Origin of the sequence: Patulibacter defluvii, from assembly GCF_034096925.1 — a bacterium.
Lineage (GTDB): Bacteria > Actinomycetota > Thermoleophilia > Solirubrobacterales > Solirubrobacteraceae > Patulibacter > Patulibacter defluvii.
Genome location: NZ_JAWZSQ010000022.1, coordinates 1 through 97864, shown reverse-complemented (window position 1 = coordinate 97864; position 97864 = coordinate 1). Strand labels below are relative to the sequence as shown.

88 protein-coding genes, 2 tRNA genes and 2 pseudogenes are annotated in these 97864 nt (G+C 75.4%); 55 read left to right on the top strand and 37 right to left on the bottom strand.

From position 1 onward, the window contains the following. Both SH587_RS19575 and SH587_RS19570 read left to right on the top strand, forming a co-directional pair. Positions 1-439: pseudogene (locus SH587_RS19575) on the top strand (translation initiation factor IF-2); the annotation flags it as partial. Positions 440-699: 260 nt separating this feature from the next. After that, positions 700-1017, top strand: a complete 318-nt coding sequence (locus SH587_RS19570; protein WP_320672340.1) for a hypothetical protein — start codon at positions 700-702, stop codon at positions 1015-1017. 51 nt (positions 1018-1068) lie between these two features. Here SH587_RS19570 and SH587_RS19565 read toward each other — a convergent pair. The 4 genes from SH587_RS19565 to trhA form a co-directional block, all read right to left on the bottom strand. Beyond that, a tRNA-Ser gene (locus tag SH587_RS19565) sits at positions 1069-1158 on the bottom strand. Positions 1159-1172: 14 nt separating this feature from the next. Next, positions 1173-1904 carry a response regulator gene (locus tag SH587_RS19560; RefSeq protein ID WP_320672339.1) on the bottom strand — a complete coding sequence of 244 codons (732 nt, stop codon included), beginning with the start codon at positions 1902-1904 and terminating at the stop codon, positions 1173-1175. Further along, entirely contained in the window at positions 1901-3202 is a 1302-nt protein-coding gene (locus SH587_RS19555; protein ID WP_320672338.1) for a sensor histidine kinase, read from the bottom strand. The genes SH587_RS19560 and SH587_RS19555 overlap by 4 nt, the downstream gene beginning before the upstream one ends. 80 nt (positions 3203-3282) lie before the next feature. Then, entirely contained in the window at positions 3283-3960 is a 678-nt protein-coding gene (gene trhA / locus SH587_RS19550) for a PAQR family membrane homeostasis protein TrhA (RefSeq protein ID WP_320672337.1), read from the bottom strand. A gap of 169 nt (positions 3961-4129) precedes the next feature. Here trhA and msrA point away from each other — a divergent pair, with 169 nt between their 5' ends. Together msrA and SH587_RS19540 are read left to right on the top strand one after the other, a co-directional pair. Further along, entirely contained in the window at positions 4130-4828 is a 699-nt protein-coding gene (gene msrA, locus SH587_RS19545; protein WP_320672336.1) for a peptide-methionine (S)-S-oxide reductase MsrA, read from the top strand. 16 nt (positions 4829-4844) lie between these two features. Beyond that, positions 4845-6008 (top strand): M24 family metallopeptidase, encoded by a 1164-nt coding sequence (locus SH587_RS19540; protein WP_320672335.1) that lies wholly within the window; start codon positions 4845-4847, stop codon positions 6006-6008. 8 nt (positions 6009-6016) lie between these two features. Here SH587_RS19540 and SH587_RS19535 read toward each other — a convergent pair whose 3' ends face one another. Both SH587_RS19535 and SH587_RS19530 read right to left on the bottom strand, forming a co-directional pair. Next, positions 6017-9040, bottom strand: a complete 3024-nt coding sequence (locus SH587_RS19535; RefSeq protein WP_320672334.1) for an AAA family ATPase — start codon at positions 9038-9040, stop codon at positions 6017-6019. Between the two features lies 1 nt (position 9041). Next, a complete protein-coding gene (locus SH587_RS19530; protein WP_320672333.1) occupies positions 9042-10322 on the bottom strand; it encodes an exonuclease SbcCD subunit D in 1281 nt (426 codons plus the stop codon). A 140-nt stretch (positions 10323-10462) separates the two neighbouring features. On the opposite strand from SH587_RS19530, the gene SH587_RS19525 reads away from it, so the two are divergent. The 6 genes from SH587_RS19525 (at position 10463) to SH587_RS19500 (ending at position 14226) form a co-directional block, all read left to right on the top strand. Then, positions 10463-11392, top strand: coding sequence for a DUF4393 domain-containing protein (locus SH587_RS19525; RefSeq protein WP_320672332.1), 930 nt, complete (start codon positions 10463-10465; stop codon positions 11390-11392). Further along, positions 11389-12699: a DUF445 domain-containing protein gene (locus SH587_RS19520; protein WP_320672331.1), complete on the top strand. Its 1311-nt coding sequence runs from the start codon at positions 11389-11391 to the stop codon at positions 12697-12699. The genes SH587_RS19525 and SH587_RS19520 overlap by 4 nt, the downstream gene beginning before the upstream one ends. A 102-nt stretch (positions 12700-12801) precedes the next feature. Continuing rightward, a complete protein-coding gene (locus SH587_RS19515) occupies positions 12802-13131 on the top strand; it encodes a hypothetical protein (protein WP_320672330.1) in 330 nt (109 codons plus the stop codon). Between the two features lie 108 nt (positions 13132-13239). Continuing rightward, positions 13240-13328, top strand: a tRNA-Ser gene (locus tag SH587_RS19510). Between the two features lie 186 nt (positions 13329-13514). Next, complete coding sequence (locus SH587_RS19505; RefSeq protein ID WP_320672329.1) at positions 13515-13856, top strand: hypothetical protein; 342 nt, start codon at positions 13515-13517, stop codon at positions 13854-13856. Positions 13857-14037: 181 nt separating this feature from the next. Then, positions 14038-14226, top strand: a complete 189-nt coding sequence (locus SH587_RS19500; RefSeq protein ID WP_320672328.1) for a hypothetical protein — start codon at positions 14038-14040, stop codon at positions 14224-14226. Between the two features lie 224 nt (positions 14227-14450). Here the strand turns inward: SH587_RS19500 and SH587_RS19495 are convergent, their stop codons facing one another. Together SH587_RS19495 and SH587_RS19490 are read right to left on the bottom strand one after the other, a co-directional pair. Beyond that, complete coding sequence (locus SH587_RS19495) at positions 14451-16055, bottom strand: acetate--CoA ligase (RefSeq protein WP_320672327.1); 1605 nt, start codon at positions 16053-16055, stop codon at positions 14451-14453. A 66-nt stretch (positions 16056-16121) separates the two neighbouring features. Continuing rightward, positions 16122-17129, bottom strand: coding sequence for a cation diffusion facilitator family transporter (locus tag SH587_RS19490; RefSeq protein WP_320672326.1), 1008 nt, complete (start codon positions 17127-17129; stop codon positions 16122-16124). A gap of 110 nt (positions 17130-17239) precedes the next feature. Between SH587_RS19490 and SH587_RS19485 the strand changes: the two genes are divergently transcribed. Together SH587_RS19485 and SH587_RS19480 are read left to right on the top strand one after the other, a co-directional pair. After that, entirely contained in the window at positions 17240-17554 is a 315-nt protein-coding gene (locus SH587_RS19485) for a DUF3817 domain-containing protein (RefSeq protein WP_320672325.1), read from the top strand. Continuing rightward, positions 17555-18040, top strand: coding sequence for a GNAT family N-acetyltransferase (locus SH587_RS19480; RefSeq protein ID WP_320672324.1), 486 nt, complete (start codon positions 17555-17557; stop codon positions 18038-18040). Here SH587_RS19480 and SH587_RS19475 read toward each other — a convergent pair. Genes SH587_RS19475 through SH587_RS19465 form a run of 3 tightly spaced genes read right to left on the bottom strand, consistent with a single transcriptional unit; the run spans position 18037 to position 21600 of the window. After that, entirely contained in the window at positions 18037-18873 is an 837-nt protein-coding gene (locus SH587_RS19475; protein WP_320672323.1) for an EamA family transporter, read from the bottom strand. The two genes, SH587_RS19480 and SH587_RS19475, sit on opposite strands and share 4 nt — an antisense overlap. Further along, positions 18870-20186: a serine--tRNA ligase gene (gene serS, locus SH587_RS19470; protein ID WP_320672322.1), complete on the bottom strand. Its 1317-nt coding sequence runs from the start codon at positions 20184-20186 to the stop codon at positions 18870-18872. The genes SH587_RS19475 and serS overlap by 4 nt, the downstream gene beginning before the upstream one ends. A 43-nt stretch (positions 20187-20229) precedes the next feature. Next, the gene (locus SH587_RS19465; protein WP_320672321.1) at positions 20230-21600 is read right to left on the bottom strand and encodes a hypothetical protein; all 1371 of its coding nucleotides are present in this window, start codon (positions 21598-21600) and stop codon (positions 20230-20232) included. Between the two features lie 95 nt (positions 21601-21695). On the opposite strand from SH587_RS19465, the gene SH587_RS19460 reads away from it, so the two are divergent. Further along, the gene (locus SH587_RS19460) at positions 21696-22466 is read left to right on the top strand and encodes a TrmH family RNA methyltransferase (RefSeq protein ID WP_320672320.1); all 771 of its coding nucleotides are present in this window, start codon (positions 21696-21698) and stop codon (positions 22464-22466) included. Between the two features lie 207 nt (positions 22467-22673). Here SH587_RS19460 and SH587_RS19455 read toward each other — a convergent pair whose 3' ends face one another. After that, positions 22674-23150 carry a c-type cytochrome gene (locus SH587_RS19455; RefSeq protein ID WP_320672319.1) on the bottom strand — a complete coding sequence of 159 codons (477 nt, stop codon included), beginning with the start codon at positions 23148-23150 and terminating at the stop codon, positions 22674-22676. A 136-nt stretch (positions 23151-23286) separates the two neighbouring features. Between SH587_RS19455 and SH587_RS19450 the strand changes: the two genes are divergently transcribed. Next, the gene (locus tag SH587_RS19450; RefSeq protein WP_320672318.1) at positions 23287-23802 is read left to right on the top strand and encodes a hypothetical protein; all 516 of its coding nucleotides are present in this window, start codon (positions 23287-23289) and stop codon (positions 23800-23802) included. Between the two features lie 202 nt (positions 23803-24004). Beyond that, positions 24005-24505 carry a flavin reductase family protein gene (locus SH587_RS19445; protein WP_320672317.1) on the top strand — a complete coding sequence of 167 codons (501 nt, stop codon included), beginning with the start codon at positions 24005-24007 and terminating at the stop codon, positions 24503-24505. On the opposite strand, the gene SH587_RS19440 is transcribed toward SH587_RS19445, so the two are convergent. Continuing rightward, the gene (locus SH587_RS19440) at positions 24502-24954 is read right to left on the bottom strand and encodes a hypothetical protein (protein WP_320672316.1); all 453 of its coding nucleotides are present in this window, start codon (positions 24952-24954) and stop codon (positions 24502-24504) included. The genes SH587_RS19445 and SH587_RS19440 overlap by 4 nt on opposite strands. Before the next feature lie 302 nt (positions 24955-25256). Here SH587_RS19440 and SH587_RS19435 point away from each other — a divergent pair, with 302 nt between their 5' ends. From SH587_RS19435 to SH587_RS19370, 14 genes are all read left to right on the top strand, one after another. Then, positions 25257-25622: an NADH-quinone oxidoreductase subunit A gene (locus SH587_RS19435; protein WP_320672315.1), complete on the top strand. Its 366-nt coding sequence runs from the start codon at positions 25257-25259 to the stop codon at positions 25620-25622. Beyond that, entirely contained in the window at positions 25613-26260 is a 648-nt protein-coding gene (locus SH587_RS19430; RefSeq protein ID WP_320672314.1) for an NADH-quinone oxidoreductase subunit B, read from the top strand. The genes SH587_RS19435 and SH587_RS19430 overlap by 10 nt, the downstream gene beginning before the upstream one ends. Continuing rightward, the gene (locus SH587_RS19425; RefSeq protein ID WP_320672313.1) at positions 26253-26753 is read left to right on the top strand and encodes an NADH-quinone oxidoreductase subunit C; all 501 of its coding nucleotides are present in this window, start codon (positions 26253-26255) and stop codon (positions 26751-26753) included. The genes SH587_RS19430 and SH587_RS19425 overlap by 8 nt, the downstream gene beginning before the upstream one ends. A 299-nt stretch (positions 26754-27052) precedes the next feature. Beyond that, positions 27053-28195 (top strand): NADH dehydrogenase (quinone) subunit D, encoded by a 1143-nt coding sequence (gene nuoD, locus SH587_RS19420; protein ID WP_375341791.1) that lies wholly within the window; start codon positions 27053-27055, stop codon positions 28193-28195. After that, entirely contained in the window at positions 28192-29028 is an 837-nt protein-coding gene (locus SH587_RS19415; RefSeq protein ID WP_320672311.1) for an NADH-quinone oxidoreductase subunit NuoE family protein, read from the top strand. Before nuoD ends, SH587_RS19415 begins: the two co-directional genes overlap by 4 nt. Further along, positions 29025-30341 (top strand): NADH-quinone oxidoreductase subunit NuoF, encoded by a 1317-nt coding sequence (nuoF, locus tag SH587_RS19410; RefSeq protein WP_320672310.1) that lies wholly within the window; start codon positions 29025-29027, stop codon positions 30339-30341. Before SH587_RS19415 ends, nuoF begins: the two co-directional genes overlap by 4 nt. Continuing rightward, positions 30341-32842 carry an NADH-quinone oxidoreductase subunit NuoG gene (gene nuoG / locus SH587_RS19405; RefSeq protein ID WP_320672309.1) on the top strand — a complete coding sequence of 834 codons (2502 nt, stop codon included), beginning with the start codon at positions 30341-30343 and terminating at the stop codon, positions 32840-32842. The genes nuoF and nuoG overlap by 1 nt, the downstream gene beginning before the upstream one ends. A gap of 47 nt (positions 32843-32889) precedes the next feature. Then, entirely contained in the window at positions 32890-33876 is a 987-nt protein-coding gene (gene nuoH, locus SH587_RS19400; RefSeq protein ID WP_375341790.1) for an NADH-quinone oxidoreductase subunit NuoH, read from the top strand. Between the two features lie 28 nt (positions 33877-33904). After that, positions 33905-34438, top strand: a complete 534-nt coding sequence (locus SH587_RS19395; protein WP_320672307.1) for a NuoI/complex I 23 kDa subunit family protein — start codon at positions 33905-33907, stop codon at positions 34436-34438. Positions 34439-34445: 7 nt separating this feature from the next. After that, the gene (locus tag SH587_RS19390) at positions 34446-35135 is read left to right on the top strand and encodes an NADH-quinone oxidoreductase subunit J family protein (protein WP_320672306.1); all 690 of its coding nucleotides are present in this window, start codon (positions 34446-34448) and stop codon (positions 35133-35135) included. Further along, complete coding sequence (nuoK, locus tag SH587_RS19385) at positions 35135-35434, top strand: NADH-quinone oxidoreductase subunit NuoK (RefSeq protein ID WP_320672305.1); 300 nt, start codon at positions 35135-35137, stop codon at positions 35432-35434. The genes SH587_RS19390 and nuoK overlap by 1 nt, the downstream gene beginning before the upstream one ends. 73 nt (positions 35435-35507) lie before the next feature. Continuing rightward, positions 35508-37544 (top strand): NADH-quinone oxidoreductase subunit L, encoded by a 2037-nt coding sequence (nuoL, locus tag SH587_RS19380; RefSeq protein ID WP_320672304.1) that lies wholly within the window; start codon positions 35508-35510, stop codon positions 37542-37544. Positions 37545-37547: 3 nt separating this feature from the next. After that, entirely contained in the window at positions 37548-39266 is a 1719-nt protein-coding gene (locus tag SH587_RS19375; RefSeq protein WP_320672303.1) for a complex I subunit 4 family protein, read from the top strand. Next, positions 39263-40837 (top strand): NADH-quinone oxidoreductase subunit N, encoded by a 1575-nt coding sequence (locus SH587_RS19370; RefSeq protein WP_320672302.1) that lies wholly within the window; start codon positions 39263-39265, stop codon positions 40835-40837. Before SH587_RS19375 ends, SH587_RS19370 begins: the two co-directional genes overlap by 4 nt. Positions 40838-40858: 21 nt before the next feature. Here SH587_RS19370 and SH587_RS19365 read toward each other — a convergent pair whose 3' ends face one another. Further along, positions 40859-42421: a glycoside hydrolase family 16 protein gene (locus SH587_RS19365; RefSeq protein ID WP_320672301.1), complete on the bottom strand. Its 1563-nt coding sequence runs from the start codon at positions 42419-42421 to the stop codon at positions 40859-40861. A gap of 122 nt (positions 42422-42543) precedes the next feature. Between SH587_RS19365 and SH587_RS19360 the strand changes: the two genes are divergently transcribed. The 3 genes from SH587_RS19360 to SH587_RS19350 all read left to right on the top strand — a co-directional run bounded on the left by SH587_RS19360 (position 42544) and on the right by SH587_RS19350 (position 46018). Further along, positions 42544-44568 (top strand): O-antigen ligase family protein, encoded by a 2025-nt coding sequence (locus tag SH587_RS19360; protein WP_320672300.1) that lies wholly within the window; start codon positions 42544-42546, stop codon positions 44566-44568. A gap of 54 nt (positions 44569-44622) precedes the next feature. Next, complete coding sequence (locus SH587_RS19355; protein WP_320672299.1) at positions 44623-45264, top strand: response regulator; 642 nt, start codon at positions 44623-44625, stop codon at positions 45262-45264. Between the two features lie 217 nt (positions 45265-45481). Further along, a complete protein-coding gene (locus tag SH587_RS19350) occupies positions 45482-46018 on the top strand; it encodes a hypothetical protein (protein WP_320672298.1) in 537 nt (178 codons plus the stop codon). Here the strand turns inward: SH587_RS19350 and SH587_RS19345 are convergent. Next, positions 46015-46467, bottom strand: a complete 453-nt coding sequence (locus SH587_RS19345; RefSeq protein WP_320672297.1) for a response regulator — start codon at positions 46465-46467, stop codon at positions 46015-46017. The genes SH587_RS19350 and SH587_RS19345 overlap by 4 nt on opposite strands. Positions 46468-46659: 192 nt before the next feature. Between SH587_RS19345 and SH587_RS19340 the strand changes: the two genes are divergently transcribed. Next, positions 46660-48255 (top strand): FAD-dependent thymidylate synthase, encoded by a 1596-nt coding sequence (locus SH587_RS19340; protein WP_320672296.1) that lies wholly within the window; start codon positions 46660-46662, stop codon positions 48253-48255. Between the two features lie 12 nt (positions 48256-48267). Here SH587_RS19340 and SH587_RS19335 read toward each other — a convergent pair whose 3' ends face one another. Next, the gene (locus tag SH587_RS19335) at positions 48268-49404 is read right to left on the bottom strand and encodes a glycosyltransferase family 4 protein (protein WP_320672295.1); all 1137 of its coding nucleotides are present in this window, start codon (positions 49402-49404) and stop codon (positions 48268-48270) included. A gap of 213 nt (positions 49405-49617) precedes the next feature. Between SH587_RS19335 and SH587_RS19330 the strand changes: the two genes are divergently transcribed. From SH587_RS19330 to SH587_RS19315, 4 genes are all read left to right on the top strand, one after another. After that, positions 49618-50451 carry a JmjC domain-containing protein gene (locus tag SH587_RS19330; protein WP_320672294.1) on the top strand — a complete coding sequence of 278 codons (834 nt, stop codon included), beginning with the start codon at positions 49618-49620 and terminating at the stop codon, positions 50449-50451. Positions 50452-50534: 83 nt separating this feature from the next. Then, a complete protein-coding gene (locus SH587_RS19325; protein ID WP_320672293.1) occupies positions 50535-51539 on the top strand; it encodes a polysaccharide deacetylase family protein in 1005 nt (334 codons plus the stop codon). Between the two features lie 91 nt (positions 51540-51630). Then, positions 51631-53127, top strand: coding sequence for a tyrosine-protein kinase domain-containing protein (locus SH587_RS19320; RefSeq protein WP_320672292.1), 1497 nt, complete (start codon positions 51631-51633; stop codon positions 53125-53127). Between the two features lie 7 nt (positions 53128-53134). Then, positions 53135-54370 carry a glycosyltransferase gene (locus SH587_RS19315; protein WP_320672291.1) on the top strand — a complete coding sequence of 412 codons (1236 nt, stop codon included), beginning with the start codon at positions 53135-53137 and terminating at the stop codon, positions 54368-54370. On the opposite strand, the gene SH587_RS19310 is transcribed toward SH587_RS19315, so the two are convergent. Continuing rightward, a complete protein-coding gene (locus SH587_RS19310) occupies positions 54346-55509 on the bottom strand; it encodes a glycosyltransferase family 4 protein (protein ID WP_320672290.1) in 1164 nt (387 codons plus the stop codon). The genes SH587_RS19315 and SH587_RS19310 overlap by 25 nt on opposite strands. A gap of 168 nt (positions 55510-55677) precedes the next feature. Between SH587_RS19310 and SH587_RS19305 the strand changes: the two genes are divergently transcribed. From SH587_RS19305 to SH587_RS19280, 6 genes are read left to right on the top strand one after another with little or no spacing between them, the layout of a single operon-like run. Then, positions 55678-56913, top strand: a complete 1236-nt coding sequence (locus SH587_RS19305) for a glycosyltransferase family 4 protein (RefSeq protein WP_320672289.1) — start codon at positions 55678-55680, stop codon at positions 56911-56913. Then, positions 56906-58078 carry a glycosyltransferase family 4 protein gene (locus SH587_RS19300; RefSeq protein WP_320672288.1) on the top strand — a complete coding sequence of 391 codons (1173 nt, stop codon included), beginning with the start codon at positions 56906-56908 and terminating at the stop codon, positions 58076-58078. The genes SH587_RS19305 and SH587_RS19300 overlap by 8 nt, the downstream gene beginning before the upstream one ends. Beyond that, the gene (locus SH587_RS19295) at positions 58078-59529 is read left to right on the top strand and encodes an O-antigen ligase family protein (RefSeq protein ID WP_320672287.1); all 1452 of its coding nucleotides are present in this window, start codon (positions 58078-58080) and stop codon (positions 59527-59529) included. Before SH587_RS19300 ends, SH587_RS19295 begins: the two co-directional genes overlap by 1 nt. Beyond that, entirely contained in the window at positions 59526-61034 is a 1509-nt protein-coding gene (locus tag SH587_RS19290) for an oligosaccharide flippase family protein (protein WP_320672286.1), read from the top strand. Before SH587_RS19295 ends, SH587_RS19290 begins: the two co-directional genes overlap by 4 nt. A 1-nt stretch (position 61035) precedes the next feature. After that, the gene (locus SH587_RS19285) at positions 61036-62127 is read left to right on the top strand and encodes a GNAT family N-acetyltransferase (RefSeq protein ID WP_320672285.1); all 1092 of its coding nucleotides are present in this window, start codon (positions 61036-61038) and stop codon (positions 62125-62127) included. After that, a complete protein-coding gene (locus SH587_RS19280; protein WP_320672284.1) occupies positions 62124-63224 on the top strand; it encodes a GNAT family N-acetyltransferase in 1101 nt (366 codons plus the stop codon). The genes SH587_RS19285 and SH587_RS19280 overlap by 4 nt, the downstream gene beginning before the upstream one ends. A 6-nt stretch (positions 63225-63230) precedes the next feature. On the opposite strand, the gene SH587_RS19275 is transcribed toward SH587_RS19280, so the two are convergent. The 14 genes from SH587_RS19275 to SH587_RS19210 form a co-directional block, all read right to left on the bottom strand. Further along, positions 63231-64562: a sugar transferase gene (locus SH587_RS19275; protein ID WP_320672283.1), complete on the bottom strand. Its 1332-nt coding sequence runs from the start codon at positions 64560-64562 to the stop codon at positions 63231-63233. A 330-nt stretch (positions 64563-64892) separates the two neighbouring features. Next, complete coding sequence (locus SH587_RS19270; protein ID WP_320672282.1) at positions 64893-65702, bottom strand: hypothetical protein; 810 nt, start codon at positions 65700-65702, stop codon at positions 64893-64895. A gap of 131 nt (positions 65703-65833) precedes the next feature. After that, positions 65834-66730 carry a hypothetical protein gene (locus tag SH587_RS19265; protein ID WP_320672281.1) on the bottom strand — a complete coding sequence of 299 codons (897 nt, stop codon included), beginning with the start codon at positions 66728-66730 and terminating at the stop codon, positions 65834-65836. Between the two features lie 94 nt (positions 66731-66824). Beyond that, positions 66825-67337, bottom strand: a complete 513-nt coding sequence (locus tag SH587_RS19260; protein WP_320672280.1) for a hypothetical protein — start codon at positions 67335-67337, stop codon at positions 66825-66827. Then, the gene (locus SH587_RS19255; protein WP_320672279.1) at positions 67327-69312 is read right to left on the bottom strand and encodes an O-antigen ligase family protein; all 1986 of its coding nucleotides are present in this window, start codon (positions 69310-69312) and stop codon (positions 67327-67329) included. The genes SH587_RS19260 and SH587_RS19255 overlap by 11 nt, the downstream gene beginning before the upstream one ends. Then, positions 69302-69811, bottom strand: a complete 510-nt coding sequence (locus SH587_RS19250) for a hypothetical protein (protein ID WP_320672278.1) — start codon at positions 69809-69811, stop codon at positions 69302-69304. Before SH587_RS19250 ends, SH587_RS19255 begins: the two co-directional genes overlap by 11 nt. Positions 69812-69947: 136 nt before the next feature. Beyond that, positions 69948-70934, bottom strand: a complete 987-nt coding sequence (locus tag SH587_RS19245) for an NAD-dependent epimerase/dehydratase family protein (RefSeq protein WP_320672277.1) — start codon at positions 70932-70934, stop codon at positions 69948-69950. Between the two features lie 39 nt (positions 70935-70973). Continuing rightward, positions 70974-71876 (bottom strand): hypothetical protein, encoded by a 903-nt coding sequence (locus SH587_RS19240; protein ID WP_320672276.1) that lies wholly within the window; start codon positions 71874-71876, stop codon positions 70974-70976. Next, positions 71873-73405: a hypothetical protein gene (locus SH587_RS19235; protein WP_320672275.1), complete on the bottom strand. Its 1533-nt coding sequence runs from the start codon at positions 73403-73405 to the stop codon at positions 71873-71875. The genes SH587_RS19240 and SH587_RS19235 overlap by 4 nt, the downstream gene beginning before the upstream one ends. A gap of 58 nt (positions 73406-73463) precedes the next feature. Then, positions 73464-74057: a methyltransferase family protein gene (locus tag SH587_RS19230; protein WP_320672274.1), complete on the bottom strand. Its 594-nt coding sequence runs from the start codon at positions 74055-74057 to the stop codon at positions 73464-73466. A 179-nt stretch (positions 74058-74236) separates the two neighbouring features. Continuing rightward, a complete protein-coding gene (locus SH587_RS19225) occupies positions 74237-75598 on the bottom strand; it encodes a GGDEF domain-containing protein (RefSeq protein WP_320672273.1) in 1362 nt (453 codons plus the stop codon). 93 nt (positions 75599-75691) lie between these two features. Continuing rightward, positions 75692-77671 (bottom strand): acetate--CoA ligase, encoded by a 1980-nt coding sequence (gene acs / locus SH587_RS19220; RefSeq protein ID WP_320672272.1) that lies wholly within the window; start codon positions 77669-77671, stop codon positions 75692-75694. A gap of 161 nt (positions 77672-77832) precedes the next feature. Beyond that, positions 77833-79416 carry a solute symporter family protein gene (locus tag SH587_RS19215; RefSeq protein ID WP_320672271.1) on the bottom strand — a complete coding sequence of 528 codons (1584 nt, stop codon included), beginning with the start codon at positions 79414-79416 and terminating at the stop codon, positions 77833-77835. Next, positions 79413-79823 carry a DUF485 domain-containing protein gene (locus tag SH587_RS19210; protein ID WP_320672270.1) on the bottom strand — a complete coding sequence of 137 codons (411 nt, stop codon included), beginning with the start codon at positions 79821-79823 and terminating at the stop codon, positions 79413-79415. The genes SH587_RS19215 and SH587_RS19210 overlap by 4 nt, the downstream gene beginning before the upstream one ends. 220 nt (positions 79824-80043) lie before the next feature. On the opposite strand from SH587_RS19210, the gene SH587_RS19205 reads away from it, so the two are divergent. The 6 genes from SH587_RS19205 to SH587_RS19180 all read left to right on the top strand — a co-directional run bounded on the left by SH587_RS19205 (position 80044) and on the right by SH587_RS19180 (position 85643). Continuing rightward, entirely contained in the window at positions 80044-81258 is a 1215-nt protein-coding gene (locus SH587_RS19205) for a sensor histidine kinase (protein ID WP_320672269.1), read from the top strand. Next, positions 81255-82028: a LytR/AlgR family response regulator transcription factor gene (locus SH587_RS19200; RefSeq protein WP_320672268.1), complete on the top strand. Its 774-nt coding sequence runs from the start codon at positions 81255-81257 to the stop codon at positions 82026-82028. Before SH587_RS19205 ends, SH587_RS19200 begins: the two co-directional genes overlap by 4 nt. Beyond that, the gene (locus tag SH587_RS19195) at positions 82025-82372 is read left to right on the top strand and encodes a hypothetical protein (RefSeq protein ID WP_320672267.1); all 348 of its coding nucleotides are present in this window, start codon (positions 82025-82027) and stop codon (positions 82370-82372) included. The genes SH587_RS19200 and SH587_RS19195 overlap by 4 nt, the downstream gene beginning before the upstream one ends. Next, the gene (locus tag SH587_RS19190) at positions 82372-84090 is read left to right on the top strand and encodes a sodium/solute symporter (protein ID WP_320672266.1); all 1719 of its coding nucleotides are present in this window, start codon (positions 82372-82374) and stop codon (positions 84088-84090) included. Before SH587_RS19195 ends, SH587_RS19190 begins: the two co-directional genes overlap by 1 nt. 192 nt (positions 84091-84282) lie before the next feature. Next, positions 84283-85155, top strand: coding sequence for a hypothetical protein (locus tag SH587_RS19185; protein WP_320672265.1), 873 nt, complete (start codon positions 84283-84285; stop codon positions 85153-85155). 167 nt (positions 85156-85322) lie between these two features. Further along, entirely contained in the window at positions 85323-85643 is a 321-nt protein-coding gene (locus tag SH587_RS19180) for a hypothetical protein (RefSeq protein WP_320672264.1), read from the top strand. Here the strand turns inward: SH587_RS19180 and SH587_RS19175 are convergent. Continuing rightward, complete coding sequence (locus tag SH587_RS19175) at positions 85640-87001, bottom strand: hypothetical protein (RefSeq protein ID WP_320672263.1); 1362 nt, start codon at positions 86999-87001, stop codon at positions 85640-85642. The genes SH587_RS19180 and SH587_RS19175 overlap by 4 nt on opposite strands. A gap of 98 nt (positions 87002-87099) precedes the next feature. Then, a complete protein-coding gene (locus tag SH587_RS19170; RefSeq protein WP_320672262.1) occupies positions 87100-87498 on the bottom strand; it encodes an NUDIX hydrolase in 399 nt (132 codons plus the stop codon). A gap of 409 nt (positions 87499-87907) precedes the next feature. Here SH587_RS19170 and SH587_RS19165 point away from each other — a divergent pair, with 409 nt between their 5' ends. Continuing rightward, on the top strand, positions 87908-88258 hold the full coding sequence (locus SH587_RS19165) for a LuxR C-terminal-related transcriptional regulator (protein ID WP_320672261.1): 351 nt from the start codon (positions 87908-87910) through the stop codon (positions 88256-88258). 72 nt (positions 88259-88330) lie between these two features. On the opposite strand, the gene SH587_RS19160 is transcribed toward SH587_RS19165, so the two are convergent. The 4 genes from SH587_RS19160 to SH587_RS19145 all read right to left on the bottom strand — a co-directional run bounded on the left by SH587_RS19160 (position 88331) and on the right by SH587_RS19145 (position 92248). Continuing rightward, entirely contained in the window at positions 88331-88588 is a 258-nt protein-coding gene (locus tag SH587_RS19160; RefSeq protein WP_320672260.1) for a hypothetical protein, read from the bottom strand. Between the two features lie 16 nt (positions 88589-88604). Beyond that, on the bottom strand, positions 88605-89576 hold the full coding sequence (locus tag SH587_RS19155; protein ID WP_320672259.1) for a hypothetical protein: 972 nt from the start codon (positions 89574-89576) through the stop codon (positions 88605-88607). Positions 89577-89752: 176 nt separating this feature from the next. Next, the gene (locus tag SH587_RS19150; protein ID WP_320672258.1) at positions 89753-91066 is read right to left on the bottom strand and encodes a fatty acid desaturase family protein; all 1314 of its coding nucleotides are present in this window, start codon (positions 91064-91066) and stop codon (positions 89753-89755) included. 42 nt (positions 91067-91108) lie between these two features. Continuing rightward, positions 91109-92248 carry a ferredoxin reductase gene (locus SH587_RS19145; RefSeq protein WP_320672257.1) on the bottom strand — a complete coding sequence of 380 codons (1140 nt, stop codon included), beginning with the start codon at positions 92246-92248 and terminating at the stop codon, positions 91109-91111. Positions 92249-92340: 92 nt separating this feature from the next. Between SH587_RS19145 and fabR the strand changes: the two genes are divergently transcribed. The 5 genes and pseudogenes from fabR to SH587_RS19120 form a co-directional block, all read left to right on the top strand. Beyond that, a complete protein-coding gene (gene fabR, locus SH587_RS19140; RefSeq protein ID WP_320672256.1) occupies positions 92341-93069 on the top strand; it encodes an HTH-type transcriptional repressor FabR in 729 nt (242 codons plus the stop codon). Positions 93070-93112: 43 nt separating this feature from the next. Further along, complete coding sequence (locus SH587_RS19135; protein ID WP_320672255.1) at positions 93113-93373, top strand: hypothetical protein; 261 nt, start codon at positions 93113-93115, stop codon at positions 93371-93373. Continuing rightward, a complete protein-coding gene (locus SH587_RS19130) occupies positions 93370-93876 on the top strand; it encodes a hypothetical protein (protein WP_320672254.1) in 507 nt (168 codons plus the stop codon). The genes SH587_RS19135 and SH587_RS19130 overlap by 4 nt, the downstream gene beginning before the upstream one ends. A gap of 150 nt (positions 93877-94026) precedes the next feature. Next, positions 94027-96795: a hypothetical protein gene (locus SH587_RS19125; protein WP_320672253.1), complete on the top strand. Its 2769-nt coding sequence runs from the start codon at positions 94027-94029 to the stop codon at positions 96793-96795. Between the two features lie 140 nt (positions 96796-96935). Next, positions 96936-97864: pseudogene (locus SH587_RS19120) on the top strand (biotin/lipoyl-binding protein); the annotation flags it as partial.

Sequence of the window (97864 nt, the reverse complement as noted above, 5' to 3'; positions counted from 1 at the left end):
GCCCGCGCCGGCGCCCGAGGCGCCTGCCGAGACGCCCGCGGCCGAGGCGCCGGCCCCCGAGCCCGCTGCTGAGGCACCCGCGCCGGAGCCGGCGGCGGAGGCCCCGGCGCCGGAGCCGGCCGCTGAGGCCCCCGCGGCGGAGCCCGCCGCTGAGGCGCCCGCCCCGGAGCCCCAGGCCGAGGCCCCCGCGCCCGATCCGGAGCCCGCGGCCGAAGCCCCGACTCCTGAGCCGGCCGCCGAGGCGCCCGCGCCTGCGGCGGAGACCCCCGCGCCGGAGCCGGCCGCCGAGGCCCCCGCCGCCGAGCCGTCCAGCGACAGCGGCAGCGAGGCCGCCGCGCCGGAGTCCGACGGCAGTGGCGAGGCGTCGGCCGCGACCGACGACGGTGGCGACGCCTCCGGCGCCGAGGCCGCCCCGGCCACGGCGGCCGCCGCCGGCTGAGCCCGGGCCGGCACTCGCCGGCCACCAGAACCCCAGCGCGCCCGGACGGCCGCTCGGACCTCGGTCCGGGCGGCCGTCGCGCCTTCCACGGCCAACGGCGCTCCCGCGAGTGCCGCGCAGGCGCCCGTCCTTCGCCTGCCCGACCGCCCCGCCTCCCGTCCACCGACCGCCCCCGCTTGCGCCCCACCCGCCGCCCCGCGAACCTGACCGCGGGACGCCCGATGACCGCACCTTCCCCGCCCCGATCGACCGGCCCAGCGATGGCCGTGGCCTGCGTCCTCGCGGTGGCCGTGGTGGCGGTCGTCGCCGCGCTGCTGGTCGACCACGTCTGCACCCACGCGCCGCCGCCGCTGGCCGCCGACGCGCGGCCCGTTCCCGGCAGCGCCCGCGCCTCCTACTGCGACGCGGCCGACCGCTGGCTGCTGCTGGTCGCGGCTCCGGTCCTGGCCGTCGCGCTGGCCAGCACGGCCCTCCGGCGGCGGCCGCCGGCCCTCGCCGCGGCGACCGTCCTCGTCTCCGCGGCGCTGCTGGCCAACGCCGTCCTCGCCGGGTCGCTCGATCCCTCGCTGACGATCTAGCCGGCCCCGAAACGACGAGACCCCCGTCCTCCGACGGGGGTCTCGATCGAGCGGAGCGACGGGGATTCGAACCCCGGAGGGAGCTTTCAACCCCCAACTCGCTTAGCAGGCGAGCGCCTTAAGCCACTCGGCCATCGCTCCTTGTGGGGCCGAGTCTAGCGGCCGTCGCCGGGGCTCGAAGCGTCCCCCGCCGCGAGCTCTCCGCGGGCACCCTCGGGCACGCCGTCGCCGGGCAGCACGAGGCCCGTCTCGTAGGCGTAGATCACCGCCTGGACGCGGCTCTGGAGGTCGAGCTTGGAGAGGATCCGGCCGACGTGGCTCTTGACCGTCGACTCCTCCAGGACGAGCGACGCCGCGATGCCGGCGTTCGACAGGCCGCGGGCGATCCCCAGCAGGACGTCGACCTCGCGCGGGGTCAGCTCGGCCAGCGCCGGGTCGTCGGAACGGGACGGCTCGACGGCGGCGAAGCGGTGGATCAGGCGCCGCGTCACGTCGGGCGCGATCAGGCCACCGCCGCCGTGGACCGCCCGCACGGCGTCGATGATCAGCTCCGGATCGGCGTCCTTCAGCAGGAAGCCCGACGCGCCCGCCCGCAGCGCGCCGAAGACGTACTCGTCGAGGTCGAAGGTCGTCACCACGATCACGTCGACCGGCGGGTCCAGGGCGCTCAGCCGCCGCGTCGCCTCGAGGCCGTCCATCCGCGGCATCCGGATGTCCATCAGCACCACGTCCGGCCGCCGGCGCTCCGCCTGGCCGACCGCGTCCGCCCCGTCGACCGCCTCGCCGACCACCTCGAAGCCCGGCTCCGACTCCAGGATCCCGCGCAGCCCGCGCCGCGCCAGCGGCTGGTCGTCGGCCACCAGCACCCGGATCGCGTCGCCGCTCACGCCGGCACCCCCGCACGGTCGTCGCTCTCGATCGGCAGCTCGGCGTCGACCCGCCAGCCGCCCTCGGCCCGCGGCCCCGCCAGCACCCGGCCGCCGACCAGCGCCGCCCGCTCGCGCATCCCCACCAGGCCCTGGCCGCGGCGCCCGCGACGGCTGGCGGCGGCGAAGACCCCGGCCGGCACCACGCCGGCGCTCGCGCCCTCGGCCCGCACCGGTCCCGGCCAGCCGTTGGGCTCGGCCGGCGCTCCCGCCCCGTGGTCCAGCACGTGCAGGTGGATCGCCCGCGCGCCGTAGCGGACCTGGACCTCGGCCTCGGCCGGCCGCGCGTGCTTGGCCACGTTCGTCAGCGCCTCCTGCACGATCCGGAACGCGCACTGCTCGACCGGATCGGGCAGCGGTCGCCGGTCGCCGGTGATCGCCAGCTGGACCGCAACGCCGCTGGCCCGGGTCGTCTCCACCAGGTGCTCCAGGCCGGTCAGGCTCGGCACCGGCGCGGTTCCGGTGCCGGCCGCGCCGTCGTCGTGCGAGCGCAGCATCCCGAGCGTCCGCCGGGTCTGGTCGAGCGCCTCGCGGCTGGAGCGGCGGATCGCCTCGAGCGCGTGGCGGGCCTCCTCGGCGTCCTCGGCCTTGCGGGCACCGGCGGCCGCCTGGAGGCTGATCGCGCTCAGGTGGTGGCCGACCACGTCGTGGACCTCGCGCGCGATCCGCACCCGCTCGTCGGCGACCGCCCGCTGGACCTCGGCGTCGCTCAGCTGCTCCAGCCGGTGGGCGTTGTCGCGGTACTGGTCGGCCAGCTCGCGCTCGCTGCGGATCGCCTCGCCGACCAGGCCCGGGACCGCGCCGCTGAAGAGCGAGAGGACGATCGCCGGCAGCGACCAGCCGAGGTCGTTGGCGTCGATCAGCAGCCCGAGCGAGGTCAGCGCGCCGCCGACCATGATCAGGACCGCCCGCCGCCGGGTGCCGAACTCGGCGGCGACGACGGCGGTCCAGGCGACCGCGATCTGGGCGGTCACCGCGGTGTGGTCGCCGACCAGCGCCAGCAGCGCGCCGAAGGCGACGATCAGCGCCGGCAGCGGCGCGATCCGGGCCACGAACACCGGCAGGATCGCGAGCAGCAGCAGCACGACGTCGATCGCCTGTGGCTCGCCCGCGCCCCAGCCGTCCTGGCGCCGCATCGTCGTGTCGGTGAAGAGCAGGGCGCTGATCACCAGCAGCGCGACCGCCATCACCGGCGACGCGATCCCGGTCCGCTGGAGCAGCGACCGGCGGAGCGTCGACCAGGGCAGGGGGCGGGTCACCCGTCGATCGTAGGGCGCGAGCGGCCCCACGGCGACCGCCGAAGGGCGGAACCCGGTTCGGCCCGGGGGAGGGGTCGCGGTCAGGCGTGGGGGACGACGGCGAGCGCGACCACGAGGTAGTGCGCCAGCGCGGCGACGATCACCAGCGCGTGGAAGATCTCGTGGTAGCCGAAGACCCGCGGGAACGGATCGGGCCGCTTGCCGGCGTAGATGATCGCGCCGGCGGTGTAGAGCAGCCCGCCGCCGATCAGGCCGACCGCCGGCCACGGGCCGAGGTCGCCGACCAGCTTCGGGAAGAGCGCCATCCCGGCCCAGCCGATCCCCAGGTAGATCGCGGCGCTGACCCACTTCGGGGCGCCGATCCAGAGCAGCTTGATCGTGATCCCGACCCCGGCCAGGCCCCAGGCGACGCTGAGGACGGTGGTCCGCAGCGGGCCCTCGAGCACGATCGCGGCGATCGGCGTGACGCTGCCGGCGACCATCACGAAGATCATCGAGTGGTCGAGCCGCCGCATCCAGGCGCGGGCGTTCGGCCGCCGCCAGTTGACCCGGTGGTAGATCGCGCTGACGGTGAAGAGGCCGACGATCGAGACCGCGTAGACCAGCGACGCGAGCCGGGCGTTGGCGTTCGGGGCCGAGAGCACCAGGAACGCCCCGGCGAAGGCCGCCACCACCGCCGCCCACTGGTGCAGCACACCGCGCATCCGCGGCTTGAGCACGGGCGTCGGCAGCGTCAGTGGCGAGGGTGCTTTGACCACCTCCCCATCTTACGCGCTGGAGGCGATCCCGACCACCGTTCGGTGCACGGGTGTACCGGCGGCCGTTCTGCCGCTGTCCGACGAGCTTCCCGGGCCCGCTCGCTACGCTCGACGCAGGCGTTTCGCGCCGCCCGCGCGGACGTGCCCTTCCCGACCCGAGGAGCCCCGGATGCTGTTCCGCCAGAAGGCTGCCGAGCTGATCGACCCGCAGGAGACGCTGCCGGGCCGCGAGCAGCTGATGCCGATCGTCGGCGACCACCCGGTCCTGGGTCGCCCGATCGTGCCGCCGCTGCCCGCCGGCAGCGAGCACGCGTTCTTCGGGATGGGCTGCTTCTGGGGCGCCGAGCGCGGCTTCTGGCAGACCTCCGGGGTGCTGGTGACCGCCGTCGGCTACCAGGGCGGGCAGACCCCGAACCCGACCTACGCCGAGGTCTGCTCGGGCCGCACCAACCACACCGAGGCGGTGCTGGTGGCGTGGGACCCGACGGCGATCGACTTCGAGGCGATCCTGCGGATCTTCTGGGAGGGCCACGACCCGACCCAGGGGATGCGCCAGGGCAACGACGTCGGCACCCAGTACCGCTCGGCGATCTACGCCACCAGCGACGAGCAGCTGGCCCAGGCCGAGATGTCGCGGACCAACTACCAGCGGGCCCTGACCGCCGGCGGCCACGGCCCGATCACGACCGAGATCCGCGGCGGCGCGGACGGTCCCGGCGCCTTCGGCGGGGCGCTGCTCGGCGGCGCGATCCCGTTCTTCTACGCCGAGCCCGACCACCAGGCCTACCTGCACAAGGTCCCGAACGGCTACTGCGGCCACGGCGAGACGGGCGTCAGCTGCCCGGTCGGGCTGGTCTCGGCCGGCTGACCGGCGCCGACGGCCGATGCCCGACGTCCTGATCTACGCCGACAGCGAGCGCACGCCGGAGCTGCGCCACGAGATCCCGGCCGCGGTCGGCGATCCGTTCCTCTACGGCGAGCGTGAGGGGCGGCCGTTCGCGGTCGTCTCGGCGCTCGACGCGGGGACGATCGGCCGCGCCCGGCCCGACCTGGAGCTGCTGCCGATCGAGCGCTACGGGGTCGACGAGCTGCTGGCTGCGGGCGTGCCGCGCTGGCAGGTCTACGTCGAGGCGTCGCTGCGGGCCGCCCGCGAGCAGGGGATCGTCGAGGCGGCCGTGCCGGCGGCCTTCCCGCTCGCCGTCGCCGACTACTTCCGGGCCGGCGGGCTCGGCCTGAACGTCGACCCGGAGCTGTTCGACGAACGGCGGCGGACGAAGAGCGCGGCCGAGCTGGCCGGGATCCGCCGGGCGCAGACCGCCGCCGACGCCGCGGCGCGGCTGATGGCCGGGCTGCTCGCCGGGGCCGAGATCCGCCCCGACGGCGCGCTCTGGCACGGCGGGGCGCCGCTCACCTGCGAGGCGATCAAGGCGGCGATCGACGACGAGATCCGGGCCCACGGCGCCACCGCCGACGAGTACGTGGTCGCGCACGGGCCGCAGTCGGCCGACGCCCACGGGCTCGGCAGCGGCCCGATCGCGGCCGGCGAGCCGGTGGTGCTCGACATCTGGCCCCGCGACCGCGCGACCGGCTGCTTCACCGACATGGCCCGGACCTGGGTCGTCGGCATGGTGCCCGAGCGGGTCGCGAGCTGGCACGCGCTCTGCCTGGACGCCCACCAGCGGGTGCTGGCCGAGGCACGGGCCGGCGTCGACCCGCGCGACCTCTACGCGACCGTCTGCGACGTCTTCGAGGCCGGCGGCCACGCCACCCAGCGGACCAAGCCGCCGGGCACCACGCTGGAGGAGGGGTTCTTCTCCGGCCTCGGCCACGGCGTCGGGCTCGAGGTCCACGAGGCGCCGTCGGTCGGCCGCGCCGTCTCGTCGCCGTTGATCGTCGGCGACGTCGTCGCGCTGGAGCCGAACCTCTGTTACCTCGACGTCGGCCGGGTCCAGCTGGAGGACGCCGTCCTGATCGGCGAGGACGGCTGCGAGCTGCTCGGCGCCGGCGTGCCCTACGACCTCGACCCGGCGGTCGCCGCGGCCGGCTGAAACGCGGGTCAGAGGGCGGCCGCGGCCTGCTGGCGCAGCTGCGAGCCGTCGCGGCGCTTCTCGACCACCAGCTGGATCGGGATCCGCTGCTTCAGCTCGGGGACGTGCGAGACGATCCCGACCGCGCGGCCGCCGTCGCGGAGCCCGTCGAGAACCCCGAGCACCTCGTCGAGGGTCTGCTCGTCGAGGGTCCCGAAGCCCTCGTCGATGAAGAGCGTGCCGAGGTCGAGCCCGCCCGCCTCGGCGCTGACCACCTCGGCCAGCCCCAGCGCCAGCGCCAGCGAGGCGAAGAACGACTCGCCGCCGGAGAGCGTGGTCGTGTCGCGCTGCTCGCCGGTCCAGCCGTCGAGCACCCGCAGCCCGAGGCCGGCGTTGCCCTTGCCGCGGGCGGTCGCCGGCTCCTCGTGCAGGACCAGCGCGTAGCGGCCGGCCGACATCCGCTGGAGGTGGACCGTGGCGGCGTCGGCCACCTGCTCCAGCCGCGCCGCCAGCACCCACGAGGAGAGCTGGATCCGGCGCCGGTTGCCGGCCCCGCCGCGGGCCAGCTCGGCCAGCTCGTGGGCGCGGTCGGCGGCGGCGACGAGCGGCGCCAGCTCGTCGAGCTGGGCCCGCAGTCGCGGCTCGCGGTCGTCGAGCGCGGCGACCCGGGCGGCGGCCGCGGCGGCGGCGGTGGTGGCCCGCTCGGCCTCCTCGGCGGCGGCGGTCCGGCGCTGCTCGGCGGCGACGACGTCGACCGGCGCGGTGCCGGCGACCGCGGCCACCTCGGGCAGCGCCAGCATCGCCCGTGCCGCCGTCCGTGCCCGCTCGACCTGCTCGATCGCCGCCGCCAGCTCGTCGGCCTCGCGCGGGGTGACGATCGCCGTCTGGAGCGCCGCGATCGCCTGCTCGTCGCCGGCGATCCCGTGGTCGCGGAGCGCCGCCGCCAGCGCCCGGTCGGCCTCCTCGCGGGCGGTGCGCGCGGCCAGGTCGTCCTGGTGGGCGCCGCTGGCCTTCTCCAGGTAGGTCGCGTCGTGGCGGAGCGCACGGACGCGGGCGGCGACGTCGGGGAAGCCGTCGCGCTCGTGCGCCAGCCGCTCCCGCAGCCGCGTCAGCTCGGCCTCCAGCGCGTCGGCGCGGGTCGCCTCGGCGGTCGCCTGCTCGCGGGCCTGCTGCTGGGTCCGGCGGTCGGCCGCGGTCCGCTGCTCCAGCGCCTCGCGCTCGGCGGCGATCCGGGCGTCGTCCTCGGCCGCGGTGCGGGCGACCCCGAGCCGCCGCTCCAGCTCGGCCGCCCGCTCGCGGAGGGCTGGGGTCGGCTCGCCGCCGGCGGCCTGCTCGGCGGCGGCCAGCTCGGCGTGGAGCGCGTGGCGCTGCCGCTCGGCCTGCTCGCGGGCGGCGCGGGCCGCGTCGGCGGCGGTCGCGGCGGCCTGCTCCTCCTCGGCGGTCACGTGCCCGTCGCCGCCGGCGGCCGGCGCCGGGTGGTCGGGCGACCCGCAGACCGGGCACGGCTCGTCGTCGCCGAGGCCGGCGGCCAGCTCGGCGGCGTAGCCCTCCAGCCGCCGGGCGCGCAGCTCCAGCACCCGCTCGGCGGCGGCCTGGTGAGCGTCGACGGCGGCCCGCAGCGCGTCGTCGGCCGCGGTCGCACGGGCGGCCAGCGCGTCGCGACGCTCGCCGGCGGCGGCCGCGGTGGTCGCGGCGGCGGCCTGCTCGGCCAGCGCCGCCGCGTGCTGGGCGGCCTCGCCGGCCGCCCGCCGGCGGTCGTCGAGGGCCTTGGCCTCGGCCTCGGCGGCGGCCAGCCGCTCGTCGGCCTCGGCGGCGGCGCGGGCGGCCTCGGCGGCGGCGGTCCGGCGCCGTTCCAACTCGCTCGTGCGGCCGGCCAGACCCTCCTCCAGCGCGACCAGCTCGCGCAGGCCGGCGGCGTCGTCGGCCCGTCGCCGCGCGCCGGCGGCCCAGGTCGTGGGGTCGTCGGGCGAGAGCGTCGGGTCCTCCAGCTGGGTCACCCAGGCGCGGGCCTTGGCCAGCGTCCGCTCGCCGTCCTGGGCCCGCGCGGTCGCCTGGCGGACGGCGTCCAGGTAGCCACGCAGCGGGACCGCGCGGCGGTGCGCCTCCAGCCGGGCGACCCGCTGCTCGTGGCCGTCGGCCTCGGCCTCGATCGCCTGCAGCCGCGCCTCGGCCTCGCGCCGGCGGGTCTGGTGCTCGGCCAGCTCGCGGGCCTGCTCGCGGTCGGACTCGGCGTTGCGGCGGGCGTCGATCGCGCGCTCGCGGGCCGTCGCGGCCGCGGCGGCGTCGGCGGCCAGCCGCTCGCGCTCGGCGGCCAGCCAGCCGGTCAGCTCGTCGGCCGTCGCGCGCTCGCGCAGCAGTGGCGCGGGGGTGGGGGCGCCCCAGGCGCCGCCGGCCTCGGCGAAGGCGTTGTCGGCCGCGATCCGGGCCCGGTCGAGCGCGCCGCGGGCCTCGCCGGCGCGGTCCTTCAGCCACTGCTCGATCCGCGAGTAGCGGCCGGCGTCGAACAGCCGCTCCAGCACCGCCTGGCGCTGCTTGGCGTCGGCCCGCAGGAAGGTCGCGAAGGCGCCCTGGGGCAGCATCACCACCTGCAGGAACTGCTCGGCGGTCATCCCCAGCAGCGGATCGAGCTCGTGGGCGACGTCCTGGAGCTTGCCGGCGACCGCCTTCCACTCCCCGTCCGGTCCCTGCAGCTCGAGCGTCGCCGCCGCGGGCTCCTGGACCAGGTCGCCCTCCTCGCCGCCGCGCTTGCGGGGTCGCAGGTGGGCGGGGGTGCGGGCGACCCGGATCCGGCGGCCGCCGACGGTCGCCTCCAGCGCCACCCGCGGGCGCACGTCGGGGGCGCGGTGGTCGCTGGCCAGCCGCCCGGCGTCGCCGCGGGCGCCCGGGACCTCGCCGAAGAGCGCGAAGCAGACCGCGTCGAGGACGCTGGTCTTGCCCGCCCCGGTCGGTCCCGAGAGCAGGAACAGGCCGCCGCTGGCGAGCGCGTCGAAGTCGACCTGCTCGTGGCCGCCGAAGGGCCCGAAGCCCTCGATCTCCAGCCGGTGGAGCCGCACGCTAGCCCTCCGACGGGCGGGCGACATGCTCGACCGCGGCCCGCAGCAGCGGCAGCTCGTCCGCGGTCGCGGCGCTGCCGCGGACGTCGAGCACGAACCGCTCGACGATCTCCAGGTCGCTGCGGCCGCGGACCCGCTCGGCGGCGGTGGTGCGCGGGCCCAGGTCGCCCTCGGGCGCGTGCTGCAGCACCAGCACCCGCGGGAACCGCCGCCGCAGCCGCTCCATCGGCCGCGCGGGCAGGCGGGCGTCGGTCAGCACGACCTCCAGCCAGTGGCCGTCGTCCTCGTGCTCGGTCAGCCGCGGATCCTGCAGCAGCTCGTCGAGCGTGCCGCGCAGCCGCGCCAGCCGGAAGGGGGCCGGGACCGGGACGTGGCGGACCGCGACCGCGCCGTCGCCGTCGAGGTCGACGATCGTCGTCGTCTTCGTCAGCCCGGCCTCGCTGAACGAGTAGGGCAGCGGCGATCCGGCGTAGCGCAGGACCGGGCCGCTGGCCGTGGGGAGGGCCGGGGCGGGGGGCTCGTCCTCCAGGGTCAGGGCGAAGAGGCCGCCCAGCTCGGCGTCGGCCGATCCGGCGCGAACCCCGACCGCGGCCGGCACCGGCTGCTCGTCGGCCGCGGCGCCGACCGCGTGCGGCCGGTGCAGGTGGCCGAGCGCGCCGTAGTCGACGCCCGCGAAGACGGCCGGGGAGACGGTCTGGGCGCCGCCGACCGAGATGTCGCGCTCCGACTCCGAGGCCCGGCCGCCGGCCACGAAGGCGTGGGCGACGACCACCGAGCGGGCGCCGTCGCGGGTGGCCAGGTCGGCGCGGACGCGGTCCATCGCCGCGGTCAGGACCGCGTCGTGCGAGCGCTCCTCGACGGCGAGCGGGCCGCGGGCCAGCTCCGGATCCAGGTAGGGGATGCCGTAGAGCGCGACCGGGCCGTGCTCGTCCTCCAGCACCAGCGGCTCGCCGACGGTGGCCGGATCGGTCCGCAGGTGGACGCCGCCGGCGGCGATCAGCTCGGCCGCGAAGCCCAGCCGCGGGGCCGAGTCGTGGTTGCCGCTGACCAGCACCACCGGCGCGATCGCCGCCAGCCGCCGCAGCGCGTCGCCGGCCAGCCGCACCGCCTCGACCGGCGGCAGCGCGCGGTCGAAGAGGTCGCCGGCGACCAGGATCGCGTCGACCTGCTCCTCCTCGGCCAGCTCGACCAGGTGGTCGATCGCCGCCGCCTGCGCGTCGAGCAGCGGCATCCGGTGGAGCAGACGCCCCAGGTGCCAGTCGGCGGTGTGCAGGAGCCGCATCGGACGTCCGAGGCTACGCGCGCGGCCGGACGGTGCACGAGCCCACCCGTTCGCGGCCCACGATCCCGCCACGCGGCTAGGGTGTGCGGTATTGCGACCGTCGGTCGCAGAGGGCTGGCGGTGGACGAGACGATGGGGACATGGCGACCAGGACGAGCAGCGAGCGGGACGACGCGGTGAGCGAGCTCGATGAGCTGGCGGACGACGCGCGCCCCGATCGGCGGCGCGATCAGGCGATCGAGGCGATGCCCGGCCTGGCCCGGATCGCCGGCAGCACCTGGCTGCGGGGGGCGGTCTGGGGCGCCGAGACGTCGGTCCGGACCGGCCTGCGGATCGCCCGCCGGCTGCCCGGCGGCGACCTGGCCGCGCGGGTGGTCGAGGAGGCCGCCGAGCAGGCCCGCCGCAGCGCCCGCCAGGTGCTCGGGGTCGAGGACGTCGAGGAGCGGCTGCGGAAGCTGGTGCCCGAGCGGGTCGGATCGGCCCGCAGCTGGACGCCGACCACCGTCGAGGAGCCGCTCGACCCGTCGCAGGAGCTGCGGGCGCGGGGAGCCGGCCTGCTGGCCCAGGCGGCCAACGTCGCCTTCCAGGAGGACGCGCACCCGGCCTACGCGCGGATCCTGGACGAGCTGACGCCGGACGAGGCGCGGGTGCTGCGGCTGCTGGCCACCCGCGGCGCCCAGCCGGCGATCGACGTCCGCACCGGGCGGCCGCTGGGGATCGGGTCGGAGCTGATCGCGGCCGGCCTGACGATCATCGGCGCCGAGGCCGGCTGCCGCTACGTCGAGCGGGTCCCGGCCTACCTGAACAACCTCTTCCGGCTGGGCCTGATCTGGTTCTCCCACGAGGAGCTGCAGGATCTGCGCGGCTACCAGGTGCTGGAGGCCCAGCCCGAGGTCAAGCAGGCGATGCGCGAGGCCGGACGGGCGGCGAAGACGATCCGCCGCAGCATCGCGCTGACGCCCTTCGGGGACGACTTCTGCCGGATCTGCCTGCCGCTGGACGGGCCGACGCCCGGGTTCACCCGGATCCAGCCGCCGAGCGACCAGGCCGGCGGCGGGAGCCGCCGATGAGCGCGCTGCTGCTGGCGACGTCGTTCCACCTGCTGGGGGCGGAGATCCACCTCCAGGAGCTGATCTCGGTCCCGCTCTTCATGGGCGCGATCGGCTACATCACCAACTGGTCGGCCGTCTGGATGCTGTTCAACCCCCTGGAGTTCAAGGGGTTCCGGGTGCCGGGGCTGGCGACGATCGTGAAGCTGGCGCCGCGCAAGGTCCAGCAGATCCCGGGCGTGATGCACGGCGGGGTCGGGTGGCAGGGGATCATCCCCTCGCGGGCGGCGAAGATGGGCTCGATCGCGGTCGACAAGGGGATCGCCAAGCTCGGCAGCGCGGCCGACTTCTACCAGCAGCTGGAGCCGGAGAAGATCGCCGAGCAGATCCTGGCGACGACCCAGAACGACCTCCGCGACATGGTCGAGCGGATCATGCAGCGCGAGCACCCGCAGCTGTGGCGTGATCTTCCCCCGCAGGTGCGCGAGGCGGTTCACGCGCGCGTGCTGCAGCAGCTGCCGGAGATCGTCTCCGACGTCACCGACCGGATCGGCGAGAACATCGATCAGCTGCTCGACGTGAAGCTGATGGTGATCCGGCACCTGGAGGAGCAGCCCGACCTGGCCAACCGCGTCTTCCAGGACGTGGGCCAGAAGGAGCTGCGCTTCATGATCAACTTCGGCTTCTTCTTCGCCTTCTTCCTCGGCTTCCCGGTGGTCTGGATCACGGCGGCGTACCACCACTGGTGGGTGCTGCCGGTGATGGGCACCTTCGTCGGCTGGGCGACCAACCTGGTCGGGATCTGGATGATCTTCGAGCCGACCGAGCCGCGGCGGATCCTCGGGATCAAGATCCAGGGCCTGTTCCTGCGGCGACAGCACGAGGTCGCCGACATCTACTCGAAGATCATCGCCGAGAACATCGTCACGATCGCCAACATCGGCCAGGAGCTGCTCTACGGGCCGCGGTCGGACCGGACGCGGCGGATGGTCGAGGACGCCATGCGGCCCGCCGTCGACCGGGCGACGGGGCCGGCGCGGGCGGCGGTGCGGATGGTGATGGGGGCGCAGAAGTACGACGCCGTGCGCGAGTCGGTGGCGACCGAGGCGGTCGAGTACACGCTGACGCCGCTGCAGGACCCGGAGTTCAACGAGCGCCAGAGCAAGGCGATCCGGGTGCTGATCCGCGATCGGCTGCGCGAGATGTCGCCGAAGGACTTCGTCGAGATGCTGCGGACGGCGATGAAGGAGGACGAGTGGCTGCTGTTCCTCCACGGCGCGGTGCTGGGCTTCGGGGCCGGGTTGCTGCACCTGGCGATCTTCGGCTGACGGGTGGCGCCGGCGGGGGCGGGTCCCCCGGAAGCACTAGGGGGAGTCGGTTGGTCCCCGCGGGGGAGGGCCGGGGAGGGGATGCGGGCCTAGGGTGGAGCCATGTCCCGCCTGTCCCGTCCCCATCAGGTCGTCGTTCCCCTCGCGCTCGCCCTCGTGGCCGCCACCGGTGTCGGTGCCCCGGCCGCGTCGGCGAGCGCCGGGCTCGACAAGAGCACCGCCCAGCGGATCGCCCGCAGCGCGGCGGTCAAGGAGGTCGCCAAGGGTGGCATCCACAGCCGTGCGAGCCAGTGGAGCGCCAGCTGCCGGCGCGGTCGGTCCGGCGACTGGACCTGCCGCGTCCGGTCCCGGCCGGCGAAGAGCTGGGGCACGCTGCGGGTCTCCTCCCGGACCTTCCGCGCCTACCGGATCCGGATCGGCTCGCGCTTCTGACTCGCTGGACCCGCGCTGGACGCCACCGACGCCCGCCCTCGGCCATCCGCCGAGGGCGCGTCGTGGGGGCAGACGACCGCTCTACTCTTGTCACGCACTCGCATCCAAGGAGGGGTGGCAGAGTGGACGATTGCGCTGGTCTTGAAAACCAGAGGCCGGATAACACCGGTCCGCGGGTTCGAATCCCGCCCCCTCCGTTGAACGCCTCCGCCCGTCGGGGGCGTTCGCGTTCCGGGGCAGAACGGGCCGCTGAGCGGCCCAAATCGGCCGGTCACCCGATCGCTTGCACAAGCGCCGCCCACCATCGAGGATGGGGCGGACAACCAAGTGCCCCCGGCACCGCGCCAACGGTCCGGGGGCTGGCACAGGAGAAGCAAGCTCCCATGCAGAACAAGACTAGTCGGGTGGCGCACGGCGCCCCCTGCGTCTCGCCCAGCCTGCGGCCCGGGCCGAGCCGGGATCGCGCGACGCACCGCCTCGGTCGCCCGTCCCCCGACCACACCGGCGGTGGCCTCAGCGCCGATGGCGAGCGGGCAATCGTCGAGGCCCTCGCCCTCCGCACGGCGGTGCTGGCGGTCCGCGACGCGACGCTCCCCGAGGAGGTCGCCCTCACGATCGACGATGTCGCCACCGCAATCGCCTTCGCCACACCCGGCGCGACGGCCGAGGACTACCTGACGCTGGTGGACCAGCGGCATGGTGCGGTGCTGGGGGTGGGTGGGTAGCAGCGGCCTCGTCCGCCCGGGACCGGCGACGTGTCAGCGGCCGCCGCGTGGCCTTCCGCGGAGCCGGGCGATCCACGCGGCCCGATTCTCCAACTGCGTCATCAACCTCGCGGTCGACAAGACCCGCGTCCTGCGACCCCGTGGCCGCTTCGCCGTCTCCGACGTCGTCGCCGATCCGGGCATGGACGAGACGACCAAGCACGACATGCGCCAGTGGACCGGCTGCGTCGCCGGCGCCCTCACGCGCGACGAGTACGCGCAGGCGCTGACCGCCGCCGGCTTCGTCGGGATCGAGGTCCGCGAGACCCACCGCGTCCATCCGCACGTCGCCTCCGCGGTGATCCGGGCGCGCGTGACGTCGGCCGCCTGACCCCAGGAGTGCGCCACTTCAGCGACGTCTGATCGTCGCTTGAGCTGCGCTTGAAGAAGCGGGGCTATATCTCGGGGCGCGTCGCAGGGTGCTTCGAGTTCCCGACGACGCGCCGCATCATCCGCGCCACTCGGTGGTCCGGGGGCGCGGCGCATTCCCTCCTTCCCGAACGCCCTGGCCGCCGGCCGGGGCGTTCGTCGTCGGGCGCCACGGCCCTGCCATCGTCAGCCCTTCGCCCGCTCCTCCTCGAGCTTCCGCAGCTCGATCCGGCGGATCTTGCCGGTCAGGGTCTTCGGCAGCTCGTCGACGAACTCGATCTCGCGCGGGTAGGCGTAGGCGGAGTGGGTGTCGCGGACGAACTGGGAGATCTGCTTGCCCAGCTCGTCCGAGGGGTCATGGCCCTCGGCGGCGATCACGAAGGCCTTGACGATCCAGCCGCGCCGCTGGTCGGGCTTGCCGACGACCGCGGCCTCGGCGACCGCCGGGTGCTCCAGGCACGCCGACTCGACCTCGAAGGGGCCGATCCGGTAGCCGGCGCTGAGGATCACGTCGTCGGCCCGGCCCTCGAACCAGACGTAGCCGTCCTCGTCCATCCGGGCCGCGTCCTTGGAGTGGAACCACTCGCCGCCGAAGGTCTCCTCGGAGGCCTTCGGGTTGTTCCAGTAGCCCAGCGGCCAGGTCGGGTTCGTCCGCGCCCGCAGGCAGATCTCGCCCCGCTCGCCCGCCGGCACCGGCTGCTCGTCCTCGTCGAGGATCGCCACCTGCCAGCCCGGCATCGGCTTGCCCATCGAGCCCTCGCGCACCTCCATGAAGGGGAAGTTCGCGCACAGGGGATAGCTCTCCGACAGCCCGTAGAAGTCCAGCACCGTCACGCCGTACTGCTCGCGGAACCAGCGGATCGCCTCGGGATTCAGCGGCTCGCCGGCCGAGCAGGCCCGTCGCAGCGGGACCGGGAACCGCTCGCCCGCCCGCTCGACCGCCATCATCGAGCGCATCGCCGTCGGCGTGGTGAAGACGTTCGTCACGCCGTGGCGGCTGAGGAACGCCAGCTCGCCCTCCGGGTCGAACCCGCCCGCCCGCTGGTGGACGTGCTGCACCACCCCGTAGCGCCACGCCCCCATCAGCGGGATGATCCCCGCCGCCCACGCCCACTCGCCCATCGAGCGGAACTTCTCGCCGTCCTGCACCTGGTGGCAGTACTCGAACTCCTCGTGCCCCAGCAGGTACCGATGGGCGTGGAGGATGCCCTTCGCCAGCCCGGTCGTGCCCGACGTGTAGTAGAGCTGCGCCGGGTCCTCCGCCGACGTGTCGAGGGTCTCGAACTGGTCCGACGCCGCCGCCAGCAGCTCCGGCGTCAGCACCAGCAACTCGCGGTGCTCCGCCCCCTCCAGACCGGCGATCGCGGCCGCGATCTGCTCGCGGTGCGCCTCGTCGGTCACCACCAGCTTGGCGTCGCTGTCGCGTACCCGGTGGCGGATCCCCTCCTCGCCGTAGAGCACCGACATCGACAGCAGCACCGCGCCGGCCTTCCAGACCCCGAGGAACGCCGCCGCCGTCTCCGGCGTCGGCGGCAGCAGGAACGCGACCCGGTCCCCGCGCTCGACGCCGTGCTCGACCAGCAGGTTGGCGAAGCGGTTGGCCAGGCCCCGCAACTCGCCCCACGCCACCTCGCGGACGTTGCCCTGCGGGTCCTCGTGGACCATCGCCAGCTTGTCGTCCGGGTGCTTGTCGCAGACGTCGGCGGCGATGTTGTACCGCTCGGGCACGCGCCACTCGTGGGTGGCGACGAGCTGGTCGTAGGTGGGGTTGTCGGTCGGCGCGGACGGCATCTCGGACCGACCCTCCCAGATCGCCCGCGGGCCGACCACCCTTCGAAGGTCGCGGCCGTCGCGCCCCTACCCCGCCCGCAGCGTCGGTCCGTGGAGCGTGCCCGCGCAGCCCTCGCAGCCGCTGGCGTCGCCCCGCTCGACCTGCAGCGTGGCGTGGTCGATCGAGAACCGCGCGTGGAGCATCGCCCGGACCGCCTCGCGGATCCCGTCCGGGTCCTCGGCGTCGGCCGCCACGACCACGTGGCCGGAGAGCGCCGGGAAGCCGGTCGTCAGCTCCCAGACGTGCAGGTCGTGGACGCCGACGACGCCCTCGACCTCGTAGATCGCCCGCCCGACCAGCGGCGGCTCGACGTCGGCCGGCGCCGCCTCCAGCAGCACCCGCCCGGTCGAGCGGGTCAGCCGCACGCCGCCGCGCAGCATCAGGAAGGCGACGATCAGCGAGGCGATCGGGTCGGCGATCTCCCAGCCGCCGACGACCACCGCGACGCCGGCCGCGACCGCCGCCAGCGAGCCGAACAGGTCCATCATCACGTGCAGCCGCGCGCCCTCGACGTTCATGCTCCGCCGCTGGGCGCGGGAGAGGGCCCAGGCGCTCGCCACGTTCGCCAGCCCGCCGGTGACGCCGACGACGATCACCAGGCCGGCCTCGATCTGCGGCGGATCGAACAGCCGCCGGACGCCCTCGACCGCGATCAGCACCCCGAGCACCAGCAGCGCGACCGCGTTGATCAGGCCGCTGAGGATCTCGGCCCGCGCCAGCCCGAAGGTGTAGCGGCCGGCGGCCGGGCGGCGGGCCAGGTGGGCCGCGCCCAGCGCCAGCGCCAGCGCCGCCGCGTCGGTCAGCATGTGCGACGCGTCCGAGAGCAGCGCCAGCGAGCCCGAGATCACGCCGGTGACGACCTCGATCAGCATGAAGGTCGTCGTGATCGCCAGCGCGATCGCGATCCAGCGGCGGTCGTCGTCGGCCGAGACCCCGTGGTGGTGGTCGTGGTCGTGGTCGGCGTGGTCGTGCCCGGGGGCGGCCGCCGCGGCGGGCGGCGGATCGGCGGACGGGCGCGGGGACGGCGTGGTCACGACCCTGATCCTCCGGTACCGGGCCCGCCGGCGCACGTCGATGACGGTGAGACTTCGTCTCGTCGACTTGGCGCGACGCCGCTCGTCGGGAAGCTCCCTACCCTTGAGCCATGCCCGATGTCGCCAAGCCCCGCCGCCTGCTGAACGTGATCGCCGTGGTGGCCCTGCTCGACTTCCTGCTGCTGATCCCGTTGGTGCTCGGCGTCGTCGGCGCGATCGACAGCGACTCGTTCGTCGGCATCCTCGGCCCGATCCACGGCGTCGGCTACCTGGCCCTGCTCTACCTGACCGCCAAGGGCGCCGGCGAGCGCCGCTGGGGCTGGTGGTTCCCCGGCATCACGCTGATCACCGGCGGCCCGGTCGGCTCGCTGATCGGCGACGTGATCGTCCGCCGCCAGCTCGACGCGGCCAACGCCGAGGCCTGAGTGCCGCGGGTCCGCGCGTACGACCGCGCCGACGCCGCGGCCACCCTGGCCGTCTTCCGGGACGCGATCAGCGGCACCGCCAGCGCCCACTACACGCCGGCGCAGATCGCCGCCTGGCTCGGGCCGGGGATCGACCCGGACGCCTGGCACGCCCGGCGCGCGGCCGTCGACACGCTCGTTGCCGAGGCGGACGGACAGGTCGTCGGCTTCACCGACCTCGACGACCGCGGCCACATCGACATGCTGTTCGTCGCCCCGCGGGCCGGCCGCTCCGGCGTCGCGACCGCGCTGCTCGAGGAGGTCCTGCGGCGGGTGGCCGAGCGCGGGCTGACGCGGCTGACGGTCGAGGCCAGCCTCTCCGCGCGGCCGTTCTTCCTCCGCCACGGGTTCGCCGTCCTCGCCGAGCAGCAGGTCGCCCGCGGCGGCGAGCGGCTGGTCAACTTCCGGATGGCGCGGGACCTCGACCCCGCGCCCGTCCGTTCCTAGCTCGCGGCGGCGACCACGCCGACGCCGGCCAGGGTCAGCGCCGCGCCGGCGGTCTGGACCCGCGACAGCCGCTCGTCGAGCAGGGCGCGGGCCAGCAGCACCGTCACGACTGGGTAGAGCGACGAGAGCACCGCCACCACCGGCAGCAGGCCGGTCCGCGAGGCGAGGGCGAACAGCGCCTGGGCGCTGATGTCGATCACGCCGGCCAGCGGCAGCAGGCCGGCGCCGCGCAGCTGCGGCCCGATCCGCCGCCAGAGGCCGACGGCGACGATCGCGATCAGGGTCATCTCGACCGCGCGGGCGACGAGCACGGCGGTCAGGGCCGACTGCTCGGCGGCGGCGTCGAGCAGGGCCAGGCCGCTGCCGAGGCCGAGCGCGGCGCCGAGCGCGAAGGCGATCCCCGCCGGTCGGGTCCGCATCTCCACCGGGGCCGGGGCCCGCGCCGACAGCACGCAGCCGGCGATCGCCGCGGCCAGGCCGACGAGCGAGAGGGCGCCCGGCTCCTCGCCGGAGACGAAGCCCCAGAGGACCGGGACGATCGCGCCGGTCGAGAAGAGCGGGGCGACGATCGACATCGGCCCGATCGCCAGCGCCTGGTACAGGCAGAGGATCCCGCCGAAGAGCACCACGCCGGCCGCGGCGGCGGCCGGCCAGTCGTCGCCGATCCAGGGCGCGCTGGTGACGAGCACCAGCAGCCCCAGGGCCAGCAGGCCGGCGACGCGGGTCAGGCTCAGGACCGCCAGCACGTGCCGGTGGCGGGTCGCGCGTCCCCCGATGTAGTCGCTCGTGCCCCACGCGACCGACGCGAGCAGGGCGAGCAGGATCGCGGTCATCCAGCGGCGGGCAGGAGCGCCGGGGCCCCGAACGGCACCAGGCACTCGGGGAGGACGACGGTGCCGTCGTCGCGCAGGCCGTGCTCGAGCAGCGCGATGATCGTGCGGCCGACGGCGACCGCGGTGCCGTTGAGGGTGGCGGCGATCTCGGGCTTGCCCTGCTCGTTGCGGTAGCGGACGGCGAGCCGGCGGGCCTGGTAGTCGGTGGTGTTCGAGGTCGACGTCAGCTCGCGGTAGGTGTCCTGCGAGGGCAGCCACGCCTCGCAGTCGAACTTGCGAGCGGCCGAGGCGCCGAGGTCGTCGACGGCGATGTCGACCACGCGGTAGGGGATGCCCAGCTCGGTCAGGATCTCCTCCTCGATCGCCAGCAGCCGGGCGTGCTCCTCCTCGGCCTGCTCCGGCGTCACGAAGCTGAACATCTCGACCTTGTCGAACTGGTGGACGCGGAAGATCCCGCGGTCGGCGCTGCCGGCGGCCCCGGCCTCGCGGCGGAAGCAGGGGGAGAAGCCCGCGTAGCGGCGCGGCACGGCGTCGGCCTCGAGGATCTCGCCGGCGTGGATCGAGGCGAGGGCGACCTCGCTGGTGCCGACGAGGAACAGCTCGTCGTCGGGCAGGGCGTAGATCTGCTGCTCGGTGTCGGGCAGGAAGCCGGTCCCGTAGAGGGCCTCCTCGCGGACCAGCACCGGGGGGACGACGGCCTCGTGGCCGTGCCCGCGCAGCTTGGCCAGCGCCCACTGGACCAGGGCCAGCTCGAGGAAGACCAGGTCGCCGCGCAGGTAGGCGAAGCGGGAGCCGGAGAGCCGGGCGCCGCGCTCCATGTCGACCCGGTCGGGGCCGGCGATCTGCAGGTGGTCGAGCGGCGTCGCGGCCGGCTCGCCCTCGGCGTTCGCGCGCAGGTCGAGCCCGTCGACGGCCGGCTCGCCGACCGTCTTCAGGACCGTGTCCTGCGGCGGCGAGTCGCGGTGGGGCAGGTTCGGCAGCCGCGACTGCTGCTCGTGGAGGTCGGCCTCGACCGTGGTCAGCTCCTCCTGCAGCGCCTTCGCCCGGCCGGCGACCTCGCGCATCGCCGCGATCGCAGCGTCGGCCTCGGCCTGCGAGCCACTGCCGTCCTTGGCCGCCTTCTGGGCCTGGCCGATCGCCTGGTTGGCGGCGTTCTGCTCCGCCCGCAGGCCCTCCAGCTGGGGCAGGATCTCGCGCCGCCGCTCGTCGAGCGCCAGGACCCGGTCGAAGGTCTCGGCGTCGCCGCCGCCGCGGCGGGCGAGGGCCGCGCGGGCGGCGTCGGGGTCGCGGCGCAGGGCCTTCAGGTCGAGCATCGGGAGGGAGGCTAGCGGTGGCGAGGCGGGGAGCGGTGGGTGGTCACCAGGCGGCGACGTGGTCGCCCTCGTCCTCAAGGCCACGGGCGGCGATGGTGGGTGCGGCGCCGCTCAGCGGGACGCGCAGCACGACGCCGCCGGTCCGATCGCTCCAGCGCAGGATCGCGACGATCGCGCTGTCGGTGGCGCGCTCGTACCCGCGCAGCGTCAACCACGTCGGATCGTCGCCGCGCCGCCGCAGGCCGACGGCGCCGAGCAGCGCGTCGACCGTGGCCGGTCGATCTCCGACGCGCAGCGGCCGCGTCGTGCCGTCGGGGGCCATGGTGGCCAGCGCGCGCGGAACGCCGTCGTCGAGGTCGCCGAGCCAGCGACCGTCGGGAAGCGCGAATCGGGGCACGAACCGGAGGTCATCCCGACCCGCCACGCGCCCCGGCGCCAACGGCTGGAAGGCCCGGGTCCAGGCGGTCGGCGCGATGGTCCGCGACGTGCCATCCGGCGCGACCGCGAGCAGCGGCTGTGGCCGCTCGGCGATGGCCAGACCGACGCGCGACCCGCGACGTCGCAGCGCTGCCCTCAGCCGTGACGGGACGACCAGCGCGCCGGCCGGACCGGCAAGGACGTCCTCGGCGACGACCGACCCGCGGGCGAGCGCGCGCCGCTCGGCGCGCAGGACCTGCCCGGCAGAGCCGTCGATGCGCACGCTCGACGAGCCCCGTTGACGGGCGGTCCGGATCATCATGCGCCCGAGCGCGGATCGGGTCGGCGTCCAACGGGGCAGCCCTTCGTCGGCGCTCGCCGCGAGCACCAGCGCCGTCGGCAGTCGGGTCCAGGAGGTCGTCGCCGACAACGTGCGGCCCCCGGACAGCGGCGCGGCGGCCCCGGTCGCTCCGGGCACGGTGGCGCAGGCCGCGGTCGCTGGGTGGCACGTGACGACCCGCCAGCGCCATGGCGTGCGGCCGGCTCGGGCCGCGGCGCCGCGCGGGCGAACGCGCAGCTGGTCGATCAGGACTCGCTCTCCGTCGGGCGACCATCGGGCGGTGGAGGCCCAGGTGGCGTCGAGTCCGCGGGGCAGACGGCCAGGCCGCACCGTGCCGGTCCCGGCAAGATCGGCGATCCAGAATCGGATGCCGTCGCGCGGGTCCTCGATGGCCTCGAACAGCACGGCGCGGCGGCCGTCAGGAGCGGGCACGACGCGGTCGGGAATGCCCGCCAGCTGCCACGGCGCGAGCCGTCGGGGCGGTTGGCTGGGCGACTCGATCACCAGCCGGGCAACGCCCGCATCGGGCCGTCCGCTGATGCCCCCGGCGTCGAGGCGGACGATCGCGGCGTCGGCTCCGAGCGGCAGGACCAGTCCGCTGGACAGCGCGGCGAGGACCATGCCGGGCGCGAGCACGAGCGAGCGGGAGAGCCACACGGGACCGACGGTAGCGGCGTGTGCCTTCGACCGGGCGGTCCCTGGCCCCACGTCCGAGCGCACGTCGTCGTGAATCTGCCCGTAGCCTCCCCGCGATGGCCACCCCGATCGAGCCCCGGCAGCGGCGCGACCGCTGCATCACCGTCTACGGCCGGCGGGCGGTGCTGGAGGCGCTGCGCGACCGCTCGCTCGAGGTGGCCGAGGTGATCGTGGCCAGCGGCGGCGGTGCCGTCCCGCGCGAGGCGACCAAGGCGGCGCGGGAGCGGGGGGTCGCGGTGCGCGAGGAGTCGCCGCACCGGGTCTCGCTGATCTCGGGCAACGGGCGTCAGGACCAGGGCGTGGTCGCCGACGTGGTCGCACCCGAGATGCGGCCGCTCCAGGACCGGCTCGATCGGCTGGCGCGCAAGCCGGGCCTCCGGCAGCGGCTGCTGGTGGTCGACGGCGTCACGACCCCCGGCAACCTGGGGCTGATCCTGCGCTCGGCCGCCGGCGCCGGCCTCGACGGGATCGTCGTCCCCCGCCGCGGGACCGCCGAGCTGGGGCCGCAGGTGGTCAAGGCCTCGGCCGGCACCGCCTGGCGTGCCCCGGTGCTGCGGGCCGCCGACGCTCCGGGCGCGCTCTCGGCCCTGACCGACGCCGGGTTCGCGATCCTCGGCCTCGACGCCGGCGCCGAGGCCTCGCTCTGGGAGCTGCCGCTGCCCGACCGCGTCGCCTTCCTCGTCGGCGGCGAGCACGCCGGCGCCTCGAGCGACGCCGCCGCCTTCGTCCACCAGTGGGTTCGGATCCCGATGCCGGGCGGCATCGAGTCGCTGAACGTCGCCTGCGCCACCACGCTCGTGGCCTTCGAGGTCGCTCGCCGGGGCTGATCGGCCGCCGGCATCAGGCGCCACACCCCGGCCGGCCGCACGGGGTGTGGCGCGTCATGCCGGCTGGACGAGCACCACGCGCCACACCCCCGGGACGGGGATGGGCGTGGCGTGGTGTGCCGCTTGCCCGCTCCGCGCGCTCCCAGAACGACGACGGGCGGCCCTGGGGCCGCCCGTCGGACGAAGACCGTTTCGCCGCTCGCGACGCTAGCGCGAGGGCGGGGTCGGGCCGGTGATCGCGCAGCGCTCGTCGGCCGACTTGACCTTCTCCGGGCTGGCGGTGTCCTGGGCCTTCAGACCCGAGTTGTGGCAGAGGAACGCGGCGATGTCCTCCGCGTCCTTCCCGACCGCGATGTTCTGGGGCATGATCGCGCCCGAGAAGCCGCCGTTGCGGAGCGCGTACAGCACCGAGCCGTAGGTCTCGCGGCGGAGGTCGAAGTTCGGGCCGTCGGTCCGCTCGCGGTCCTTGATCCGGTAGGCGCCGCCCTGGGTGCCCGCGGCCGCCAGGGTGTGGCAGCCGGCGCAGCGCTCGGCGAAGAGATCGGCGCCGCGGCGGACCGCTGGGTTGTCGGCGGCCTGGAGCTTGCCCGCCTCGAGATTGGTCTTGACCGACTCCGACCCGCAGGAGGTGAGGGCGAGGGCCGCTCCGAGGGCCGCCAGGGTCGTGAGGGCTCGACGCTGCATGACGCGCGCATCGTAGACCACCGCCCCACCGGCGAGGCGCGCGCCTCCCGCCCCCGGCGTCCCCGCAAGGCCCCGGACGAGCCCCCGCGGGCGGGCGTGCGTCGTGGGGGACGGGCGATCGGCGAAGATCAAGCCGATGGCGCGCGCTGGCCACGGGGGAAGCCCGCTGCACGATCTGCGCTGGGTCGGGATCGGCCTGGCGGTGGCGATCGCGTCGATCGTGCTCGTCCAGACCGGCTGCAACACCGGGCCCGAGCACGTCGTCCGCGACGGACGCCTGCAGCTGACCCTGCGCGAGTACAGCGTCGAGCCGCGCAACGTGAAGATGCGGGCCGGCCTGGTCCGGATCGAGGCCCGCAACGCCGGCCGGCTGCTGCACCGGGTCCGGATCGTCAGCGACGACGACAAGCGCGGCAACCGCCGCTCGACCTTCTGGCAGGACCGCGACCAGCCGCCGCTGCGGCCCGGCGCCAGCGCCGCGCCGGCGACGATCTGCCTCGGTCCCGGCCGCTACCGGATCATCAGCGCGCTGCCCGGCGACGAGGAGCTGGGCGCCGTCGCCGACCTGCGGGTCGACGGTCCGCACCCCGCCTGCCGGCCGCTGGTCGGCCAGAAGCGCCCGTCGGCCGCCGACGCCGACAGCGGCGGCTGACCGCGCAGACGAATTTCGCGACCCGGGAAGGAACCCTCCGACGGCCGGCGAACAACGGGATCGCCCCCGGCACCGGCCCGAAGACCTTCGCATCTCGCACCTAGATGCCCGCGACTGGTCTTTCGACGGCGGCAACCATCGGCTGGTGCCGGGGGCGCATGCAAGCGGTCCCGCGATCGCCGCTCGGTAGCGTGTCGAGCGCATGCCCGACGTCCCGCTGGACCCCGCCACGTACCGCCAGGTGATCGGGCGCTTCCCGACCGGCGTCGCCGTGGTGACCTGCGTCGGCGAGGACGGCCCGGCCGGCCTGACCACCAACGCGATCAGCTCGTTGTCGCTCGACCCGCTGCTGATGCTGGTCTGCTTCGACAACGGCAGCCGCACGTTGACCGCCGTCCGCCACGCCGGCCGCTTCGCGGTCAGCATCCTCCGCGACGACCAGGAGGACGTGGCGCGGGTCTTCGCCAGCAAGCGGGCCGGCGGCGACAAGCTGCAGGCGGTCCTGCACCGGATCCACCACGGCGTGCCGGTGGTCGACGACGCGGCCGCCTGGCTGGTCTGCGAGCTGCGCGAGCTGCTGCCCGGCGGCGACCACACGATCGGGATCGGCGCAGTGGTCGACGCCGGCGAGGACCCCGACGCGACCCCGCTGCTCTTCCACCGCGGGGCGTTCGACCGGATGCCGGACGCCGCCGCGTCCTAGATCCCGCCGCGCTCGACCACCACGCGCAGGGCCAGGAAGCCGATCACCAGCGCCGCGGCGGTCATGATCCCGACCTCGCGGCGGACGATCTCGCGCACGACCGAGCGCTGGGCGGCGGCGTCGAGCTCGGCGACCTCAGCCGCCCCGGCCAGCCCGCGCCGCTCCAGCACCTGCTCGGCGGCGACCACCCGCAGCTGCTCGGCCACCAGCGAGACCGCCACCGGCAGCAGCGTGTAGAGCCAGAAGAGCCAGTTGTCGGGGTGGGTCCCCGTCGCCCAGACGACGCCGGCCAGCAGCGCCAGCAGCAGCGCGCCGGCCTGGGTGGCGCGGATCGCGATCCAGTAGCGGTTGGCGGCCTCGAACCGGTACCAGAGCCAGCTGCCCCAGAACCCGGTCGCGAGGCCGACGGCCGCGACCAGCAGCGAGACGATCAGGGCGGCGGTGGCCATCGGCGGAGCATCGTCGCACGGGCGCCCGCCCGGCCGTCGTCCAGGCGGCCGCGGTCGGGCCCTCCACCCACCCGGTCGGGGGCCGTCCACCCACCGCCGGAGGGTCGCCCTTCCGTCCACCCGGAACCCCGTTTCAACCCAACCAAAACCATCGGAATTGCCGTCCTCGTGACAGCGCGCACGTCGCCTCGTGGCCGCTGTGACGAACTCCGCCCTACTTCGTGTTCAACGGCACGAACGACCTGAAAAACCACCCAACTCGCCCCCGGCGCCACCCCGGCCAGGTGATAGAACAGACGGCGGTGCTCCGGTCCTACTTGCCGATCCTCGTCTTCCTGCTTCTCTCGACCGGCGTTGGCGCGCTGTTCCTGATCGCCAACAGCTACCTCGGGCCACGCTTCAAGCGTCGGCCGACCGAGTTCTCGGGGGACGCCTACGAGTGCGGCCTGCCGTCCGAGGTCCAGCAGGGCTTCCGCTTCGGGATCAGCTTCTACCTGATCGCGATGCTGTTCCTGCTGTTCGACATCGAGGTGGTCTTCCTCTACCCGATCGCGGTCGAGCTGCGGGCCATCGGCACCTTCGCGCTGATCGAGACGGCGGTCTTCATCGTCCTGCTGTTCGTCGCGCTGATCTACGTCTGGCGGCGAGGAGCCCTCGAATGGAAGTGATCCGGAGCGGCGGTCCCTCGGCCGCGCTGACGGAGGCGGACAAGGTCGCGTTCCGGGCCCGCCAGTCGCGGGCCCGCGATCTGCTGCGCGGCGAGCTGGAGGGCGAGGAGCTCGAGCAGCACGTCCGCGACAGCATCATCACCACCACCCTGGACAAGGCCACCAAGTGGGCCCAGGGCAACTCGATCTTCCCGCTGACCTTCGGGCTCGCCTGCTGCTCGATCGAGATGATGAGTCTGGTCGGCGCGCGAATGGACATCTCGCGCTTCGGCGGCGAGGCGATGCGCGGCACCCCGCGCCAGTCCGACCTGATCATCCTCGCCGGCCGCGTCTCGATGAAGATGGCCCCGGTCGTGCGCCGCGTCTACGACCAGATGCTGGAGCCGAAGTACGCGATCGCGATGGGCGCCTGCAGCTCGTCGATGGGCGTCTTCAACAACTACGCCGTGGTCCCGGCCGACAAGTTCATGCCGGTCGACGTCCACATCCCCGGTTGCCCGCCGCGGCCCGAGGCCGTGATGTACGGGATCCTCAAGCTGCGCAAGATGATCCAGGACGACCCGACGATGGGTTGGCGCGATCGCTACCGGGCGCAGGGCACCGAGGAGCAGTCGCCCGAGGACGGCGCGCGTGCCTGACGGCGCCGCGCTCGAGCGGTTGGCCCAGCTGGTCGGGACGGACGCGGTGCTCGCGACCGTCACCGCGCGCGGCCGGGCGGAGATCGAGGTCCGGCCGGCCGCGATCGGCGCCGCGCTGGAGCGGCTCCGCAGCGAGGGCTACACGATGCTGATGTCGCTGCACGGCGTCGACTACCACCCCGAGGAGCCGCGCCTGGGCGTGGTCTACGAGCTGCTCTCGATGCAGCTCCAGGATCGCGTGACGGTCAAGGTCCGGGTGCCGATCGGCGACCCGCACGTGCCGTCGGTGGTCTCCGACTGGCCGACCGCCGACTACCAGGAGCGCGAGGCGTTCGACATGTTCGGCGTGGTCTTCGACGGCCACCCCGACCTGCGCCGGATCCTGATGCCGGAGGACTACCTCGGCCATCCGCAGCGGCGCGACTTCCCGATCGGCGGCGAGCCGGTGATCTTCACCGAGAACGAGCGCCGCAACCCGGGGTGGTGGAAGTGAGCGACGAGACCCCGAAGCCCGGCGGCGAGCCGGACGCGCCCGCCGCGGGCGAGGCCGGCCGGCCGAGCCACCGCGAGCAGGACGCCCCCGCCACGACCGAGCAGCGCCAGGCCGGCGCCGACGTCGCCGACCTGCTCGGCGGCGCGCCCGGCGGTCCGCTGACCGCGGTCGCCGACGAGCCCGCCGACCAGAGCGGCGACGGCCCCTCCACGTACCGGATCCAGGAGCAGTCGATCGACTTCTCCGCCCAGCTGCGGCAGGTCGCCACCCGCGACGACGCCGAGCTGCTGACGATCAACATGGGCCCGCACCACCCCGCCACGCACGGGGTGCTGCGCCTGCTGACGACGCTCGAGGGCGAGGTCGTCCGCGACGTCAAGCCGATCGTCGGCTACCTCCACACCGGGATCGAGAAGACCGCCGAGGACAAGGCCTACTGGAAGGCCATCCCCGTCATCGAGCGGATGGACTACCTCGCGTACTACTTCAACGCGATGGCCTACGTCGGCGCGGTCGAGGACCTGCTCGAGGTCGAGGTCCCCAAGCGGGCCCAGTACCTGCGGGTCATCCACCTCGAGCTGAACCGGATCATGAGCCACCTGGTCTGGCTCGGGACGACGATGCTCGACCTCGGCGCGATCTCGATCTTCTGGTACGCGTTCCGCGAGCGCGAGACGATCCTCGACCTCTTCGAGTACTCGTCGGGGCAGCGGATGCACACCCGCTACTTCCAGATCGGCGGGGTCGCCGAGGACATCCCCGGCGGCTGGGAGCAGAGCCTGCGGCGGTTCCTGGTCGAGATGCCGAAGCGCATCGACCAGTACGACGCGATGCTGAAGAAGAACGAGATCGTGCTGCGCCGCCTGCGGCACGTCGGCGTGCTCGACGCCGAGTCGCTCCAGCGCTGGGGCGTCAGCGGGCCGCTGCTGCGCGCCGCCGGCGTCCCCTGGGACCTGCGCAAGGCGATGCCCTACTCGTCCTACGACGACTTCGACTTCCGGATCCCGGTCGGGACCGAGGGCGACAACTACGACCGCTACCTGGTCCGCGTGGCCGAGATGCGGGAGTCGCTGCGGATCATCGAGCAGGCGATCGACGGCCTGCCCGAGGGTCCCTGGATCACCGAAGACCGCAAGGTCGCGCTGCCGCCGCGGCACGAGCTGGCGACCTCGATGGAGGCGCTGATCCACCACTTCAAGCTCGTCACCGAGGGCATGCGCGTCCCGGCCGGCGAGGCGTACCACGCGATCGAGGGCCCGCGCGGCGAGCTCGGCTGCTTCGTCCGCTCCGACGGCTCGAGCAAGCCGGCGCGCGTGCACGTCCGCGACCCCTCGTTCGTCAACCTCCAGGCGTTCGGCGACATGGCCCGCGGCGAGTACATCGCCGACATGATCGCCACCCTCGCCTGCCTCGATCCGCTGCTGGGAGGGATCGATCGATGAGCCTCCGTCGTGACCCGCTCGGCCCGGTCGACCGCGAGGCCGTCCGCGAGGGCGCCGACATCGCCAGCCGCGTCCACGTCCCCGGCGACGGCGACGGGCTCTCGGGCGAGCTGTTCCGCCACGAGGTCCACCGCGGCCGCGACGGCTCGCGGGTGCCCGGCTGGCGCGAGGGCTACGTCCCGGGCAAGGAGCCGGCCGGCGTGCCGGATCCGGCCCAGGTCGAGGTCCCGGCCGCGCTGCGGGCGGAGATCGAGGACTACATGTCCCGCTACCCCGACCCGAAGTCGGCGGCGATCCCGGCCCTCGCCGCCGCCCAGCGGCTGCACGGCTGGTGCTCGCCGACGGCGATCGAGCAGGTCGCGTGCGTGATGCGGCTGACCCCGGGCTACCTGACCGCGGTCGCCGGCTTCTACGACATGCTCGAGACCAAGCCGGTCGGGCGGCGGACGGTCTACGTCTGCACCAACATCTCCTGCTCGCTGCTCGGCGGCGACGAGTTGCTGGCCGGGCTGCGCGCCGAGCTGGGCGACGACCAGGACGTCAACATCCGCGGCTTCGAGTGCCTCGGCGCCTGCGACATCGCCCCGATGTGCTCGGTCGACGGGGTCTACGTCGGCCCGGTCGCCGACGACGAGATCCCGCTGCTGGCCGAGCAGATCGCCAACGGCGGCGATCCGCTGCCCGACAAGCAGCTGGTCCGCCGGCGGGTCGCCGACAGCGCCGCCAACTCCGAGGCGGTCGAGATCGAGGCGATCGAGGCCGGCACGATCGGACCGGTCCTCCACGACGATCCGGCCACCGGCGGGAACGACATCTCAGGGGCGTCGCGATGACCCACAAGCTCCTCTTCCACGACATCGACGAGCCGGGCCTGGCCACGATCGAGGTCTACAAGCGCCGCGGCGGCTACCAGCAGGCCGAGCGGGCGTTGGCGATGGCGCGCGACTCGATCGTCAAGGAGATCGAGGTCTCCGGCCTCCGCGGTCGCGGCGGCGCCGGCTTCCCGACCGGCAAGAAGGCGTCGTTCATCCCCCAGGGGAAGATGGACAAGTACCTCGTCTGCAACGCCGACGAGTCGGAGCCCGGGACCTTCAAGGACCGCGAGCTCATGCAGAAGAGCCCGCACACCCTGATCGAGGGCATGATCATCGCCGCCTACGCGGTCGGGGCGAACAAGGCCTTCATCTTCATCCGCGGCGAGTACGTCCAGCAGGCGGAGATCCTCGAGGCGGCCGTCCAGGAGGCGAAGGACGCCGGCTACATCGGGCCGAACGTGCTCGGCCGCGGGATCGACCTCGACCTCTGGGTCCACCGCGGCGCCGGCGCCTACATCTGCGGCGAGGAGACCGGCCTGCTCGACGCGCTCGAGGGCCGCCGCGGCAACCCGCGCCTGAAGCCGCCGTTCCCGGCCAACCAGGGCCTGTACCAGGGCCCCACCCTCCTCAACAACGTCGAGACGCTGGCGGCGATCCCGCACATCCTCGCGGTCGGGGCGGAGGAGTACGCGAAGATGGGCGTCGAGGCGTCCAGCGGCACCAAGCTGATCTCCGTCTCCGGCAACGTCCAGCGGCCGGGCAACTACGAGATCGAGCTCGGGATGACCGGGCGCGAGATCATCTACGGCCTCGCCGGCGGGCCCGAGCCCGGGCGCGAGGTCTTCTTCTGGTTCCCCGGCGGCAGCTCGTCGCCGGTGCTGACCAAGGACGACCTCGACCTGCCCTACGACTACAACTCGCTGGCCGGGGCGAAGACGATGCTCGGCTCGGGCGCGATCATCGTCGTCGACGACTCGAACTCGGTGGTCGACGTCGCGGTCAAGACGGCGAGCTTCTACAAGCACGAGAGCTGCGGCAAGTGCACGCCCTGCCGCGAGGGCACCAACTGGACGACGAAGATGCTCAAGCGCATCCAGTCCGGCGAGGCGACCCCGATGGACCTCGACGTGATCGAGTCGGTCTGCGACCAGATCATGGGCAACTGCCTCTGCGTGCTCGGCGACGCGATGGCGATGCCGGTCGCCTCGATGGTCCAGAAGTTCCGGCCCCAGTTCGAGGCCCACATCGAGCAGGCGCGGGCGGCCAACGAGGCACGGCTGCTGGCCTCGCTCGACGACGAGGCTCCGGTGCTGGAAGGGATCGGTCGCTGATGCCGCGCCCCGAGATCGAGCAGATCACCTTCACCGTCGACGGCCGCGAGGTCGTCGCCGCCGCCGGCACGATGCTCGCCGACGCCGCCAAGCTGGGCGACGTCGACATCCCCGTCTTCTGCTACGAGCCGAAGCTCGGCCAGCCGGTCGGCGCCTGCCGCATGTGCCTGGTCGAGGTCGAGGGGATCCCGAAGCTCCAGACCGCCTGCTCGACCCCCGTCCGCGACGGGATGGTCGTCCACACCGAGACCCCGCGCGTGAAGGCCGCGCAGGAGTCGGTGGTCGAGTTCCTGCTCCTCAACCACCCGCTCGACTGCCCGGTCTGCGACAAGGGCGGCGAGTGCCCGCTGCAGGACATCTCCTACGGCTGGGGCCGCGGCGAGAGCCGGATGGTGGAGCCGAAGCGCCACTTCGAGAAGCCGGTCGAGCTGAGCCCGCTGATCGCGATCGACCGCGAGCGCTGCATCCTCTGCTACCGCTGCGTGCGGTTCAGCCAGGAGGTCTCCGAGGACTACCAGCTGATCCTCCACGAGCGCGGGGCCGACACCTTCGTCGGGACCTTCGACGGCCACCCCTACGTGGCCCCGTTCAGCGGCAACATCATCGAGCTGTGCCCGGTCGGGGCGCTGACCAGCCAGGCCTACCGCTTCCGCGCGCGGCCGTGGGACATCGAGCAGTCCGGTTCGGTCTGCACGCTCTGCCCCGGCCAGTGCAACGTCAGCTACACCGTCCGCGACGACCGCGTGATGCGGGTCCTCAGCCGCGAGAACGACGCCGTCGACGACGGCTGGCTCTGCGACCGCGGGCGCTTCGCCTACCAGTCCTCCTACGTCGACGAGCGGGTCACCGAGCCGCTGCTGCGCGACGGCGGGGTGCTGCGGCCGGTCAGCTGGGACCGCGCGCTGACCGAGGCCGCCCGGCTGCTCGGGAAGGGCAGCGGGATCGCCGCCCTCGCCGCCGGCTCGACCAGCAACGAGGAGGGCTGGCTGCTGCGGCGGCTGCACGCCGACGTCCTCGGCAGCCACGACTTCGACAGCCGCGTCGGGGCCACCGGCCCGGCGGTCTCGGCCGGCCTGCTGGCCGCGCTCGACACGCCCGAGGCGCAGGCCACGGTGCCGGACGTCGAGTGGGCCCACAGCGTGCTGGTGCTCGACGCCGAGCCGGTCGACGACATGCCGATCCTCGACCTGCGGATCCGCAAGGGCGTCCGCCGGCACGGGATGCGGCTGGCCGTCGCCACCAGCCGCCCATCGAGCCTCGACTCGATCGCCGAGCAGGCGGTGCGCTTCGCGCCCGGCGCCGGCGAGGCCTTCGCCTGCGCGCTCGACGCCGCGATCGGCGGGGTCGGCGATGTCGGCGGCCTGGCGGCCGCGGCCGGCGCCGATCCGGCCCAGGTCGAAGCGCTCGGGCGGATGCTGCGCGAGGCCGGCGAGGACGTCGTGATCGTCTGGGGCGAGCGGCTGACCCACGGCGGCAACCCCGACAACGCCGCCCGCGCGCTGCTGAAGGTCGCCGGCCGGCTGGGCCTGCTGGACGACCGCGCCGGCGCCGGCCTGCTGCAGGTGCCGTCGAGCCCCAACGGCCGCGGCCTGCGCGAGATCGGCCTGCTGCCGACCAGCGGCCCCGGCTTCCGCGAGCCGGCCGAGGTCGGCCGTTCCGCGCGCGAGATCGCCGAGGCGACCGCCGCCGGCCGGATCAGCGCCCTCCATCTGCTGCACGTCGACCCGGTCCAGAGCTTCCCCGAGCGGGGGCTGTGGGAGCGCGCGCTCGACCGCGCGTCCGGCGTCGTCGCCCACGCCCAGTTCCTGACCGACGGCCTCCGCGAGCACGCGACGGTCGTCTTCCCGGCCGAGGCCGGGGCCGAGAAGGAGGGCACCGTCACCCATCCGGACGGCCGGATCCAGCGGCTGCGGCCGGCGGTCGGGCGGCCGGAGGACGCGCGTCCGACCTGGCAGGTGCTCTCGCAGCTGATCGTCGCCACCGGCGGCGAGGCGACGGCCCTGACCTCGATGATGGTCACCAGCGAGATCGCCGAGGCGGTCCCGTTCTACGCCGGCCTGACCCACGACGAGATCGGCGGCTTCGGCGTCCGCTGGCAGGAGCGCGAGGCCGCCGCGGCCTTCCCCGCCGGCGAGAGCGGGCCGTTCACGCTCGACGCGCCGCAGCCCGCTGCCAGTCCCAACGGGGCGCTGCGGCTGGGGCGCTTCCGGTCGGTCTGGGCCTCGCCCGAGGTCGTCCATGCGCCGGCGCTCAAGTTCCTCGCCCCCAAGCAGCGGGCCGAGCTCAACCCCGACGACGCCGAGGAGCGGGGCATCCGCCACGGTCAGCAGGTCACGGTCACGGCGACGGACGAGGAGGGCCGCGCGGCCTCGATCGCCGCGGTCGCCCACCTCCGCGCGGCAGCCCCGCGCGGCAGCGTCTTCCTCGAAGCGGGCCTGGGGGCGGAGAGCGTCGACGCGCTCGACGCGCCGCTGGTGCGGGTGGAAGGCGGCCGGGCGTGATCGCGCCGGCGCCGCTGGCCGAGGTCGGGTTCTACGAGCCCTGGTGGATGCAGCTGATCAAGACCCTGGTCTTGTTCGGCGTCGGCTTCTCGCTGGTCCCGCTGGCGCTGCTCTACGAGCGCAAGCTGCTCGGCCGCTTCCAGAACCGGCCAGGCCCGAACCGCGTCGGCCCCTTCGGCACGTTGCAGCCGATGGCCGACATCTTCAAGCTCGTCACCAAGGAGCAGTTCAAGCCGCGCGGGTCGATCGGCTGGCTGTTCATCCTCTCGCCGCTGCTGGCGATGGTGGCGGCGCTGGCGACCTTCGCCCTGGTGCCGTTCAGCGGCCGTCCGCAGGACATCTTCGGCACGCCGGTCGGGCTCTACGGGCTCGACTCCGACATCGGCCTGCTGATCTTCTTCGCCTTCAGCTCGATCGGCGCCTACGGGGTGCTGCTCGGCGGCTGGTCGTCGGGCTCGAAGTACTCGTTCCTCGGCGCGATGCGCGGCGCGGCCCAGCTGATCTCGTACGAGGTCTCGCAGGGACTGGCGCTGCTCGGGATCGTGATGACCGCCGGCACGCTGTCGCTGTCGGGGATCGTCGAGCACCAGTCGGGGATGTGGTTCGTGCTGCCCCAGATCGTCGGCGCGTTCATCTTCTTCGTCGCCACCCTGGCCGAGATCAACCGCACGCCGTTCGACCTGCTGGAGGCCGACTCCGAGCTGGTCGCCGGCTACATGACCGAGTACGGCGGCGGCCGCTTCGCCCTCTACTACGTGGCCGAGTACGTCCACCTGGTGATGGCGGGCGCGATGTTCGCCACCCTCTTCCTCGGCGGCTGGCACCTGCCGTTCGGGATCGACGCCCCCGGCTGGGTCGACCCGTTCGTGGTGCTCGCGAAGACCGCGGTGATCGTCTCGCTGATCATCTGGATCCGCGCCTCGCTGCCGAAGGTCCGCTACGACCAGCTGATGTCGTTCGGCTGGAAGGTCCTGCTGCCCCTGGCCACCCTCAACGCGCTCGTGACGGCGGTCATCCTCGTCGTCACCGACTGAGCGCACCGGAATCACGAAGGCCTCCCTCATGCCCTGGAACCCCGGAGACGACCTCGTCGCGGTGCAGCGCGGCCCCGAGCCCGGCGGGCTCGGCGGCGCCTACCGCGTGCTGGGCGAGACCCTGCGCGGCCTGAAGACCTCGTTCGGACGGGTCGTCGAGGGCACCACGACGATCGAGTACCCCGAGCAGAAGACGCCGGTCTACCCGCGCTTCCGCGGCCGCCACCGGCTGCACACGTTCGAGGACACCGGGCTGGAGAAGTGCGTCGGCTGCTCGCTCTGCGCCGCCGCCTGCCCGGCCGACTGCATCCGCGTGGTCGCGGCCGAGAACGACCCGCTCGACCGGGTCTCCGGCGGCGAGCGCTACGCGGCGGTCTACGAGATCAACATGAGCCGCTGCATCTTCTGCGGCTACTGCGAGATGGCCTGCCCGTTCGACGCGATCACGATGGGCCACGACTACGAGCTGGCCGACTACAACCGGTCGGACCTGATCTTCACCAAGGAGATGCTGCTCGAGGAGCCGCCGGTGCGGACGCCGCTGCGGGCGGAGGGGGAGTAGCCGCGGCATGAACGAGCTGCTCTTCTTCATCGCCGGCCCGCTGGCCGTGATCGCCGCCCTCGGCGTGGTGGTCCTGCGCAACCCGTTCTACGCGGTGCTGTCGCTGGTCGCCCACCTGCTGTCGCTGGCCGCGCTCTTCCTGCTGCTCTACGCGCCGTTCGTCGCCGTGGTCCAGGTGATGGTCTACGTCGGCGCGGTGATGGTGCTCTACGTCTTCGTCAACGCCTACGTCGGCGGCGCCACCGACGCCACCGGTGGGCCCGCGCCGACGCTGCGCTGGCTCTCGGTCGCGATCGGGATCGGGCTGCTGGCGACGGTCGCGATCGCCACCCTCGGCTCGGGCCTGAAGGCGATCGACGCCGACGGCGCGAAGATCGGCGCCGACTTCGGCTCGCCCGGCCAGATCGGCGAGCTGCTGCTGACCCGCTTCCTGCTGCCCTTCGAGGCCGCCTCGTTCCTGCTGCTGGTGGCCGCCGTCGGCGCGGTCGTGCTGGCCCGCCGCCGCCGCGGCGTGCTGCCCGGCGAGGAGCGGATGATCGCCGCCCTCGACCTGCTGGCGCCGACCGGCACCGGCTCGATGCGCGAGGGCGTCGGCGCCGTCAACCCGGTCCCGGGCGCGCTCAGCGCCCACATCACGCCGTCGACCGGCGCCGGGTCCCCGCCCTCCCGCGGCGACCTGGACGGAGAGGAGGACTGATGGCCACCGGCTGGTACCTCGCCGTCTCGGCGATCGTCTTCGCGATCGGCGCCGCCGGCGTGCTCACGCGCCGCAACCCGCTGCTGGTCCTCGTCTGCCTGGAGCTGATGCTCAACGCCGGCAACCTGGCGCTGCTCTCGTTCGCGCGGATGCACGGCTCCGAGGAGGGCCAGGTCTTCGCGCTGGTGGTGATGGTCGTCGCCGCGGCCGAGGTCGCCGTCGGCCTGGGGATCGTCGTCGCCCTGTACCGCAACCGCGTCGCCGTCGACGTCGACGAGCTGCGGGAGTTGCAGGGATGACCGCCGCCGTCTCGCCTTCCATGCCCGACTCCGTCGTCACTTCACCCGTCCCCGGCCCGAACGGGGGTGCCCGATGAGCCCGACCGCCGCCGGCTGGATCGTCCTCGCGCTGCCGCTGTTCGGCGCGATCGTCCTCGGGCTCGGCTTCCGCGCCTGGAAGGGCGTCGCGGCCGGGATCCTCGGCACCGCCACCGTCGGGCTCGGCTTCGTCTTCTCCGTGCTGGCCCTGATCGGGCTCCAGGGCAAGGACGAGGAGCACCGCCAGATCGCCTCCAAGCTGTGGGACTACGCCCAGGTCGGCGGGGTCCATGTGCGGATGGAGATCCTCGTCGACCCGCTGTCGGTCGTGATGCTGCTGGTGGTGACCGGCGTCTCGACGCTGATCCACCTGTACTCGCTGGCCTACATGCGCGGCGACGCCGGCTACGCGCGCTTCTTCTCGTACCTGAACTTCTTCGTCTTCTCGATGCTGCTGCTGGTCCTGGCCAGCAACTTCGTGCTGCTGATCGTCGGCTGGGCCTTCGTCGGCGCGGCCAGCTACATGCTGATCAGCTACTGGTACCGCCGGACCACGGCGACCAGCGCCGGCATCAAGGCGTTCGTGATCAACGTCGTCGGCGACATCGGGCTGGTGCTCGGCGCGATCCTGCTGCTGCGCCACACCCACACGGTCGACTTCCTGGAGACCTTCGCGCGGGCCGAGGAGACCTTCGGCCCGGCCAGCGGCTCGACCGGGTCGCTGACCGCGGGCCTGCTGCTGATCATGGTCGGCGCCTTCGCCAAGTCGGCCCAGCTGCCGCTGCACACCTGGCTGCCGGACGCGATGGAGGGCCCGACGCCGGTCTCCTCGCTGATCCACGCGGCGACGATGGTGACCGCCGGCGTCTACCTGATCGCGCGCCTGCACCCGCTCTTCCAGCTGTCGGAAACGGCGATGGCGGTCGGGGCGATCATCGGCCTGCTGACGCTGCTGGTGGCCGGCACGATCGGCCTCACCCAGACCGACCTCAAGCGCGTCATCGCCTACTCGACGATGTCCCAGATCGGCTACATGATCATGGGCGTCTCGGCCGGGGCCTACGTCGCCGGCATGTTCCACCTGGTGACGCACGCGTTCTTCAAGGCGCTGCTGTTCATGGCCGCCGGCTCGCTGATCGCCGCGATGGCCGGCGAGCAGTCGCTCGACAAGATGCGCGGCTTCCGCAAGGCGATGCCGTTCACCTTCGGCGCGTTCGTGATCGGCGGCCTGGCGCTGGCCGGGATTCCGCCCTTCTCCGGCTTCTTCTCGAAGGACGAGATCCTGGCGGTGCTGGCGGCCGAGGGCGGCTGGCACTGGATCCTGGTCGTCGGCGGCTACGTCGGCGCCTTCCTGACCGCGGTCTACACCTGGCGGATGATCTTCCGGGCCTTCTGGGGCGAGCCCTGTCCCGAGGCCAAGGAGCTGGAGGAGGGCCACCTCCACCACGCCGAGGTCCACCGCAACCCGGCCAACGGCGAGATCGAGGACACCGACGTCGGCTTCCCCGGCCCGGAGCACCACATCGCCGAGCGGGCGACGCCGATGCGGATCGCGATGGGCGGCCTGGCGGTGCTGGCGGTCCTCGGCGGCCTGCTGGGGATCCCGTTCGGGATCCTGACGCCGCTGGAGCACTTCCTCGATCCGGTCTTCGAAGGCGCGCACACCGCGCACCCGGGCGACGGCCTGACGGCGATCGGGCTGCTGGTGGGCACCCTGCTCGGCGTCGCCGGGATCTACGTCGCCTACGTGATCTGGGCCAAGCCGCTGGAGCGGGGCGAGTCGCCGACGGCGATCTCGGCCGGCTGGCAGGAGCGGTTCGCGCCGATCCACCGGCTGTTCGTCAACAAGTGGTACTTCGACGAGCTGATCAACGCCCTGATCGTCACGCCCTTCCGCGCCTTCGGCCGCTTCGCCCACGACAGCTTCGAGCGGCTGGTGATCGGCGGCGCCTTCGTCGGCGGCGCCAGCGGGGCGACCCGCGGCGCGTCGGCGCTGGTGCGGCGGCTGCAGTCGGGCTACCTGCGGTCGTACTCGGCGCTGCTGCTGAGCGGGTTGATCGTCGTCCTCGTCTACTTCCTGGCCCAGAGCTGACCGATGCCGCACCTCTCGATCATCCTCTGGCTGCCGCTGGCGTTCGCGATCGCCGGGCTCTTCCTGCCCGGCAAGAGCGTCCGCTGGCTGTCGCTCGGCGGCTCGCTGCTGACGCTCGGCCTGGTCGTCGCCTACCTGTTCGACTTCGAGTCGGGCAAGCCGGGGCTCCAGCACCCGACCGACGAGAACTGGATCAGCGCCCTCGGCGTCCACTACCAGCTGGGCATCGACGGGCTCAACGTCTGGCTGCTGCTGCTGGCCGCCGTCGGCTTCACCTTCTCGATCGCGTGGTCCGCGTTGAAGGACGACGCCGCCTCGCTCGACCGTCCGCAGCAGTACTACTTCCACCTCGGGCTGGCCCAGACCGCCGTCATCGGGGCGCTGATCGCGCAGGACCTGATCCTGTTCGTCGCCTTCTTCGACCTGATGCTGATCCCGTTCTTCTTCCTCACCGCCCAGTGGGGCGAGGGGGAGGAGCGGACCAAGGCCGTCATCAAGATGGTCGTCTACACCCTCGTCGGCTCGCTGCTGATGCTGGTCGGCGCGATCGCCACCGGCGTGCTCGCGACCCCCGAGGGCCAGTCGGTCAGCTTCTCGTTCGCCGACCTGGCGGCGCGCGGCGTGCCCGAGGGCAGCCAGGGCTGGATCTTCGCCTGCTTCGCCGCGGCCTTCCTGGTCAAGATGCCGGCCTTCCCGATCCACGGCTGGCTGCGCGACGGCTACAAGGCGATGCCGCTGCCGGTGCTGGCGGTCTTCTCGGGCGTGCTCAGCAAGGTCGCGATCTACGGCTTCCTGCGGGTCGCGCTGCCGCTGCTGCCGCAGGGCGCGGCCGACCTCCGCTGGGTGGTCCTGATCATCGCCGTGATCTCGATCCTCTACGCCAGCTCGATCGCGCTGACCACCACCGACGCCCGGCTGGTGCTCGGGTTCTCGTCGGTCGCCCAGCTCGGCTTCATCACGCTCGGCGTCTTCAGCTTCCGGACCGACGGCGCCAGCGGCGCGCTGCTGCAGTCGGTCAACCACGGGCTGGTCGTGCTGCCGGCGTTCCTCGCGGTCGGGATCCTGGCCGCGCGGGCCGGTGGATCGGAGGACATCCGCGACATGGGCGGCGTGGCCTTCCGCGCGCCGATCTTCGCGGTCCTGTTCGTGATCGTCACCTACGCGGTGCTGGCGATGCCCGGCAGCGCCAACTTCGTCGGCGAGTTCCTGATCCTGCGCGGCACCTGGGAGGGCGCCTCGATCGCGCTCGCCGTGGTCGCCTCGATCGGCGTCGCGCTGGCGGCGGTCTACGCGCTGCGGCTGTTCATCCGCACCACCCACAACCGGGTCGGGCCGCGGGTCGTCAGCCGCGAGCTGCGGCCGGCCGAGCTGCTGCTGATGGCGATCCCGGTGCTGCTGATCGTGGCCCTGGCCGCCTACCCGCAGAAGACGATCCACGCCGGCGAGCAGGCGGCCACCCGCTCGGTGCTCGGCGCCGCGGTCGCCGCCGATCCGGCCGCCGCGCAGCGGATGCTGGCCGACGACGCCCGGACCGGCGGCGACGCGCGGGCGATCCTCGGCGAGACGCCCGGCCAGGGCGCCGCCACGAGCGGCGATCCGGCGACCCCCGAGCCGCAGCCCGGGGCGCCGGAGGGCGACGTGCCGATCGACCCGACCACCGGCCAGCCGGTCGACCCGGGCGCCGCCGAAGCTGTCCCCACGACTCCGGGAGCGGGCCGATGAGCGCCACCGTCTCCGCCGCCGTCAAGGCCCCGCACATCGACTGGGCCGGCTTCTCGCCGGTGCTGGCGCTGTTCGCCGGCGCCGTCGCCGTCCTGCTCGTGGGCCTGCTCCGCTCGCGCTTCGCCCGCGAGCGGGCGGTGCCGTTCCTCAGCATCGTCGCCTTCGCGGCCGCGGTCGGCCTGGCCGTCTGGCAGTGGGACGAGCGTGGCAGCCTGATCTCCGGCGCGCTGGCGCTCGACCCGCTGGCCCTGATCGGCACGATCGGGGTCGGCGTCGCCGGCATCGCCGCGGTGCTGCTGGCCGTCGGGGCGACCGCCCCGCGCGAGGCGGCCCACGGCGAGTTCCACGCCCTGCTGCTGGTCTCGGCCGCCGGCATGGCGCTGTTCGCCGGCGCCCAGAACCTGATCACCACCTTCCTCGGCCTCGAGCTGCTGTCGGTGCCGCTCTACGTGCTGGCGGCGACCGAGCTCTACCGCCGCCGCTCGTTGGAGTCGGGCCTCAAGTACCTGATCGTCGGCTCGGTCGGGTCGGCGACGCTGCTCTACGGCTTCGCGCTGATCTACGGCGCGACCGGCTTCACCGACTACGCGGCGATCGCCCAGGAGATCGGCAACGGCGACCTGCGCAGCGACCCGCTGCTGCTCGGCGGCGTCGCGATGGTCGTCGTCGGCCTCTGCTTCAAGGCCTCGGTCGCGCCCTTCCACCAGTGGACGCCCGACGTCTACGAGGGCGCGCCGACCTCGGTCACCGCCTTCATGGCCACGGCCACCAAGGTCGCGACCCTGATCGCGATGATCCGGCTCTTCGACGTCGCGCTGCCGGGGGTCTCCAGCGTCTGGGGCCCGGCGCTGGCGGCGCTGGCCGCGATCGCGATGATCGTCGGCAACGTCGGCGCGCTCGGCCAGGGCTCGGTCAAGCGGCTGCTGGCCTTCTCCTCCGTCGCCCAGGCCGGCTACATGCTGGTCGGCGTGGTCGTGGCGAGCCCGCTCGGGGCCGAGGCGACCGTCTTCTACGTGCTCGCCTACCTGGTGATGACCGCGGCGGCGTTCGCCGTCGTGACCGCGGTCGAGCGCGACAGCGGCAGCGACCACCAGCAGGCGTTCGTCGGCCTCGGCCGGCGGCGGCCGCTGCACGCGGTCGCGCTGACGCTCTCGCTGCTGGGCCTGGCCGGCGTCCCGGCGACGGTCGGCTTCGTGGCCAAGCTGCGGCTGATCGAGGCGGCGGTCGACGGCGACTACGCCTGGCTGGCCGTGGTGCTGGTGATCGGCTCGATGATCTCGTTCGCCTACTACCTGCGGCTGATCGCGCGGGTCTGGGCCGAGCAGCCGGCCGAGGACGAGGCGGCCGCCGGGGCGCTGGCCGTCCGCGAGACGCCGCAGCTGGCCGGGGCCGACCCCGCCGGCGACGCCGTCAGCGGCGTCCGCGCGCCGGTCGTCGCCGACGGTCCGCGGCTGCCCGTCAGCTTCGTGGCCGCCGTCGCCGGCGCCGCGGTGGTGGTGCTCGGGATCCTGCCCGGGCCGCTGATGGACACGGTCGAGGCCGTCGGCCGCACGCTGCCGGGCCTGCTCTAGGCCCCGCCGGCGGCGGTCCGCTCAGGGCCGCCGCCAGAAGCGCACGTAGTCGGCGTCGAGCGTGGTGGCGAGGGTCGTCGCGTCGGGCAGCGGCGCGCCGTTGGGGCGGCCGGCCTCCATGTAGCGCAGCAGCGCCGTCAGGTGCACCTGGAGCGGTCGCTGGAGCACCTGCTCGATCAGCCGCGCGTGGGCGAAGCGGGCGACCGGGCGGCCGTCGTAGTACCAGGTCATCGCGGCCGCGGTGACCTCGATCCCGACCGTGTGGAACTCCGAGGCGAAGTCGCGGACGGCGTCGCGCTGGCGGGCTCGCGTGCAGGTGCCGGGGCCGGCGAAGCACTGGCTGTCGCCGTACTCGACGGTGCACCAGCCCTCAGCGTTCCACTGGCCGGGACGGCACCAGTGGTAGGTCAGGTCGGCGGTGTCGGCGCGGCCGTCGCCGAACTGCTCGATCACGTCGATCTCCGGCGGCCAGTTCGGGCGTCCCGGCCGCCGCGGGAAGGTGGTCCAGAAGCTGCTGTTGCGGGCCGCGCCGCGGGGCATCCGCACGCGCGCCTCCAGGTAGCCCGGGAAGCCGGCGTCGAGGCCGGCGACGACGCCGGTGCGGGTCTCGATCGCGGCCCCGAGGAAGGGCGGGGCGTAGCGGACGTAGTCGGCCGCGGTCCAGCGCGGGTTGTCGCGGTCGTGGGCCAGGCAGCTGGCGCCGGTCGGGTTGCGCGACGCCCGCAGCCGCGCGACGCCGTCGGCCACGGTCACGTTGTCGGCGGCGGTGCAGCTGCCCCAGTCGTTGTCGTAGCCGCGGCAGTCGCCGTTGGCGCAGCGGCCCCAGACGCGGTCGTCGAGCGCGCGGCCGGAGAACTCGTCGCGGAAGACCAGCGTCCAGGGGCCGGTCGGGCCGTCCGGCGCTGGTCCCGCGACGACCGGGTCGGCGACGGCGCGGCGGGTGCCGGCGGCGGCCCGGACGTCGTCGAGGTGGATCGTGCCCCGCCAGCCGGCGGCCGGCCGGATCTCGATCCCGAGCGCGCTGACGCCACGCCCCGACGGCACCGTCCAGGCGATCGGTTGCCAGCGTCCGGGGCGGACGGCGAGCGAGCGGGCGCGGAGGCCACCGCCGCGGGCGCGGACGTAGGGGCGCAGCCGGCCGGCGAACCCCGCCGGGGTCCGCAGCCAGGCCGTGACCCGGTTGCCGGCGGCCAGCCGCCGGACGGCCAGCGAGGCGTTGGCCAGCCGGACGCCGCCGCTGCCGCGGACGGGGACAGCCAGCGAGGCCCGGCCGCGGTGGCCGACGGTGGTGGCGACGGTCGTCGTCCCGCGGCCGCGGGGCAGCGACCAGCCGCCGCGCCGACGGTCCTCGAAGTCGCGGTCGAGGGCCGGGCGGCGGTCGCTCGACGTCGCGGCGGCGGCGGTGGTGGCGGCGCCGGCCAGGCCGAGGGTGCCGGCCCGGAGGGCGAGCGACGGCCGCCAGGGGGCGCCGGCGGCCCGCAGCGGCGCGACCGCGACGATCGCGGCGGCCACCAGTCCGACGGCGAGCGCCACCAGGATCGTCAGCGGGCGAGAGCGCCCCCACGAGACCGTCCACCTGGTCACCTTGGGCGCATGCTACGCCCGCGCCGACCCCCGGGTGCGGGGTCGGCGGACGGATATCCCCCTCGCGCTCCGCCCACCGGGGGATGGTCGCCCGCCGCCCCAGCGCGCAGACTCGGGGGTTCGTGGCGCTTCCCAGCTCCGTCCACCGCCGCCGACGACGACCCGTCGCGCGGATCGTCGACGCCCTGCCCGCCCCCGATCCGGTCCACGTCGCGCCGCTGCTGCTGGTGGTGCTGGCGCTGCTGCTGGCGCTCCGGGACGGTGGCTTCGCCGGCGCCCACGCCTACCCGATGGCGGTCGTCGCCGTCGCGCTGCTGGCCTGGCCGAGCGGGTCGGCGGCGCCGCTGCCGCGCAGCGCCCGAGTCGCGCTGGCGGCGACGGTCGCGCTGGCCGCCTGGAGCGCGCTCTCGATCGCCTGGGCGACGGTCCCGGCGCGGGCGCTCGAGGCGACGGCTCGGACCGTCCTCTACGGCGTCGGCCTGGCGCTGGTGCTGCGGGTGCCGTGGCCGGTCGCGGCGGCGCGCTCGCTGCTGGCGCTGGTCGGCGGCGGGATCGCGCTGCTGGCCGTGGCGACGCTGCTGCGGACGGCGCTGGCCGGGGATCCCGGCGCGCTGGTGGTCGACGGCCGCCTGACCGCGCCGCTCGGCTACGTCAACGCGACGGCCAACCTGTGGCTGCTGGGGATCTGGCCGCTGGTCGACCGCGCGTGCCACGGGCCGCGCCGCGGGCGCCCGGCGGCGGCCGCGGCGGTCGTGGTGCTGGTCGGGGCGACGCTGCTGACCCAGAGCCGCGGGGCGCTCCTGACGCTCGCCTTGACCGCCGTCGCCTACCTGCTGCTGGTCCGCCCGCGGGCCGCTCCGCTGGCGCTGATCGCGGGGGTGACGCTGCTGGCGCTGCCGCTGGCCATGGTCGCCTTCGACGTCCGCTCGGCGTCGTCGATCCCCGACCTGCGCTCGCGGCTCGACGCGGCGGTGCTGGCGATCGCCGCCGCCGCGCTGGTGGCGGCGACCGTGGTCGCCGGCGGGCAGCGGGCCCGCGGCCGGCTGCCGCGGGCGCTGCGGCGGCGGCTGGCCCACCCGCGGCTGCGGACCGCGGCGGCGGCGACGATCGCGGTCGTGCTGGCGTCGGCGGCGCTGGTCGCGATCGGCGACCCGGTGGCCTGGGGCGGCGACCGCTGGCGCAGCTTCCGCGACGGCGGCTACCGCGAGATGCCCGCGACCGGCAGCCGGCTCGGCTCGCTCGGCTCCTCGCGCTACGACTTCTACCGGGTCGCCCTCGACCGCTTCGCCGCCCGGCCGCTGACCGGCGACGGGGCGGAGAACATCGCCGTCGCCTACCTGCGCGACCGCCACGGCGACGAGGCGCCGGTCTACGCCCACAGCCTGCCGCTCGGCGTGCTGGCCGGGCTCGGGGCGGTCGGGTTGGCGCTCTGGGCGGCGCTGCTCGGCGGGCTCGGACGGGCGGTCGCGGTCGCCCGCCGCCGCGCCGGGCCCGAGGGCCGGGCGGTGGTGGCGGCGGCGGTGGCGGGCTTCCTGGCCTGGTTCGTGCACGGGCTCGGCGACTGGCTGTGGGAGTTCCCGGCCCTGACGCTGCTGGCCTTCGCGCTGCTGGCGGTCGCCGCGCGGACGGTCGCCGACGGGCCGCCGCTGCCGCCGGGGCCGCGGCTCCGCTGGCCGGCGATCGGGCGGCGGCTGACGGCGGTGCTGGTCGCCGCCGTGCTGCTGCTGCCGCTGGCGCTGGCCTCGCACTGGGAGCGGCGGGCGACGGCGCTCGCCTTCCGCCAGCCGGAGCGGGCGATCGCGCTCTTCGGCCGGGCGGCGGCGCTCGACCCGCTCGACGCCGATCCGCTGACCAGCCGCGCGGTCCTGCGCCGGCGGCGCGGCGACGCGGACGGCTGGGAGCGCGACCTGCGGCGGGCGCTCGGGCGGGTGCCCGACGACTGGTTCGCGCGGGCCGAACTGGCGATGGCGCTGGCGCAGCGCGGCGACCGTCGCGGGGCCCGCCGCGAGGCCGCGCGGGCGATCGCCCTCAACCCCCGCCAGCCGGTCCTGGGCGAGCTCCGCGACGGGCGGCCGGTCGCGCCCGACGCGATCGAGCGGCGGCTGGCGGCGGCCCAGGAGCAGCGGCTGCGGCCGCTCGCGCCGTGAGCGCCGGCGACCGCGAGCTGACGGCGTCCCTCCGGCCGGCGTAGATTCCCGCCCATGGCTTCCTCACGCACGACGGTCTACGTGGCCGAGGACCATCCGATCTACCTCGAGGGCCTGGTCCGCACGCTCGGCGGTCGCGCGGACCTGCAGATCGTGGGCAGCAGCGACGACGGCCGGACGGCCTGGGAGCAGATCCAGGAGCTGCGCCCCGACGTGGCGATCCTCGACATGCGGCTGCCGCGGATGACCGGGCTCGAGATCCTCGGCGCGATCCGCCGCCACGAGCTGCCGGTGAAGGCGATGATCCTCTCCGGCGAGACCTCCGGCGACCTGGTCTTCGAGGCGGTCCGGCTGGGGGTCGACGGCTACCTGGCCAAGGAGTCCAACCGCGACGAGGTCGCCGACGCGGTGGCGGCGATCGCCCGTGGCGGGACGGTCTTCTCCTCGGCGGTCCAGGCGGTGCTGGCGTCCGAGGTCCGCGGCCGCGAGCACGAGGAGCGGCCGATCCTCTCCCCGCGCGAGCGGCAGGTGCTGCGGCTGATCGCCGACGGCCTCTCCGGCCCCGCGATCGCCAAGGAGCTGCAGATCGGGGTGGCGACGGTCAAGAGCCACACCCAGAACGTCTACGAGAAGCTCGGCGTGCCGGAGCGGGCGGCGGCGGTCGCCGAGGCGATGCGCCGCGGATTGCTGGAGTAGCGCCGCGGGTCCCCCGATCGGAGGAGGCGACGGGTCGGCCGGGGGGTCGACGTTCACCGTCGCGACCCCCCGGTCGGACGATGGCGGCGGGTCGGCGCGGCCGCGACGATCGACGTCAGTGTCGTTCGCTGCGGCCACCCCGTCGTCGGTCCCCCATCGGACCGATGTCCGCCGACCGCGTTCCCGCGGTCGCCGGTGGCGACGGCGGACGGCACTGGTGGTGGTGCTGCTCGGCGCCGGCCCGCTGCTGGCCCCGGTCGGCGCTCACGCGGCGGACGAGTCCTGCTCAGCGGCCCACGCGCGGGTCGCCGGCGGGCCGACCGCGGTCGGCTACGCGGAGACCGGTGCGGTCGGCGTGCTGCCGCCGGCCAACGGCTGCGACCTGGGCGACGGCGGCACGGCCGGCGTCGCCGGAGCGGTCGCGGGCGGCCGCACGACGCTGGCCGACGCGCCGCCGATCGTCCGCCGCCCGGCCCGCGACGGCGGCCGTGACCGGACCGGTGCCGCCGGCGACCGCGAGCCGGCCGACGACCGGCTGGCGGCCCAGGTGCCGGCGGGCGGCGCCTCGGGCGGCGACGGGGGCGGGAGCGGGAGCGGCCCGGACGTGGCCGACCAGCCGTCGGCGACGGCGGCCGGCGGCGGCGACGGCGGCGGGCCGTCGCGGACGGTGCTGCTGGTCGGCGGGCTGATCGCGCTGCTGCTGGCCGTCGCGCTGCTGCTGCACGGCGGCCGCGTCGAGCAGGCGCGAACCTAGGCGTCGGCCGGCGGACGAGCGACGTCGAGCAGCGCCGCGCAGACCGCTGCCCGGGTCATCGACTTGTCGAGCAGCAGGTCGCCGCCGGCGGCGACCAGGGCCTGGCCGTGGTCGTCGTCGACGTCGGCCGTCATCAGCACCAGCCGGGTCGCCGGGGCGTCGCCGCGGCTGCGCAGCGCGTCGACCACCTCGAGCCCGGTCATCCCCGGCATCCGCATGTCGAGCAGGGCGACGTCGGGACGCAATCGCAGGATCGCCTCCAGGGCCGAGATCCCGTCCTCGACCTCGGCCACCAGCGAGAGCGGCGGCCGGCGGGCGATCGCGCGGGCGATCCCGTCGCGGTAGCGGGGGTAGTCGTCGGCGAGGACGACGGTGATCGGCGGCGGCGCGGGGGCGGGCGCGGCGACCAGCGTCGGAGTACGGGGATCGGCGGAGCCGCTGTCGAGCATCGGGGTGCGGGGGCGGCGCGCAGGCGCCAGGGGTGGGGCGAGCGGCGGAGTACGCCGGCCTCGGGACGGGGGGATCCCGACGGTGACTGTTTGCACCGTCCACGCGAACGATAGCCGCAGCTCATCCGGAGATCCAGCGTGAAATCCACGGACCGCCGTTCCGACCGTCGAGCGCGCTACGGTGGCCGACCCGTGCGTTACCCCGTCGACGACCTGACCGACGACGAGCGGGCGCGCGTCGCGCCGCACGTCACCGACCTGGAACGGCCGGTCTTCGGGCTGGTCAACCTGCCGGAGACGGTCAAGGGCGCGCTCTTCGCCCGCTACAGCCGCTACCCCGGCACGCTGCGGCGGCTGTTCCTCGACGAGTTCGCCGACTCGCTGCCCGCGGGCGCCGGGGCGGCGGCCTGGGACAGCGGCGAGGGCCAGCGGGCGAGCGAGCTCTACGACCGGATCTTCCTCGGCTTCGGCGACGACTCGGTCGCCCAGCTCGGCGGGCTCCACGTGGCCGCCGAGTGGTGCTCGAACGTGCTGACGAAGATCCTCCAGCGGCCGCGGATCGGCGCCTACCTGGAGCAGTCGACGCGCTACATCGCCTACGACGCGCCGATGCCCGGCGGCGGCTACCGCTACTACCGCGACGGCGATCTCGGGCCGGGCTACGCGGCGGCGATGGACGACCTGTTCGCGATCTACGGCGACCTGCTGCCGCGGGTGACGGCCTGGTGCGCCGAGGCCTATCCGGCCGCCGACGGCACGCCGGCGGGGGTCCACGAGCGGGCGATCCGGGCCAAGGCGCTCGACCTGCTGCGCGGGCTGCTGCCGGCCTCGACCCTCAGCCACGTCGGGATCTACGCCTCGGGCCAGACCTACGAGCAGCTGATCCTGCACCTGCTGGGCCACCCGCTGCCGGAGGCCCGCCAGTACGGCCGCTGGATCCTCGACGCGGTCCAGGCGGTCACCCCGAGCTTCGTCAGCCGGGTCGAGCGGCCCGACCGCGGCGGCCGCTGGGTCGAGTACCTGCAGCAGCGCGAGGCCGCGGCCGACCGCTGGGCGGGGCGGCTGGGCCTCGACCGCGCGACGGCTGAGGCGGCGGTCGCCGGGCCGTCGGTGCGGCTGGTGCACGTCGACGGCGACGAGGACGACCTGCTGGCCGGGCTGCTCTACGAGGCGGCCGCGGTCGACGAGGGCGCCGCCCGCGCCGCCGTCGCCGGGCTGGCGGGGGAGGAGCGCGCGCGGCTGCTGGCCGACCTGGTCGGCGAGCGCGAGAACCGCCGCCATCGCCCCGGCCGCGGGCTCGAGCGGCTGCGCTACCGGTTCGAGGTCGTCAGCGACTACGGCGCCTTCCGCGACCTCCAGCGGCACCGGATGCTGACCGTCCAGTGGCAGCGGCTGACCCCGGAGCTGGGCGCCGAGGTGCCGGACGAGGTCGAGCGGGCCGGCGGCGGCGACGACTACCGGCGGGCGCTGGCGCGGTCGGCCGAGGCATGGCAGGCGCTGGTCGACGCCGGCCGCCCGCGCGAGGCCTCCTACGCGGTCGCCCTCGGCTACCGGATCCGCTACGTGCTCGACCTCAACGCCCGCGCGGCGATGCAGCTGATCGAGCTGCGCTCCGGCCGCGAGGGCCACCCCTCCTACCGCGCGGTCGCGCACGAGATGCAGCGGCTGATCGGCGAGGTCCACCCGACCGTCGCCGCCGCGATGCGCCACGTCGACACGACCACCGAGCCGCGGCTGGAGCGGATGCTGAGCGAGATGCGCGCCGACGCGCGGCTCCGCGGCGGCTGACCGGCCGCGCGCTCAGGCCCGCCGGCGCCGCGGCTGGCCATCTGGGGCCAGCTCGTCGTAGACGTCGAGCAGCGCGGCCGACCAGGCGTCGAGCGAGCGGCGCGCGACCACGCCCTCGCGGGTGCGGGCGGTCCGCTCGGCCCGCTGCTGCGGGCTCCACGCCAGGACCTCTTCGAGGCCGCCGGCCAGCGCGGCCGGCCGGCGGTCGACGATCAGGCAGGCCGGCAGCCCGTCGGCGGTCACGCGGTGGCTGGGGATGTCGGAGGCGACCACCGGCAGCCCGCACGAGAGCGCCTCGAGGACGGCGAACGGCATCCCCTCGGCGGCGCTCGGGGCGGCCAGCAGGTCGGCGGCGGCGTAGAGGTCGCGGATCCGGTCGGTCGGCTCGACCACCGTCAGGGCCTCGGCGACGCCCAGCTCGGCGGCGGTCCGGCGGGCCTCGTCGGCGGCCCCGACGACGGCGGCGACGAGCGGCCGGCCGCGGCCCCGCAGCTCGGCGACCGCCTCCAGCAGCAGCCGGCCGCCCTTGCGCTCCCAGTCCCAGCCGAGGAACAGCGCCAGCGGCTGCTCCCCGGGCACGCCGAGGGCGGCGCGGGCCGCCTGCCGCTCGGCCGCCGACGGGGGCGCGAAGGCGGCGGTGTCGATCCCGTTCGGCAGCAGCGTCACCCGCGACCGCAGCGCCCGCCGGCGGCGCAGCTGCTCGTCGATCTCGGGTCCGACCGACAGCAGCCGGTCGACGGCCCGGCCCGGGCCGTGCAGCAGCGCGGCGTTGCGGGCCCGCATCAGCGGCTGCTCGTGGAGCGGCGTGTGGACGTGCCAGACGATCGCCGTCTGCGGCCGGCGGCCGGCGGCCAGCACCGCGGGGACGTCCCAGCGCGAGAAGTGGCTGTGGAGCAGCAGCGGCCCCGGCTCGGCCAGGCGCGCGGCCAGGGCGCGGCCGGCGGCCCGTCGCGGGCGCGCCTCGGCGGTCCAGGCGGCGAAGCCGTCGCGCTGCAGCTCGCGGTACCAGGGACGGTCGTCGGCCTCGGGCGTGAACCCGGCCTCGAACCGCCAGCCGCGCTGCTCGACCGCGCGCGCCGCGGCCCGGATCATCGGCACGAACGATCCGGGGTAGGGGCCGCCGTAGGCCGACAGGTGAAGGACGCGCATCGGGCGGGAGCGTACCCCCGGTTCGCCGTCCCAGCGGGCGATTGGCGCGTCGCCACGGTCCGGCTCCGCCGATCGGTGGAGCGCCGCCACCCCCGTCCGGACGGGGCCCGATCCACCACCTGATCGTTCGGTCGTCCGATGCAGTTGCCGCGCCGGCACCGCCACGATGGTCGTCGGAGTCCTACGACCGACCGTCGCCCTGGGGGCCACCCGTTGATCACCATCCCGTCCTCGCGCTTCCACGGCGCCTACGGCCAGCAGCCGCTGGCCGTCGCCCACGACCTCGACGGTCACGACCTGCTGCGGCTGGAGTCGCTGGTGGCCCTGGCCGCCCGCCATCCCGCCGACCTGGTCGAGCACAACATCGGCGACGTGCCGGTCTCGAACCCGGGCGGCGTCGCGCCGCGGATCGAGCTCGACCCGGCCCAGGTGCTGGCCGACATCGCCGACAACGGCTGCTGGATGGTGCTCAAGCACGTGCAGCGCGACCCGGCCTACCGGGCGCTGCTCGACCGCGTCCTCGACGAGGCCGGCGCCGCCGTGCCTCCGGGCGAGGAGACGACCCACATGCGCGAGGCGTTCGTCTTCGTCTCCGGTCCCGGCGCCGTGACCCCGGCCCACATCGACCCGGAGCAGAACTTCCTGCTCCAGGTGCGCGGCAGCAAGGCGATGCACGTCGGCCGCTTCGCCGACGACGCCGTCCGGACCCGCGAGCTGGAGCGCTACTACTCCGGCGCCCACCGCAACATCGAGGCCACGCCGACCGACGAGCAGGTCTTCGAGCTGCAGCCGGGCGACGGCGTCTACGTGCCGCCGAACGCGCCCCACTGGGTCCAGAACGGCAGCGAGGTGTCGATCTCGCTCTCGGTCACCTGGCGTACACGGCAAACAGAGCGCTACAGTGCGATCTGGGCGATGAACCACCGGCTGCGGTCGCGTGGTCACGATCCCAGGAATCCCGGCGAGAGCGCGCTGGCCGACTCGGCGAAGGTCACCGCTGTGCGGCTGATCCGGCTCCGCAACCGCCTGCGCCGGGGGCACTCGTAGCCGTCCCCGCCACAGCCCTTGTCCCGACCGATACCCGTCGCCACCCCCACCCGGCCGGCCGGGAGCGCGGCCGGGAGCCGGCGATGAGGCTGGTCCACCCGCGGCGCGCGCTGGCGCCGGCGCTCGACCGCGCCGGCCTGCTGCCGGCGCTGCTGCGGCGCGGGCGCGGCTGGCGCGGGGTGCTGGTGCTGGCCTACCACCGGGTCGTCGAGGCGCCGGGCCCGCGGGCGTTCCGCGGCGTCTGGAGCACCGATCCGGCCGGCTTCGCGGCCCAGCTCGACGTGCTCGCCGAGCACTGCGAGGTGGTGCCGATCGAGGACGTGCCGCGCTACCACGGCGTCCGCGGCCGGCGGGTCGCGATCACCGTCGACGACTGCTACGTCGACTCCTACGCGGTGATGTTCCCCGCCCTCCGCGCCCGCGGGATGCCGGCGGCCTTCTTCCTGCCGTCGGGGATCATCGACCGGCGGGTGGTCGCCTTCTGGGACCAGGTGGCGTGGCTCGGCGGCGGACTGCCGGAGGACGAGCGGCTGCCGGAGGACGAGCTGGTGGCGGCCTACGGGGCGCTCCGCCACGACCAGCAGGCCGGCTTCCTCGACGACCTCGCCGCGCGCTCGCGCCGCGAGCCGCTGACCCCGGCCATGGTCGACGACGACTGGATGACCTGGGACATGGCCCGCGAGATGGCCGCCGCCGGGATGACGATCGGCGGCCACACCGACAGCCACCCGATCCTCAGCCGGCTGCCGGTCGCCGAGCAGCGGCGCGAGATCGCGCTCGGGGTCGAGCGGATCGCCGACGAGCTGGGGGAGCGGCCGACGACCTTCGCCTACCCGGTCGGCGGCCCGGCCGCGTTCGGGCCCGAGACGGCGGCGATCGTCCGCGAGCTCGGCCTGGTCGGCTACAGCATCTACGGGCGCCCGGCCGGCGGCGGGGCCTGGGATCCGGCCAACGCCCGCCGGGTGGCGATCGACGGCGACGCCACCAACGTCCGCGCGATCGTCGGCCTGCCCACCGTCTTCGCCGTCCCGTGGCCGCCGCCGGCGCTGGTCCGGCGGAGCGCGTCGACCCGCCGCACGCCGGCCTGACCCGCCTCTGCCGCGACCCGATGTACAGCGACTACACTGATCGACGCCGCCGCGCCCTCGCCGGCCGCCGGCTTCCGGGGGGAACCGACCGATGAACGACGCCTTCGCCGCCTCGCCCGATCCGTCACGGGACGGGTCGCTGACCTCGCTGGTCCAGGCGCTCCGCAACCGGCTCTGGGTCGTGATCGCCGTCGTCGTGCTCGTGGTCGGCGTCGCGGTGCTGGTCTCGGCGCTGCGCGAGCCCTCCTACGAGGCCTCGGCCGACCTGATCGTGACGCCGGTCTCGGCCGACGATCCGAGCTTCCTGGCGATCCCCGTCCTGCGCGAGTCGAACGACCCGTCGCGGACGATCCAGACCGCCGCCAGCGTGATCAAGTCGCCCCAGATCGCGGCCGAGGCCGCGCGCCGGATCGGCGGCGGGATCGACGGCTCGGCCGTCTCCGACGCGATCACGATCGAGCCGCTCGGGGCCAGCAACCTGGTCTCGGTGACGGCCCAGGCCAGCTCGCCGCAGCAGGCGCAGAAGCTGGCCAGCGCCTACGCCCGCGCGGCGCTCGACTTCCGCGACCAGCTGGTCCGGACCCGGGTCGACGCGGCGCTGGCCGGGATCACCGCCACCGACCCGACCGCCCAGGCGCGCCGGGTCCAGCTGGGGATCGTGCGCAAGGTCGGCGATCCGACGATCGGGCTGGCCCAGGACGCGCGGGTGCCGACGGCGCCGATCGGGGCCTCGAAGGCGCTGACCCTGGCCGTCGCGCTGATCGCCGGCCTGATCCTCGGCGGCCTCGCCGCGCTGCTGATGGAGCGGGTCGACCGCCGGGTCGGCGACCGCAGCGAGCTGATCGCCGAGATCCCGATCCCGGTCCTGGCGCGGGTCCCGCCGCTGCCCCGCGGACGCCGCGGGCTCGACGTGCCACCGGCGGTCAGAGAGGCGTTCCGGACGCTCCAGATCCAGCTCGACATGCGCCGCGGCAACGGCTGCCGCAGCGTGATGCTGACCAGCGCCAGCAGCGGCGACGGCAAGACGACCGCGGTCCTCAACCTGGCCTTCGCCCTGGTCGGCGCCGGCCACCGCGTGATCGTGATCGACTTCGACCTCCGCAAGCCCGACCTCGAGCGGCAGCTGGGCCTGGAGGCCTCGCGCGGGCTGGTGACGCTGCTGGGGAGCGAGACGCCGCTGGCCGAGCTGCTGCACGCCGCCCCGCGGCTGGCGCCGCTGCGGGTGGTGCCCGCGGCCGGGCAGCCCGGCGACGTGGCGCTGCTGCCGGTGCTGGCGCGGCGGCTCGACGCGATCCTGGCCGAGGCCGAGCAGCTGGCCGACTACGTGATCATGGACACCGCCCCGCTCGGCGAGGTCGGCGACGCGCTGGCGATCGTCGAGCACGCCGACGACGTGCTGCTCGTCGGCCGGCCCGGTTGGACCGACCAGCGCGCGCTCGAGGTGATGGCCGGGCTGCTGGAGCGCAGCAGCGTGATCCCGACCGGCTGGATCATCAGCGGCGACGAGGTCGCACCGCCCTCGTACTACTTCGATCCCGAGGAGCCCGCGGGCGGCTCCTCGCGGCGTGGGAAGTCCGGCACGGCCTAGCGCGCCGATGCGGGTCGCCTACGTCGTCTCGCGGTTCCCGCAGATCTCCGAGACGTTCATCGTCCGCGAGCTCGACGAGGTCGCGGCGGCCGGGGTCGCGATCGAGCTGTTCTCGCTCTTCGGGGTCCCGGACGGCGCGGTCGCGCACCCGCGGGCCGCGCCGTGGGTCGCGCGTCTGCACCGCGGGCGCCCCGTCCGCGGGCTCGCCGCGCTCGGCTGGTGGGGGCTGCGGCGGCCGCTGCGGCTGGGCGGCTCGCTGGCGGCGATCGCCTGGGGCCACCGGCGCTCGCCGCGGCACCTGCTGCGGGCGCTGGCGACCGCGGTCCTGGCCGCCGACCACGCGCGGACGATGCAACGGCTGGGGGTCGCGCGGGTCCACGCCCACTACGCCACCTACCCGGCCCTGACCGCCTGGCTGGTGCGGCGGCTGACGGGGCTGCCGTACGGCTTCACCGCCCACGCCCACGACCTCTACGTCGACCGCTCGTTCCTCCGCCGCAAGGTCGAGGACGCCGACCTGGTGGTGACGATCTCGCGCTTCAACCAGCGGCTGCTGCGCCAGGTGGCGCCGGCCGCCCGCCGGATCGAGGTCGTCCACATGGGCGTCGATCCGACGGCCTACGCGTTCCGCCCGCGGACGCTGCCGGCGACCGGCCCGGTGCGGCTGCTGTGCGTCGCGAGCCTGCAGGAGTACAAGGGCCACGCCGTGCTGCTGGCGGCGCTCGACGGCCGCCCCGAGCTGGCCCGGATCGAGCTCGACCTGGTCGGCGACGGGCCGCTGCGGGCGACGCTGGAGGCCGACGCGGCGGCCCGCGGGCTGGCCGCGCGGGTCCGCTTCCACGGCGGCCAGCCGGAGCAGCGGGTGCGCGAGCTGCTGGAGGCCGCCGACGGCTTCGTGCTGCCGAGCGTGGTCGCTCGCGACGGCCAGATGGAGGGCCTGCCGGTGGCGCTGATGGAGGCGCTGGCGGTCGGGCTGCCGACGGTCACGACGCGACTCTCGGGGATCCCGGAGCTGGTCGTCGACGGCGAGACCGGGCTGCTGGCCGAGCCGGCCGACCCGCGCGCGCTCGGCGACGCGCTGGCCCGGCTGCTGGCCGATCCGGCGGCCGCCCGCACGCGGGCCGCGGCCGGGCGCCGGCACGTCGAGGCGGCGTTCGACCTGCGGACGGTCGGCGCGACGATGGCCGCGCTGGTGGTCGATCCCGACGCGCCGCTGGCTCAGCCCGAGGGGGTGGCGTCATAGACCGCCAGCAGCCGATCGGCGGCCGCGCTCCAGGAGTAGCGGTCGACGACCAGCGCCCGCGCCGCCTCGGCCAGGGCCCGGCGGCGGGCGCCGTCGCGCAGCAGCGCCAGGCAGGCGTCGGCGAACTCGGCCGGCGACTCGGCGGCCAGGTAGTGCTCGCCGGGGCGGCCGTCGTCGACCCCCTGGACGGCGAGCGCGTTGGCGACCAGCGGGGTGCCGGCGCTGAACGCCTCCAGGACCTTGTTCTTGATCCCCGAGCCGGTGAACATCGGGATCGCCGCGACGGCCGCCCGGTGCAGCTCGTCGACCATCCGCGGGACCGGTCCGACGACGTCGACCCCGGGCAGCTCGGCGAGCTTGGCGACCGCCGCCGCCGGCCGCATCCCGACCAGCCGCAGCCGCGCCTCGGGCAGCTCGCGCCGGACCAGCGGCAGCACCTCGGCGGCCAGCCAGCGCGACGGCTCGACGTTGTGGAAGTAGCCGAGGTTGCCGAAGAAGACGATCTCCGGCGGGCGCTCGTCGGGGGCGGCGAAGGGGACGGCGTCGGGGTCGACCCCGTTGGCCACGACGGCGGCGCCGGCCAGCGCGGGGACGTCGTCGCGGTCGGCGGCGGAGACGACCGACATCGTGTCGGCGCGGGCGGCGGCGACGGCCTCGTAGCGGCCGACCAGCCGCGACTCGAGCCGGAAGACGGCGCGGGCGGGACCGCGGCTGGCCTCGGCCCGCGAGGCCATGTTCACGGAGTAGGCGTCCATCACGTCGAGGTGCCGGTGCCAGGGCCCGGCGGGCAGGTACGGCGCCATCCGCACCATGTGGGCGTGGACCACGTCGGGCCGCAGCTCGTCGATCGTCTGGGCGATCACCCGCCGCAGCCGCAGGTCCTGGTAGACCCGCACCTGGAGCGGGGTGCAGGGGGCGGTCGTGGCGTTGGCCAGCAGGGTCCCCGAGGGCGAGCGCGGGACGACCACGACGTCGACCCCGGGCAGCGGCTCGACCCGGGCGCGGGCCTCGTGGTCGCCGGTGCAGAGGAGGGTCACCGAGGCCCGCCGTCCGAGCTGCCGGGCGAGCTCCAGCGCGCGCAGCTGGTCGCCGCGCGTCGGGGGCCACGGAGCGCGCGGCGTGAGGAACAGGATCCGCATCGTCGAGAGCGGCCGGATCAGGCCCGGGAACCCCGGTGGGGACTGGGGATTCGTGGGTTCGGGGCCGGCCTAGCTGACAGTGCATACATGGGCGGTTCGATGATACCCTCCCGGGGTGGCGGGGGCGCCTGGGTCGGGTCCGGGCGTGGGTCCGTCCGGAGCCTTCCCGTGCCTCTCCTCGACGATCGAACCGCGCCCGCGGTCCCGACGCTCCCGGACGCTCGCCGGCTGCGCGTGCTGGCCGTGATCGACCACCTGGTCGGCGGCGGCGCCGAGCGCGCGGCGGTCGAACTGGCGCTGCGGCTGGCGGAGCGCCACGAGGTCGCGATCGCGGCCTCGCGGATGGGTCGCGGACCGGCCTCCGACGCGGTCGCCGAGGCGGTCGAGGAGCTGCGCCGCGGCGGGGTCCGGGTGCTGGCGCTGGGCCGCACGCGGACCCGGCGGGTGGGGGAGTGGCGACCGCTGCTGGGCGCGATGCGGCGCAACGGCTGCGACGTCGTCCACACCCACATGGTCGGGTCGAACTTCTGGGGTCCGTGGCTGCGCGGCGGCGGGGGCGCCGGGGCCTGGGTCGCGCACGAGCACTCCGGCTTCGCCCGCGGCGACGAGGGCCGCGCCGAGGCGCTGGTCAACCCGTGGATCGTCGGCCGCTTCGCCGACCGCGTGATCGTCCCCTCGCGGTGGTCGGCGCGCGAGATGGCCGCCCACCACGGGGTCCCGGCCGCCCGGATGCGGGTGGTGCCGAACGGCGCGCCGCCGGCGGCGGCCGACGGCGACGGTCGCCGCGACGCGGTCCGGGCCGAGCTGGGCGTGGCCGCCGGCGATCCGCTGATCGTGGTGGTCGCGATGCTGCGGCCGGAGAAGGGCCAGGAGGTCGCCGTGCGGGCGCTGGCGCGGTTGCGCCGGCACCACCCGACGGCGGTCCTGGCGCTGGCCGGGGCGGGCACCGTCCAGGATCCCGCCGGCACCCGCCCGGCGCTCGAGCGGCTGGCTGCCGAGGCCGGCGTCGGCGACGGCGTCCGCTTCCTCGGCCGCCGCGGCGACGTCGACGACCTGCTGGCCGCGGCCGACGTCGCGCTGCTGCCCTCGCAGGTCGAGAACCTGCCGCTGGCGCTGGTCGAGTACATGCGCTCCGGGACCCCGATCGTGACCACCGACCCGGGCGGCGTCGGCGAGCTGGTCGACGACGGCGAGCACGCGCTGGTGGTGCCGTGCGGCGACGACCAGGCGATGGCCGCCGCGCTGCGACGGGCGATCGACGACCCGGCCGCCGCGGCCGCGCGGGCGCGGGCGGCGCGCGAGCGGTTCGCCGCCCGCTTCACCTGGGACGCGATCGTGCCCCAGGTCGAGGCGGTCTACCGCGAGGCCCTGGCCGCGCGCGCGGGAGGCCGTCGTGGTGGCTGAGGCGACGATCGCGACGCGCGAGCTGCACGTCCACGCCCTGATCGACTACCTGGGCTTCGGCGGCGCCGAGGCGGTGCTGGCCGAGCTGGCCGCGGTCGCGCCGAGCGTCGGGATCCGGCTGACCGTCGGCTGCCTCAGCCGCGAGCACATCGACGGCGGCGCCGGCCGCCGGATCGTCGACGCCGGGATCGCCCCGGAGTACCTGGGCACCTCGACCCTGATCGGCCGCGCCGACCGCGCGCGGGTCCAGGCGCACCTGGAGCGGGTCCGGCCCGACGTCCTCCACACCCACCTCGACTACGCCGACGTGCTCGGCGGGCTGGCCGCGCGCCGGCTCGGCCTGCCGGCGGTCTCGACCTGGCACTCGGCGGCGATCCTGCCCGGCCTGCGGACGCGGGCGGTCGGCGCCCTCTCGGCCCGGGTCCGGCGCCGCGCCAGCCGCCGGATCGTGACCGTCTCCGAGGCCGCCCGCCGCACCTACCTCGAGCGCTGGCCGGTCGACCCGGCGCGGGTGGTGGCCGTCCACAACGCCGTCGGCCGGGCGCCCGAGCCGGGGGCCGGGGCGGTGATCCGGCGCGAGCTGGGGATCCCGCCGACGGCGCCGGTGCTCGGCGTGCTCTCGATGCTGCGGCCGGAGAAGGGCCACGACGTGACCGCGGCCGCGCTGGCGGCGATCCGCGCCCGCCACCCGGAGCTGCGGGTGATCGTGGCCGGCGACGGGGTCCAGCGGCCGGCGCTCGAACGGGCCGCGGCCCAGCTCGGCGACGGCGTCGTCCACCTGCTCGGGACCCGCCAGGACGTGATGCGGGTGCTCGACGCGGTCGACCTGCTGGTCCAGCCGTCGCGGGCCGAGGCGCTGGGGATGTCGATCATCGAGGGCTTCGCCGCCGGGGTGCCGGCGGTCGCGACCGCGGTCGGCGGGATCCCCGAGGTCGTCGACGAGACGGTCGGCGCGACGATCCCCGCGCCGCCGCAGGCCGCCGACCTGGCCGCCGCCGTCAACCGGCTGCTCGACGACCGCGAGGGGCTGCGGCGGCTGGGCCGGGCGGCCCGCGCCCGCTACGAGCAGCGGTTCTCGGTCTCCCGCTGGGGCCACGCGCTGCGCGTGGTCTACGACCAGGCCCTGGCCGCCGACGGCGCCCCGACCGGGAACGGGGCCCGCTGATGGCGCGCGCGCTCGCCTTCGCCGGGGTCCGGCCCGGGCTCGGCCGCGGCGACGGCCGCCGGTTCCCGCTGCTGCTGGCGGCGGCGATCGGACTCGCCGCGCTGGCGCTCGGCGGGCTCGTGGCCTACGACCCGATGCTCGGCCTCGGGGCGCTCGCCGGCGGCGGGTTCCTGCTGCTGGCCTTCCTCGACCTGCCGCTCGGGCTGGCGGTCTGGCTGGCCGTCCAGAGCCTGGCCGCCGCGCCCGGCACCCACGGCGGCCCGACCGGCACCACCGTGCTGGTGCTGCTCTGCTGGATCGCCCGCGCCGCCCGCGACCCGGCCGCCGTCCGGCGGGCGCTGCGCGAGGCCCGCTGGGCGGTCGGGCTGACCGCGCTGCTGCTGGCCTGGACGGCCGCCTCGCTGCTCTGGGCCGAGCAGCTGGCGCCGGCCCGCACGCTGCTGATCCAGTACGCGATCGCGATGGCCTTCGTGCCGGTGATCGCCACCAGCGACGACCGCGCGCGGGCGGTGATCGCGATCGCCACCGGCTACGTCGCCGGGGTCGTGGTCGCGGTCCTCTACGCGACCGCGCTCGGGACCGTCGACCAGCCCTACCTGCCGATCGCGGGCCGCCCGGGCGAGTCGCAGGGGCGGCTGTGGCTGGGCAACAACGACCCCAACTACCTGGCCTCGACGATCGTCTCGGCGCTGGCGCTGTCGGGCGGGCTGCTGGCGGTGACCCGCCGCCGCGCGTTCCGGATCGCGCTCGTGGCCGGGCTGCCGGTGCTGCTCTACGGGCTGGCGGCGACCCAGTCGCGGGGCGGGATCGTGGCGCTGCTGGTGGTGGCGGTCGCGGCCCCGGTCCTCTGCCGCGGCCGGCGGCTGCAGGTGACCGGCTACCTGGCGGTCGGGCTGGCGGTGGCGGCGATGCTGTTCGTCTCCCAGCCCGGCGCCTTCGAACGGCTCAGCTCGTCGGACTCGCGCGGCGGCACCGGCCGCTCCGACGTCTGGCACGCGGCCTCGCGGGTGACCGCCGAGCACCCGCTGACCGGGGTCGGCGTCGGCAACTTCCAGGTCGTCCTGCCCCGCTACGGTGACCAGCCCGGCCTGGTCACCTACGCCGACTTCATCGTCTCGACGCCGCTCTTCGCGGTCAGCATCTGGTGGCAGGCGCTGTCGGAGACGGGCGTCGTCGGCGGGCTGCTGCTGCTCGCCGCGCTGCTCGCCTGCCTGATCTCGGCGTGGCGGGCGGGCCAGCGCTTCGCCCGCGCGCGACGACCGGACCTCGCGTTCCTGGCCCAGATGGTCCTGACCGGCCAGCTCGGCGCGATCGCCGCCTCGACCTTCCTCTCGAACGCCAACGAGCGGCTCTTCTGGGGCCTGCTGGCGCTCGGCCCGGCGCTGCTGGTGGCGTCGCGCCACGCCACCCGCCCGCCGGCTTCGACCCCGACCTCGCCCGCGGACGCGTGACCGCGGAGGTCGACGACGACGCGCCGTCGATCGGTCGCGACATGCGCCACGGCCTGGTCTGGTCGGTGCTGGCGCTGGTCGGCAGCAAGCTGCTCGGCTTCGTCTCGATCCTGGTGCTGGCGCGGCTGCTGGCGCCCGACGAGTTCGGCACCCTGGCCGCGGTCGTCACCTTCCTGGCCTTCCTCCAGCTCGGCAGCGACCTCGGGATGCAGGCCGCGGTGGTCTACGAGCAGGAGCGGGGGATCAGCCACCGGGTCCACGTCGCCTTCACGCTCAACATCGCGCTGGTCGTCGTCCTGACCGCGGTCGGGCTGGTGCTGGCCGGGCCGATCGCGTCGTTCCTCGGCAGCCCCGACGCCGCCGGGCTGTTCCGGCTCGGGATGCTGAACCTGCTGCTGATGGGGCTCGGCAACGTCCACGACGGGCTGCTGCTGCGCGACATGGCGTTCTCGCGCCGGATCCGGCCCCAGATCGCGCAGTCGGCGGTCCAGGCCGCGGTCTCGATCGTGCTGGCCGTGATCCTGCGCGATGCGACCGCGCTGGTGGTCGGGATGCTCGCCGGCACGGCGGCCTGGGTGGCGATGCAGTGGCGGATGACCCCGTTCCGCCCGCGGCTGGCCTTCGACCGCCGGATCGCGCGCGAGATGATCGGCTACGGCGGCGCGGCGGCGGTGCTCGAGGTGACCGCGCTGGTCGCCACCCGCGCCGACGCGGTGGTGATCGGCAACGTCCTCGGCAGCACCGCGCTCGGCCTCTACGCGATGGCCTTCCGGTTGCCCGAGCTGGTGCTGTCGAACGTCACCTGGACCGTCTCCGGGGTCGCCTTCCCGGCCCTGGCCCGGCAGCGGGCGCGGGGGTTGCAGGACGCGACCGTCCAGCTCTGCCGCTACCTGTCGCTCTACACGCTGCCGGTGGCGGCGCTGCTGATGGTGCTCGCCGACCCGATCGTGGGCACGCTCTTCTCCGACCGCTGGCAGGCCGCCGCGCCGCTGCTGGTAGCGGTCGCCGCGATGCTCGCCGTCCAGACGCTGGTCTTCCCGCTCGGCGACGCGGCCAAGGCGCTCGGCCACCAGCGGACGATGGTGGCGATCAACCTCGTCCACGTGCCGCTGCTCTACGGCGCGATGGTGCTGGCCTCGGACTCCGGGCTGCGGGCGGTGGCCTGGGCCGGGACCGGCGTCAGCCTGCTCCACACCGCCTTCTACCTGGTCTGGATCCGCTCGCTGACCGGGGTTGGTCCGGGAGCGCTGGCCGCGGCGCTGCGGGCGCCGGTGGCGATCGCGCTGGCGGCGGCGGCGGGGGCCGCGGCGGTCCGCTTCCCGCTCGCCGACGCGCCCGACCCGCTGCTGCTGGCGCTGGGGCTGGCCGCCGCGCTGGTCGCGGTGGTGGCGGTCGGCCGGATCGTCGCCCCGGGGCTACCGGCCGAGCTGCTGGGCGGGCGCGACCCGCGCAGCCTGCTGCCCGGCCGCTGGCGGGCGGCCGCGTCGCCGGGGGAGCCGGGCTGAGATGGCGCTGACCGTCGAACGGCGGCCGCTGACGGCGCTGACCGCCGCCGAGCGAGAACAGTGGCGGGCGTTGGCCGCGCGCGCGGTCGAGGCCAACCCGTTCCTGGAACCCGAGCTGCTGGTCCCGGCCGGCGCCCACCTGGAGGGCGGCGAGCGGGTCGAGCTGCTGGTCGTCCGCGACGGCGAGCGGTGGCGCGGCTGCCTGGCCGTGCGGACCCAGCCGAAGTGGTCGGCGCTGTGGCTGCCGTGCGTGCGCAGCTGGCGCAATCCCTACGGCTTCCTCGACACGCCGCTGGTCGACCGCGACCACGTAGGCCCCGTCTGCGCGGCGATCGCCCGCGCCAGCGGCGCCTGGCCGGGACGGGCGTTCCTGGTCGTCGAGCACGCCGCCGACGGCCCGGTGGCCGCCGCGCTGCTGGCCGCAGCGCCGGCCCGCCCGCGGTCGGCGCGGCCGTTCGCCTTCGAGCGGGTCGAGCGGGCGGCGCTGCGGCGGCGGCCGGAGGACGACTACGTCCGCGGCTTCGTCTCCGGCAAGCGGCGGCGCGAGCTGGGCCGCACCCGGCGGCTACTGGAGCGCGAGACGGGCGGCCCCGTCGCGCTGGTCGACGCGACCGGCGACGGGGCGGCGCTCGACCGCTTCCTGGCGCTGGAGAGCGCCGGCTGGAAGGGCCAGGCGGGGACCGCGCTGGCCTCGCGTCCCGGCCACGAGCGGTTCCTGCGCGAGACGGTCGCGGGCTTCGCCGCCGACGGCCGGATCCGGCTGCTGGAGCTGCGCGCGGGCGAGCGGACGGTCGCGGCGCTGCTCTGCGTGGTCGCCGACCGCACGCTCTACACGCTCAAGATCGGCTACGACGAGACGCTCGCCTCCGGTGCGCCGGGGATCCTGCTGCTGGTCGACGTCGCCTCGTGGTTCCACGCCCAGCCCGAGCTCGACGCGGTCGACTCGTGCGCGTCGCCCGACCACCCGACGATCAACCGGCTGTGGCCCGACCGCCGCGGGATCGTCACCCCGGTGCTGCCGGCGGCGGGCGTCGGCGGCCGGCTGACGGTGGCCCTCGATCGCCGGCGGCGGGCCGCGGCGGAGGCGTCGTGAGCGCGCGGGTGCGGCTGATCCCGCCGGCGCGGTTCGCCGAGGCGGAACCGCTCTGGCGGGCGCTCGAGGCCGAGCTGCCGCTGGTGCCGGTGGCCCGCGGCTGGGCCTGGGCGAGCGCCTGGGTGGCGGCCTACGGCGACCTGCTGCCGACCTCCGTCGCCGTCGTCAGCGGCCCCGACGGCAGCGTCTGGGGGATCGCGCTGCTGCCCCGCGGCCGCCGCCGCTTCGGCCCGGTCACGATCCGCTCGCTGTGGATCGGGACCGCCAACCTGCCGGTCGGGTCCGAGGTCTGCGCCGAGTTCACCGGTCCGCTGGCCCGTCCCGGCCGCGAGCGCGAGGTGGTCGCCGCGATCGTCGCCGCGGCCCGCCGCTGGCGCGGCTGGGACGAGCTGCGGGCCGAGGGCCTGGCCGCCGAGGACGCCGAGCGGCTGCGGGCCACCTGGCCGGCGGGGCGGGTCCGGGTGCGCGAGGAGCCGAGCCCCTTCTGCGACCTCGGCGCGCTCGCCCCCGAGGAGGACGTCGCCGCCGCGCTCGGCTCCGGCAGCGCCCGCCGGCGGGCCCGCACCAGCCTGCGGGCGATGGCCCAACGGGGCGTGGTGGAGAGCGAGTGGGCGACCGACCCCGCGCGGGCCGCGGAGCTGCTGGAGGAGCTGATCACGCTCCACCAGGCGCGCTGGACCGCCGACGGCGAGCCGGGCGTGTTCGCCGCCCCGCGGTTCGCGGCCTTCCACCGCGAGCTGGCCCCGCGGCTGGTCGCCGAGGGCCGGGCGACGCTCTTCCGGGCCACCGTCGACGGCCGCACGATCGGCTGTCTGTACCACTTCCTCGACGGCGAGCGGGTGCTCTTCTACCAGTCGGGGCTGGCCGGCTTCGACGACAACCGGCTGCGGCCGGGGATCGTCACCCACCTGCTGTCGATGGAGGCGGCCCGCGAGCGCGGCCTCCGGCTCTACGACTTCCTGGCCGGCGACCAGCGCTACAAGCGCGACCTCAGCAGCGACGCGGCGACGATCAGCGGGCTGACGCTGCGCCGCCGGCGGCTGCGGCTGGCGCTCTACGACGGCGCCCGCCGGGCTCGCGACCGCCGCGCCGGCTAGCGCCGGCTAGGAGGCCAGCGCCATCGTCCGCTCGCCGGCGACCGGCGCGCGGGCGTCGAGTGCCGGCTCGTCGCGGTCGAGCTCGACGACCGCCGCCGGGGCCCGCTCGGCGTCGGCCAGCCGCAGCGCCAGCCGCGGGCCGAGCGCGACCGCGGTCGCCGGGGCGACCACCTGGTGCTGGCGCTCGGCGAACATCCGGATCGTCTCGACGACGACGGCCAGGTCGAGCGCCAGCGAGCGGTGGCGGATGTAGTACAGGTCGTTGCTGAGCTTGACGGCGCTGTCGCGGACCGAATTGGCGTAACCGGCCCGGACGCGGGCCCAGCCGGTGATCCCGGGACGGACCGCGTGGCGGTGGCCGAAGCCGGGGATCTCGCCCTCGAGCCAGGCGGTGATCTCGACCTGCTCGGGCCGCGGACCGACGAAGGCCATCTGGCCGCGGAGGACGTTGAGGATCTGCGGGACCTCGTCGAGGTGGGTCCGGCGCAGGAACGCCCCGATCCGCGTGATCCGCGGGTCGTCGGCGGCCGACCAGTCGCTGCCGCTGCCGCGCATCGTCCGCAGCTTCAGGATCTCGAACGGCACGCCGTAGCGGCCGACGCGGCGCTGGCGGAAGAAGACGCTCCGCTCGCCGTCGAGCAGGATCAGCGGGGCGGAGAGCGCCACCACCAGCAGCACGAAGGGCAGCGTCAGCAGCGCCAGCGCCAGGTCGAGCGCGCGGCGGGCGAGGTCGGCGCGGCGGAAGCGCGTCGGGTGCAGCAGCTCGGCCAGCCAGGCGTCGTCGAGCGACGAGAGCGGCACGATCCCCAGCGCCAGCTCGCAGAAGGCGCCGTGGCCGAGCGCCGGGACGTGGCGGTCGGGACGGACCAGCGCCGCCAGCACCGTCGGCCGCGGCAGGTGGTCGGTGTGGACCAGCAGCTGGGCGCCGGTGGCGGCGATCGTCGCGTCGAGCCGGTCGAGGTCGGTGGTCGCGCCGACGATCCGGAAGCCACCGGCGCCGGTCTCGGTCAGCGTCCGGTGGAGGTCGTCGGCCTCGCTGGCAGTGCCGACGATCAGGACCCGCGTGCCGCGCTCGGCCGGCTGCGGCCCGCGGCGGACCAGCAGCAGGACGGCGAGCGCGGTCAGCAGCGCCCCGGCGGCGCCGGCCAGCGGCAGCGTGCCGGAGATCAGCAGCCCGCCGACGACGACCAGCGCGGTGGCGCCGGTCAGGCGCAGGGCGGGCAGGACGCGGCCGGCGAGCGGCAGCGTGCGGACGGCGGCGGGGGCGCCGTCACCGGCCACCAGCGCCGCCAGGTAGACGAGCGCGACGAGCGCCGACAGCAGCCCGTCGCCGGTCACGAGGCCGAAGGCGAGGGCACCCGCGAGCGCCGGTAGACGCTCGATCAGGCCCCAGCGGCGGGGGCGTGCGGTCGCCGTCCAGTCGCTCCGGAGGGCGGCTGCTGATTGGGGCGCTTCGCCGTCGTACAGCACACCAGCATCGTGCGCGCAACCGCCGTAAACAACCATCCGACCACGGGGGGTTCCCCCGGGTGATTCGCGAGCCCCCCGGCGGTGGGCATCCTTCGGGGAGGCGCGGGTCCACTGATCGGGGGACCCAGGATCCCCCCGGCCGGAACCGGGGGTCGGAGGCCGGTCGCGAGCGGGGTCGCGGACCGGCCTCGGCGGGCCTCAGCCGGCGCTCGGGCCGCGGCCGTTCGGCGGCCAGCCGGGGACCACCGACGACGGCGTCGAGATGCCGAAGACGTAGTCGATCACCGTCGACGGATCGCCGATCTGGAGCTGCTCGCGGAGGTGCGCCTCGACCTCGTCGCGGGTCCGGCCGGAGGCGGCCATCGACAGCGCCACCAGCCGTGCGGCGTCCAGGCGGGCGGCCTCCGAGGGCTCGACGGCGGTCGCCGTCGGGGCGGGCGCGGCGGCGGCCGGCGGGACCTCGACCGGGGCCGCGGGCTCGGGGGCCGGGGCGTCGGCGGCGGGAGCGTCGGGCGCCGCGGGAGCCTCGGCCACGGGGGCCTCGGGGGCGGGCTCGGGCGTGATCGCCGGGGCGGGCACGGCGGCCTCCGCCGGCGGGTCCGGGGTCGCGGGGGCGGGCTCGGCGGCGGCGGGGGCGTCGGCCTCCACCGATCGGGGGGCCGACGCCTCCGGCGCGTGAGCGGCGACGGGGGTCGCGGCGCCGGCGGCGGGCGCGGCGGGCGTCTCGGCGGCGCGGCGGGCGACCAGCGCGTCGAGCCGGCCCTGGAGCGCGGCCAGCCGCTCGAGCTGCCCGTGCACGACCGTGGCCGCGTCGGTCAGGCTGGCCGTGACCTCGCGCAGCTCCTGGACCTCGGCGTCGACCTGCCCGCGGGCGGCGGCGTGCTCGTGCGCGGCGCGCTGCGTGGCCTCCGCCAGGATCGCCTGCGCCTGGTGCTCCGCGGTGGCCAGGATCGCGCCGACGCGCTGCGCGGCCTCGGCGGCGATCGATCGGGTGGGGTTCTCGGACATCGGGTTCCTCGCTGCGGTTCGCGGGGGGACCGGGCGGCGCGGCTCGCGCTCGGGGTCGGGTGGACGATACGCCGCCTCGGCGGGGGTGGAAAGGGCTGCAGGCGGGTTGGCGGACGGGGCCGGCGCGGGCATCAGCGGCGGTCGTCGGCGGTCGGGCGGGGGCCGCCGTTGCGGCGGGCGACGATCGAGGAGGGCGAGCTGAAGACGAACTCGATCACCGGCGCCGGATCCTCGACGCCGAGGTGGCGGCGCAGGTGCTCCTCGACCTCGGACGCGGAGCTGCCGCTGGCCGCCATCGAGAGCGCCACCAGCCGCGCGGCGACGGTCAGGTCGTCGCCGTCGGTCGTCCGCTCGTCGTCGGCCGCGAACGGGTCGTCGGCCGCGTCCTCCTCGAAGACGGTGGCGGGGGCGGCCGTCGGCGGCTCGGGCAGCGGCGGCAGCAGCGGCTCGGGCGTCGGCAGGGGCTCGGGCGTCGGCGCCGGCGGGGCGACCGCGGCGGCCGGGGCCGAGGCCTGGGCGGCGGGGGCCTGGGCGGCAAGGGCCGGCGACGCGGGAGCCGCGACCGGGGCGGGCACGGAGGCGGCCGGCTCCGGGACCGGGACCGCCGCCGGGGCCGACGCGGCGGCGGCCACGGCCGGGGCGGCGGGGGGCGCGACCGGGACCGAGGCGGCCGGCTGCTCGTCGACCAGCCGCTCCAGCCGGCGGGCCTGGACGTCGACGGTGCCGGACGCGGCCAGCAGCTCGCCGACCGTGGTCCGGATCCGCGCCAGCTCGGCGTGGACCTCGGTCAGGGCCCGCTCACGGGTGGCGGCGGCCTCGCGCTCGGCGTCGGCGCGGACGGTCGCCGCCTGGCGCTCGGCGTCGGTCGTCATCGCGGTCGCCCGCTGGCGCGACGCGACCACCAGCGCCCGGGCGTGGCGCTCGGCCGCGACCAGGATCTCCTCGGCCTGCTGCTCGGCGGCGGCCACGACCGCCTCGACGCGGGCGGCGGCACTGGTGGCGATGGGGGGAAGGACGCTGTCGGTCATCGAAGCTCCGTGGTCGGCCCCGGGGCGTGTGTACGCCGCACAAAGGCGCAGGGGCAGGGTGGCAGATGGGGTCGGGGCGCCGGGCGGGTGGTGGTCATCGTGCAGCCTCCCGGCGGGCGCGCTGGCGGCCCGGGACCGCCGGCGACCAGGCCCCGAGCACGCCGTCGACGTGCGGGGTCCAGGGATCGCCACGGACCTCGATCGGCACCAGCACGTCGTCGAGCGACAGCTGGCGCAGACCCTCCAGCAGCAGCTCGATCGCCGCCCCGCTCGGAGGCGTCGGCGGCGCGATCCCGGCGGGCAGCAGGTGCGGACGGACGGCGTCGCCGGGCACGATCGCGGCCCGGATCAGGCGCGCGTGCATCGCCGGCGCCGCCAGCGGCAGCGCCAGCAGCAGGTCGCGGACGCCCGGTCGCGCCGGTCCCGACCCCGGACCGGGATCGTCGTCGCCGTCGAGGCCGGTCATCGCCAGCAGCGTCCGGCGGCCGCTCGTCCAGAGGTCGCAGGCGGTCGCGTAGGTCCGCAGCAGCGTGCCCGCCGGATCGTCGCCGGCGACGCCGATCACGCGCAGCGTCGCGTCGCCCTCGGGTCGCCGGTCAGTCGCCATCGCGAGCGCGGGTCGGGGCGTACAGGCGGCGCTCGATCGCGAGCGGGTCGAGCGGCTGGCGGCGGTCGATCGCCGCGCAGACCTCGCGCACGACCGGGTTCGACGGGTAGCGGCGGGCGGCGACCCGGCAGTCGGCGGCGGCCTCGGCGGTGCGGCCCAGCCGGGCCCGCGCGATCGACCGCTCCAGCCGCCCGAACCACTCGTCGGGGGCCCGTCCGACGGCCCGGGAGAGGGCGGCGTCGGCGGCGGCGAAGCGTCCCCGGCGCAGCTCCAGCAGCCCCTCCAGCGCGGGCGGGGTGGACGAGGGCGTCAGCGCGGCGGCGCGGCGGGCCCAGCTGATCGCGGCGGCCGGATCGGTGCCGGCCAGGTCGGTCGCTCGCTGCTCGGCGGCCGAGGCGGTGGCGAGCACGCCGAACAGCGCCAGCAGCGGCAGCGCGATGGCCAGCGCGGTCCGCGGCCGCTGCGCGCGCGGGGCGTCGGCGTCGGTCGGGGCGGCGGCGCGGGTGCCGCGGGCGACGGCGCCGAGCAGCACCAGCGTCGGCAGCACGACGGCGGGGAAGGCCCAGGTCCAGTCGAACGACGCCTGCAGCAGCACCGCCCCGACGGCGGTCACGGCGACCAGCGCCGGCAGCCGGTCACGGGCCTGGGCCCGCAGCGTCCGGGCGACGCCGACCAGCGCCAGCGCCAGCGCGGCGGCGGCCAGCAGCAGCCCGGGCAGGCCGAGCGCCGCGGCCACGTCGAGCGGTTCGCTGTGCGCGTAGCGGGGCGCCTCGGAGCCGTCGCGGTGCTCCAGGTACGAGACGCGGAAGCCGCCGAGGCCGTCGCCCCGCAGCGGGTTGGCCCGCAGGTCGCGCAGCGCCACCCGGTAGAAGTCGCCGCGGTCCGATCCGAGGCCGCCGCTGAGGCGGGTGTCGCGGGCGTTGATCGTGCCGTAGCCGCTGGTCGTGACGTCGTGCCAGCGGTCGCCGGCGAAGGTCAGCGGGTTGCCGGCCGCGACGGTCGTGGCGGCGAGGGCGACGACGACCACGACCACCAGCGCCCGCCGCCGGCCGCCGATCCCGGGGTCGAGCCGCGGCAGGGCGACCAGCGCGCTCCAGGCGACGGCGCCGATCAGGCCGATCGCCAGCCCGACCAGCAGCGCCTCGGCCCCGGCGGCGTCGAGCCCGTCGCCGGCGGTCCGCACGTCGTGCAGCGACGGCCAGGCGCCGAGCAGCGCCGCGGCCAGCAGCCCGACGGCGGCCAGCGACCGCAGCCGCAGCTCGGTCAGCACCAGCAGCAGCGCGACGGCGGCGACCGCGCTGATGATCGCGCCGCGGCTCTGGGTCAGCACGATCAGGGTCGCGAAGAGGACCGCCGCGCCGAAGCCGGCTCCCGCCACCTGGCGCGAAGCGCGCGCGTCGACGGCGATGCCGAGGGCGACGACCAGGCCCAGCAGCCAGAGCGCGGCGCCGACGTTGACGTAGCCGACGGGCCCCTGCAGCCGCCGGTCGGCGCCCCAGATCCCGAGCGGGTCGTGGGCGGCGCCCCGGAGGACGGTGACCACGGCGACGACGGCGATCGCGGCGACGACCAGCCACAGCAGCCGGCGGAGGTCGTCGGGCGTCCAGCGGCGCAGCAGCGGCAGCGCGAAGGCGAGCAGGTAGAGCAGCCCGCGGATCCCCTCCTCGAAGGCGTCGCCGGGCATCGGGGTCCAGGCGATCGAGGCCAGCCCGAGCAGGGCCAGGGCGGCGCCGCAGACGAGGGCGATCCGCAGCGGCCGCTCGTGGGGCCAGCGGCCGAAGCCGGAGGTCGCGATCGCGACCACCAGCACGGTCAGGGCGCAGCCGACGATGCCCCAGGCGGCGGGCCGCTGGCCGTCGATGAAGGTGGCGAGGCCGGCGCCGAGGACGACCCCGGCGGCGGCCGGCGCCGCGGCTAGGCGCTCGGCGGTCAGCCGCGGAGCCGCGTGCAGGCGCGCGGCGTGCTCAACGGGCATCGCCCGGACGGCGCCGCATCTGGCGCAGCGCCAGGCCGACGGCGAGGCAGGCCAGGCCGCAGGCGGCGAGGATGCCGACGTTGGCCCCGGTGAAGGGGAGCGAGCTGGCGGAGGCGCTGGTCGGGCCGTTGCCGCCCGATCCGGAGCCCGGGCCGGCGCCGCCGGCGTTCGGGTCGCCGCTGGCGGTGGCCGGGGCGCCGCCGCCGTTGTCGGGATCGCAGTTCGCGCCCGAGCCGCTGCCGGCCGAGCCGCTGCCGGCGGTGCTGCCGCCGGCGGTGCCGCCGGCAGCGCAGGCACCGGCCGCGCCGCCGCCGTTGTTGCAGGCGCCGCCGTTGCCGTTCGCTCCGGCGCCGCCGGAGCCGGAGCCACAGGAGGGCGCGGGCACGGGCACGTCGCCGTAGCCGGTCTGTAGCGGAGTCTGGGCCTGGGCGGCCGGCGCGGTGGTGAGCGCGGCGCAGGTCAGGAGCAGGACCATGCGGCGGACGACGGTCGTGGACACGACGGCCATATTCGGACGTCGCGTCGGCGTACACCATCGGCCGAGCGGTGGGTCCGGCGGTGGATCTCGCGCTCCCCCGATCTCCACCGATCGGGGGAGGACGGCGCGCGATCGGTGGATCGCCCGTGGGATCCGGTCAGGCGCGGCCGGCGCGTCGCTCGCCGACCCACTCGAGGGTCCGGCGGAGGCCGTCGACGAGGTCGGTGGCGGTGGTGAAGCCGAGCGCGTCGGCGGCGTGGCGGACGTCGAGGCAGGAGTCGACGACCTCGCCGGCGCGGGGGGCGTCGAAGGCGGTGGGGGCGAAGCGCGCGTCGATCCCCGCGGCCTCGCCGGCGGCGGCGACGGCGTCGACCAGCTCGAGCACCGAGGTCGCGCGACCGGTGCCGACGTTGACGGTGCCGGTGAGGGACGAGGCGGCGGCCCGCAGCTGGGCACGGACGACGTCGCCGACGAAGACGAAGTCGCGGGTCTGGAGCCCGTCGCCGTAGATCGTCGGGGCCTCGCCGGCCAGCAGCCGGTCGCAGAAGATCGCGATCACGCCGGCCTCGCCGAGCGGGTCCTGGCGCGGGCCGTAGACGTTGGCCAGGCGGAGGGTGGCGGTCGAGAGGCCGTGGAGGCGGGCGTACCAGGCGCAGTACTGCTCGGCGCAGAGCTTGCTGGTGCCGTAGGCGGCGAGCGGCCGCTCGGGGGCGGACTCGGGGGTCGGGACGACGTCGGCGGTGCCGTAGATCGCCCCGCCGGTCGAGGTGTTGATGACCCGGCGGACGCCGTGGCGGCGTGCCGACTCCAGCAGGTTGACCGTGCCGACGACGTTGACGGTGGCGTCGTGGGCGGGGTCCTCGACCGACCGCCGGACGTCGATCTGGGCGGCGAGGTGGAAGATCAGCTCCGGGCGGGCGGCGGCGACGGCGGCGTCGAGGGCGGGGGCGTCGCGGACGTCGACCTCGACCAGCGTCGCGCCGCGCTCGAGGGCCGGGTCGAGGTTCTCGCGGCGGCCGGTGCTGAGGTCGTCGAGGACGGTGACGGCGTGGCCGTCGTCGAGCAGGGCGTCGACCACGTTCGAGCCGATGAAGCCCGCTCCTCCGGTGACGACGGTGCGGGGGGCGGCGGTCGGTTCGGGCATCGGGGCCGGAGCGTAGAGGAGGGTCGGCGCGCGGGGCGCTCAGCGTCGGCGGGCGAGCGGCCGGCGGCGGCTGGGGCGCGGGGCGGGGGCCGGGTCGGTGGCGACGGGGGTGGCGTGGGGGTGGGGAGGCGCGGCCGGAGCGGTCGCGGTGGTCGCGGCGGGCGCGGACGCGGGGTCGGATGTGGGTGCCGGAGCGGGCGCGGGCGGCCCGGCGAGGGCGACCAGCAGCGCCTGGGCGATCGAGCGCAGGCGCAGCAGCCGCTGGGCCTCGTCGTGGATCTGGCCGATCGCGTCGGCGGCCTCGTCGGCGAGCTGCTGGAGGCGCAGGGCGCGGGCGCGATCGGCGGCCGAGGCGTCGTCGGCGAGGGCGGTGGCGCGGTCACGGGCCTCGGTGACGAGGACGGCAGCCTGGCGCTGGGCCTCGTCGACGACGGCGGCGATGTCGTCGTCGGAGGGAGGGAGGGGGGCGGCGGCGGGGTTGGCGGCCGAGGCCGGGGCCTGCGGGCGAGAGGGCCGCGCGGGCGGCGGGATCGCGGGCGCCGTCCCGGTTCCGGTCGGGGAGGGCCCGGCGGGCGACGGGGCAGCCGTTGCGGTCCGCGCCGGGGAGACGGTCGAAGGCGGGGACGCGGTCCGTGCCGGGGCGAGCGCCGCGGCCGACGGGCCGGCGACCGCAGCCGTGGTGCGTGACGGCGGGCGTCCCGCGGGCGAGGAGAGCAGCGGTGCCGGCAGCGCCAGCGCGGGCGGGGTCGCCAGCGGGGGCCGGGGCGGCCGGCGGCGGAGGGCGAAGGCGAGGGCGACGAGCCCGATCGCCAGCAGTCCCCCGGAGGCGACGGCGGCGGCCCAGGCGAGGTCGGCCGGCAGCCAGCGGAGACCGGCGACGGCGCCGACCACGGCCAGCGCCAGGGCGGTCGCCGCGACGGCGAGGGCGAGCCAGCGGTTCACGATCGGCTCCCGCTGCGCGGCGGCCAGCCGGGGACGACGGTCGAGGGCGTCGAGAGCCCGAAGACGTAGTCGACGATCGCCGACGGATCGGCCACCCCCAGCTCGTCGCGCAGGTGCGTGGCGACCGCCTCGGCCGACCGACCCGACGCGGCCATCGAGAGCGCGACCAGCCGCGCGGCGTCGAGCTGCGGGTCGTCCTCGGGCGGGGCGGGAGCCGGGTCGGCGCGGTCGTCGTCCGCGGTGACGCCGGGGTCCGGGGCAGGAGCCGGGGCGGACGTCGGCGCGAGGTCGGAGGCGGCGGCGTCGGCCACCGGCTCGGGCGCTGCGTTGGCCGTCACTGAGGCGGCGTCGGCCGTCAGATCGGAGGCCGGCTCGGCCGGGCTGTCCGCTGCCGCGTCGGTCGCCGCCGGCCCGACGGCCGCCGTCGGCTCGGAGACGGCGCCGGTCGGGTCGCCGGCCGTCGAGCCGGCGGCCACCGGGTCACCCGCCGCCGGGTCGGCGACCGCCGGGTCAGCCACCGCCGGGCCGCCCACCGCCGGGTCGACGGCCACCCTCGGCCGGGAAGCGGCCACCGCCGGGTCACCCGCCGCCGGGCCACCCACCGCCGGGGCATCCGCCGCCGGGCCGCCCACCGCCGGGCCGCCCACCGCCGGGCCGACGGCCACCCTCGGCCGGGGAGCGCCCACCGCCGAGCCACCCACCGCCGGGTCATCCACCGCCGGGTCCCCCGCCGCCGGGTCGAGGGGCATCGCCACCTCGGACGTGGCGTCGACCGGGTCGCCCGCCGCCACGCGGTCCACCACGGCATCGCCCGCCGCCGCGCCTGCTCCCGTCGGGGCAGCGGCCGCCCTCGGGTCGGACGCCGTCGGAGCCACCCCGCCCACGGCCGGGCCGGCGGTCACCGCCCGGCGACCATCGGCCCCCGCGTCACCCGCCGCCGCGCCCCCAGCCACGCCCCCGCCGTCGCCCGTTCCCGGCTGGCCCTCCGCCAGCACCTCCGCCATCTGGTCGCGCAACGCGGACAGGCGCTGCAGCTGCTCGTAGAGCGTCGCCGCCGCGCCGATCGCGCTGCTCGTCACGTCGTGCAGGGCCCGGGCCTGCTCCTCGATCGTGCGTCGCGCGGCGGCCTGGCGGGCGGCGACGTCGCGCTCGGCGTCGCGCACGATCGTCTGGGCCTCCTGCTCGGCGGCGTGGACGACAGCGGCCACGCGCTCGGCCATCCGGCCGGCGATCGAGTCGGTCGGGATCTCGGCCATCGCTCGTCCTCTTCCTGCTTCGGCGTGCGTCGGCCCCCCGAACACGTTGCGCCAGCGTACGGTGGCCACCGGCGGAACCCGAAGTGGCGTCACTCCACCCCTGCCCGCGCGAACTGGCGTCATTCGACGCCGCTCAGCGGGATCGAATGACGCCACCTCAGGTGGGCAGGGTCGGAATGACGCCGGAAGGGCGTGGGAGGGGCAAACGTCACATGCTCCGGCCGTCCGCGAGGCCGTGCCACGTTCGCCCCCGCCGGCGGGGCACGACGTCACATGGCCCGCGAGGAGGGCGGCGGCGTGTCACCTTCGCCCCGCCGCCCCGCCCCGCCCCTCACCGCACCCGTGGCAGGAACCGACCCGTTCGCCGCGCCCAGGCCCAATACGTCGTCCCGTGCACGGCCCGCAGGTGCGGCTCCTCGACCCGGATCGCCTGCAGCACCGCCCCGACCGCCAGCAGCGCCGCGCCGACCGCGCCGATCAGCGTCGGGGAGAGCAGCGTCACGCCCAGGCCGATCGCGATCATGCCGCCGTAGATCGGGTGCCGCACCTGGGCGAACGGGCCGTCGGTGACCAGCCGCAGCCGCTCGCCGTCGTCCTGGCCGACCCGCCACGCCTCGCGCATCGTCAGCTGGGCCCAGAACGCCCAGCCGCAGCCGCCGATCAGCAGCACGAAGCCGACGGCGTGGGTCAGGAACGCGTCGGCCGGCTCCCACGCCCAGCCGACGTCGAGCAGGTCGAGCGCCGGCCCCAGCCCGGTCAGCAGCGTGCCCCCGGCCAGCAGCGCCCGGGCCGTCCGCGGTGGCCCCGCCGGCACCGCGGCCAGGACGATCCCGCTGCCGCCCGTCCACCGCCGCTGGAGCGCGATCCGCACCGGCAGCAGCAGCACGAGCGCGAGCAGCGCACCGGAGAGGGCGACGGCGGACACGGCCCCAGCCTGACAGGCCACGCCGCCGCTGACACGATCCGCCGATCTGCCCAATGCGCGCCGAACCCGCTCGCGACGCGCCCCCAACGCCCGCCCGCACCCGCTCGCGACGCGCCCCGACCGCCCGCCCGAACCCACTGGCGACGCGCCCCAAAGCGCCCCCGAACCCGCCCCCCCCCTCAGCGCAGCGGCCGCTCGATCGCGGCCGCGCTCAGCGACCGCGGATGGCGGGTCGGCGCCTCGGGATCGGCCACCCGGATCCGGTCGCGGCCGGCCGCCTTCGCCCGGTAGAGCGCGGCGTCGGCCCGCGCCAGCGCCGCCGTCAGCCGCTCCTCGTCGTCGCCCAGCTCGGCGATCCCGACGCTGGCCGTCATCCGCAGCCCCGGCGCCTCGGGCACCCGCGTCTCGCGCAGCGCGGTCAGCAGCCGGCCGATGATCGCCGCCGCCCGTTGACGGTCGCAGCCCGGCAGCACGATCAGGAACTCCTCGCCGCCGAGCCGGCCGATCACGTCGGAGTCGCGCAGCGCGTGGCGGATCGTCCGCCCGGTCGCCGCCAGCGCGCGGTCGCCGGTCGCGTGGCCGTGACCGTCGTTGATCGCCTTGAAGTGGTCCAGGTCGAGCACCGCCACCGACGCCACCAGCTGCTCCTCGCGGGCCATCCGCCGCGCCCGCGCCAGCGCCGAGCGCCGCGTCAGCACCCCCGTCAGGTCGTCGTGCTCGGCGTCGTGGCGGAGCTGCGCGCGGGCGTCCGCGAGGTCGCGGTGGAGGTGGCCGATCTCGGCCAGCAGCGCCGCCGGCAGGGTCGCGCTCGCGACCACCACGACCAGCACCGAGGCGGCCCCGCCGACGGTCGTCAGCGACCCGCCGACGACCCCCAGCACCGCGTCCAGCAGCGACGCCGTCACCACCAGCAGCAGCCACCGCTCGAGCGGCCCGAACGCCCGCCGGTCGACCACCGGCAGCGCTGCGATCGCCAGCAGCACCACCCAGGCCCCGCCGGTCACCGCCAGCCCGGCGTCGCGATCGGCCCCCGCCAGCCCCGGCACGACCGCGGCCAGGCCCAGCGCCAGGCCGGCCAGCGCCAGCGCCGCCGGCAGCGCCGCCGCGACCGCCCGCAGGGCCTGGGCGTCGCGGTCCGCGGGCGCCGGACGGGCCCCGTCGGCGGCTGGGCGCGGGGCGACGCTGGCCGCGATCCCGAGCGGCAGCGCCGCGTGCCAGGCGATCCACAGCCAGGCCGACCGCGCCGGCTCGTCGCCGAGGCCGCCGGCCGCGGCCAGCACGTAGGCCCCGACCAGGACGGCCGAGACGACGAAGGTGGCGGTCAGCGCCAGCAGCCGGCGGTCGCCGCTGCGGACGTAGCGCTGCGCCAGCAGGACCGCGGTCAGGCCCTGGCAGAAGGCCGCCAGCAGCAGCAGCGCGGCCGGTGGCCCGATGTCGATCCCCAGCTCGACCGTAGCCGCCGGCACCAGCGCGCAGCCGGCGACCAGCAGCGCGCACGAGAGCACGCGCGGGGTCGGGCGGAGGGGGGACGCCAGGTGCACGGTGTCCTCAGTATCGACCGCAGGCCCGGGACTCACGCCGTTCAGTGGACATCCGTCCACCGTGGCGCGGTCGCCGGCCGCCGCTGTAACGGTTCAGGCGCCCGCGTCCCAGCGCTCCTTCAGCGCGTCGACCACGGTCGGGTCGGCGAGCGTGGTCGTGTCACCCAGGTCGCGGCCCTCGGCGATGTCGCGCAGCAGCCGCCGCATGATCTTGCCGGAGCGGGTCTTCGGCAGGTCCTGGGTGAAGACGATCCGCTTCGGCCGCGCCAGCTTGCCGATCCGGTCGGCCACCTGGCCGTTGATCTCGGCGGTCAGCTCGTCCGAGGCCGCGACCCCGCCCTGGAGCGTCACGTAGGCGACGATCGCCTGGCCGGTCAGGTCGTCGGCCTTCGCCACCACCGCCGACTCGGCGACGTGGGGGTGGGCGACGATCGCCGACTCGACCTCGGCCGTCGAGAGCCGGTGGCCGGAGACGTTGATCACGTCGTCGACGCGGCCGATCACCCAGATGTAGCCGTCGCCGTCGATCCGCGCCGAGTCGCCGACGAAGTAGGTGGTCGAGCCGAACCGGTCCCAGTAGGTCGAGCGGTAGCGGTCCGGGTCCTGGTAGAGCGTCCGCAGCATCGAGGGCCACGGCCGCGGGATCGCCAGCAGCCCCTCGCCCTCGCTGACCGGCGCGCCGCTCTCGGCGTCGAGCACCTGGACCTCGTAGCCGGGCAGCGGGGTCCCGGCCGAGCCCGGCTTGGCGTCGTCGATCGCCGGCAGGGTGGTGATCACGATCGCGCCGGTCTCGGTCTGCCACCAGGTGTCGACCACCGGGCAGCGCTCGCCGCCGACCACGTGCCAGTACCAGAGCCAGGCCTTCGGGTTGATCGGCTCGCCGACCGACCCGAGCAGCTTCAGCGACGACAGGTCGTGCGGCGCGACGTGCTCGACGCCCCACTTCATGCAGGCCCGGATCGCCGTCGGCGCGGTGTAGAACTTCGTCACCTTGCGCTGGGCGATCAGCTCCCACCAGATGCCCTTGTGCGGGTAGTCGGGGGCGCCCTCGTACATCACCGACGTCGCCCCGTTGGCCAGCGGCCCGTAGACGATGTAGCTGTGGCCGGTGATCCAGCCGACGTCGGCCGAGCAGAAGTAGACGTCGTCCTCCTGCAGGTCGAAGACCTGGCGGTGGGTGGTCGCGACGCCGGTCAGGTAGCCGCCGGTCGTGTGTTGGATCCCCTTCGGCTTCGCGGTCGAGCCGGAGGAGTAGAGGATGAAGAGCGGCGCCTCGGCGTCCATCGGCTCCGGCGCGGCGGGCTCGGCGGCGGCGACGACCTCGTCGAACCAGACGTCGCGGCCCTCGGTCATCGGCACCTCGACGCCAGCGTTGCGGACGACGACGATCGTCTCGAGCGCGGCCAGCTCGCCCATCGTGCGGTCGACCTCGGGCTTGACCGGGGCGGTCTTGCCCTTGCGGCGGGCGCCGTCGGCGGTCACCAGGACCTTGGCCCCGGAGACCTCCATCCGCTCGGCCACCGAGCCGGCCGAGAAGCCGCCGAAGACGACGTTGTGGACGGCGCCGATCCGGGTGCAGGCGAGCATCGCCACGACGACCTCGGGGATCATCGGCAGGTAGATGCCGACGACGTCGCCGGGGCCGACGCCGAGCGCCTTCAGCGCGCCGGCGAACTTGGCGGTCTGGTCGAGCAGCTCGGCGTAGGTGACGTCGCGGGTCTCGCCCTCCTCGCCGTGCCAGTGGTAGGCGACCTTGTCGCCCCGCCCGGCCTCGACGTGGCGGTCGAGGCAGTTGTCGGAGACGTTGATCCGGCCGCCCTCGAACCAGCGGTAGAAGGGTGCGTCGCCGTCGCTGAGGACGGTCTCCCAGGGGGTCGACCAGCGCAGCTTGCCGGCCTGCTCGGCCCAGTAGCCGACCGGGTCGGCGGCGGCGCGCGCCCGCAGCTGCGGGTCGGTGATCTCGGCCTCGGCGGAGAATCCGGCCGGGGGCGGGAAGCGCTCCTGGCCGAGCAGCTCGGCCAGCCGGGTCTCGACCGAGTCCTCGGTCAGGTCGCGCGCGTTCTGGGTCGTCATCGGGTGGTGCTCCTCACCGTTGCTCCTCGTCCTCGAACCTACACCCGCGCCGCCGCGATCCGCACGGTTGCGGCAACGTTGGCGCGGGAGTCCCCCCGCGTGGCGGATGGGCCCCGACGTCCGGGGCCGATCCGCCACGCGAGCGGGAAGGGGGGGGCCGCTCAGTGGGCCGCGGCCTGCTCGGCGCCGAGGCCGGTCTCCGAGCGGACGTGCAGCTCGGTGAAGCGGGCCTCGGAGCTGCGGTCGCTCGACAGCACCGTCCCGAGCCAGCAGCCGAAGAACCCGAGCGGGATCGAGACGATCCCCGGGTTGCCCAGCTCCCAGCCGATCGGCGAGCCGCCGGGCCCGGGCCAGACGCCGGGGCTGACGATGATCAGCGCGATCGCCGAGGTGACCCCGAAGGCGACGCCGGTCAGGGCGCCGGCGGTGTTGAACCGCTTCCAGGTCAGGGCCAGCAGCAGCGCCGGGAAGTTGGCCGAGGCCGCGACCGCGAACGCCAGGCCGACCATGAACGAGACGTTCAGCCCCTCGCCGCCGATCACCGCGATCGCGATCGCGATCACGCCGATCGCGACGGCGGCGATCCGGCCCGCCCACAGCTCCTCGCCCTCCGAGGCGCGGCCCTTCTTGACGATCCCGTTCCAGACGTCGTGCGCGACCGCGCCCGAGGCGGAGATCACCAGCCCGGCGACGACGGCCAGGATCGTGGCGAAGGCGACCGCGGCGATGATCGCCAGGAACAGGTCGCCGCCGAAGGTGCCGGCGCCGCCGCCGATGAACTCGGCCAGCCGCGGCGCGGCGAGGTTGCCGGCCTTGTCGATCGTGCCCTCGACGGGGGTCCCGCCGAGCAGCGCGCGGGCGCCGAAGCCGAGCGCGGTGGTCATCAGGTAGAAGGCGCCGATCAGGCCGATCGCCCAGACCACCGACGTCCGTGCCGCCTTCGCCGTCGGAACGGTGAAGAACCGCATCAGGATGTGCGGCAGGCCGGCGGTGCCGAGCACCAGGCCGAGCCCGAGCGAGACGGTGTCGATCGGGTTGGTGAACTTCAGGCCCGGGGCCAGGTAGTCCTTGCCGGCCGGGCTGGCGTCGCGCGCGTCGGTGAAGAGGTGGAGCGGGTTGCCGCCGATCTTGATCAGCACCAGCACGGTCAGGACGGTCGTCGCCACCATCAGCAGCACCGCCTTCACGATCTGCACCCAGGTGGTGGCGAGCATGCCGCCGAAGATCACGTAGCAGAGCATGAACAGCCCGGTCAGCAGCACCGCGAGCTGGAAGTCGATCCCGACCAGGGCCGAGATCAGCACGCCGGCGCCGACCATCTGCGCGATCAGGTAGAAGGCGGCCACGGTCAGGGTCCCGATCGCCGCGGCCGACCGCGCCGGCGTCTGCTTGAGCCGGAAGGCCAGCACGTCGGCGATCGTGAACTTGCCGGCGTTGCGCATCTTCTCCGCCAGCAGGAAGAGCACGGTCAGGAACGCGACCAGGAAGCCGACGGAGTAGAGGAAGCCGTCGAAGCCGAAGAAAAAGATCAGGCCGGCGATCCCCAGGAACGAGGCGGCCGACATGTAGTCGCCGGCGATCGCGAAGCCGTTCTGGACCCCGCTGATGCCGCGGCCGGCGGCCCAGAACTGAGCGGTCGAGGTGGTCCGCTTGCTGGCCCACCAGGTGATCGCCAGCGTGACCGCGACGACGACGGCGAAGATCGAGAGCGCGAGCCCGTTGGTCTCGGCGAGCGGCAGGCTCATCGCGGGCCTCCCGCCGGGATCGTGGTCGCGGCCGGGGCGCGGCGGGCGTCGGCGGCGACCGCCGCGGAGGACGGGGTCTCGGCACCCGCGGCCCGCGCCAGCGCCTGCTCGCGGAGCGGGTCGAAGACCTCCCGCGAGCGGCGGACGTAGGCCAGCGCCAGCCCGAAGGTCATCGCGAACTGGCTGAGCGCGAAGACGTAGCCGACGGTCAGGCCGTCGACCAGGAACTCGCTGCCCATGAAGTCCGACGCGTAGCCGGCCAGCAGGATGAACAGCAGGTACCAGCTGAGGAAAAAGACGGTCGCCGGCAGCACCCAGCGGCGCTTGCGGACGACCAGCTCCTGGAACTCGGGCGACGCCTCGACCTGCTCCCAGGTCGGTTCGTCGGGTGGAACGGGGGTGGACATCGCTGCCTCCGTGATCGAGCGGCCGCGGGGCCGCGCTGCAGCCACCCGGACGCGGTCGTCCCGGTGGCCCTCGTCTCCTCGCGCTCCACCTTCCCCCGGCCGCCGTTCGCCGTCCGCGACCCTCGACGGCCGGCCGCTGCGGCGCGACGAACGGTGGCCAGGGCGCGACGAGCGGTCGCCGCCCGTGGCCGGGCGTAGGATCGGCCCCGGAGGAGCGCCTGTGACGGTCGTGCTGGGAATGCTGCTGGGAGTCGCGCTGACCGTGTCCGCGCTGGCCCTCGCGCGGCTGCTGCGGCGCGAGCGGCGGCTGCTGGCGCCGGCCGACGAGGCGATGCGCGACGCGCTCCACCAGACGGCGGCGATGCTGCCCGACCTGCGCCGCGGCCTGACCCCGCGGACGGCCCAGCGCGCGGTCCGCCACGTGCGGGCGCTGGCCCAGGCGCCGGCGGTGCTGCTGCTCGACCGCCGCCAGGTGCTGGCCCGCGACGGCGACACCGCGCTCGATCCCGGCGACCCGCTGCCGGCGGTCGTCCGCGAGGCGCCGGAGGAGCGGATCCACGTCGAGCCGCAGGCCGACCTCGGCGGCGGCCCGACGGCGGCGGTGGTCGCGGCGCTGCGGGTCGGCGAGGAGCGGGTCGGGACGCTGCTGGCGCTGTTCCCGCCCGGCCGCGTGCGGGCCGAGGACGCGCGGGTGGTGGCGGAGACGGCGGCGCTGGTCTCCGCCCAGCTCGAGCTGTCGGTGCTGGCCGAGCGCGAGGAGCGGGCGGCGACCGCCGAGCTGCGGGCGCTGCGGGCCCAGATCTCGCCCCACTTCGTCTTCAACGCGATGGCGGCGATCGCGTCGCTGATCCACACCGCCCCCGACGAGGCCCGCGAGCTGCTGACCGAGTTCGCCGCCTTCACCCGCTACGCGTTCCGCGAGCAGCGCTCCTACGTGACGCTGGCCGACGAGCTGCACTACGTCGAGAAGTACCTGCGGCTGGAGCAGGCGCGGTTCCGCGAGCGGCTCGAGGTGCGGGTCGAGGTCGCGCCCGAGGTGCTGCAGGCGGCGGTCCCGGTGCTCTCGCTCCAGCCGCTGGTGGAGAACGCGGTCCGCCACGGCGTCGAGCGGCGGGTCGCGCCCGATCCCGGCGCGCCCGGGCGGGTGACGATCGTCGGCCGCGACGCCGACCACGACGTCGAGCTGCGGGTCAGCGACGACGGTCCCGGGGTCGATCCGGACGTCGCCCGCTCGGCGCTCTCCGGCGGCGGCCGCGGCGGGATCGGGCTCCGCAACGTCGACGCGCGGCTGCGGGCGTCGTTCGGTCCCGACTACGGCCTGCGGGTGACCGGCTCGCCGGACGAGGGCACGACGGTGACGATGCTGGTGCCGAAGTACCGCGCCGGCGTGCGGGCGCAGATGGTGGCCGAGGGCGCGCCGGAGGCCAGCCCGTGAGCGCGCCGCTGCGGGTGCTGGCGGTCGACGACGAGCGGCCGGCGCTGGAGGACCTGGCGCGGCTGCTGCGGGCGTCGGAGCTGGTCGGCGACGTGCTGACCGCGGGCGGTGGCGAGGAGGCGCTGGCGGTGCTGGCCGACGGTGGCGAGCACGTCGACGCGCTGCTGCTCGACGTTCGGATGCCGGGCCTCGACGGCGTCCAGCTGGCGCGGGTCCTGCGCCGCTTCGCGCGGCCGCCGGCGGTCGTCTTCGTCACCGCCCACGAGAGCGCCGCGGTCGCCGCCTTCGAGCTGGAGGCGACCGACTACCTGCTGAAGCCGGTCGCCGCCGCGCGGCTGCGGCAGGCGCTGGAGCGGGTGGTCCAGGAGCGCGTCGGGACGCCCGCCGCCGCGGAGCCTGCCTGCGAGCAGCCTGGGCGCGGCGCGGCGCCCGAGGGCGGCGAGCTGGTGCCGGTCGACAACCTCCGCGGCGGCGGCACCCGGCTGGTCCCGCGCAGCTCGATCCTCTACCTGGAGGCGAACGGCGACTACGTCCGGATCCACGCCGACGACGGCCGCTTCCTGCTGCGGGCGCGGCTCGGCGACCTGGAGCAGCGGTGGCGGGCCCACGGCTTCGTCCGCGTCCACCGCGGCTACGTGGTCAACCTGGCGCGGGCGGTCGAGCTGCACCCGCAGCTGGGCGGGACGGCGGCGCTGCGGTTCCCGGACGGCAGCGAGGTGCCGGTCGCCCGCCGCCAGGTCGGCGAGCTGCGGCGGAGGCTGCGGGCGTGAGCAGCCGCGGCGGCCGCGAGCTGGAGCGGCGCGAGCTGGACGAGGCGACCGCCCACGCCCAGCTCTACCTGGACCGCCTGCGACGCGCTCACCTGAGCCTCTCGGGCGTCGCCGCCGTCGCCTTCGGGGGCCTGATCGGCGCGCTGCCGCTGCTGGCCCTGGCGCTGCCGAGCCTCGACGACCAGCGGCTGCTGGGGATCCCGTGGCAGGTGCTCCTGCTGCTGGCCCCGTACCCGGTCTTCGTCGCCCTGGCCTGGGTCTACGTGCGCCGCGCCGACGCCCTCGACGAGGCCTTCCTGGCGCTGGTCGAGGAGGACGACCCGGACGACGAGCCGCCGGCCTGATGCTGGCGATCGGCGCGATCGTGGCCGTGACCGCGGGTGCGCTCGGGATCGGGGCCTGGGGCGTGCGGTGGGCGCGGACCACCTCCGACCTGTTCGTCGCCAGCCGCGCGATCACGCCCTGGTGGAACGCGGCGGCGATCTCCGGCGAGTACCTGTCGGCGGCGTCGTTCCTGGGGATCGCCGGGCTGACGATGCGCTCCGGGCTGGCCGCGCTCTGGCTGCCGGTCGGGTTCACCGCCGGCTACCTGGCGCTGCTGCTGTTCGTCGCCGCCCCGCTGCGGCGGTTCGGGTCGTACACGATCCCCGACTTCGTCGAGGGCCGGCTCGGCAGCGCCGGCCTGCGGCTGGTCTCCGCCGTGGTGCTGTTGGCGATCGGGGCGCTCTACGTCGTGCCGCAGCTGCGCGGCGCCGGGCTGGTGCTGGGCGAGGTCGCCGACGCCCCCTATGCGCTCGGGATCGCGCTCGCCGCGGCGGTCGTCTGCGGCAGCGTCGCCTTCGGCGGGATGCGGGCGGTGACCTACGTCCAGGCCTTCCAGTACTGGGTCAAGATCGTCGCGATCAGCCTCCCCGCCTGCCTGCTGCTGGTCCACCTCGGCGGGCTGCCGGAGCGGGCGGCGCTGCTCGGCCGCGAGCTGCCGCGGGCGCCGGCGGCGGGGCTGACGGTGCGGCTGCCCGAGGCGCGGACGGTGACCTTCCCGCGGGCGACCGACTACCGGGTGGTGGCGGCGGACCGGGTCTCGCGGCCCGCCCGGGCGCGGGCGGGCGAGCGGGTGCGGCTGCCCGCCGGCGAGTTGCGGCTGCCGGCCGGTGCGGCGGTCCCGGTCGCCGAGGGGATCCGCGCCCAGACCGGCCACCAGTGGGCGCGCCCGGCCGGTGGCGGCGGTCGCGGCAGCCCGCTGTTCATCTACTCGCTGCTGGTGGCGACCTTCCTCGGGACGATGGGCCTGCCCCACATCCTCGTCCGCTTCTACACCAACGCCACCGGCTCGGCCGCCCGTCACACGACGATCCGGGTGCTGGGCCTGATCGGGCTCTTCTACCTGTTCCCGGTGGTCTACGGGCTGCTGGGACGGGTGATGGTGCCGGAGCTGTACGTCACCGGCGACACCGACCTGGTGGTGCTGCGGCTGCCCGAGGCGGTGCTCGACGGCTGGCTCGGCCGCAGCGCGACGGCGCTGGTGGCGGCGGGCGCGTTCGCGGCCTTCGTCTCGACCGCCTCGGGCCTGCTGGTCTCGACGGCGGGCACGGTCGCCTACGACCTGGCGCCGCGGCTGCGGCCCGAGCCGCCCGACGGCGACCGGGTGGCGATCCGCCGCCGCCGCTTCCGGACGGCGGCGGTGGTGGCGATCGCGATCCCGGCGCTGCTGGCGGTGGCGGCGCGCGGGCTCGACATCACGATCCTCGTCAGCTGGTCGTTCGCGCTGGCGGCGTCGACCTTCTGCCCGCTGCTGCTGCTCGGGATCTGGTGGACGCGGCTGACCCCGCGCGGGGCGCTGGCCGGGATGGTCGCCGGCGGCGCGGTGGCGAGCGCCGGGATCGTGGCCGCGCTGATCGGCGGCGGGGCCAACGAGGAGTCGCTGCTCTCGCAGCCGGCGGTGGTCTCGGTGCCGCTGGCCTTCGCCACGATGATCGTCGTCTCGCTGCGGGACCAGCCGCTGCCGCGGCGCCAGGTGGCGGCGGCGATGCGGGCGCTGCACGTGCCCGAGCGCTCGGGTTGACGCCGTCCAGCGGTTGTGGACGGCGTACAGTCGGAGACCGGCCGTTCGTCCTGAAGCTCCGTGTCTCGAACCCGGTCAGATGTCCAATCGGTTGACATGCGCCTGTGTGGCACATGTAGGGTTCGCCGCACGCGGCCCCGCTCCTGGGGCCGCGGTGGGTTCAACCGGAGACCTCGGAAGGGGAGGTGGCGCATGAGCTTCAGGAACATGCGCGTAGTGATCGTGGCGGCTCTCGTGGCCGCGCTGCTCGGCGGCTCCGTCGCGACGGCGGCCAAGCTGCTGACCGGCAAGGACATCAAGGACGGCTCGATCACCGCTCGCGACATCAAGAAGAACACGCTCACGCTCAACCGCCTGAGCAAGGGCACCCAGAAGCTGATCCGCGAGGGCGGCAGCGGCGGCGCCAAGGGCAATGACGGCAAGAACGGCGCCCAGGGGCCGCAGGGCCCGGCGGGTCCCGCCGGTCCGGCCGGTCCGGCTGGCCCGGGCTTCGACGCCGGCCGCGTGACGGCCGCCAACTGGACCGTCCAGGGCTTCTCGCGCTGGCGTGACAGCGACGCCAACTCGACGATCGAGTTCACGGCCGCCGGCCTCAAGCTGGGCGAGCCGAAGGGCCACCGCTACGGCGTGAACATCCCCGTCCCGCAGGGCACGCGGGTGCTGAACTTCGGCGCGCTGGAGTACACCGGCAACGCCGGCCTGCGGCTCGAGGTCGACCCGAACGGCGACAACTCGGCGACCCCGAACTACACGACCTGGGTCTACGTCCCGGCCGACGCCGACGCGACCAAGCTCCGCAAGCCGGCCACCGAGGCGCGCTGGTTCACCACCCGCAACCCCGACGGCAGCTCGAACGGCGACCGCACTCCGAACAAGACGCTCGGCGATCTGCTCGAGGCGTTCGTGCCCGACGGCACCGACGTCGACGACACCCCGCGGGTGCTGTTCGCCTCGCTGGGCGGCGGCTCGACCGGACCCGACGCGGACGCGCAGAGCGTGACCGTCTCGACGCTGAAGATCGGCTTCCTCGGCGCTCCGACGACGAGCTACACGTTCGGCAACTGAGCCCGGGCACGCGCCGCCGCCGTTCGCCGGCGGCGCGTGGCCGACCCGTTCGACGCCCCCGTGGATCCCACGGGGGCGTTCTGCGTTCCGGGGCCGGGCGACGGACAGGGCACAGAAAGGCTCGCGTCGCAAGCCCGCTCGACATATGATCGGCGGCGAGGACCACCGTGGCCGTCGCCGGAGAGCAGATCGCAGGACGGACGGGCGCCGTGCCGGCGGCGCGGCTCGCCGTGCTGCTCGACCGCGCGGTCGAGCTGGTCCGCGGGGCGCTGGTCGCGGCGCTGGTGCTGCTGATCGGCGCGCTGCCGCTGGTCACGCTGATCGTCCCCTCGCTGGCCGACGACCCGGTCCTCGGCCTGCCGCTGGCGATCGTGCTGGTGGTCGCCGCGCTGGTCGCCTTCGCCGCCGTCGCCTGGCTCTACGGGCAGCGGCGACCGGACGCGCCGGAGCCCCGCTCCGGCGGCGTCCAGGCGCGGCTGGTCCGCTAGCGCTTCAGCTTCACGTTGCGGGTGACGGTGACCGGCTTGCCGCCCGTCGGCGTGAAGGTCACGCGCAGCGACAGCCGCTGACCGGCCAGGCCCTTGGTGCGGCGGCCGGTGCTGGTCAGCTTCAGCTTCAGCTTGGCGTTGCCGGCGCGCTTGGCGCTGGCGCTGCCGCTGGCCACGGTCCGCTTGCCGCGCAGCAGCTTGCCGCTGAGGCGGCCGGCGGCGGCCACGCGGACGGTCACCGACTGCCCGCGCCGGAGGGCGGCCAGGCCCAGCTTCGGCGTCGGCAGCGTCGGCTTGGCGGTCGTGCCGCCGCCGTCGGGCTGGCCGCCCCCGTCGGGCTTGCCGCCCCCGTCGGGCTTGCCGCCGCCGTCCGGCTTGCCGCCCCCGTCCGGCTTGCCGCCGCCGCCCGGGGTCCCGAGGGTGTATTCGGAGAAGGACGGCATCCCGCCGGTCGCGCTCAGCGTGACCCGGTCGGTCAGCGGGCAGGCGGCGCCGTCGGGGACGCTGGCGACGGTCGCGACGTGGACCCCGCCGCCGTCCGACCAGGCGACGCGGCGGCCGTCGGCCGAGAGCCCGATCCGCGGCTTGCCGCTGAAGGCGTCGTTGCCGCTGGTGGCGATCGTGCAGCTGCCGCTGACCTGGGCGTTCGGCGGCGTCCCGGTCGCGCTGACCACCTCCAGGTGGCCGTCGTTGGAGAACTGGACCAGCGCCCGCGAGCCGTCGCGGGCGACCTCGGCGCCGATCAGGTCGCCGCTCTCGGCCTGCAGCCAGGGCTTGAAGTCGAGCGGCGCGGCCTCGACGAAGATCCGCTCGCTGTCGCTGATCACGAGCCGGTCGTTCATCCAGCTGCCGTCGAAGATGTACGGCTGGTCGATCGCCGGCTGGGTCGGGCTGCCGGGCGCCTTCGGGTCGACGACCGCCATCCGCGGGCTGATCGAGCCGCCGATGCCGGTGTTGTACAGGTAGCCGTAGGCGAGCATCTTGCCGTCGCCGCGGACCCGCGACCAGGTCGGGCCGGCGTTGACGCCGGCGCTGATCCGCCACGGCATCACGTTCAGGACCGGCGTCCCGCCGCCGACCGGGATCCAGTTGATGATCCGGCTGGTGCCGCTGCCACGGATCGAGACCACGTTGCCGGCGTCGTCCGCCGAGGGCAGCGTGTAGTACGCCTGGGCCGTGCCGTCGCTGGTGATCCGCTTCCGCTGCGCCCCGTCGGGGCTGGCCATGTGGATGTCGTTGCCGTCGCGGTAGACGACCGAGGTGGCGAGGGCGGGGGCGGCGGGGGCGGCCAGCGCCGCGGTCAGCGCGAGCGCGCCGGCGGCGGCCAGCCGGCCGCGGAGGAGGGCGGAGGAGCTCATGCCACCACCCTGGCGGCAGCGACCGCCGCTGCCATCGCGGAGCCACCCGAGGATCTACCCCGAGACTGGTCCCCGTCCCCTAGGGGGTGCGGGGGAGGTCAGGCCGGCGAGAGCCGCTGGCGGGCCTGCTCGACCAGCTCGCGGTCGGCGGCGTAGGTCAGCAGCGCAGCGGCGTCGTCGAAGCTCAGCCAGCGCAGCTCGTCGACCTCGTCGTTGGGGACGAAGTCGCCGCCGTCGACGGTCATCAGCCAGTAGCGGACGACCTTCGGCCGGCCCTTGTGGTCCTGGTAGCGGATCTCGGGCAGCGGCTCGCCGGGGGTGCAGCGGAGGCCGGTCTCCTCGACGACCTCGCGCAGGGCCGCCTCCAGGAAGTCCTCGCCGGGGTCGAGCTTGCCCTTCGGCAGCGACCAGTCGTCGCGGTAGGGGCGGTGGACGACGGCGATCAGGCCGTCGCGGACCAGCACGCCGCCGGCGGCCTGCACCTCGCGGGGGAACATGCGGCCGAGGCTACCGCGGGGGCGGGGCCGGTGGACGGTCGCCGACGGCGGGTGTACGGTCCCGTCGCCGGCGGTGGGGTCGCGCACGCCGGGGGTCATCACGAACGCGAATATCGGTGGTACGGGGGATTGCGCGGCGGCCCCGAGAGCCGTTGACTTAGCATTTCGGGGGGTCAACCCGAACCAGTGTCGCCTTCCGGGGGGATGGCGACACGACGAATCTGTCGGGGGTCGAGCGGGCGCATGACACGCACGCTCGACCCTCAGCAGGCACTTCGCGAAGCAGGAACGCCGGGAGGGTGCGGGTCGCCCCTCGAATCCGGCGCAACAACGAAGACGACAGGGGTGGAACGGCCGCATGCCGTGGACAACAGGAGGACGGCACGCCGAAGCGTGGCGTCGCTATCGCGTGCCCGTCAGCGACGTGGGACAGGGGCACGGCAGTGAGCCGCCGCCGTTGCGGCTGGTCGATCGGGGGGCCAGCGGGCCGCTCGCGGCGCTCGGTCAGCGCCCGGTGCGACCGCGCAACCTGACCCCGCGCGAGCTCGAGGTCGTCGAGCTGGTCGTCGAGGGCCTCGAGAACGAGGAGATCGCCGAGCAGCTGATGATCTCCCCGCACACGGTCCAGAGCCACGTCTCGAACGCGCTGGCCAAGCTCCAGGTCCGCACGCGTACCCAGCTGGCCGTGGCGGTGCTCCGCCGGGGGCTGGTGCCGCTGCACCCGGGCGAGCCGCCGGCCGCCGACGAGCGCGGGGCCTGAGGTCGCCGACCGACCGGATCGGGCCTTCGGCGGTGCCGCCGGGGTCCCGATCGCGTCCCGGCCGGGTTCGCCCTAGCTGCCGACCGGAGGGTCGCGGTCGAGGTCGGCCGCGGGCCGGTCGGCCGGGTCGCCGACCGCCGGCCGCCGGTCGGCCTGGGCCAGCCGCGACGCCTCGCGCATCTCGAACACGTCGCTGGCCCAGTCGCCGAGCTCGCGGGCCACGTCACGGACGGCGCCGCTGATGATCGTCGCGATCCGCCCGACGTGGGTCGCCCCCGACTCGATCGCCTCCTGCACGGTGTCCTTGCGCGTCTCCAGCGGCGTGGGCATGAGGCCAGGGTAGCGGTCACGCGCGGGCGGACCAGGGCGCGTTTCGCACCTCCTCGGTGCCAAGTGCGCCCCGGTCGTGGGTGGCGACGATCCGGTGGGCGACCGTCGCGGGCGAGCGGCGCAGCTGGACCCGGGTGACGCGGAGGGTCGTCCAGCCGGCGGCGAGCAGGTCGCCGTCGCGGTCGCGATCGCCCTCGAAGGCCGCCGATCCACCGTGGCCGCCGCGGCCGTCGGCCTCCACCAGCAGCCGCGCGGCGGGCCAGGCCACGTCGGCCCGGTAGCGCCGGCCGCTGGCGCCGGTCACGGGCAGCTGCCGCTCGGGTGGCGGCAGCGGCAGGCCGGCCAGCAGCGCGGCCAGCTCGTCCTCGAGCGGGCTCTCGCGGCCGCTGCGCGCACCCCACAGCTCGGGATCGAGCTGCCGCAGGCGCCGCCGGCCCGCGTGGTGCGGGTGGCGATCGAGGACCGCGGCGAGGCCGTCCGCCGGCAGCAGCCGCTGGTACTGGCCCTCGCGCAGCAGCCGCTGGAGGTCGTCGAGGTTGGTCGAGGGCAGCGCCGCGACGTCGAGGATCGCGCGCGCGGCCGAGGTCAGCGGCAGTCCCTCGCGCCAGTCGAGGTCGGCCCGCGGCAGCTCGCGGATCCGGTGGACCGCGACCGCCGACGTCCGGCGACCGCCGCGGCCGACGGCGGAGACGTGGGGCGTCGCCGGTGCGCGGCCGCAGAGCCCGAGCGCGACGGCCGCCGACCAGTGGCTGAGGACGACCCGCCCGTCGAGCGCGTCGCCCCCGGCGTGGAGGACGGCGGCGTAGCGCCAGCCCCACGGATCGAGGTGCGGCCCGCAGGCGTAGACGCCGCGGAGGACGGGGAAGAGCCGCCGCGCGGCGACCCGGCCTTGCACCGCCCGCCGGCTGACGCCGCCGGCGATCAGCTGCCGGATCGAGATCGCGCCGCGCTGGCGGCGGACGGTGGCCACCAGCTGGTCCTCGCGCACCGCCCGATCGTCGCGGTTCGCGCAGCACGGGTGGCCAACGCCCAGCGCCAACTCACCCCCGAACCCGTGCCAACTTCGCGCGCCCCGCCGCGCCCACCCGAGCCCCCCCCGGACCGGGGCGCGTTTCGCACCTCCTCGGTGCCGAACGCGCCCCGGTGGTCCCCCCCGCCGCGGCCCTACGCCACCTTCGCGACGACCCGCCGGGCGCCGCGCACGGCCCGCACGGCGGCCTTCGCCAGCGGGTTGCCGTGCTCGCCGGCGACGTAGGCGTCGGCCTCCTCGCCGGTCGGCCAGGCCAGCCGCACGATCTTGCGGGCGACGGTGAACAGCTGGTACGGCAGCGGTCCGCCGTTGTACTGCAGGCCGTAGCGCTCGCAGGCCTCGCGGACCTCCTCCGACATCGCCGCGTAGCGCCAGGCGGGGATGTCCGGGAACAGGTGGTGCTCGATCTGGAAGCTCAGGTTCCCCGACATGATGTGGAAGAAGCGGCCGCCGGTCAGGTTCGACGAGCCGAGCAGCTGGCGGACGTACCAGCCGCCGCGGGTCTCGTTCTCCGTCTCCTCGACCGTGAACTCCTCGACGCCGTCGGGGAAGTGGCCGCAGAAGATGATCGAGAACGTCCACAGGTTGCGGACGACGTTGGCGCTGGCGTTGCCGGCCAGCACCAGCGGGAAGAACGGCCCCGCGAGCGCCGGGAACAGCAGGTAGTCCTTCGCCGCCTGCTTGCGGACCTTGCGCCAGATCGCCTGCAGCATCGGCAGCCGGGCCTTCATGTCCCAGCGGCCGTAGCGCAGGTCCTCGGTCTCCAGGTCGTGCAGCGCCACGCCGTACTCGAACAGCAGCGCCAGCAGCGACGCGTAGACCGGGTTGCCCAGGAAGTACGGCTCCCACGGCTGGTCGTCGCTCATCCGCAGGATGCCGTAGCCGACGTCGCGGTCCTTGCCCACGATGTTCGTGTGGGTGTGGTGCATGTAGTTGTGGCTGTGGCGCCACTGGTCCGCCGGGCAGGCGGTGTCCCACTCGAAGGTGCGGCCGTTCAGCTCCTCGTCCTGCATCCAGTCGTACTGGCCGTGCATGACGTTGTGGCCGATCTCCATGTTGTCGAGGATCTTCGACGCGGAGAGGGCGGCGACGCCGGCCAGCCACAGCGGCGGGATGAAGCCCAGCTCGAGCGCGACGCGGCCGCCGATCTCCAGCCGCCGCTGGGCCTTGATGATCCCGCGGATGTAGTCGGCGTCCTGCTGGCCGAGGTCGGCGACGTGCTTGGCCCGGATCGCCTCCATCTCGCGGCCGAAGGCGTCCAGGTCCTCCTGCGAGAGGTGGGGGACGGCGGCCAGCGGCGGGTTGGCGACCCGCCGCGAGGGGTCGATCCGGCGGCGCTCGGCGGCCGGCTCGGCGCGGTCGGCGGTGGCCTCGCGGTCGGGGGCGCTCGGCGAGAGCGGCGTCTCCGGGTCGAGGGCGGGGACGAAGGTGGCGGTGGGCGTGCTCATGGCGATGCTCCGGGGTCGTGCGTGCGGGGAAGGGGGTGGCGGCTACAGGTCGAGCGTCACGTCGCCGACCGGGGCCGAGACGCAGATCGCGACCTCGTCGCCGGGCGCGCCGTGGACCTCGCCGGTCAGCGTGCTGCGGACCCGGCCGTGCTCCAGCCGGCAGACGCAGGTGCGGCAGATGCCCATCCGGCAGCCGTGGACGGGGGTGAGCCCGGCGTCCTCGGCCTGCTGCAGAAGGGTCCGGCCGGTCGCCTCGACGGTGGTCCCACTGGCGGCGAAGGTGACCTCGCCGAGCTGGTCGGGATCCAGGTCGGGCAGCTCCGGCGGGGCGAAGTGCTCGTAGCGAAGGGGGGTGGTCAGCTCGTCCTCGGCCCAGATCGTGCGGACCGCCTCGACCAGCGCGCCGGGGCCGCAGACGAAGGCCGCGGCGTCGCGGTCCTCGGGCAGCGCGGCCCGCAGGTGCTCGCGGTCGAGGTGGCCGCGCAGGTCGCCGCGGTCGTCGCGGGTGTGGGCGCGGAGGACGGTGACGTTCGGGTGCCGGGCCTCGATCCCCGCCAGCTCGTCGGCGTACAGCAGGTCGTCGGCGGTGCGGACGTAGTGGAGGAAGCTCACCTGGCCGGCGTAGCCCTCGTCGGTCAGCGTCCGCAGCATCGAGAGCACGGGCGTGATCCCGCTGCCGCCGCTGATCAGGACGATCCGGCCGGGGCGGGGGACAGGGAGGACGAAGTCGTCGCCCTGGGGCAGCGAGAGCCCGACGAACTCGCCGACGCGGGCGTGGCGCTTGAGGTGCTGGGAGACGATCCCCTCGGGGTGGGTGCGGATCGTCAGCTCGACCGTCCGTGCACGAGTGTCCGCCGAACCGGAGGGCGAGTAGCAGCGCCGGTGGCGGACCCCGTCGATGTCGACCGACAGCTCGACGTGCTGGCCGGCGTGGAAGCCGGGCCAGGTGACGGTCGGGCGCAGCGTCAGGGTGACGCTGTCCGCGTTCTGGTGGCGGACGTCGACGATCTCGCCCCGGATCCGCTTGACCGCCCAGTCCGGGCGCAGCAGCTCCAGGTAGTGATCGACCGTGTGGGGGCCGGCGAGGGCGTCGGCCAGCGGCGTGTCGAGCAGCCGCTGGGTGAGGCCGCGGCGGCGATCGCGGCGGGCGGCGGAGGGCGGGGCGGTGGCGGAGGGCGTCATCGGCGGATGCGTTTCGGTGCACAAGTGTTCGGTGAACAACTGTGCACGAAGGTAGGCGTCCTTTCGCTCCGGGTCAAGCGATCCGTACTCTGATGTCGGTGACATCGCGCACACCGAGATCCCGCGGGGGACGGTCGAGCAGCGGCCACGGGCGCTCGCGCTCGTCCCGGGGAGAGCTGGTTCCCCACGAGGCGGACGAGAGCCTGACGCGCCAGGAGCGCAAGCAGCGGACGCGCCAGGCGCTGCTCGACGCGACCCTCGAGCGGCTGGAGGACCACAGCTTCGGGGCCCTCAGCCTGCGCGAGGTCGCGCGCGAGGCGGGGATCACGCCGACCGCGTTCTACCGCCACTTCGAGTCGATGGAGGACCTGGGCCTGGTCCTCGTCGACGAGTCGTTCCGGTCCCTGCGCGAGATGCTGCGGGCCGGACGGTCCGAGGTCGCGGCGCCCGGCGACGAGATCCGGGCCTCGGTCGCGATCCTCGTCCGCCACGTCCACGAGCACCGGGCGCACTTCCGCTTCATCGCCCGCGAGCGCTCGGGGGGCAGCGCGGCGCTGCGCACCGCGATCCGCCACGAGATCCGGCTGTTCTCCAGCGAGCTGGCCACCGACCTGGCGCGCTACCCGGTGCTGCGCGACCTGCCGACCGCCGACCTCCAGATGATCGCCAGCCTGATCGTCTCGATGATGGTCTCGGCGGTCGAGGCGATCCTCGACGCCCCGCTCGACCGCCCCGAGGTCGAGGACGAGATCCGCACCACGGCCGAGCAGCAGATGCGGCTGATCGTGCTGGGGGCGTTGCAGTGGCGGGCGGCGGGGTAGGGGGCGCGATGTGCGGGGTGGCCTGCGGGGGCGGTGGCAGCTCGTGGTGCTGAGGGGACGCTCGTTCCCGTCGTTCGGTCTGCTGCTGCCGCTGGCGGTGCTCGGCTTGGGGGCGGTTGGACAGGTGCTGGTCTGGATGGACCGTGCCCAGCCGTACCGGTGGTCGGTGTGGGCGCTGCTGGTGGTGATGGCGATGATGGTCTGGGAGCGGCGCGGCGAGCTGCGCCGGATCGGGCGACGGGTGGACGCCGAGGGGCCGGACGCGGGGGCGCCGGGCGAGGGACGGGACGGCGCGGTCGGATGACCGCGGCGGTGCGCGCGGTCGGGCGCGAGCTGCGGGACCAGTGGTGGATGCCGCTGATCCTGGCCGGGCTGCTCTACGACCTCTCGGACCGTGGGGTCAGCGCGCTGCGCGTCGCCGCTGCGGCCGTGCTCGGGGCGGTGATCCTGCTGCGCCTGGTCCTGCTGGCGACCGAGGCGGCGGCGGGCCGGCTGGCGGTCGAGGAGCCGACCGTCGCGAAGGGGCAGGAGGGCGATCCGGAGGACGCCGACCTCGAACGGTGGTGGGGCGACGCCGAGAAGACGTTCTGGAGCGGGCTCCTCGCGCTGGCCTCCTACGGCTTCGTCGTCGAGGCCTACGTGGTCAGCGACCACGGCGGGTGCCGGACGGCGGCCTTCGTCGCCCTCAGTGCCGGGATGGTGCTGTACGTCGTCGTTCCGGGGCTGCGCACCGGCCGACGGGCGTGGCGTCTGTGGCGGGCCGGTCGCGGTCCCGGTCCCGGGAACCCGCACCCGGATCGCGCCTGAGCGGCAGCCGGCAGCCGTCCCCATTCCCGTACGTTTGACGAGTTCCGTGGACGGGGCCGTCTCGGAGGCGTACGGTGTCGCCGCCGCTTCGTGGATCCCCCACGGCCTCAGGGAGGGGCCGGTCGCGGAACGGCAGCAGAGGAGAGCTGCGTGTCGAACGTCTCATCCCGCGCCGGGCGCTGGTCCTTTTCGCGGTGGCTGCTGGCCGCCGTCGTCGTCCTCACCGCGAGCCTGGTCCAGGCTTCTGCCGCGGGGGCCTACGGCATCAAGGAGTTCACCGGCACCGTCGTCCGCCCGGACGGCACGACCTATGCCGATCTGGCCGGCGAGCATCCCTACGCCGGCATCGTCGACTTCACCTTCGATGCCGACGGCAGCGGGGCGCCGGTCGGCAACACGAAGGACATCCGGGTCGACATCCCGCCGGGCCTCGTGCCCAACCCCGAGGCGTTCGCGCGCTGCACCGATGCGCAGTTGGGCGCGCAGAGCTGCCCGGTCGCGTCGCAGATCGGGACGCAGGAGCTGACGGTTCGCGCGTCGACCATCCTCGGCCCACAGACGCTGCAGTTGAAGCTCCCGCTCTACAACATGACGATCGGCAACGATCAGGTCGCGCGGTTCGCGTTCAACCCGAAGTCGGCACCGGCTGCGAGCCAGGCGACGGGCGATACGTCGCCGGTGCAGATCGTCGGCGGGATGCGCGACACGACCGACGGTGGGCTCTTCTTCACCATCAGCAACCTGCCGACCGATCCAGCGGTGGTGCGGTCGAAGCTCTCGTTCTGGGGCACGCCGGGCCTGACAGCCCACGACGGCGAGCGCGGCGAGTCGTGCACGTACTCCGACAACCTTCTGGTGAAGGCGGCGATCGCCCTCGACGGCGGGCCCTGCAAGAACGGCGGGAAGGTCGTCCCCAACAAGATCACCCCCTTCCTCACCAACCCGACCCGCTGCGCCGGCCCGCTGACCACCCGGCTGAAGACCATCTCCTACGCCGGCGAGGAGCGGAACGCCAGCTTCGACACCCCCTACGGTGCCCTCGACTGCGCCGGCGTGCCGTTCGCGCCGACCGCCGTCTTCGGTCCCGGCAACGTCGGCAACGACGAGCCGCTGCCGCTGACCGTCGGCCTCCGCGTCCCGCAGTCGACCTCGACCGCGGTCCGCGGCTCGGCGCACGTCGACCGGGTCGCCGTGACCCTGCCGCCCGGCACCACCCTCAGCCCCTCGGGCGCCAACGGGCTGGAGACCTGCTCCGACGCGCAGTTCGGTCGCGGCACCCACAACCCGATCGCCTGCCCCGCCGCCTCGAAGGTCGGCACGGCGCAGATCACCACGCCGCTGCTGCCCGACCCGCTCGTCGGCACGCTCTACGCCGGCGATCCGAAGCCGGGCGACCGCTACAGGCTGCTGCTGGTCGCGAACGGCCGCGGGATCAGCCTGCGGCTGGTCGGCAGCGTCCAGCCCGACCCGGCCACCGGCCAGCTGACGACGGTCTTCGACCACAACCCGCAGCTGCCCTTCACCGCCTTCGACCTGAGCTTCGACGGCGGTCCGCGGGCGATCGTGGCCAGCCCGCAGAACTGCGGCGCCGCCACCGGCAGCGTCCGCTACGGCGGCTGGTCCGGCGCTACCGTCGACGCCACCGCGGGCTTCACCGTCGGCGGCTGCGACGAGCCCTTCGCCCCGACCCTCGGCGCCGCCACCGGCTCGGCCAAGGCCGGCGCCTACGCCCCGCTCACCGTCGGCTTCACGCGCGGCGATGGCCAGCCGTTCCTCAGCCGCGTGCGGGTCGACCTGCCGCCCGGGCTGCTGGCCAAGATCAAGGGCGTTCCCCGCTGCGGCGCGGCCCAGATCGCGCAGCAGGCCTGTCCCGAGACCAGCCGGATCGGCACCGCCTCGGTCCAGGCCGGGCCCGGCCCCGCGCCGTACCCGCTCTCCGGCCCCGTCTACCTGACCGACGGCTACCGCGGCCAGGCCTTCGGCATGGTCACGATGATCCGCGCGATCGCCGGCCCCTACGACCTCGGCACCGTCGTCGTCCGCCAGTCGATCGGGATCGATCCGAACGACGCCCACGTGATCGTCGAGAGCGATCCGCTGCCCCAGATCGTCGAGGGCATCCCGCTGCGGCTGCGGCAGCTGCAGCTCGCCGTCGACCGGCCGCGGTTCGTGCGCAACCCGACGTCGTGCAGCACCGCGCCGGTGCGGGCGACGCTCGGCGGGATCGACGGCGCCAGCGTCCAGCGGGCCGCCGACCTGGCCTTCGGCGACTGCAAGGCGCTGCGGTTCACGCCCAAGATCGCCCTCCGGTTCAGCGGTCGCAAGCAGGCCAAGCGGCTGCAGCACACCGGCGTCACGGCGATCGTCACCCAGCCCGACAACCAGGCGGCGATCCGCTCGACCAGCGTCGCGCTGCCGACGGCGGTCTCGCTCGCCGCGAGCAACGCGAAGAAGCTCTGCGAGTACGACGACGCCCAGCGCGACGCCTGCCCGAAGGACTCGATCGTCGGCTCCGCCAGCGCCGAGACGCCGATCCTGGCCAAGCGGCTGCGGGGCCCGGTCTACTTCGTCAAGGGCATGCGCACCGATCCGAAGACCGGCGCCCGCGTGAAGACGCTGCCGCACCTGTTCGCCCCGCTGCGCGGCGAGGCGACGATCTACGTCCGGGCGATGTCGGCCCTCAGCCGCAACCGGCTGGTGACGACCTTCCCGTCGCTGCCGGACGCGCCGATGACGAAGTTCACGCTGACGATCAACTCCGGTCGCCGCGGGATCATCGCCAACACCCGCAACCTCTGCCGCTCGGGGACGCTACGGGGCAGCGTGCGGATCGAGGCGCACAACGGGGCCAAGCGCACGAGCCGTCCGAAGATCGGGCTGCCCTGCAAGAAGAAGACGACCAAGAAGAAGCGCAAGTGACGGTCGGGGCGGGTGGGCGCGGCGCCCACCCGTCCCGCTCTTACGGTCCTCTGTGACGGGGCTGGCACCGTGCTGGCCGTCGGCCGCGCACCGTCCGGGGGGACGGGGGTCGCGGTCGATGTCCTTCGACCCCCGGAGCCATGACCCGCCTGCACGACCTGCGCCGCTCGCCGTCGACGATCGCCCTCGCCCTGCTGGCGACGGCGCTGGTGGTCGTCGCGGTGATCGTGGTCGGGCCGGCCGACTCCGCCGACGGGGCCCGCGAGCGGGTCGTGACCGTCCGCCGTGGGGTCGTCCAGTCGACCGTCTCCGGCACCGGCAACCTGCAGCCGGCCCACCAGGTCGACCTGGACTTCCAGACCAGCGGCCGGGTCCGCGAGATCTACGTCCGCGAGGGCGAGCACGTCTCCGCCGGCGAGCTGCTGGCCCGGATCGACGACGCCAGCCAGCGGGTGGCGCTGGCCCAGGCGAAGGCCGCCCTGGCCACCGCCAAGGACCAGCTGGCCAGCGCCGAGGGCAGCGGGACGACCGCGTCGGCCACCGGCGCGACCGGGGGCACGACGGCGCTGGCGTCGGTCGGGGACGGCGGGAGCGCCGGCGTCGCGACGGTCGTCGCGCGCGCTGGGGCGGGGCCGGCGCTGACGTCGGTCGCGGGCGGCGGCGTCGCGACGGTCGCCGTGCGCGGTGGGGCGGGGCCGGCGCTGGTCCCGGCCGCGCTGCGCGCCACCACCACGACCACGACGACGCCGGGCAGCGGCGACGGTGACGCGGGCGACGCGGAGTCGGGGTCGGGCACGGGGGCGGGCGGCGCGACCGGGAGCGGGACGACCGGGTCGGGCTCCGGCTCCGGGACCGGGTCCGGGTCGACGGGTGCTGGCAGCGGCTCCGGAGGGTCGGGGTCGGGGTCGAGCGGCGGGAGCGGCTCCTCCGGCGGCGGTTCCGGCGCGACCGGCTCCGGCGGCGGCAGCGGCTCCGGCGGCGGCAGCGGGAGCGGCGGCGCCACGGGGTCCTCGGAGAGCGGCAGCGGCGGCGGCGCGGGCTCCGGCGGCGGCCGCGGCGCGTCCAGCGG

Coding starts and splice junctions, on each gene's coding strand:
- SH587_RS19495 (WP_320672327.1), bottom strand. CDS start 16,055: ATGCCGTCCGCGCCGACCGACAACCCCACCTACGACCAGCTCGTCGCC.
- SH587_RS19455 (WP_320672319.1), bottom strand. CDS start 23,150: ATGCAGCGTCGAGCCCTCACGACCCTGGCGGCCCTCGGAGCGGCCCTC.
- SH587_RS19375 (WP_320672303.1), top strand. CDS start 37,548: ATGCCGCACCTCTCGATCATCCTCTGGCTGCCGCTGGCGTTCGCGATC.
- SH587_RS19540 (WP_320672335.1), top strand. CDS start 4,845: ATGCCCGACGTCCTGATCTACGCCGACAGCGAGCGCACGCCGGAGCTG.
- serS (WP_320672322.1), bottom strand. CDS start 20,186: ATGCTCGACCTGAAGGCCCTGCGCCGCGACCCCGACGCCGCCCGCGCG.
- acs (WP_320672272.1), bottom strand. CDS start 77,671: ATGACGACCCAGAACGCGCGCGACCTGACCGAGGACTCGGTCGAGACC.
- SH587_RS19445 (WP_320672317.1), top strand. CDS start 24,005: ATGCCCGACGTCCCGCTGGACCCCGCCACGTACCGCCAGGTGATCGGG.
- SH587_RS19335 (WP_320672295.1), bottom strand. CDS start 49,404: ATGCGCGTCCTTCACCTGTCGGCCTACGGCGGCCCCTACCCCGGATCG.
- SH587_RS19260 (WP_320672280.1), bottom strand. CDS start 67,337: ATGGCGACTGACCGGCGACCCGAGGGCGACGCGACGCTGCGCGTGATC.
- SH587_RS19520 (WP_320672331.1), top strand. CDS start 11,389: ATGAGCGCGCTGCTGCTGGCGACGTCGTTCCACCTGCTGGGGGCGGAG.
- SH587_RS19270 (WP_320672282.1), bottom strand. CDS start 65,702: ATGTCCGAGAACCCCACCCGATCGATCGCCGCCGAGGCCGCGCAGCGC.
- SH587_RS19295 (WP_320672287.1), top strand. CDS start 58,078: ATGGCGCGCGCGCTCGCCTTCGCCGGGGTCCGGCCCGGGCTCGGCCGC.
- SH587_RS19415 (WP_320672311.1), top strand. CDS start 28,192: ATGAGCCTCCGTCGTGACCCGCTCGGCCCGGTCGACCGCGAGGCCGTC.
- SH587_RS19175 (WP_320672263.1), bottom strand. CDS start 87,001: ATGAGCTCCTCCGCCCTCCTCCGCGGCCGGCTGGCCGCCGCCGGCGCG.
- SH587_RS19370 (WP_320672302.1), top strand. CDS start 39,263: ATGAGCGCCACCGTCTCCGCCGCCGTCAAGGCCCCGCACATCGACTGG.
- nuoL (WP_320672304.1), top strand. CDS start 35,508: ATGAGCCCGACCGCCGCCGGCTGGATCGTCCTCGCGCTGCCGCTGTTC.
- nuoG (WP_320672309.1), top strand. CDS start 30,341: ATGCCGCGCCCCGAGATCGAGCAGATCACCTTCACCGTCGACGGCCGC.
- nuoH (WP_375341790.1), top strand. CDS start 32,890: ATGCAGCTGATCAAGACCCTGGTCTTGTTCGGCGTCGGCTTCTCGCTG.
- nuoF (WP_320672310.1), top strand. CDS start 29,025: ATGACCCACAAGCTCCTCTTCCACGACATCGACGAGCCGGGCCTGGCC.
- SH587_RS19310 (WP_320672290.1), bottom strand. CDS start 55,509: ATGCGGATCCTGTTCCTCACGCCGCGCGCTCCGTGGCCCCCGACGCGC.
- SH587_RS19325 (WP_320672293.1), top strand. CDS start 50,535: ATGAGGCTGGTCCACCCGCGGCGCGCGCTGGCGCCGGCGCTCGACCGC.
- SH587_RS19265 (WP_320672281.1), bottom strand. CDS start 66,730: ATGACCGACAGCGTCCTTCCCCCCATCGCCACCAGTGCCGCCGCCCGC.
- SH587_RS19215 (WP_320672271.1), bottom strand. CDS start 79,416: ATGAGCCTGCCGCTCGCCGAGACCAACGGGCTCGCGCTCTCGATCTTC.
- SH587_RS19150 (WP_320672258.1), bottom strand. CDS start 91,066: ATGAGCACGCCCACCGCCACCTTCGTCCCCGCCCTCGACCCGGAGACG.
- SH587_RS19475 (WP_320672323.1), bottom strand. CDS start 18,873: ATGACCGCGATCCTGCTCGCCCTGCTCGCGTCGGTCGCGTGGGGCACG.
- SH587_RS19485 (WP_320672325.1), top strand. CDS start 17,240: ATGCCCGATGTCGCCAAGCCCCGCCGCCTGCTGAACGTGATCGCCGTG.
- SH587_RS19320 (WP_320672292.1), top strand. CDS start 51,631: ATGAACGACGCCTTCGCCGCCTCGCCCGATCCGTCACGGGACGGGTCG.
- SH587_RS19525 (WP_320672332.1), top strand. CDS start 10,463: ATGGCGACCAGGACGAGCAGCGAGCGGGACGACGCGGTGAGCGAGCTC.
- SH587_RS19395 (WP_320672307.1), top strand. CDS start 33,905: ATGCCCTGGAACCCCGGAGACGACCTCGTCGCGGTGCAGCGCGGCCCC.
- SH587_RS19315 (WP_320672291.1), top strand. CDS start 53,135: ATGCGGGTCGCCTACGTCGTCTCGCGGTTCCCGCAGATCTCCGAGACG.
- SH587_RS19450 (WP_320672318.1), top strand. CDS start 23,287: ATGGCGCGCGCTGGCCACGGGGGAAGCCCGCTGCACGATCTGCGCTGG.
- SH587_RS19255 (WP_320672279.1), bottom strand. CDS start 69,312: ATGCCCGTTGAGCACGCCGCGCGCCTGCACGCGGCTCCGCGGCTGACC.
- SH587_RS19440 (WP_320672316.1), bottom strand. CDS start 24,954: ATGGCCACCGCCGCCCTGATCGTCTCGCTGCTGGTCGCGGCCGTCGGC.
- SH587_RS19130 (WP_320672254.1), top strand. CDS start 93,370: ATGACCGCGGCGGTGCGCGCGGTCGGGCGCGAGCTGCGGGACCAGTGG.
- msrA (WP_320672336.1), top strand. CDS start 4,130: ATGCTGTTCCGCCAGAAGGCTGCCGAGCTGATCGACCCGCAGGAGACG.
- SH587_RS19185 (WP_320672265.1), top strand. CDS start 84,283: ATGAGCTTCAGGAACATGCGCGTAGTGATCGTGGCGGCTCTCGTGGCC.
- SH587_RS19145 (WP_320672257.1), bottom strand. CDS start 92,248: ATGACGCCCTCCGCCACCGCCCCGCCCTCCGCCGCCCGCCGCGATCGC.
- SH587_RS19500 (WP_320672328.1), top strand. CDS start 14,038: ATGGACGAGACGACCAAGCACGACATGCGCCAGTGGACCGGCTGCGTC.
- SH587_RS19245 (WP_320672277.1), bottom strand. CDS start 70,934: ATGCCCGAACCGACCGCCGCCCCCCGCACCGTCGTCACCGGAGGAGCG.
- nuoK (WP_320672305.1), top strand. CDS start 35,135: ATGGCCACCGGCTGGTACCTCGCCGTCTCGGCGATCGTCTTCGCGATC.
- SH587_RS19515 (WP_320672330.1), top strand. CDS start 12,802: ATGTCCCGCCTGTCCCGTCCCCATCAGGTCGTCGTTCCCCTCGCGCTC.
- SH587_RS19190 (WP_320672266.1), top strand. CDS start 82,372: ATGCTGGCGATCGGCGCGATCGTGGCCGTGACCGCGGGTGCGCTCGGG.
- SH587_RS19505 (WP_320672329.1), top strand. CDS start 13,515: ATGCAGAACAAGACTAGTCGGGTGGCGCACGGCGCCCCCTGCGTCTCG.
- SH587_RS19345 (WP_320672297.1), bottom strand. CDS start 46,467: ATGCTCGACAGCGGCTCCGCCGATCCCCGTACTCCGACGCTGGTCGCC.
- fabR (WP_320672256.1), top strand. CDS start 92,341: ATGTCGGTGACATCGCGCACACCGAGATCCCGCGGGGGACGGTCGAGC.
- SH587_RS19570 (WP_320672340.1), top strand. CDS start 700: ATGGCCGTGGCCTGCGTCCTCGCGGTGGCCGTGGTGGCGGTCGTCGCC.
- SH587_RS19430 (WP_320672314.1), top strand. CDS start 25,613: ATGGAAGTGATCCGGAGCGGCGGTCCCTCGGCCGCGCTGACGGAGGCG.
- nuoD (WP_375341791.1), top strand. CDS start 27,053: ATGGGCCCGCACCACCCCGCCACGCACGGGGTGCTGCGCCTGCTGACG.
- SH587_RS19170 (WP_320672262.1), bottom strand. CDS start 87,498: ATGTTCCCCCGCGAGGTGCAGGCCGCCGGCGGCGTGCTGGTCCGCGAC.
- SH587_RS19460 (WP_320672320.1), top strand. CDS start 21,696: ATGGCCACCCCGATCGAGCCCCGGCAGCGGCGCGACCGCTGCATCACC.
- SH587_RS19285 (WP_320672285.1), top strand. CDS start 61,036: ATGGCGCTGACCGTCGAACGGCGGCCGCTGACGGCGCTGACCGCCGCC.
- SH587_RS19390 (WP_320672306.1), top strand. CDS start 34,446: ATGAACGAGCTGCTCTTCTTCATCGCCGGCCCGCTGGCCGTGATCGCC.
- SH587_RS19530 (WP_320672333.1), bottom strand. CDS start 10,322: ATGCGGCTCCTGCACACCGCCGACTGGCACCTGGGGCGTCTGCTCCAC.
- SH587_RS19210 (WP_320672270.1), bottom strand. CDS start 79,823: ATGTCCACCCCCGTTCCACCCGACGAACCGACCTGGGAGCAGGTCGAG.
- SH587_RS19160 (WP_320672260.1), bottom strand. CDS start 88,588: ATGCCCACGCCGCTGGAGACGCGCAAGGACACCGTGCAGGAGGCGATC.
- SH587_RS19355 (WP_320672299.1), top strand. CDS start 44,623: ATGGCTTCCTCACGCACGACGGTCTACGTGGCCGAGGACCATCCGATC.